Genomic DNA, 115,343 nt, shown 5'->3' on the forward strand with positions numbered 1-115,343 from the left:
GCTCGCCAGCTCGCCAGCTCGCCAGCTCGCCAGCTCGCCAGCTCGCCAGCTCGCCAGCTCGCCAGCTCGCCAGCTCGCCAGCTCGCCAGCTCGCCAGCTCGCCGTCGCCGTACCGCCATCGTCGCGCCGCCACGCTCCCGACGGCCACCAGCCCGCCGTCGCCGTCGCGCTGTCGCCGTACCGCCGTCGTCGCGCCGCGCCCCGTCCCCGACGCCCACGGCCACCAGCCCGTGGGCGACAGCCGTGCGCCCGCCACCTTCCCCGGCGAAGGCGACTCACGTTGCCTCTGGGGCGGCTGTGGCCCTCGATGGTGAGGGGCGAGCCGGGGTGAGCCATAACGCCCGCGAGGCCCCCCAGCGCGCCCCCAGGGCCCTCTGCGCCCCATGACGCTACCGATGCCCCGACCCCGCCCCGATGGCTGCCTGGGGTGGCGTCGCGCCAAGTGGTGTAGCCGGTCGGTCCTCGCGGCTCGCAGGTCGCGGCCAGGGTCCGCCCGGCGCCCCAGAGCCGGGCGGGCCCGCGGCGCGCTGGCCCGCTCCGCACCGGCTCGTGCAGCGGCGCGCCTGTGGCCGGGCCAGCCGATCGCAGGTCACTGGGTGCGGTGTGGTCCGGGTCGCTCTACACCACTTGGCGGGACGCCACCGCTGCCTGGGACCCAAGGGCCGATGACAGACAGTTCACCCCCGCCGCCGCGCCTCGTACCCCGCCCCGCCCCGCTCCCAAGAGCCGCCCCCGTCACCCCGCCCCACCACCGCCGATTTCCAGCCGCACGCCCCGTCCCCACTCCACCCCGCCACCCGTTCGACCCGCCGAACCCACCCCTCTCACCTGCACACTCGTCCAGAACGCCCACGCCACAGCCCCTCCCGGCCCCGCCGTCGCCCCCGCCCCCGCCGCGAAAAATTCCTGTCCGAATCATTGACGCACCCCCGACCCCTCCGTAATTTGTGCCAGCAAGCGCTTACTTGAAACGATTCATGCAGGCGGCAACGACGCTGCGGGGAGAGGGCAAAACCATGCGAACCAGCAGGAATGTGGAGAGGCGTACGATCCTGAAGGTGGCCGGGGCATCCGCGGCCGCGCTCGGGCTGGGGGCGACGACCGCGTGCGGTGGCGGCAGCGGCTCCGGCGGCGACGGGACAGTGACACTCCGTTACGCATGGTGGGGTGGCGAACCCCGCACCATCGCCATCAAGAAGACGATCGCGCTCTTCGAGAAGAAGTTCCCGAAGATCAAGATCAAGCCCGAATTCACGGACTACGAAGCGTTCTGGGAGAAGTTCCAGACGCAGGCTTCCGGCGGAAATCCGCCGGACGTTTTCCAGAATGCGGTCGGCTTCCTGCGCAAGTACGACAAGCGTGGCATCCTGCTCGATCTCAAGTCGCAGGCGGACGCCGGGAATCTGAGCCTGGACAACTTCCGCAACGGCGTGCTGGCGAACGGTCAGGTCGACGGCAAGCAGATCGCCGTCCCCGTCGGCGCCAACACCATGGCGCTCGTGATCGACCTCAAGGCCTTCCAGAAGGCGGGCGTCGAGGCGAAGTTCGGCTGGACCTGGGACGAGTACTTCGACGCGCTCCAGACCATCCAGGACAAGCTGAAGATCGCCGGTGACACCGGCTACTTCAGCATCATGTACCTCTACGACCTCTACCTCCGCCAGAACGGCAAGGCCTTCTTCACGGACAGCGATCTCGGCTTCACCGAGGACGATCTGACGCAGTGGTGGGAGGACGGCTACAAGCGCGTGAAGTCCGGGCTGGTCGCCGACCCGAAGAAGGTCGAGCAGGTCAAGCCCAAGTCCGCGCTCTCGGCGGGCCTCGCGGCGTCCGAGTTCACCTGGGACAACTTCTCCATCCGCTACGAGGGCGAGGGTGAGTCGGACTACGGCCTCGCGCCGATCCCCACCATGGACGGCAAGCAGACCGGCCAGTACCTCGGCTCGCTGATGCTCAGCGCCTTCTCCGGGACCAAGCACCCCAACGAGGTCGCCCAGTTCATCGACTTCATGGTCCATGACCCCGAGGTCGGCGAGATCATGGGCTACGACCGCGGCATCCTCGCCACCACCGAGCAGTACGAGGCGTTCACGCCCACCGACGACACCAACAAGGGCGTCAGGGCGTACGAGGAGGAGGTCGCCGACGCCGGGGTCCTGGGGAAGATCACCCCGCACCCGTCCGGCGCCGATGTCATCGAGGCGGCGTTCCTGCGCCTCGGCGGCGAGGTCGCCCAGGGCGCGACCAAGCCAGCCGATGCCGCGAAGGCGCTGTTCAGCGAGGCCAAGGCCGCGTTCGCGGGCTGAGGGGACGTACCACCATGACGCTCGTCAAGGAAGCGCCCGCGCGCCCGGCCGGGAAGCGGCCCGCCGCTCCCGCCGCCGGGCGGCGCGGGCGGCGCCGCGAGAACCTCGTCGGCTATCTGTTCATGTCGCCGTGGCTCGCGGGGTTCCTGCTGCTCACGGCGGGGCCGATGATCGCGTCGCTGTACTACGCGTTCACCAGCTACAACCTGTTCACGCCACCCCAGTGGGTGGGGCTGGACAACTTCACGACGATGTTCCAGGACCCGCGCTGGCAGAAGTCGGTCGAGGTCACGCTGAAGTACGTCGTCGTGGCCACACCGCTGAAGCTGCTGCTCGCGCTCGGTGTCGCGCTGCTGCTCGCGCAGAGCAGGCGCGGACAGGGCCTGTACCGGGCCGCGTTCTACATGCCCTCGCTCATCGGAGCCAGCGTCTCCGTCGGCTTCGTATGGCGGGCGCTGTTCTCGGACGACGCGATCGTGGACCGTACGCAGAAGATCTTCGGTGTGGACGTGGGCGGCTGGATCGGGAACCCCAGCTACGTCATCTACGCCCTGGTCGCCCTGAGCATCTGGCAGTTCGGCGCGCCGATGGTCATCTTCCTGGCCGGTCTCAAGCAGGTCCCGCGGGAGCTGTACGAGGCCGCCGAGGTGGACGGGGCCGGTCCGCTCAGGCGGTTCTGGAACATCACGCTGCCGATGATCTCCCCGGTGCTGTTCTTCAACGTGCTGCTGGAGTCGATCCACGCGTTCCAGGTGTTCGGCTCCGCCTATGTCGTCTCCGACACCCGGTGCGGACCCGCCGACGCCACGCTCGTCTATACCTGCTACCTCTACCAGAAGGGCTTCAAGGAGGCCCAGATGGGCTTCGCCTCCGCGATGGCCTGGACGCTGGTGATCGCGGTGGCGCTCGTCACGGCGGTCCTGTTCTGGTCGCAGAAGAAGTGGGTGCACTACGAGGAGGCCGCCAAGTGACCAGTGTCGTCAGCCCCGCCACGCGCAGCGCGAACGAGCGGCGGCGCCTCGGATCGATCGCCTGGCACGTGGGCGCGCTCCTCGTCCTCGCGATCGTGCTGTATCCCGTGATCTGGGTCGTCGGTGCCTCGTTCAAGCCGAGCAAGGACATCATCGCCAGCCTCGACCTGCTCCCCACCGAACCGGTCTGGGCGAACTTCTCCGGGCTCGCCGACGGCATCTCCGGCATCTCCATCGGCAGCTTCTTCTGGAACTCGCTGATGTACGCGGTCCTCGCCGTGATCGGTGTGGTGCTGTCCAGCTCGCTGACCGCGTACGCCTTCGCCAAGATCCGGTTCGCCGGGCGGAACCTGCTGTTCACGCTGATGATCGGCACGCTGCTGCTGCCGTACCACGTGCTGCTCATCCCGCAGTACGTGCTGTTCCGCAACCTCGAACTCACCGACACCCTGGTGCCGCTGGTCGCGGGCAAGTTCCTGGCGACGGAGGCCTTCTTCGTCTTCCTGATGGTGCAGTTCATGCGCGGGCTGCCCAGGGAACTGGACGAGGCCGCCAAGCTCGACGGCTGCGGGCATCTGCGCACCTACTGGTCGATCGTGCTGCCGCTGAGCCGTCCGGCGATCATCACCAGTGCGATCTTCACCTTCATCAACGCCTGGAACGACTTCATGGGGCCGTTGATCTACCTCAACACCCCCGAGAAGTACACCGTCTCGCTGGGCCTGATGATGTTCCGCGACCAGGAGGGCGTCGCCAACTACGGCAGCATGATCGCGATGTCGCTGGTGGCGCTGGTGCCGGTCATCGCCTTCTTCATGGCCTTCCAGCGCTATCTCATCGACGGCATGGCGACCTCCGGACTGAAGGGCTGAGGCGGTCACCATGGCGCAAGCACGCGTGAAGGCCCGTACCGGGCGCGGGGAGTCCTTCTTCGGTGAGCGCTTCGCGGTCTTCGCCGAGGCCCTGCTCACCGGCGTCTGGATCACCGTGGCGTGCCTCGGGGTGGTCACCTACCCCGCGGCGTTCGCCGCCGGTGCGCGGCATCTGCGGCGCCGTACCTCCCATGAGGCCGGTGGGCTGCGGGAGTTCGTCGCGGACTTCCGGGCGGCCGTGCGCCGTGGGTGGGCCGTCGGGCTCGCCGGGTGGGCGGTGGCCGTCGCGGTCTGGGTGGACGTCCTGGCCGCGCGGGCGGGGCTGCCCGGGGGGCCACTCGTCGGGGCCGTCGGCATCCTCGCGCTGATCGGGGTCGCCGTGGCCCTGCTGCGGGCCGCCGCCGTCTGGACGCCGGACGCCGTCTGGCGGGCGCTGCTCGCCGACGCCGGGCGGCGCACCGTGCTCGATCCCGCCGGATCGTTCCTGGTCGTCTGCGGGCTGGGCGTCGTAGTCCTGTCCGCGTCGTTCGTGCCGCCGCTGGCGGTCCCCGTCCTGGGGGCCGTCGCGGCGGCGGCCGTCGCCGTCGAGGAGCGGTACCGGCACCGCTGAGGCCCTGAACGGAACACCAAGGTCGGCGCCCCGCGCGCCGCACCTCTCTCTGTCATGCCCCTGACCACCTGCACCCGCACGGAAAGGAAAGGCCATGTCCCCCATCCCCCGCAGGTCCGTACTCAGAGCGGCCGCCGTCGCCGGAGCCGCCGCGCAGTTCAGCTGGGCCCTCGGCGCCCAGCACGCGCAGGCCGCCCCCGGCGCCGCGCCCGCCGACGCGGACCCCGTCACCCTGGACTGGCTGGAGGACGGCGGCCTCGGCGCCGCCCCCGGCTCCACGGTCGGCGTGCCCTGGCCCATGGGCGCCTACGACAAGGACCAGGCCTTCGCCCTCACCGACGGCGGCGGCAAGGCCGTGCCCGTCCAGTCCTGGCCGATCGCCTACTGGCCCGACGGCTCCCTGAAGTGGACCGCGCACGCCGTGGGTTCCGACGGCGGCTCCGGCAAGCTCACCCTCGCCCCCGGGGAGCCCGCCGCCCCCGCCAAGAAGATCAGCGTCAGCCGGAGCGGCGGCACGGTCGACATCTCCACCGGCGTCATCACCGTGAAGGTCGGCAAGTCCGGCTCCACCCTCGTCAAGTCCGTCACCCGCGGCGGCACCGAGATCGCCAGGAACGGACGGCTCGTCCTGCTGCGCCAGCCCGAGATCGAGGACGGCGACCAGGGCACGGTCAAGTACGAACGCTTCGAGAGCGCCATCGCCGAGACCGTCGTCGAACAGGACGGACCGGTACGGGCCGTGGTCCGCGTCGACGGCAAGCACCGCAGGGGCGACCGCGCCTGGATGCCGTTCTCCGTCCGCCTCTACCTCTACGCGGGCGCCGACTCCTTCCGCATGATGCACACCGTCACCTACGACGGGACACAGGAGCCCGGCAAGGCGAGCGGCGACTTCGTCCGCGGCCTCGGCGTCCGCTTCACCGTCCCGATGCGCGACGCGGCCTACGACCGGCACATCCGCATCGGCGGCGAGGGCACCGGCCTGCTCCGCGAGGCCGTCAAGGGCATCACCGGACTGCGCCGCGACCCCGGCGCCGCCATCCGCACCGCCCAGTTCGAGGGCAAGAAGCTCCCCGACCCCGCCACCTGGGACCAGCGCGTCACCACCCGCCTCCAGTACATCCCCGAATGGGGCGACTACACCCTCTCCCAGCTCTCCGCCGACGGCTTCGGCGTCCGCAAGCGCACCAAGAAGGGCCACGGCTGGATCCCCGCGGGCGGCGGACGGCGCGCCAGCGGCTTCGGCTACGTCGGCGGCGCGAGCGGCGGCTTCTCCTTCGGGCTGCGCGACTTCTGGGAGAAGTTCCCCGCCCAGCTCGACATCCGCGACGCCCACACCGACGCCGCCGAGGTCACCCTCTGGCTCTGGTCACCCGAGGCCCAGCCCATGGACCTGCGCTTCTACCACGACGGCATGGGCCAGGACACCTACCCCGAACAGCTCGAAGGCCTCAACATCACCTACGAGGACTACGAACCCGGCTTCGGCACCCCCTACGGCATCGCCCGCACCAGCGAACTCCTCTTCTGGGCGCACGAGTCCACGCCCAGCGCCGAGGCCATGGCCCGGCAGATCGAGACCGTCCGCACCCCCGCGCAGCTCGCCGCCCCGCCCCAGCAGCTCATCAAGGCGGGCGTCTTCGGCAAGCTGTTCTCCGCGCCGGACCGCTCCACCCCGGCCAAGGAGAAGATCGAGGACCACCTCGACTTCCTCTTCACCTACTACAAGGACCAGGTGGAGATGCGCCGTTGGTACGGCTTCTGGGACTACGGCGACATCATGCACACCTACGACCCCAGCCGCCACCAGTGGTGCTACGACGTCGGCGGCTACGCCTGGGACAACTCCGAACTCTCGCCCGACCTGTGGCTCTGGTTCGCCTACCTGCGCTCCGGCCGCGCCGACATCTTCCGCTTCGCCGAGGCCATGACCCGGCACACCGGCGAGGTCGACGTCTACCACCTCGGCCAGTGGGCGGGCCTCGGCACCCGGCACGGCGTCCAGCACTACGCGGACAGCGCCAAGCAGCAGCGCATCGCCAACACCACCTACCGCCGCTACTACTACTTCCTCACCGCGGACGAGCGCGTCGGCGACCTCATGCACGCCAACGTCGACTCCGACGAGACCTTCCTCGCCCTCGACCCGCTGCGCAAGATCCGCACCGAGCCCTACGAGCCCGACCGCAACGCCCTGTCCATCGGCTTCGGCACCGACTGGAGCGGTCTGGTCTCCGCCTGGCTCACCGAGTGGGAGCGGCGCGGCCCCAAGTGGGAGAAGGCGAAGGCCCGGGTGCTGTCCACCATGGAGACCATCGCCGCCCAGCCCAACGGCTTCGTCCAGGGCGACGCCCTCTACGACCTGGACACCGGCCGCTTCGCCGTCGCCGCCGAGCCCAAGGTCGGCGTCTCCCACCTGTCGGCCATGTTCGGCCTGGTCGAGCTGTGCGCCGAGCTGATCGACCAGATCGACATGCCGAAGTTCAAGGAGGCCTGGCTCGACTACTGCCGCTACTACAACGCCAGCAAGGCCGAACAGGCCGCCCGCTACGGCGCCAACTTCGGCAACCTGCTGCTCTTCCAGGGCCACTCCCGCCAGGACGCCTACGCCGCCGCCCTGACCGGGGACGACACGCTGGCCGCGCGGGCGTGGCAGCAGTTCTACAACAGCCGCGACACCTGGGACTACAAGGAGTCCACCGACTGGTCGACCCAGAGGATCGAGGGTCCGACCGCCCTCGTCGAGGGCAGCGAGGCGGCGTGGGTGTCCACCAATGCCACCGCGCTGTACGGCCTGGCGGCGATCCAGAACCTGGCCCTGGTGGGGGACCGGATGCCGTAGCGCCGCCCGGACTCACCCCAGCCCCCTGAACACCTCCCGCACCCGCCGCGCGTCACGCAACCACTGCTCATAGGTGGCCCCCGCGGCGAGCAGCACCAGACCGGCGAGTGCGGGAGGCACCCACCGCGGCAACGCGCCCACGACCTGCGCGATGTGCGGCGCCAGCTCGTGCAGCGCCGTCAGACCCAGCACCGTACCGCCGAGCACCAGCGGCGCCTGGAGCCGGTGCCGGGCACCCAGCAGGGTGACCGCCAGCGCGGCCGCGCCCAGCAGCAACGGGCGCTGCCAGTCGGCGTCACCCCAGGCCGCCAGCAGGCTCGGCACCAGCGTGGCGGCAAGTCCGGGGCCGTACGCCGTCCAGGACGAGGCCGCCGGATCGCGCCGCCTGCGCAGCGCGCCGACGAGCAGCGCCGGGACGGACACCGGCAGCGTGTACGCCTCGGGCGTGGTGACCTCCCAGGCCGCCAACCGCACCCAAGTCGCCAGCAGGAACAGGACGGCCGCCGCACAGCCGACGGGGCGGCGGTCGGCGCGTACGGCCGTCGCCGCCGTGATCACTCCGGCCAGGGCCAGCACCAGCGCCAGCACCGGCGGATCGGTGACCGCGAGGCCGACGGCGACCAGACCCGCGACGGCTCCCGTCACCTCGACGGTCACCCTGGTCGCGCCCTCGACGCGGGCCGCCCACAGCGCGGCCACCGCCGGGACCAGCAGGACCAGCAGCGCGATGTGCCGCGGCTCCCAGCCGACCGAGGCGCCCGTGGCACAGGCCAGCACGGTGGCGTACACCACCGCCGTCGCGGCGGGCACCGGCAGCCGGGCGGCGGTCGCGAACAGCGCGGTCAGGAACGCGAGCACCGCCAGAGTGGCCGGTTCGGCGGCCAGGGACAGCAGCGCGAGGCCGAGCGAGGTGAGCAGCGCGAGCACCGTCGCCGTGGTCCGCCGCAGCGCCAGCAGCGCCGCCGTCACCAACGCCTGCGCCAACAGGGCCGCGGCATAGGGAAGTCCGAGCGTCGCGGGCAGGATCAGCACCGCCGCCCAGGCCAGCGTCGTGGCCGCCGCGAGCGCCCGGGGCCGCCACTGCGGGGCGCGGACCAGCAGCACCACGACCGCGGCGACCACCGCCAGGACGACGGGGGCCAGGGCCGCGTCCGGAGGCCAGGGGAGTACGTCGGTCACGGCGTCCCGCGCGGTACCGGGCGCCCCCGACCAGACCTCGGTCACCCACGCGGCCGGTCCCAGCACCGCCACCATCACGACCGGCAGCGCCCACAGCACGGCGAGCGCCTGTACGGCACCGGAGGCCCACGCCAGCCCGGCCCGCACCCCCTGCGGAACCCGGTCCACACGGACCACCGCGAGCAGTGCGACACCGCAGACCAGATGCACCGGCACCGTCCACGCCTCCGACAGCACGGCGTGCGGAACCCCGGCGAGCCCGGCCGTCACCACAAGCCCTCCGGCCACCGCGTTGCCGAGCGCCGGACCGGGGCCGCGCCAGGCGGCGCCCAGGGCGATGGCCGCGGCGAGGAGGAGGAGCGCCGCCGCACGGGCGGCGGCGCTCGGACCGGAGGCCGTCCAGGACAGCCACCCGGCCGCCAGCACGCCCCAGCCACCCATGCCGTACGCGCCGACCGTGGCGACGACGCGTACGGCACCGGCGGACACCCGGAGCGCGACAACCGTGTCCCACCCGGCCGTCAGCAGCAGCGCGGCCGTGACGCCGTACGCACCGGCGTCGACGGCCACCGCGCCGAGCGGCAGGGTGAGCTGGGCCGCGGCCAGCGCGGCGGGCAGCGGCAGCCGCAGGCCCGGATCGGCCCATCCCGTCAGCGCCCGGCCGTAGCCCGCCCACGCCACCGCCAGCGCCGCCGAGGCGGTCGCCGCGTACCCGGTGCCGTCCGCCGAGCCGAGCGCGACCTCGTACAGGGCGTACGCGTCGAGCACCGTCAGCGCCAGCCCGAGCCCCGCCACCGCCTCCGCCGTCGAACGCAGCCCCCGCCTCAGCAGCGGCAGCGGCGCGGCCAGCGCGGCCAGCGTGACCCCGCCGAGGATCACCGCCCGCCCGGCGATCCCCAGCTGCCCCCAGCTGACCAGCGTGAACGCGGTCGCCGCGAGGGTGAGCAGGGCACCGCCGAGGACCAGCAGCACGTTCTGGACACTGGGTGCGGAGGCCTCCGGGCGCGCCGCGGTGGGCGGCGACTGCCAGCGCGGCACCGGGTTCAGCTGGGCGACCAGCCAGGCCCGGCGGGTCAGCAACTGGGCGCGGCGGGCGTCCAGTTGGTACAGCTCGGCATCGAGGAGCCGCAGCTCCTCCGCCGGGGGCGGGATGTGCGTCATGCCAGGGAGTGTGGCCCGCGTCACGCCGCCGGGCATGAGTGCGCGTACTCAGGGCGTACTCAGTTGTGGCGCGCCGGGAACGTGTGTGCACACTCGGGGCATGGACTGGAATCACTACCGCTTCCGCAGTGTCTGGTCCCTGCCCGCCCCGCCCACCGCCGTGTACGACGCGCTGATGCGCGCCGAGGACTATCCCCGCTGGTGGCGCCAGGTACGCCGGGTCGACCGGATCGACGACGCCGGGGGCGTCATACGGATCCGCTCCCTGCTGCCGTACGACATGACCTTCACCGCGCGCGAGGTACGGCGGGACGCGGGCGCCGGAGTGCTGGAGGCGGCGCTGTCCGGCGACATCGACGGCTGGGCGCGCTGGACGGTCAGACCGGACGGAACCGGATGCGTCGCCCGCTACGAGCAGGTCGTCGACGTCCACAAGCCACTGCTCAGACGGCTCGCCGTACCGGGACGGCCGGTGTTCCGGGCCAACCACTGGCTGATGATGCGGGACGGACGGCGCGGCCTCACCGCCCACTTGGAAGCGGTTTGATGCGAACCCCGTCGCCCCTGTATTGTTCAGTCCGTTCCCGGGCGATTAGCTCAGTGGGAGAGCGCTTCGTTCACACCGAAGAGGTCACTGGTTCGAACCCAGTATCGCCCACCGGGAAAAGGCCGGTCCGTCACCACGGACCGGCTTTTCTGCTCCCTGTCTGCTATGCCGCCGCCGCGGGCAGATCCGGGCGCAGTGGCCACGCCGGGTCCACCGCCTCCTCCGTGCCGCTGCGCGCGAACCACGCCTGGAGCCCGCGGGCCTGCGCCGCGTGCCACACCGCCTGCAGCGTGTGCAGCTCGCCGGGGGAGAGCCGCTCCAGCCGGGCCGCGTACCGCTGTCCGAGCGCCCGTACGACCTCCAGCGCGGCCAGCGCGTCCGCGGCGGCGTCATGCGCCTCGTCGAGACCGACGCCGTAGTGCGCGCACAGGTCCGTCAGGGTGCGGCGGCCCTTGCGGTAGCGGTCCAAGTGTTTGTCCAGAACCCGCGGGTCGAGCACCAGCAGGGGTGTCGACTCAAACCAGCGGCCCAGCGACGACGCCCTGTGACGGCGCAGCTCCCGGTCCAGGAGCGTCAGATCGAACGGTGCGTTCATCACCACCAACGGCCGCCCCGCCGCCGCGTGTTCGGCCAGCTGCGACGCTATCTCGTACATCACCGGCGCGGGCCACCGCCCGTTGCGCTGAAGATGATCCTCCGTCAGACCGTGCACCTCCGTCGCCCCGGCGGGCACCGGCACTCCCGGGTTCACCAGCCAGCGGCTCACCCGCGGCCGTCCGCCCGGCGCGTCCTGGACGACCACGGCCGCCGACACGATCCGGTCGGCCTCGACGTCCACACCCGTCGTCTCCGTGTCGAACGCCGCCAAGGGGCCCTCGTACCAGCACGTCATACGACCACAACTCCTCGTTCACCCACGGCGTCTGACGCCCCGTCCACCGCCGATTCGGTGATACCCGGGCTGTTTGCGCCGTACGCCGCGAGGAGACAACAGGAGTACGGGTCGGCGCAGTTCAGCGGCGAGTTTCGGCACCCGCGACGCGGCCCGGCACGGGGACGATCACTTTTGCTCGGAAGGCTGTACGGCCATGGCGGTAGCGCAGCCCGAGCGGGGCGGGCTGCTGCCCGAACGCGCGGGCCCCCCTCGCGGTTCACTCGCCACCACCGCCTGCATGGAGACCCTGCAGGTGGGCTATCTGCACGCCGTCGCGGCGGCGGCCGGATGCTCGCTGTCCCAGCCCTTCCCGGACAACGGCATCGACTGGCACGTCAGCCACAGCGCGCCCGGCCACACCGTCGACGACGAGGTCACCATCAAGGTGCAGCTCAAGGCGACGTACCAGATCCCGCCCAACCCCCCGGGCCGCACCTTCTCCTTCACGCTCGACAACGACCACCTGGCGAAACTCGCCCGCACCCCGGTCTCGGTGCACAAGATCCTCGTCGTGATGCTCGTCCCGCGCTCCCGGGACGACTGGCTGCGCGCCAGCCACGACCGGCTCGACCTCAGGCACTGCTGCTACTGGGTCAACCTCGCCGGGCACCCCGTCACCGGCCGGAACCGGACCACCGTGCGCATACCGACCGCGCGGATCTTCGACGACCGGGCCCTGTGCGAGATCATGACGCGGGTCGGAACGGGAGGCAGACCATGACGCACCGCCCGCTCGACGAACCCGCGCGCCCCCACCCGATGGACGCGCGCTGGAACCGTCCCCCCGACCCCCGCGAGGTCGACCCCGCCGTACTCGGCGCCCTGCTGCTGCGGCACGGCTGGCAGCGGCGCGGCGGCGCCCCCGGACGCTACGGCCGCTGGACCCCGCCCGGACCCGGCGCGCACGCCACCAGCCTCCTCGTACCGGAGAACCGCGCCTTCCCCGACAGTGACGACCTGCTCGGCGAGGCCCTCGACGCCCTCGCCCGCAGCACGGCACCCGCCGCGCGCGAGGTGCTCGTCGGACTGACCGTGCCCAGCGACGAGGTCCGCTGGTGGCGCGACGCCCCCACCGGACCCGTCGGGGCCGCGCCCTGGACCGTCGAGGAACAACTGCGCACCGCCGCCCGGCAGACCCTGCTCGCCGCCGCACTCGCCACACGCGCGCGTGCGGGCTACCACGGCGCCCGCCACCGACGGCCCGCCGCCGCCCTCCTGGAGAGTGTCCTGGTCGGCACCGCCCACGGCGGCCACCGGCTGACCGCCTTCGTGCCCGTCCCCGCCGGACGGCCGCTCACCCTACGGCTGCACCAGGCCCTGCACGCCGCCCGCGAGGCCATCGACTACCAGCGGGCCACCGGCGGCATGGACGCCTTCGACAGCGCCGTGGCAGCGGGCGTCAGCCGCGAACTCACCGAGGCGCTGATCACCCTGGTGCACGGCACCGAGGGCGCCCGCGTCGCCGTCGAGTGGGCGCCCGCCGCCCCGGCACCCGACGGCAGCGCGCCCGGCGCCGAGCCCGTCGAGTTCTCGCCCGGAGACCTGCCCGTGCTGCGCGAGGCCGGGGCCCGCTTCCTGCGCGCCGAGCCCTCCGTGCCGGTGCGGATCACCGGCGCCGTGGTGCGGATGCGCAGATCACAGCCGCGCGGCGCGGGCACCGTACGGCTGCGGGTGCTGGCAGGCGCCGAGATACCGCACGTCCGGCTCACCCTCGGGGAGGAGGACTACCGCCTCGCCGGGCACGCCCATCTCGTCGGGCTGCCGGTGCGGGTGCACGGACGGCTGGAGAGCCGGGGCGGCTTCCGGCGGCTGACGGGCGCCAGTGGGGTCGTACCCGTGCAGGTGGACGACGCCGAGCGGGACCGGCTGATGAAGTCCCTCCAGGAGGATCTGGACTTCTTCGAGGAGGCCTGCGGGGGAGAGGACGCGCAGTAGGGGGGCGGGACGGGCAGCGGCGGGAGACGGACAGTAACCGTTTCGCGATCGGTGGGGGCGGGTCGGTACGATTCCGGCTACGGCGCGCGCTCGGGTACGGCGCTCGCATCCACCTTCAGTCAGGAGAGACCGGTGTCAGACGTCCGTGTGATCATCCAACGCGATTCCGAGCGGGAAGAGCGCGTGGTGACGACGGGCACTACGGCCGCCGACCTCTTCGCCGGAGAGCGCTCGATCATCGCCGCGCGCGTGGGCGGCGAGCTGAAGGACCTCACCCACGAGGTGTCCGACGGCGACGAGGTCGAGGGCGTCGAGATCTCCTCCGTGGACGGCCTGAACATCCTGCGCCACTCCACCGCGCACGTCATGGCACAGGCCGTGCAGGAACTGTTCCCCGAGGCCAAGCTGGGCATCGGCCCGCCGGTCAAGGACGGCTTCTACTACGACTTCGACGTCGAGAAGCCGTTCACGCCCGAGGATCTCAAGGCCATCGAGAAGAAGATGCAGGAGATCCAGAAGCGGGGCCAGAAGTTCTCCCGCCGGGTCGTCACCGACGAGGCCGCCCGCGAGGAGCTGGCCGACGAGCCGTACAAGCTGGAGCTGATCGGCCTCAAGGGCTCGGCCTCCTCGGACGACGGCGCGGACGTCGAGGTCGGCGCGGGTGAGCTGACGATCTACGACAACCTGGACGCCAGGACCGGCGACCTGTGCTGGAAGGACCTGTGCCGGGGGCCGCACCTGCCGTCGACCCGGGCGATTCCGGCGTTCAAGCTGATGCGCAACGCCGCCGCCTACTGGCGCGGCAGCGAGAAGAACCCGATGCTCCAGCGCATCTACGGCACCGCCTGGCCGTCCAAGGACGAGCTGAAGGCGCACCTGGAGTTCCTCGCCGAGGCCGAGAAGCGCGACCACCGCAAGCTGGGCTCCGAGCTGGACCTGTTCTCCATCCCGGAGCAGATCGGCTCCGGTCTCGCCGTCTTCCACCCCAAGGGCGGCATCGTCCGCCGGGTCATGGAGGACTACTCCCGGCGGCGCCACGAGGAGGCGGACTACGAGTTCGTCTACACCCCGCACGCCACCAAGGGGAAGCTGTTCGAGACCTCGGGCCACCTCGACTGGTACGCCGAGGGCATGTACCCGCCCATGCAGCTCGACGAGGGCGTGGACTACTACCTCAAGCCCATGAACTGCCCGATGCACAACCTGATCTTCGACGCGCGCGGGCGGTCGTACCGTGAACTGCCGCTGCGGCTGTTCGAGTTCGGGACCGTGTACCGCTACGAGAAGTCGGGCGTCGTGCACGGGCTGACCCGCGCGCGCGGCTTCACCCAGGACGACGCGCACATCTACTGCACGCGCGAGCAGATGTCCGAGGAGCTGGACAAGCTGCTCACCTTCGTCCTGGAGCTGCTGCGGGACTACGGTCTGGCCGACTTCTACCTGGAGCTGTCGACCAAGGACCCGGAGAAGTTCGTCGGCTCCGACGAGGCCTGGGAAGAGGCCACCGAGACGCTGCGCGAGGTCGCCGAGAAGCAGGGGCTGCCGCTGGTGCCCGACCCGGGTGGTGCGGCCTTCTACGGGCCGAAGATCTCGGTCCAGGCGAAGGACGCCATCGGCCGTACCTGGCAGATGTCGACCATCCAGCTCGACTTCAACCTGCCGGAGCGGTTCGGTCTGGAGTACACCGCGGCCGACGGCTCCAAGCAGCGGCCGGTGATGATCCACCGGGCTCTCTTCGGCTCCATCGAGCGGTTCTTCGCGGTGCTCCTCGAGCACTACGCGGGCGCCTTCCCGGCGTGGCTCGCGCCCGTCCAGGCGGTGGGCGTCCCGGTCGGGGACGCGCACGTGGAGTACCTGGAGAAGTTCGCCGCCGAGGGCAAGCGGCGCGGGCTGCGGATCGAGGTGGACTCGTCCTCGGACCGGATGCAGAAGAAGATCAGGAACGCCCAGAAGCAGAAGGTGCCGTTCATGATCATCGTCGGCGACGACGACATGAACGCGGGCACGGTGTCGTTCCGGTACCGCGACGGTTCGCAGGAGAACGGCATCCCGCGTGACGAGGCGATCGAGAAGATCGTGAAGGTCGTCGAGGAGCGTACGCAGATCTGACGCGGCGTCGTACGGTAGGCCCCCGGGGAGTTCACCTCCCCGGGGGCCTCTCCTCGTCCTCCCGGGAGAACACCTGGAGCAACCACGACGAGAACGACCCCGTCACCGCCCCCAGCAGCGCCAGCCCGCAGGCCATCACGCCGACCGCGATCAGACGGCCCACCGGCGTGACCGGGGCGACGTCGCCGTAGCCGACGGTGGAGAGGGTCGAGCAGGTCCACCAGACGGCGTCCCCGAAGGTGTGGATGGTCGCACCGGGCGCCCCGCGCTCGTGGTCGTAGACGGCGAGCGCGCCCGCGAAGCCGAGGAGCAGGGTGGACGTCCCGGCGTAGAAGATCACGCGTGCGTAGAGGGAGAGCCGGGGCAGGCCGTGCCGCCGCTTCACCCGCTCGTAGGTCTTGACGAACCGCAGCGGACGCAGCAGGGGCAGGGCGAGGACGACGGTGTCCAGCAGGTGTCCCCGTACGAAGCCCAGGCGCCGCCCGCTGAGCCGCCAGCGGACCGCGTAGTCCACGGCGAAGACGGCCCAGGCGGCCAGCAGCACGGCGTGGCAGGCGGCGCGCCCCGCCTCGGGCAGCGAGGGATCGGCGAGCACCCGGACCGCGTACGCGGCCAGGTAGAGCAGCGAGGCGAGGGTGAGCGGGGCGTCGGTGCGGCGCTCCCAGCGGGCCTCACGGCTGTGGTCGTCCATCGGCCCAGCTTCACCGGGCGGTTTTCCGGGTGCCCGGCGACACGCCCCGTTCGGGCGACGCCATATGCTGCCTAGCATGACGAGTGAGCCGGAGCAGCAGATCGGAGTGGGGACGCGGGACGCGTTCCAGCGCCTGTGGACGCCCCACCGGATGGCATACATCCAGGGCGAGAACAAGCCGACCGGTCCGGGGGCCGACGACGGCTGCCCCTTCTGCTCCATTCCGGCGAAGTCGGACGAGGACGGGCTGATCCTGCGCCGGGGTGAGCTGGTGTACGCGGTGCTGAACCTGTACCCGTACAACGGCGGGCACCTGATGACCGTCCCCTACCGGCACGTCGCCGATTACACCGACCTCACCGAGGCGGAGACCGCCGAGCTGGCCGAGCTGACCAAGCAGGCGATGACGGCGCTGCGGGCGGCGTCCGGGGCGCACGGGTTCAACATCGGGATGAACCAGGGCACGGTCGCGGGGGCGGGGATCGCCGCGCATCTGCATCAGCACATCGTGCCGCGGTGGGGCGGGGACACGAACTTCATGCCGGTGGTGGGGCACACCAAGGTGCTGCCGCAGTTGCTCGCCGACACGCGGAAGATGCTGGCGGAGGCCTGGCCGGTGCGGTGAGGCCGCCGCACCGGCGTGGGCTCACGCGTCGTAGAGGTCGGCCTTCTTCGGGGACGCGTCCTGCACGGCTCCGCTGAGGGACGCCGAGCGGGCGCCGAACTTCGTGGTGTCGACGCCGTTCTCCTTGAGGACCTTGATCGCGGCGGAGTGGACCACGCGCAGGACCGGGGTGGCGGCGCGCAGGGCGTCGTCGGCCATGAAGCGGTGCCGCCAGGGCTTGTCGGCCCAGACGTGCCGCAGACCGAACGGCTCGGGCAGCGAGAGGGAGCCGCCGAGCCAGTTCAGCAGCGGCGGGTACCAGGTGAGCGGTGCCCGGGCGGCGAGCCGCACCACCTCGTCGGTGTCGACCAGGGGCAGCTTGATCGTCCGTGACTCCCAGCGCTTGAGGGACTTCTGGACGGACTTCTCCTTGGCGGCGGGCTTGGAGGTGAACAGGGAGTGCACCGGGCCGAGGGCGTGGCCGGTGACCTCGATGCGCAGGGTCTCGTACAGGACGGTCACCGTGATCAGCATGGTGATCACCAGTTGGCCGTCCCACAGGACCCACTGGACGCCCAGGTAGTGCCGGTCGCCGCTGCCGAACTGCTGTTTGTTGCAGATGTCCTGGATGGCGTGCGACTTGACCTGGTACGCCTCCACGTCGGTGCCCTCGGGGCGGGAGACCGCGCCCGCGTTCTCGCCGATCGGCGAGACGATCCAGTGCCGTATCGACGGCTTGGGGAAGCCGCCGGTGTTGAGGGGGCCGCGCTCCATCATGCGGAGCTGGTCGTGGATCGAGCGTATGACGTCCCAGCTGCGGAAGGGGTGGATCTCCCGGTCGGGGTCGGCGGGTACCAGGTCCTCGGCCAGCTGCCAGCTGCCCCAGCGGGTGCCCATACCGAGTATGCCCTTGGGCCCGGCGTAGAAGACGGAGTTGGACTGCTGCTCGGCGCCCAGCTTGGCGAGGGACTGGCGCAGTTGTTCGGCGGCGGTCTCGCCGGGGTTGCTGGGCACCGCCTCGGGCACCTTGGCGCCGATGTTGCTGCCGGACAGCAGGCTGTCCCAGCGCGCCCTGAGGTCCCTGGCGGTGCGTTCGCAGATCTGCTTGGCCCAGAACCAGCCGACGACGGGCATGACGACCGCCGCGCGCGCGTACCAGGCCCAGAAGCCGGTGAAGGGCATGCGGATGAGGAAGATCACGGCGAGTGCGCCGACCGCGACCAGCAGGGTGGTGGCGAGGGTGGAGGCCCGCTTGTCGTCGCGCTTGGCGACGGTGGTGCGCAGGGTGAACACCAGCAGCCAGATCAGCAGTCCGGGCAGGAAGAGCAGGCCGCACAGGACCATGATGACGCTCAGGCGGTTGTCCCGTTCCTTGCGGATGCGGTTGGCCGCCAGGCAGTGCTCGACGACGACCTGTGGTTCTGCGCCGAAGGACTGGATGAGCGGCTTGCGGCCGGAGCCGAGCATGCGGTTGACGATGGCGGAGGAGAAGGCCTCGCCGAGGTTGGGCCGGAAGATCTTGGCCCACTTCTGCCCCTCGGACACCTTCGACTCGTGCCACTCGCTGTTGGCCTTGAGGATCTCCTCGGGCTCGTTGTCCCGGTAGGCCGCCGAGGCGAGCGCGATGGTCGGTGTCTGGCCCTCGTCGCCCGTGCGCGGCACCTGCGGCCCGAAAAAGTCCGCGTAACCGCCGTCAACGGTCATTTCCGCCCCCCAACGCCGCACTGTCGCTACTGCGGACTTCCCGACTTCCGTGCTTCGCACACCTGTTGATCAGGTTCTCAGCGTATCGGCAGCCACCGACATCCGGACGGCGGACGGCCGAAGCCGCCCGCCGCACCGGAGGGGAGCCCTTCGGAACCGGCCACTTGAGGGCGGCCGGTCCCAACTGCGCGGAGCTTCGCGCCCGTTCCTACGACCCGTCGGTCTCCTGTTGCCGGACCCGCTCGGCCACCTGTGCGGGCATCGGTTCGTGGCGTGCGTAGCGGCGGCTGAAGCGGGCGGTGCCGTGGGAGAGAGAGCGCAGATCGACGGCGTACCGGCCGATCTCGATCTCGGGTACCTCGGCGCGTACGAGGGTACGGCCGCCGGGCGTCTGCTCGGTGCCCAGCACCCGGCCGCGCCGCCCGGACAGGTCGCTCATCACGGCGCCCACGTAGTCGTCGCCGACCAGGACGCTCACCTCGGCGACCGGTTCGAGGAGGTGGATCCTCGCGTCGGCGGCGGCCTCCCGCAGGGCGAGCGCCCCGGCGGTCTGGAAGGCGGCGTCGGAGGAGTCCACCGAGTGCGCCTTGCCGTCCAGCAGGGTGACCCGGACGTCGATCAGGGGATGCCCGGCGGCGATGCCCCTGGCGGCCTGGGCGCGCACGCCCTTCTCCACCGACGGGATGAACTGCCGGGGTACCGCCCCGCCGACCACCTTGTCCACGAACTCGATGCCCGAGCCGCCCGGCAGCGGCTCCACCTCGATCTCGCAGATGGCGTACTGGCCGTGCCCGCCGGACTGCTTCACATGCCGCCCGCGCCCGCCGGACTTGGCGGCGAACGTCTCCCGGAGGGAGACCTTGTGGGGGACGACGTCGACCTGGACGCCGTAGCGGCTGCGCAGCCGCTCCAGGGCGACGTCCGCGTGGGCCTCGCCCAGGCACCACAGGACGACCTGGTGGGTGTCCTGGTTCTGCTCCAGGCGCATCGTGGGGTCCTCGGCGACCAGCCGGGCCAGGCCCTGCGAGAGCTTGTCCTCGTCCGCCTTGCTGTGCGCCTGGATGGCGAGCGGCAGCAGGGGGTCTGGCATCTCCCAGGGCTCCATCAGCAGCGGGTCGTCCTTGGCGGAGAGCGTGTCGCCGGTCTCCGCGCGGCCCAGCTTGGCCACGCACGCGAGGTCGCCCGCGATGACATGGGTCACGGGACGCTGCTGCTTGCCGAACGGCGTCGACAGGGCGCCGATCCGCTCGTCGACGTCGTGGTCCTCGTGGCCGCGGTCGGCGAGCCCGTGCCCGGAGACGTGCACCGTCTCGTCGGGGCGCAGGGCGCCGGAGAAGACCCGGACGAGGGAGATCCGGCCCACGTAGGGGTCGGAGGAGGTCTTCACGACCTCCGCCACGAGGGGGCCGTCCGGGTCGCAGGGCTGCAGCTCGCGCGCCCTGCCGTCGATGGTGGTGACCTGCGGTGCCGCGCGCTCCAGCGGGGTCGGGAAGCCGCCGGTGATCAGTTCCAGCAGCTCGACGGTGCCGAGCCCCTGGCGGGCGCCCTCGGTCGCGGGGGCGGCGGCCAGGACGGGGAAGAAGGTCCCGCGCGCGACGGCCCGTTCCAGGTCGTCCACGAGCGTCTTGATGTCGATGGGTTCCCCGCCGAGGTAGCGGTCCATGAGGGTCTCGTCCTCGCTCTCCGCGATGATCCCCTCGATGAGCCGGTTGCGGGCCTCCTCGATCAGCGGCAGTTGCTCCTCGTCCGGTTCGGACTCCTTGCGTTCGCCGGTCGAGTAGTCGTACACCCGCTGCGACAGCAGCCCGATCAGCCCCGTCACCGGCGCGTGCCCGTCGGGCGCGGGCGCGCCGTGCAGCGGCAGGTACAGCGGCAGTACGGCGTCGGGGTCGTCGGCGCCGAACGCGTCCGCGCAGAACCCGGTCATCTGGCCGTAGTCCGCGCGGGCCGCCTCCAGGTGGGTGACGACGATGGCGCGCGGCATGCCGACGGCGGCGCACTCGTCCCACACCATGCGGGTCGAGCCGTCGACGCCGTCGGAGGCCGAGACGACGAAGAGGGCCGCGTCCGCCGCTCGCAGACCGGCCCGTAGTTCCCCGACGAAGTCGGCGTATCCGGGGGTGTCCAGCAGGTTGATCTTGATGCCGTCCCATTCGAGGGGCACCAGGGAGAGCTGCACCGAGCGCTGCTGGCGGTGCTCGATGTCGTCGTAGTCGGAGACGGTGCCGCCGTCCTGTACGCGGCCTGCCCGGTTCACCGCGCCCGCCGTCAGCGCGAGGGCTTCCACCAACGTGGTCTTGCCCGATCCGGAGTGGCCGACCAGCACCACATTCCGTACGGACGCGGGGTGGTCGGCCGCCACTGCCCTGCCGGCGGCTCCGGGGTGTGCGTTCGCCTTGTCGCCCATTTCCTTGCCTCCCGTGCACGGTGAGGTCCCTGTGGGCGCGGACACGCGGGAACCGCGTGCTGGGCGGCTCCGGCGACGCCCGCGATCCTTCGAGCTTTCCACTCCTGTCACGGTGCGTCCATACGAGGGACCTGAAAGGGACTTTCGGGGCGGGCAGGCGCGGGCCCGCGCGGGCTGTTGGGTGCCCGGACGCCGTCGGCACGCGCGCGTGGCTACGATGGGCCAGCCGGTGGCCAGCAGGGGCCGCACGGCGACCCTGACCCTCGGGAAGGCCATGCTGAACAAGTACGCGCGTGCTTTCTTCACGCGTGTTCTCACACCGTTCGCCGCTTTTTTGATCCGGAGGGGCGTCAGTCCCGACACCGTCACGCTGATCGGCACGGCGGGTGTGATGGCGGGCGCGCTGGTCTTCTATCCCCGGGGAGAGTTCTTCTGGGGCACGGTGGTCATCACCCTGTTCGTGTTCTCCGACCTCGTCGACGGGAACATGGCCCGCCAGCTGGGCCGCTCCAGCCGCTGGGGCGCCTTCCTCGACTCCACCCTGGACCGGGTCGCCGACGGCGCGATCTTCGGCGGCTTCGCGCTGTGGTACGCGGCCGGTGGTGACGACATCGTGCTGTGCGCGGTGTCGATCTTCTGTCTGGCCAGCGGGCAGGTGGTGTCGTACACCAAGGCGCGCGGTGAGTCGATCGGGCTGCCGGTCGCCGTCAACGGTCTGGTCGAGCGTGCCGAGCGGTTGGTGATCTCCCTGGTCGCGGCCGGGCTCGCGGGCATGCACGACTTCGGGGTGCCCGGCATCCAGTACCTGCTGCCGATCGCGCTGTGGATCGTCGCCGTCGGCAGCCTCGTCACGCTGGTCCAGCGCGTCGTCACGGTGCGCCGGGAGTCCGCGGAGGCGGAAGCGGCGGCGGAGGCGGAGGCCGCGTCGGGCGCGCGGGAGAACGCCGGGAAACCGTCCCAGGGCAGCGGGGCGACGGCATGAGCGCCCAGGACCGCCTGTCGGACGCGTTGTACGGCGTCGGCTGGGGGACCGTGAAGAGGCTCCCCGAGCCGGTCGCCGTACGGCTCGGACGCACCATCGCCGACGTCGCCTGGAAGCAGGGCGGCAAGGGGGTGCGGCGGCTGGAGAGCAACTACGCGCGCGTGGTGCCCGACGCGAGTCCGGAGCGCCTGGCCGAGCTGACCCGCGCGGGCATGCGTTCGTACCTGCGGTACTGGATGGAGTCCTTCCGGCTCCCGGCCTGGAACGCCGAGCGCGTCATGAGCGGCTTCGACCCGAAGGACCTGCACCACCTGACCGACGGCCTGGCAGCCGGAAAGGGCGTGGTCCTGGCGCTCCCGCACCTGGCCAACTGGGACCTGGCGGGCGCCTGGGTCACCACGAAGCTCGAAATCCCCTTCACCACGGTCGCCGAGCGCCTGAAACCGGAATCCCTCTACGACCGCTTCGTGGCCTACCGCGAGGGCCTCGGCATGGAGGTCCTGCCGCACAGCGGCGGCACCGCCTTCGGCACGCTGGCCCGGCGGCTGCGCGACGGCGGTCTGGTCTGCCTGGTAGCCGACCGCGACCTGTCGGCCTCCGGCGTCACGGTGGACTTCTTCGGCGCCGAGGCCCGGATGCCCGCCGGTCCCGCCCTCCTCGCCCAGCAGACCGGCGCGCTGCTGCTGCCGGTGACACTCTGGTATGACGACTCACCGGTCATGCGGGGCCGGGTCCATCCGCCGGTGGAGGTTCCCGAGTCAGGTACGCGCGCCGAGAAGACGTCTGTCATGACACAGGCGCTGGCGAACGCCTTCGCCACCGGCATCGCCGAGCACCCGGAGGACTGGCACATGCTGCAACGGCTCTGGCTCGCGGACCTCGACCCCGCGCGAGACCCTTCGAAGGGACCTTCGTGAGGATCGGCATCGTCTGCCCGTACTCCTGGGACGTGCCCGGCGGCGTCCAGTTCCACATCCGTGACCTGGCCGAGTACTTCATCCGCCTCGGGCACGAGGTGTCCGTCCTCGCCCCGGCCGACGACGACACCCCGCTGCCGCCGTACGTGGTCTCGGCGGGACGCGCGGTCCCGGTGCCGTACAACGGCTCGGTGGCCCGGCTGAACTTCGGCTTCCTGTCGGCCGCGCGGGTACGGCGCTGGCTGCACGACGGCGCCTTCGACGTCATCCACATCCACGAACCGACCTCGCCCTCGCTGGGCCTGCTGACCTGCTGGGCGGCGCAGGGCCCGATCGTGGCGACCTTCCACACCTCCAACCCGCGCTCGCGCGCGATGATCGCCGCGTACGCCATCCTCCAGGCCGCGCTGGAGAAGATCAGCGCGCGGATCGCGGTGAGCGAGTACGCCCGCCGCACCCTGGTCGAGCATCTCGGCGGGGACGCGGTGGTCATCCCCAACGGCGTCGACGTGGACTTCTTCGCCCGGGCCGAGCCCAAGCCGGAGTGGCAGGGCGACACCATCGGCTTCATCGGCCGCATCGACGAGCCCCGCAAGGGCCTCCCGGTGCTGATGAAGGCCCTGCCGAAGATCCTCGCCGAGCGCCCGCAGACCCGGCTGCTGGTGGCGGGCCGCGGCGACGAGGAGGAGGCCGTCGAGTCCCTCCCCGAGAACCTCCGCCCCCGCGTCGAGTTCCTCGGCATGATCAGCGACGAGGACAAGGCCCGGCTGCTGCGCAGCGTCGACCTGTACGTGGCCCCCAACACCGGCGGCGAGAGCTTCGGCATCATCCTCGTCGAGGCCATGTCGGCGGGCGCCCCCGTCCTCGCCTCCGACCTCGACGCCTTCGCCCAGGTCCTCGACCACGGCTCCGCGGGCGAACTCTTCACCAACGAGGACGCCGACGCCCTCTCCCAGGCAGCCCTGCGCCTCCTCGCCGACCCCCAACGCCGCACCGAACTCCGCGAACACGGCAGCACCCACGTCCGCCGCTTCGACTGGTCGACCGTCGGCGCCGACATCCTCTCCGTCTACGAGACGGTCACCGCGGGCGCTGCGGCCGTGGCAACGGACGAGCGGGCGACGGGACTGCGGGCGCGGTTCGGCTTGGCGAGGGACTGAGGGCCGGGCTCGCTGGAGGAGCGGCGTACGCACAGCCAATTGGCGAGGGACTGAGGTGCGGGTTTCGCTGGGGGAGCGGCGCCCTCACAGCCAAGGTCGGCTCACATCAGCCCGTCCGGCGTTTGAGGACGAGGCCCGTTCAGGGCCGAAGCGGGGGTCCGGGGGCGGCAGCCGCGAGACCTTGGCAGGCGAGCAGCCCCGGCCAACTCGGTCCGGCCCGTCCGGTGCGTGCGGACGAGGCCCGTCCAGGGCCGACAGCGGGGGCCTGGGGGCGGCAGCCCCCAGACGCCCAGGGGAGGCACCTCCACCCCGCCACCCCCAACCCAGCGGAGCGCCCCGGTAGCCTTGCCGCCCGTGACCGCAACCCTCATCTGGATCCTGGTCGCCCTCGTCGCGATCGGCCTGTACCTGAGCTGGACCGCGGGACGGCTGGACCGCCTGCACGCCCGGATCGACGCCGCCCGCGCCGCCCTGGACGCACAACTGCTGCGCCGGGCCTCCGTGGCGCAGGAACTGGCCACCTCGGGCGTCCTCGACCCGGCCGCGTCGATCGTCCTGTACGAGGCCGCGCACGCCGCCCGGCAGGCCGAGGAGGAGCAGCGGGAGGTCGCCGAGAGCGAGCTGAGCCAGGCGCTGCGGGCGGTCTTCGCCGACCCGGGCCAACTGGACGAGATCCGCGCCGCTCCCGGCGGTGAGGCCGCGGCCCGGGAGCTGGCCGAGGCGGTCCGCCGGGTGCCGATGGCCCGGCGCTTCCACAACGACGCCGTTCGCGCGGCACGGGCCCTGCGGCGCCACCGCAAGGTGCGCTGGTTCCGGCTGGCCGGGCACGCCCCGTTCCCGCTGGCCTTCGAAATGGACGACGAGCCGCCCACCGCGCTGCTGGAGCGGGCCGCCTGAGCGTCGTATTCCGGACACCCCTCGTTCAGAAAACGAGCCACCGCTTCCTCATTGGCCCTTGCTGTGGCCTGCATACCTCACGTTTCCTCAGTGCTGGCAGCAGCCCTCTTTCACTTCAGTGAGGTCAATCCCGTGTCCAGCACGCTCTCCGAGAACCAGACCCCCGAGACCGGCACCGCGCGCGTGAAGCGCGGTATGGCCGAGCAGCTCAAGGGCGGCGTGATCATGGACGTCGTCACGCCGGAGCAGGCGAAGATCGCCGAGGACGCGGGCGCCGTCGCCGTCATGGCCCTGGAGCGGGTCCCCGCCGACATCCGCAAGGACGGCGGCGTGGCCCGGATGTCCGACCCGGACATGATCGAGGGCATCATCGACGCCGTATCGATCCCGGTGATGGCCAAGTCCCGCATCGGCCACTTCGTCGAGGCCCAGGTGCTCCAGTCGCTCGGCGTGGACTACATCGACGAGTCCGAGGTCCTCACCCCGGCCGACGAGGTCAACCACTCCGACAAGTGGGCCTTCACCACCCCCTTCGTCTGTGGCGCCACCAACCTGGGCGAGGCCCTGCGCCGGATCGCCGAGGGCGCGGCCATGATCCGCTCCAAGGGCGAGGCCGGTACCGGCAACGTCGTCGAGGCGGTCCGCCACCTGCGCCAGATCAAGAACGAGATCGCCCGCCTGCGCGGCTACGACAACAACGAGCTGTACGCCGCCGCCAAGGAGCTGCGCGCCCCGTACGAGCTGGTCAAGGAGGTCGCCGAGCTGGGCAAGCTGCCCGTCGTGCTGTTCTCCGCCGGTGGCGTGGCCACCCCGGCCGACGCCGCGCTGATGCGTCAGCTGGGTGCCGAGGGCGTCTTCGTCGGCTCCGGCATCTTCAAGTCCGGCGACCCGGCCAAGCGCGCCGCCGCCATCGTGAAGGCCACCACCTTCTACGACGACCCGAAGATCATCGCCGACGCCTCCCGCAACCTGGGCGAGGCCATGGTCGGCATCAACTGCGACACCCTCCCCGAGGCCGAGCGCTACGCGAACCGGGGCTGGTAATGACCGCTCCCGTAGTCGGAGTGCTCGCACTCCAGGGCGACGTACGGGAGCACCTCATCGCCCTGGCCGCGGCCGACGCCGTGGCCAGGCCGGTGCGGCGCCCCGAGGAACTCGCCGAGGTCGACGGCCTGGTCATCCCCGGCGGTGAGTCCACGACCATCTCCAAGCTGGCCGTCCTCTTCGGCCTGATGGAGCCCCTCCGCGCGCGCGTGCGCGACGGTATGCCCGTCTACGGCACCTGCGCCGGGATGATCATGCTCGCCGACAAGATCCTCGACCCGCGCTCCGGCCAGGAGACCATCGGCGGCATCGACATGATCGTGCGCCGCAACGCCTTCGGACGGCAGAACGAGTCCTTCGAGGCGACGGTCGACATCCGCGGCGTCGACGGCGATCCTGTGGAGGGCGTCTTCATCCGCGCCCCGTGGGTGGAGTCCGTGGGCGCCGCCGCCGAGGTGCTCGCCGAGCACGAGGGCCACATCGTCGCCGTCCGCCAGGGCAACGCGCTGGCCACGTCGTTCCACCCGGAGCTGACCGGCGACCACCGCGTGCACGCGCTGTTCGTCGACATGGTGCGCGCGAGCCGGGCGCCCGAGTCCTTGTAGGATCTCTGACGTTCGTCATTGGATGGGTTACGCGAAGGAGACAGGCAGATGTCCGGCCACTCTAAATGGGCCACGACGAAGCACAAGAAGGCCGTCATCGATGCCAAGCGCGGCAAGCTCTTCGCGAAGCTGATCAAGAACATCGAGGTCGCGGCCCGCATGGGCGGCGTCGACCTGGACGGCAACCCGACGCTCTACGACGCCGTGCAGAAGGCGAAGAAGTCGTCGGTGCCGAACAAGAACATCGACTCGGCCATCAAGCGCGGCGGCGGCCTCGAAGCGGGCGGCGCCGACTACGAGACGATCATGTACGAGGGCTACGGCCCCAACGGCGTCGCGGTGCTCATCGAGTGCCTCACCGACAACCGCAACCGCGCCGCCTCCGAGGTCCGCGTCGCCATGACCCGCAACGGTGGCTCGATGGCGGACCCGGGCTCCGTGTCGTACCTCTTCAACCGCAAGGGCGTCGTGATCGTCCCGAAGGGCGAGCTGTCCGAGGACGAGGTCCTCATGGCGGTCCTGGACGCGGGTGCGGAGGAAGTGAACGACCTCGGCGAGAACTTCGAGGTGATCAGCGAGCCGACCGACCTGGTCGCGGTGCGCACCGCCCTCCAGGACGCGGGCATCGACTACGAGTCCGCCGACGCCAACTTCGTCCCGACCATGCAGGTCGAGCTGGACGAGGAGGGCGCCAAGAAGATCTTCAAGCTGATCGACGCCCTGGAGGACAGCGACGACGTGCAGAACGTCTTCGCCAACTTCGACGTCAGCGACGAGATCATGGAGAAGGTCGACGCGTAGCGCCGCCGCCGCGAGCGGGGCGTTCTCGGCGGGCCGGTGGGACACGTCCCACCGGCCCGCCGCTGTTGTCAGTGGCGACGGATAGCCTGATGAAGGTAAAAGATCGCCGTCCATGGGCCGCAACCATCGATTGCGGGACCACGACGGTGCTCGGCCAGGTCCGCGAGAGCGGCGGCGGTTCAGCCGCAGAGGAGGGCGGGGCGCGTGCGCGTGCTGGGGGTGGACCCGGGACTGACCCGGTGCGGCGTCGGCGTCGTCGAGGGCGTGGCGGGTCGGCAGCTGACCATGCTGGGGGTCGGAGTCGTCCGCACCGCCGCGGACGCCGAGCTGGGTGACCGCCTCGTCGCCGTCGAGCGCGGCATCGAGCAGTGGCTCGACGAACACCGGCCCGAATTCGTCGCCGTGGAGCGGGTGTTCAGCCAGCACAATGTGCGCACCGTGATGGGCACCGCCCAGGCCAGCGCCGTCGCCATGCTCTGCGCCGCCCGCCGCGGCATCCCCGTCGCCCTGCACACCCCGAGCGAGGTCAAGGCCGCCGTCACGGGCAGCGGACGCGCCGACAAGGCGCAGGTCGGGGCCATGGTCACCCGGCTGCTCAGGCTCAGCGCGCCCCCGAAGCCCGCCGACGCCGCCGACGCCCTCGCGCTCGCCATCTGCCACATCTGGCGCGCCCCCGCGCAGAACCGGCTCCAGCAGGCCGTGGCCCTGCACACCGCACACGCATCGAAAGGCCGTACGGCATGATCGCCTTCGTCAGCGGCCCGGTCGCCGCCCTCGCCCCGGACTCCGCGGTCGTCGAGGTGGGCGGGATCGGCATCGCCGTCCAGTGCACGCCCAACACGCTCTCCGGACTGCGCACCGGCCAGCAGGCCAGGCTCGCCACCTCCCTCGTGGTGCGCGAGGACTCCCTGACCCTGTACGGCTTCGCGGACGACGACGAGCGGCAGACCTTCGAGCTGCTCCAGACCGCGAGCGGCGTCGGCCCGCGCCTCGCCCAGGCCATGCTGGCGGTGCACTCCCCGGACGCCCTGCGCAGAGCCGTCGCGACCGGCGACGAGAAGGCGCTCACCGCCGTGCCCGGCATCGGCAAGAAGGGCGCCCAGAAGCTCCTGCTGGAACTGAAGGACCGCCTCGGCGAGCCCCTCGGCACCCCCGCCGTCGGCACCCCGGTCAGCCAGGGCTGGCGCGACCAGCTGCACGCCGCCCTGATCGGCCTGGGCTACGCCACCCGCGAGGCCGACGAGGCCGTGTCCGCCGTGGCCCCCCAGGCCGAGGCCGCCGACGGTGCGCCCCAGGTCGGACAACTGCTGAAGGCCGCCCTCCAGACCCTGAACCGAGCCCGCTGAACCACCGGACACCGAGGCACACATGAACTGGGACGACACGACCGACAGCCCCGCCGCCGAGCGGCTCGTCGGTGCGTCCGCCGACCGTGAGGACCAGGCCGTCGAGGCCGCCCTGCGCCCCAAGGACCTGGACGAGTTCATCGGCCAGGAGAAGGTCCGCGAACAGCTCGACCTCGTGCTGCGCGCCGCACGCGCCCGTGGCGCCACCGCCGACCACGTCCTGCTGTCGGGCGCCCCCGGCCTCGGCAAGACCACCCTGTCGATGATCATCGCGGCCGAGATGGGCGCCCCCATCCGGATCACCTCGGGGCCCGCCATCCAGCACGCCGGTGACCTCGCGGCGATCCTCTCCTCCCTCCAGGAGGGCGAGGTCCTCTTCCTCGACGAGATCCACCGCATGTCCCGGCCCGCCGAGGAGATGCTCTACATGGCGATGGAGGACTTCCGCGTCGACGTCATCGTCGGCAAGGGCCCCGGCGCCACCGCCATCCCCCTGGAGCTGCCGCCGTTCACCCTGGTCGGCGCCACCACCCGCGCGGGCCTGCTGCCGCCCCCGCTGCGCGACCGCTTCGGCTTCACCGCGCACATGGAGTTCTACGAACCCACCGAACTGGAGCGCGTCATCCACCGCTCCGCCGCCCTGCTGGACGTGGAGATCGCCGGGGACGGCGCCGCCGAGATCGCGGGCCGCTCCCGCGGCACCCCCCGCATCGCCAACCGGCTGCTGCGCCGGGTCCGCGACTACGCCCAGGTCAAGGCCGACGGCGTGATCACCAAGGACATCGCCGGTGCCGCCCTCGCGGTGTACGAGGTCGACGCCCGCGGCCTGGACCGCCTGGACCGCGCCGTCCTGGAGGCCCTGCTCAAACTGTTCGGCGGCGGCCCGGTCGGCCTGTCCACGCTCGCCGTCGCCGTGGGGGAGGAGCGGGAGACCGTGGAGGAGGTCGCCGAGCCCTTCCTGGTCCGCGAGGGACTGCTCGCCCGCACCCCGCGCGGGCGTGTCGCCACCCCCGCGGCATGGGCGCATCTCGGCCTCACCGCCCCGGGCCCGAGCGCTGTAGGAAACGGACAACAGGACTTGTTCGGGACGTGACGGTGAGGACATTCGCATGGTCAGGAACCCCGGTGCCATGCTGAGCGTTGTTCCATGCGCGCGGACTCGCTTAGACTCCGCCGATGCCGCCTCCCTTGCGGCGGCAAGCACACCCCCAACCATCAGGCCGCTCACCAACGCGGTCGTGTGAAGGAAGTTCCGACCCGTGAGTCTCGTGACCCTCCTCCCGTTCATCGTGCTCATCGGGGCCATGTTCCTGATGACCCGGTCGGCCAAGAAGAAGCAGCAACAGGCCATCGACATGCGGAACCAGATGCAGCCCGGTTCCGGTGTCCGCACGATCGGGGGCATGTACGCCACGGTCAAGGAAGTCAACGAGGACACCGTCCTCCTCGACGCCGGACCGGGTGTGGAGCTGCTCTTCGCCAAGAACTCCATCGGTGCCGTCCTGACCGACGACGAGTACAACCGCATCGTGCACGGCATCGAGCACGACCTGAAGTCCGACGTGGTCCCGGACGACGCCTCCTCCCTCACCGAATCCGACGAATCCGACGAGTCCGTCGACGCGGCCTCCGACGCCGACACCTCCGCCGACAAGTCCGTCGACCTCGGCAAGAAGGACACGGCCGAGGAGCCGTCCGCCGCCGGAGCGAAGTCGGACGAGGAGCCGAAGAAGACCGACGGCGACTCCGAGGCGAAGTAGTGGTGTCCCGGGGCGCGTGGGCGGGACCCGCGCACCCCGGGACATGCTCGTCGCGTACGGGATCCCCACACCATGGCACGGCCGCTCGCCCGCAGACCCGGCGCGAGGCGGCCCGAGAGGGAGTACGAGAAGGTGGCAGCACCTAAAAAGGGCCGGAGCGCGAGCGCTCAGAGCAAGCCGGTGCGCTCGCTGGTCCTGATTCTGATCGCCATCGTGGCGCTCACCGCGGGCATGTTCATCTCCGGGCACACCACCCCGCGTCTCGGTATCGACCTGGCCGGCGGCACGAGCATCACGCTCCGTGCGGTCCCCGAGGACGGCAACGAGTCGGCGATCAACAAGACCAACATGGACACGGCGGTCTCCATCATGGAGCGCCGCGTCAACGGTCTCGGTGTCTCCGAGGCGGAAGTCCAGACCCAGGGCGATCGCAACATCATCGTCAACATTCCCAAGGGCACCAACTCCAAGCAGGCCCGGGAACAGGTCGGCACCACCGCCAAGCTGTACTTCCGGCCGGTCCTGGCCACCGAGCCCACCGGCGGCGCCGCGGCGAGCCCCTCGCCGAGCGCCTCGGGGGAGGCCACCGGTTCCGCCAGCCCGTCCGCGTCGGAGTCCCCTTCCGACAAGGAGTCCGCGACCGGCACCGAGAGCGCCGATGAGTCCCCGTCGGCCTCCGCCACCACTCAGGGCCGCGCCGTCACCGACGCGCTGAAGGCCGACCCCACCCCGTCCGCGACCGACTCGGCCTCCGCCAGCGCCAGCCCCTCCGCGACCGACGAGGGCGCCGCCTCCGACAGCAAGGTCCAGGAGGAGTACGCCGCGCTCGACTGCTCCAAGGAAGCCGTCCGCACCGAGGCCGGTGAGGGCGCCAAGCCCGAGGACACCACCGTCGGCTGCGGCGAGATCCAGGGCGTCTGGTACAAGTACCTGCTCGGCCCGGCCGGTGTCGACGGCACCGAGGTCGACGACGCGCAGGCCGTCTACGACACCCAGAGCGGCGCCGGCTGGAAGGTCCAGATGGACTTCTCCTCCGCCGGTGCCAAGAAGTTCGCCGACATCACCGGCCAGCTCGCCCAGAACCAGCAGCCGCAGAACCAGTTCGGCATCGTCCTGGACGGCGAGGTCGTCTCCAGCCCGTACGTCAGCCAGTCCATCACCGGCGGCAACGCGGAGATCTCCGGCAGCTTCACCCAGGACGAGGCCCAGAGCCTCGCCAACATGCTCTCCTACGGCGCCCTGCCGCTGACCTTCCAGGAGGACAGCGTCACCACGGTGACCGCGGCGCTCGGCGGCGACCAGCTCGAGGCCGGTCTGATCGCGGGCGCCATCGGCCTCGCGCTGGTCGTGCTCTACCTGGTGATCTACTACCGCGGCCTGTCGTTCATCGCCATCGCCTCGCTGCTGGTCTCCGCGGCGCTCACCTACGTGATCATGTCGCTGCTCGGCCCGGCCATCGGCTTCGCGCTGAACCTCCCGGCCGTCTGCGGCGCCATCGTCGCCATCGGCATCACGGCGGACTCGTTCATCGTCTACTTCGAACGCGTCCGCGACGAGATCCGCGAGGGCCGCTCGCTGCGCCCCGCCGTCGAGCGGGCCTGGCCGCGCGCCCGGCGCACCATCCTGGTCTCCGACTTCGTGTCGTTCCTCGCCGCGGCGGTGCTGTTCGTCGTCACCGTCGGCAAGGTCCAGGGCTTCGCGTTCACGCTCGGTCTGACGACCGTGCTCGACGTCGTGGTGGTGTTCCTGTTCACCAAGCCGCTGCTGACGCTGATGGCGCGCCGGAAGTTCTTCGCGAGCGGTCACCGCATGTCCGGCCTGGACCCGAAGGCCCTGGGCGCCAAGCCCCCGCTGCGCCGCACCCGCCGCCCCGCCGTCCCCGTCGACCCGAAGGAGGCGTGAGATGTCGAAGCTCGGCAACCTCGGCGCCCGACTCCACCGTGGCGAGGTCGGTTACGACTTCGTCGGCAACCGCAAGTTCTGGTACGGCATCTCGATCCTGATCACCATCACGGCGATCGTCGGCCTGGCGGTGCGCGGCCTGAACATGGGCATCGAGTTCCAGGGCGGCGCCGTCTTCACCACCCCGAAGACGTCCGTGTCGGTGTCCCAGGCCCAGGAGTACGCGGAAGAGGCCTCGGGTCACGACGCCATCGTCCAGAAGCTCGGCAACGGCAGCCTGCGCATCCAGATCGCGGGCACGGACACCAGCAAGTCCGACCAGATCAAGAACACCCTCGCCGAGGACCTGAAGGTCGACGAGGAGAAGATCAACGCCGAACTGGTCGGTCCCAGCTGGGGTGATCAGATCGCCAACAAGGCCTGGCAGGGCCTGGGCATCTTCCTGGTCCTCGTGGTGATCTATCTGGCGATCGCCTTCGAGTGGCGGATGGCGGTCGCCGCGTTCGTCGCGCTGATCCACGACATCACCATCACGGTCGGCATCTACGCCCTGGTCGGCTTCGAGGTCACGCCGGGCACGGTGATCGGTCTGCTGACCATTCTTGGTTACTCGCTCTATGACACGGTCGTCGTCTTCGACAGCCTCAAGGAACAGACCAAGGACATCGGCAAGCAGACCCGCTGGACCTACAGCGACATCGCCAACCGCTCGATCAACAGCACCCTGGTCCGCTCGGTCAACACCACCGTGGTCGCGCTGCTGCCGGTGGCGGGCCTGCTGTTCATCGGCGGCGGTGTCCTCGGCGGCGGCATGCTCAACGACATCTCGCTGTCGCTGTTCGTCGGCCTCGCGGCCGGTGCGTACTCCTCGATCTTCATCGCCACGCCGCTCGTCGCCGACCTCAAGGAACTCGAGCCGGAGATGAAGGCGCTGAAGAAGCGCGTCCTCGCCAAGCGGGCCCAGGGCGGCGAGCAGCCCGAGCCCGCGGGCGCGACCGTCTCCGACGACGAGTACGACGACGAGCCCGCGGACGCCGCCCCGGCGGTCGTCGGCCCGCGCAACCAGCCCGCGTCCCGTGGCCGGGGCCGTGGCCGCCCCTCGGGGAAGCGCCGATGACCGACGTCACCGACATCAAGGGGCTGCTGCTCAGCCGCATCCGCGATGTGGCCGACTACCCGGAGCCGGGCGTGATGTTCAAGGACATCACCCCGCTCCTGGCGGACCCGGCGGCGTTCGGCGCGCTGACCGACGCCCTGGCGGAGATCGCCGTACGGCAGGCCGCCACGAAGATCGTCGGCCTCGAGGCCCGCGGCTTCATCCTGGGCGCCCCGGTCGCCGTCCGCGCGGGCGTCGGCTTCATCCCCGTACGCAAGGCGGGCAAGCTCCCCGGAGCGACCCTGAGCCAGGCCTACGACCTGGAGTACGGCTCCGCGGAGATCGAGATCCACGCCGAGGACCTGACCGCCGACGACCGCGTCCTGGTCGTCGACGACGTCCTCGCCACCGGCGGCACCGCCGAAGCCTCCCTGGAACTGATCCGCCGCTCCGGCGCCCAGGTGGCGGGCGTGGCCGTCCTGATGGAACTGACCTTCCTGAACGGCCGCCCCCGCCTGGAGTCCTCCCTGGCGGGAGCCCCCCTGGAGTCCCTCCTCACCATCTGAACCCCACCCGCGCGCCCAGCACCGAGCCTCACCGCTGGGCGCGCAGGCATGTCTCCGGGGCGGAAGCCTCCCCGTGCGCGGGCGTGCGAGGCGGCTGGTCGCGGGGGAGGCGGATCTCATGCAACCGCTCCATCCAGGCGGCGCAGAGCCTTCAGCGAAGCCCCAGGACACCGCCGAGACAGGGCGGAAGGAATCCCGCGGGAGCCCCTTGCGTTTCTCGGGTACACGGCCCTCACATTGGCCTGAAGGCGATCCCGGAGCACGGGATCGCTACCATGGGGTCTCCGGAGCCTGACCGGGGGACCCGGATCGCGCACGAGGAGCCCTCTTGCCAGACGAGGCCCAGCACCTGACCGCCGCCAAGCCCGAGCCCGCCCCGGGCCCCGCGGCCAAGCCCGCGCCGGACGCCAGGAACGACGCCCGCGGGCCGGTCGAGCACGGCCCCGCGCCCGCTCCGAAGGCCGCTGAGCCGCGCCCCAAGCCATCCCCCACCCTCGACTCCGCGCGAGCGGGGGGACCCTCGTCTCCCGAGCGCCCCGCCGTCCGCCCCGCCACGCCCCCGATCCGCCCGGCCTCGGCCCAGCCCGTCCGCACCGGCTCCTCCAACCGCGTACGCGCCCGCCTCGCCCGCCTCGGCGTCCAGCGCGCCAACCCGTACAACCCCGTCCTGGAGCCGCTGCTGCGGATAGTGCGCAGCAACGACCCCAAGATCGAGACGTCGACGCTCCGCCAGATCGAGCGCGCCTACCAGGTCGCCGAGCGCTGGCACCGCGGCCAGAAGCGCAAGAGCGGCGACCCCTACATCACGCACCCCCTCGCCGTCACCACCATCCTCGCCGAGCTGGGTATGGATCCGGCCACCCTGATGGCGGGCCTGCTGCACGACACCGTCGAGGACACCGAGTACGGCCTGGACGACCTCCGCCGTGACTTCGGCGACGTGGTCGCCCTGCTCGTCGACGGCGTCACCAAGCTGGACAAGGTCAAGTTCGGCGAGGCCGCGCAGGCCGAAACCGTGCGCAAGATGGTCGTGGCCATGGCCAAGGACCCGCGCGTCCTGGTCATCAAGCTCGCCGACCGCCTGCACAACATGCGCACCATGCGCTACCTCAAGCGCGAGAAGCAGGAGAAGAAGGCGCGCGAGACCCTGGAGATCTACGCGCCGCTCGCCCACCGCCTGGGCATGAACACCATCAAGTGGGAACTGGAGGACCTCGCCTTCGCGATCCTCTACCCCAAGATGTACGACGAGATCGTCCGGCTGGTGGCCGAGCGGGCACCGAAACGTGACGAGTACCTGGCCATAGTGACCGACGAGGTCCAGCAGGACCTGCGCGCCGCCCGCATCAAGGCCACCGTCACCGGCCGCCCGAAGCACTACTACAGCGTCTACCAGAAGATGATCGTCCGCGGCCGTGACTTCGCGGAGATCTACGACCTGGTGGGCATCCGCGTACTGGTCGACACCGTCCGCGACTGCTACGCCGCCCTCGGCACCGTGCACGCGCGATGGAACCCGGTCCCCGGCCGGTTCAAGGACTACATCGCGATGCCCAAGTTCAACATGTACCAGTCGCTGCACACGACGGTCATCGGCCCCAACGGCAAGCCGGTCGAACTCCAGATCCGCACGTTCGACATGCACCGCCGCGCCGAGTACGGCATCGCCGCGCACTGGAAGTACAAGCAGGAGGCCGTCGCCGGTGCCTCCAAGGTCCGCACCGACGTGCCCAAGGCGTCCGGCAAGGACAAGGACGCCATCAACGACATGGCGTGGCTGCGCCAGCTCCTGGACTGGCAGAAGGAGACCGAGGACCCCGGCGAGTTCCTGGAGTCCCTGCGCTTCGACCTCTCCCGCAACGAGGTCTTCGTCTTCACCCCCAAGGGCGACGTCATAGCGCTCCCGGCCGGGGCCACCCCCGTCGACTTCGCCTACGCGGTGCACACCGAGGTCGGCCACCGCACCATAGGGGCGCGGGTCAACGGCCGCCTCGTACCGCTGGAGTCCACCCTCGACAACGGCGACCTGGTGGAGGTCTTCACCTCCAAGGCGGCCGGTGCCGGGCCCTCCCGCGACTGGCTCGGCTTCGTCAAGTCACCGCGCGCCCGCAACAAGATCCGCGCCTGGTTCTCCAAGGAGCGCCGGGACGAGGCGATCGAGCAGGGCAAGGACGCCATCGTCCGCGCGATGCGCAAGCAGAACCTGCCGATCCAGCGCATCCTCACCGGCGACTCCCTGGTCACCCTCGCGCACGAGATGCGCTACCCGGACATCTCCGCGCTGTACGCGGCGATCGGCGAGGGCCATGTCTCCGCGCAGAACGTCGTGCAGAAGCTCGTCCAGGCGTTCGGCGGTGAGGAGGCCGCCACCGAGGAGATCGACGAGAGCGTGCCGCCGTCGCGCGGGCGCGGCCGCAAGCGCCGCACCAGCGCCGACCCGGGCGTGGTCGTCAAGGGCGTCGAGGACGTGTGGGTCAAGCTGGCCCGCTGCTGTACGCCCGTCCCCGGGGACCCGATCATCGGCTTCGTCACCCGCGGTAGCGGCGTATCGGTTCACCGCAGCGACTGTGTGAACGTGGAGTCACTGTCCCGCGAGCCCGAGCGCATCCTCGAGGTGGAGTGGGCGCCCACCCAGTCCTCGGTCTTCCTGGTCGCCATCCAGGTCGAGGCCCTGGACCGCTCCCGGCTCCTCTCGGACGTCACCCGCGTCCTGTCCGACCAGCACGTCAACATCCTCTCGGCGGCTGTCCAGACCTCCCGCGACCGCGTCGCCACCTCCCGCTTCACCTTCGAGATGGGCGACCCGAAACATCTCGGCCATGTGCTGAAGGCGGTCAGGGGAGTGGAGGGCGTGTACGACGTCTACCGCGTGACGTCGGCCCGCAGCAGGTCGTAAGGACGGCAGGACGCAGACGACGAAAGGGGCTCCCCTCGACGGGGGAGCCCCTTCATGTCGTACGGCTTCCGCCGCCGAAGTCGTACGGCTGTCAGCCGCCGAACTCCTGGAGACCCTTCAGCGCCTGGTCCAGCAGCGCCTGGCGGCCCTCCAGCTCACGCTCCAGCTTGTCGGCCTTGGCGTTGTTGCCCTGGGCACGCGCCTGGTCGATCTGGCCGCGCAGCTTGTCCACGGCGGCCTGGAGCTGACCGGTCAGACCCTCGGCACGCGCGCGTGCCTCCGGGTTGGTCCGGCGCCACTCGGCCTCCTCGGCCTCCTGGATGGCGCGCTCGACCGAGTGCATCCGGCCCTCGACCTTGGGGCGGGCGTCGCGCGGGACATGGCCGATGGCCTCCCAGCGCTCGTTGACCGAACGGAAGGCGGCGCGGGCGGCCCGCAGATCGGTGACCGGGAGGATCTTCTCGGCCTCCTCGGCCAGTTCCTCCTTGAGCTTCAGGTTCTCCGACTGCTCGGCGTCCCGCTCGGCGAAGACCGAACTGCGGGCGGCGAAGAAGACGTCCTGGGCGCCGCGGAAGCGGTTCCACAGGTCGTCCTCGTGCTCGCGCTGGGCGCGGCCCGCGGCCTTCCACTCCGACATCAGCTCGCGGTAGCGCGCGGCCGTGGGACCCCAGTCCGTCGAACCGGACAGCGCCTCGGCCTCGGCGACCAGCCGCTCCTTGGTCTTGCGGGCCTCCTCGCGCTGCGCGTCCAGCTGCGCGAAGTGCGCCTTGCGGCGCTTGGAGAACGCCGACCGGGCGTGCGAGAACCGGTGCCACAGCTCGTCGTCCGACTTGCGGTCGAGCCGCGGCAGGTTCTTCCAGGTGTCCACCAGCGCCCGCAGCCGCTCACCGGCGACCCGCCACTGGTCGGACTGGGCCAGCTCCTCGGCCTCGGTGACCAGGGACTCCTTGGCCTGGCGGGCCTCGTCGGTCTGCCGGGCCCGCTGCGCCCTGCGCTCCTCGCGGCGCTTGTCCACCAGCTCGACCAGCTTGTCCAGCCGCGCCCGCAGCGCGTCCAGGTCACCCACGGCGTGGTGCGCGTCGACCTGCTCGCGCAGATGACCGATGGCGGTCTGGGCGTCCTTCGCCGACAGGTCGGTGGTCTGCACTCGCTTCTCGAGGAGGCCGATCTCGACAACCAGGCCCTCGTACTTGCGCTCGAAGTAGGCCAGCGCCTCCTCAGGGGAGCCTGCCTGCCAGGAACCGACGACCTGCTCGCCGTCGGCCGTACGCACGTACACGGTCCCCGTCTCGTCGACGCGGCCCCACGGGTCGCTGCTCACAGCGCCTCCTCCACATGATGCCTGCGGAGGGCGTCGGCTCCCCCGGGCATCGTCCACAGTTTCGTCACGGCCAACATAGGCGACCGGCGGGTTGCCTGTCCGCATCCCGCGCGACCGAAATTACGCAGTTGGCGGTCAGGATTTGCTGACCGTGGCCTTGTTGATCACAACGGTCGCGTTCGGTGCTCCGTCACCGGCTCCGGTGTTCTCACCGGCGTCGGCGATCTTCTTGAGCACGTCCATGCCGGACTCCGAAACCGTACCGAACGGTGTGTAGTTGGGCGGCAACTGGCTGTCCTGGTAGACCAGGAAGAACTGGCTGCCGCCGCTGTCCTTCTGTCCAGTGTTCGCCATCGCGACCGTGCCCGCAGGGTAGACGTTGTCCTTCAGGCTCTTGTCCTTCAGGTTCTCGTCCGGGATGGTGTAGCCCGGCCCGCCGGTGCCGCTGCCCGTCGGGTCGCCGCACTGGAGCACGTAGATGCCGTTCGTGGTGAGCCGGTGGCACTTCGTGTGGTCGAAGTACCCCTTCTTCGCCAGGAACTCGAACGAGTTCACCGTGTGCGGGGCGGCCGACGCCTTCAGGTCGACGCCTATGTCACCGCACGTCGTCGCCAGCGTCATCGTGTACTTCGCCGACTCGTCGATGGTCATCGCCGGTTCCTTCTTCCAGCTCATCGACTCGACCTCACCCTTCGCGGGCTTGTCGCACGGGTCGGGCGCCTTGCTGGTGGGCTGGGCGCTGGGGGTGACCTCCGCGCCCGCGTTGCTCTTGTCGTCGTCGTCACCCTTGAGGGTCCCTGCCGTGTACAGCGCGAGGCTGCCCACCAGCACCACGCCGAGTACCGACGCGATCACCCCGTTGCGCGTGCGAGCCTTGCGCCGTGCCTGGGTGCGCCGCTGCTGCTGCCGCAAGAACTTCTCCCGGGCGAGCTGACGCCGCCGCTGTTCCTGGCTGACCACCGGGTCTACTCCTCGTGCGTCTGATTACGTCGACGGGTTACGCGCCTGGAGTCAACCGCGCGCGTGTGTGCCCCGTACCGTATATGGGTTCGCTGAGGAATCGGCAGCGCCGGTAGGCTCTGACCTCAGGCGCAGCCCATTCACAAGCCACTCGAACCGACACAACGAAGGACGATCGTGCTCATTGCCGGGTTCCCCGCCGGGGCCTGGGGGACGAACTGTTATCTCGTCGCCCCCGCCGCCGGTGAGGAGTGCGTGATCATCGACCCCGGCCACCAGGCCGCCCAGGGTGTCGAGGAGGCCATCGCCAAGCATCGCCTCAAGCCCGTCGCCGTCGTCCTCACCCACGGCCACATCGACCATGTCGCCTCGGTCGTCCCCGTGTGCGGCGCGCACGACGTACCGGCCTGGATCCACCCCGAGGACCGGTTCATGATGAGCGACCCCGAGAAGGCCCTCGGCCGCTCCATCGGGATGCCGCTGATGGGCGAACTGACCGTCGGTGAGCCGGACGACGTCAAGGAACTCGCCGACGGGGCGCGGCTGGAGCTGGCGGGCCTGGAGCTGTCGGTCGCGCACGCGCCGGGCCATACCAAGGGGTCGGTGACCTTCGGCATGCCCGAGGCGGCGGACATCCCGCCGATCCTGTTCTCGGGCGACCTGCTGTTCGCCGGCTCCATCGGACGCACCGACCTGCCCGGCGGCGACCCGGCCGAGATCCTCGAATCGCTGGCCCGCGTGTGCCTGCCGCTCGACGACTCGACCGTGGTCCTGTCCGGCCACGGTCCCCAGACGACCATCGGCCAGGAGCGCGCCACCAACCCGTATCTGCGGCAGGTGGCGGCCGGCCAGGGAGCACCGCAGGCTCCCCGACGAGGAATGTGACGAGAGACTTCCGTGAGCACCTTCAAGGCCCCCAAGGGCACGTACGACCTGATCCCGCCGGACAGCGCCAAGTTCCTCGCGGTGCGTGAGGCGATCGCCGCGCCGCTGCGCAACTCCGGCTACGGCTACATCGAGACGCCCGGCTTCGAGAACGTCGAGCTGTTCGCGCGCGGGGTCGGGGAGTCGACCGACATCGTGACCAAGGAGATGTACGCCTTCGAGACCAAGGGTGGCGACCGGCTCGCCCTGCGCCCCGAGGGCACCGCCTCCGTCCTGCGCGCCGCCCTGGAAGCCAACCTGCACAAGGCGGGCAACCTCCCCGTCAAGCTCTGGTATTCGGGCTCGTACTACCGCTACGAGCGTCCCCAGAAGGGCCGTTACCGCCACTTCTCCCAGGTCGGCGCCGAGGCGATCGGCGCGGAGGACCCGGCGCTCGACGCCGAGCTGATCATCCTGGCCGACCAGGCGTACCGCTCGCTGGGCCTGCGTGACTTCCGCATCCTGCTGAACAGCCTGGGCGACAAGGAGTGCCGCCCGGTGTACCGCGGGGCCCTCCAGGACTTCCTGCGCGGCCTGGACCTCGACGAGGACACCCTGCGGCGCGCCGACATCAACCCGCTGCGCGTCCTGGACGACAAGCGTCCGGACGTCCAGAAGCAGCTCACCGACGCCCCGCTGCTGCGGGACTACCTGTGCGACGCCTGCAAGGCGTACCACGAGGAGGTCCGCGAGCTGCTCACGGCGGCGGGCGTGGCCTTCGAGGACGACCCGAAGCTGGTGCGCGGCCTGGACTACTACACCCGCACCACCTTCGAGTTCGTCCACGACGGCCTCGGTTCGCAGTCCGCGGTGGGCGGCGGCGGCCGTTACGACGGCCTCTCCGAGATGATCGGCGGCCCCGCCCTGCCGTCCGTCGGCTGGGCCCTCGGCGTCGACCGCACGGTGCTGGCCCTGGAGGCGGAGGGCATCACCCTCGAACTCCCCGCCACCACCAGCGTCTTCGCCGTCCCCCTCGGCGAGGAGGCCCGCCGCCTGCTGTTCGGCAAGGTCACCGAACTCCGCAAGAACGGCATCGCGGCGGACTTCTCGTACGGCGCCAAGGGCCTCAAGGCCGCAATGAAGGCCGCCAACCGCTCGGGCGCCCGCTACACCCTCGTCCTCGGCGAACGCGACCTCGCCGAGGGCGTCGTCCAGCTCAAGGACATGGAGTCCGGCGAGCAGACGGCGATCGGCGTGAACGAGATCGTGGCGGAACTGGAGTCGCGGCTCGGCTGACGCCGCAGGGGGGTGGGCTCGGCCGTATGTCCTTATGCGGAACGAACGGTGAGCACACAGGCGTGTACGGCACAATGACCCGTGCCGGAAGCAGGCCCACCCCCCCAGTGACGGAATCGGCGTGATGAGCAAGACCACAGTGCAGGACGTCTCCACCGGACCCGAGCCGCAGCGTGCCGCCGCGAAGGAGCGGGCCGTGGGCGGCAGCCGGGCGCTCGCGCTGCTGCTGGTCGTCACCGGCGCGGCGGGGCTGCTGGCCGCGTGGGTCATCACGATCGACAAGTTCAAGATCCTCGAGGCCAAGGTCGCGGGCGAGACGTTCACCCCCGGGTGCAGCCTGAACCCGGTGGTCTCCTGCGGCAGCGTGATGGAGAGCGACCAGGCCTCCGTCTTCGGCTTCCCCAACCCGATGCTCGGCCTGGTCGCCTACGGCATCGTGATCGGCGTCGGCATGGCCCTGCTCGCGCGGGCCCGCTTCCCGCGCTGGTACTGGCTCACCTTCAACGCGGGCACCCTCTTCGGCGTCGTCTTCTGCGCCTGGCTGATGTTCCAGTCGCTGTACCGGATCAACGCGCTGTGCCTGTGGTGCTCCCTGGCCTGGGTCGCCACGATCGTCATGTTCTGGTACGTGACCTCGTTCAACGTCCGCAACGGCTTCCTCCCGGCCCCCGGCTGGCTCAAGGGGTTCTTCGAGGAGTTCACGTGGGTCATGCCGGTGCTGCACATCGGCGTCATCGGCATGCTGATCCTGACCCGCTGGTGGGACTTCTGGCTCAGCTGACGGCCCGGCCCGCGTTGTCGGTGCGGTGATTTAGGGTTCTGAGCGTGGAGCCCGATCTGTTCACCGCCGCAGCCGAAGACCGCCAGGAGAAGGAGCCGTCCAGCAGCCCCCTGGCCGCGCGGATGCGCCCGCGCACCCTGGACGAGGTCGTGGGCCAGCAGCACCTGCTCAAGCCCGGCTCACCCCTGCGCCGCCTGGTCGGCGAGGGCGCCTCGGGCCCGGCGGGACCGTCCTCGGTGATCCTGTGGGGCCCGCCCGGCACCGGCAAGACGACCCTCGCCTACGTCGTCTCCAAGGCCACCAACAAGCGCTTCGTGGAGCTGTCCGCGATCACCGCGGGCGTCAAGGAGGTCCGCGCGGTCATCGACGGCGCCCGCCGCGCCACCGGCGGGTACGGCAAGGAGACCGTCCTCTTCCTCGACGAGATCCACCGCTTCAGCAAGGCCCAGCAGGACTCCCTGCTCCCCGCCGTGGAGAACCGCTGGGTGACGCTGATCGCCGCGACCACCGAGAACCCGTACTTCTCGGTGATCTCCCCACTGCTCTCCCGCTCCCTGCTGCTCACCCTCGAACCCCTCACCGACGATGACATCCGCGCCCTGCTGCGCCGCGCCCTCGCCGACGAGCGCGGCCTGAAGGACGCCGTCACCCTCCCCGAGGACACCGAGGCCCACCTCCTGCGCATCGCGGGCGGCGACGCCCGGCGCGCCCTGACCGCCCTGGAGGCCGCCGCCGGGGCCGCGCTCGACAAGGGCGAGACGGAGATCGCCCTGACGACGCTGGAGGAGACCGTCGACCGCGCGGCGGTGAAGTACGACCGCGACGGCGACCAGCACTACGACGTCGCCAGCGCCCTGATCAAGTCCATCCGTGGCTCCGACGTCGACGCGGCCCTGCACTACCTGGCCCGGATGATCGAGGCCGGGGAGGACCCCCGCTTCATCGCCCGCCGCCTGATGATCTCCGCCAGCGAGGACATCGGCCTGGCCGACCCGAACGCCCTGCCCCTGGCGGTCGCCGCCGCCCAGGCCGTCGCCATGATCGGCTTCCCCGAGGCCGCCCTCACCCTCAGCCACGCCACCATCGCCCTCGCCCTGGCCCCCAAGTCCAACGCCGCGACCACCGCGATAGGCGCCGCCCTGGACGACGTACGCAAGGGGCTGGCGGGACCCGTGCCGCCCCATCTGCGGGACGGGCACTACAAGGGTGCGGCCAAGCTGGGGCACGCGCAGGGGTACGTCTACCCGCACGACCTGCCGGAGGGCATCGCCGCCCAGCAGTACGCGCCGGACGCCCTGAAGGACCGCGCGTACTACACGCCGACCCGGCACGGCGCCGAGGCGCGCTACGCGGACGCGGTGGAGTGGACCCGTAAGAACCTCGGTCGGAAGCGGTCCTGAGCACCCTGTAGACTGCTGCGAAGTGCTGAGTCCCGTGCCGTCAGAGCGGGACAGCCAGCCGGAGCCCCCAGCGGGCTCCAGGAGCGTCGCGCACCGTCGAAGGTGTCGCGGGCAGCCCACCACCACCCCAGCAAGTCCGGGAACCGGTCGGTGGGCCACTCGCGTGCTGCACGTATGTGCCCAGACCAGGGGAGCGGCTGCCCGCCAGGTCCGCTTGCGGACCCGACGGGTTTCCCCGGCTGCGGATGCGACCTCCCTCAACCCTGGCAAGCCGAAACCAACGAAAGAGACGAAAGACAGTGGCGAACCAGTCCCGCCCCAAGGTCAAGAAGTCGCGTGCCCTCGGTATCGCGCTGACCCCGAAGGCCGTCAAGTACTTCGAGGCCCGCCCCTACCCGCCGGGTGAGCACGGCCGTGGCCGCAAGCAGAACTCGGACTACAAGGTCCGTCTGCTGGAGAAGCAGCGTCTGCGCGCGCAGTACGACGTGTCCGAGCGCCAGCTCGTCCGCGCCTACGAGCGTGCCTCCAAGGTTCAGGGCAAGACCGGTGAGGCCCTGATCATCGAGCTGGAGCGTCGCCTCGACGCGCTGGTCCTGCGTTCGGGCATCGCCCGCACGATCTACCAGGCCCGCCAGATGGTCGTCCACGGCCACATCCAGGTCAACGGCCAGAAGGTCGACAAGCCGTCCTTCCGCGTCCGCCCGGACGACGTCGTGCAGGTCCGCGACCGCAGCAAGGACAAGACGCTGTTCCAGATCGCCCGTGAGGGTGGCTTCGCCCCCGACGGCGAGACCCCGCGCTACCTCCAGGTGAACCTCAAGGCGCTCGCGTTCCGCCTCGACCGGGACCCGAACCGCAAGGAGATCCCGGTGATCTGCGACGAGCAGCTCGTCGTCGAGTACTACGCCCGCTGACCCCAGCCGGACGCCGTACTCGAGCGGTACCTCAGCCCGCCGTCTCGCCACCCCTCCGGGTGCGCGAGGCGGCGGGTTCGTGCTGGTCCACCGCGCCGCGCACCGGCCCGCGCGGCGACGGGACCGCCGACAGCGGACGTCCCCCGTGCCCCGGACCGCGCAGCGCCCGCGCCACCGCCGCGTCCCGTTCGAGCCGCGCGCCCTCCCGGACGCCGCGCGCGTACCGCTCGTCGCCGAGCTGCTCCCGGGCCATGGTCTCGCAGCGCTCGTGCGGGGCGTTGTAGTACGCCGAGCCGAACAGCGGCAGGCCCACCGACGGCCACATCCCGGCCGCCGCGCCCTGGAGCACCGCCGCCTCGGCGGCGTCGCCGTCCGCCACCGTGACCAGGGCCAGCAGCTCCACCGCCAGCACCGAGCCGAGCAGATCGTGGAAGGCGTACGCGTTCCGGAGCCCCTCCGTCAGCAGCTCGCGGGCGGCGGTCAGATCACCCTCGCGCCAGGCGGCGTACGCCAGCACGTACAGCGCGTAGCCGCGCGCCCAGCGCTCGCCGTGGTCCTCGCACACCCGGCGCACGTCCTCGCACAGCTCCACGGCGTCCGCGAGATCGCCCTGGAACGCCCTGGTCATCGCCAGTTCGACCTGGCCCATCAGGACATTGCTGTTCAGCTCGCCGATCTCCCGGTAGCGCTCCAGCGCCGAACGCAGCAGCGTTTCTGCGCGCGGCATGTCGTCCGTGACCAGCGCCAGACAGCCGGTGCGGTGCTCCGCGTACGCCACCGCGGTCGGGTTCTCGACCCGCTCGGCCTCCTCCCGGCACTCCGTGAGCGCCCCCAGCGCCGTCACCGGATCGCCCTGGAGGACGGCCACATGGCCGAGCACCCACAGCGCCTTCAGCCGGGCCTGCTCACCGGGCCCGCGCTCGGCGACCGGCTCCAGACTGCGCTGCAGCCAGTGCCGCCCCTCCGCGAGCCGCCCGCAGCCCACCCAGTGGAACCACAGCGAACCGGCCAGGTACTGCCCGAGGTGCGCCTCGCCCGGCTCGGTCAGGCAGTGCTCCAGGGCGTCGCGCAGATTCGGCAGCTCCGCGTCGATGCGCGCGGCCACCTCGGCCTGGCGCGGTGAGAACCACTCCAGCTCGCACCAGGTGGCCAGGCCCAGGTACCAGTCGCGGTGGCGGCGCCGCAGCCGGTCCCCGTCCCCGGCCGCCGTCAGCCACTCGGCGCCGTACGCCCGGACCGTGTCGAGCATGCGGTAGCGCACCCCGGCCGGGGTCTCCTCGCGTCCGAGCACCGACTGGGCGAGGAGCTGCGTCAGTACGTCGAGGATGTCGTCGGCGGGCAGGCCCTCGCCGCCGCACACGTACTCGGCGGCCTCCAGATCGAACGTTCCGGCAAACACCGACAGCCGCGCCCACAGCAGCCGCTGCGGCGGGGTGCACAGCTCGTGGCTCCAGCCGATCGCCGTGCGCAGGTTGCGGTGGCGGGGCAGCCCGTCGCGCGGGCCGCCGTCCAGCAGCCGGAACCGGTCGTCGAGCCGGTCCAGGAGCCGACGCGGCGACAGCGCCCGCAGCCGCCCGGCCGCCAGCTCCACCGCCAGCGGGATCCCGTCCAGCCGTCGGCACAGCTCCCGGACGTCCTCGTCGTCGCCCAGCGTGACGCCCTGCCGGTCGGTGCGCTCCCGCAGCAGCCGTACCGCCTCGTCCTCGTCCAGCGGGGCCAGCGGGAACAGCAGCTCGCCCGCCACGCCCAGCGGCCTGCGGCCCACCGCGAGCACCCGCAGCCCGGGCGCCCGGCGCAGCAGTTCGGCGACCAGCTCGGCGCAGGTGTCCACCAGGTGCTCGAACCCGTCGAGGAGCAGCAGGACTTCACGGTCGGCGAGACGGTCGTAGAGGATCTCGCGCGCCGGGCGCGCGGTGTGGTCGGTGAGGGCGAGGCCCTCCAGGACCGCGTACTCGACGAACTCCGGGTCTCTCAGCGGTGCCAGCTCCGCGCGCCAGACGCCGTCGCGCGGGGCGCGCAGGGCGCCCGCTTGCGCCGCGAGGCGTGACTTGCCGACCCCGCCGGGACCGGTGACGGTCACCAGCCGTGAAGCGTCGAGCGCCCGGGCCAGACCGGCGAGTTCGGCCGCCCGGCCCATGAACGCGTCGAGTTCGAGGGGCAGGTTGCCGGGGGTGGGGCCGTCGGCGCGCTGATGATCTCGCATAGAACACGGAGCGTACTGAACCGTATTCAGTCCGTACAATCGGCTTGCGCGACTTCCCCTTACGCGCCCCCGCACGACTTCGCGCCGCGCGCGCCCTAATCGGGTACGGACCCGCACCCCCGGCGCGATAGGCTCGGTGCACGACTTTTTCTGAGCTCAGGCACGTATCAGGGAGCGGGTGCGCAGTGTCCGGTGGAGAGGTGGCCGGGATCCTGGTGGCCGTCTTCTGGGCGATCCTGGTGTCCTTCCTCGCCGTGGCCCTGGCGAGGCTGGCCCAGACGCTCAGGGCGACCACCAAGCTCGTGGCGGACGTGACCGACCAGGCCGTCCCGCTGCTGGCCGACGCCTCCACGGCGGTGCGCTCGGCGCAGACCCAGATCGACCGGGTCGACGCGATCGCGTCGGACGTCCAGGAGGTCACGTCGAACGCGTCGGCGCTGTCGACCACCGTCGCCTCCACCTTCGGCGGCCCCCTGGTCAAGGTCGCGGCCTTCGGGTACGGCGTGCGCCGGGCCCTCGGCGGCCGACGTGAGGACGTACCCGAGCGAGCGCCGCGGCGCACGGTGATCGTGGGCCGTACGGTCCCGGCCGCGCGGTGGGGCAGGCGCAACCAGCGCGGAAAGAAGGACTGAGAGCGAGTGTTCCGCCGTACCTTCTGGTTCACCACCGGCGTGGCCGCCGGGGTCTGGGCCACCACCAAGGTCAACCGCAAGCTGAGGCAGCTGACCCCCGAGAGCCTCGCCGCCACCGCGGCGAACAAGGCGATCGAGGCCGGTCACCGGCTCAAGGACCGCGCGGTCGGCTTCGCCCTCGACGTCCGCGACAACATGGCCGAGCGGGAGGCCGAACTCGACGAGGCGCTCGGCCTGAACGCACCCGTCGACCCCCAACTCCCCGCCGCCAGGCGGTACGCCGCCATCGAGAACAGCAACAAGACGAAGACGTACGTCATCGACCGGACGACGTACTCGTACAACCGGAATGAGGACCACTGATGGAGTCGGCTGAGATCCGCCGCCGCTGGCTGAGCTTCTTCGAGGAGCGCGGGCACACCGTCGTCCCTTCGGCGTCGCTCATCGCGGACGACCCGACTCTGCTCCTCGTGCCCGCCGGGATGGTGCCCTTCAAGCCCTACTTCCTGGGCGAGGTCAAGCCGCCCTTCGACCGCGCCACCAGCGTGCAGAAGTGCGTGCGCACCCCCGACATCGAAGAGGTCGGCAAGACCACCCGGCACGGCACGTTCTTCCAGATGTGCGGCAACTTCTCCTTCGGTGACTACTTCAAGGAAGGCGCCATCAAGTACGCCTGGGAGCTGCTCACCACGCCCCAGGACAAGGGTGGTTACGGCCTGGAGCCGGAGAAGCTCTGGATCACCGTCTACAAGGACGACGACGAGGCCGAGCGCATCTGGCACGAGGTCGTCGGGGTGCCGAAGGAGCGCATCCAGCGCCTCGGCATGAAGGACAACTACTGGTCCATGGGCGTCCCCGGCCCGTGCGGCCCCTGCTCCGAGATCAACTACGACCGCGGCCCCGAGTTCGGCGCCGAGGGCGGCCCCGCCGTCAACGACGAGCGGTACGTGGAGATCTGGAACCTCGTCTTCATGCAGTACGAGCGCGGCGAGGGCATCGGCAAGGACAACTTCGAGATCCTCGGTGACCTGCCGAGCAAGAACATCGACACCGGGCTCGGTCTCGAACGGCTCGCCATGATTCTGCAGGGCGTGCAGAACATGTACGAGATCGACACCTCGATGGCCGTCATCGACAAGGCCACCGAGCTGACCGGTGTGCGCTACGGCGACGCCCATGAGTCGGACGTCTCCCTGCGCGTGGTCACCGACCACATGCGCACCGCCACCATGCTCATCGGCGACGGTGTGACGCCGGGCAACGAGGGCCGCGGCTATGTGCTGCGCCGCATCATGCGCCGCGCCATCCGCAACATGCGCCTGCTCGGTGCCACCGGCCCGGTCGTCGCCGAACTGATCGACACCGTGATCGGCATGATGGGCCAGCAGTACCCCGAGCTGATCACCGACCGGGAGCGGATCGAGAAGGTCGCCCTCGCCGAGGAGAACGCCTTCCTCAAGACGCTCAAGGCGGGCACCAACATCCTCGACACCGCCGTCACCGACACCAAGGCCGCCGGTTCCACCGTGCTCCCCGGTGACAAGGCCTTCCTGCTCCACGACACCTGGGGCTTCCCGATCGACCTCACCCTGGAGATGGCCGCCGAGCAGGGCCTGACCGTGGACGAGGACGGCTTCCGGCGCCTGATGAAGGAGCAGCGGGAGCGCGCCAAGGCCGACGCCCAGGCCAAGAAGACCGGCCACGCCGACCTCGGCGCCTACCGCGAGATCGCCGATGCCGCCGGGGCCACCGAGTTCATCGGGTACACCGACACCGAGGGTGAGTCCACCGTCGTCGGCATCCTCGTCGACGGGCTGTCCTCCCCGGCCGCCACCGAGGGCGACGAGGTCGAGATCGTCCTGGACCGCACCCCGTTCTACGCCGAGGGCGGCGGTCAGATCGGCGACACCGGCCGGATCAAGGTCGACTCCGGTGCCGTGATCGAGATCCGCGACTGCCAGAAGCCGGTGCCGGGGGTGTACGTCCACAAGGGCGTCGTCCAGGTCGGTGAGGTCACCGTAGGTGCCAAGGCCCAGGCATCCATCGACGACCGGCGGCGCAAGGCCATCGCCCGCGCCCACTCCGCCACCCACCTCACCCACCAGGCCCTGCGCGACGCCCTCGGCCCGACGGCCGCCCAGGCCGGTTCCGAGAACCAGCCCGGCCGGTTCCGCTTCGACTTCGGGTCCCCGTCCGCCGTACCGCAGACGGTCATGCTCGACGTCGAGCAGAAGATCAACGAGGTGCTGGCCCGCGACCTCGACGTGCGCGCCGACGTCATGGGCATCGACGAGGCCCGCAAGCAGGGCGCCATCGCCGAGTTCGGCGAGAAGTACGGCGAGCGGGTGCGCGTGGTCACCATCGGCGACTTCTCCAAGGAGCTGTGCGGCGGCACGCATGTCCACAACACCGCCCAGCTCGGCCTGGTGAAGCTGCTCGGCGAGTCGTCGATCGGCTCCGGTGTGCGCCGCATCGAGGCCCTCGTCGGTGTGGACGCCTACCACTTCCTGGCCCGTGAGCACACGGTGGTCAACCAGCTCACCGAGCTGCTCAAGGGCCGCTCGGAGGAACTGCCGGAGAAGGTCTCCGCCATGCTCGGCAGGCTGAAGGACGCCGAGAAGGAGATCGAGAAGTTCCGCGCCGAGAAGGTGCTCCAGGCCGCCGCCGGACTCGCCGGGTCCGCCAAGGACGTGCGCGGGATCGCTCTGGTCGCCGGGCAGGTCCCGGACGGCACCACCGCCGACGACCTGCGCAAGCTGGTCCTCGATGTGCGGGGCCGCATCCAGGGCGGCCGGGCCGCCGTGGTCGCCCTGTTCACCGTGGTGAACGGCAAGCCGCTGACGGTCATCGCCACCAACGACGCCGCTCGTGAGCGCGGTCTGAAGGCCGGTGACCTGGTCCGTACGGCCGCCAAGACCCTCGGCGGCGGCGGTGGCGGCAAGCCGGACGTCGCCCAGGGCGGCGGTCAGAACCCGGCCGCCATCGGCGACGCCGTCGACGCGGTCGAGCGGCTCGTGGGCGAGACGGCCAAGTGAGCACCGACGCACCGAACGGCGGTACGGGCCCCGGCATGCGCCGTGGCCGACGTCTCGCCATCGACGTCGGGGACGCCCGGATCGGGGTCGCCTCCTGCGACCCCGACGGGATCCTCGCCACACCGGTGGAGACGGTCCCCGGCCGGGACATCCCGGCGGCGCACCGCCGACTGCGTCAGCTCGTCGAGGAGTACGAACCGATCGAGGTCGTCGTCGGCCTCCCTCGCTCCCTCAAGGGGGGCGAGGGCCCGGCCGCGGCCAAGGTCCGCGTCTTCGCGAAGGAACTGGCCAAGGGCATCGCACCCATCCCGGTCCGGCTGGTCGACGAGCGGATGACCACGGTCACCGCGACCCAGGGACTGCGCGCCTCGGGGGTGAAGTCGAAGAAGGGACGCTCGGTCATCGACCAGGCCGCCGCTGTGATCATCCTTCAGCAGGCACTGGAATCCGAACGGGTGTCAGGTAAAGCTCCGGGTGAGGGCGTCGAAGTGGTCATCTGATCGCGATACGGTAACGTTCCGCGCGATGCGGTGGCATTCGAACAGTCACCGCACAGGAGAGGCGGCACGGACACCGGGTCCCGGACGAGCCGAGTGACCGCCGCCTCGCGGCTCTAGGGGATCGATGACTGAGTATGGCCGGGGCCAGGGCTCCGAACCGTGGGATCCGGAGGACCCGTTGTACGGGGACGGCGGATGGGGTGGACAGCAGGCCCACCCGGGCCAGCAGGCCCACACGGGTCAGCAGTCCCCTTACGGCGGCCAGCCGCAGCACTACCCGCAGCAGCCGCAGCAGGGCCAGCAGCAGTACGGCGACTGGGACCAGGGCGCGCAGGACCCGTACGCCCAGGCGCAGCAGCAGTACCCCCAGCAGTACGACCCGTACTACGCCGACCCGGGGCAGCAGCAGTACGGCGGTCAGGGGCAGCAGCAGTACGACCAGCAGCAGTACCCGCAACAGCAGTACGCCACCGGCGGCTGGTCCACCGGCGCGCACCCGCAGAACCCGTACCCCGCCGATCCCGCCGACCCCTACGCCCAGCAGACCGGGACGTACGGCGGTGAGCAGCCCGACTTCTACAACACGCCGGACGCCTACCCGCCGCCGGAGCCGCCGAGCCGACGGCGCGCCGAGCCGGAGCCGCAGACCGACTGGGACCCGGGTCCCGACCAGGGGGAGCACGCCTTCTTCGCGGGCGACGACGATGACGACGGCGCCGATGACCTCGACGACGAGGCCGGGGGCCGCCGGGGGCGCGGTGACCGGCGGGGGCGCGGCGGCAAGGACAAGAAGAGTCGCAGCGGGTGCGCCTGTCTGGTGGTCGCGCTGGTGTTCGGCGGGGGGCTCGCCGGGGTCACCTATTTCGGCTACCAGTTCTACCAGGATCGTTTCGGCGCGGCCCCGGACTTCGCGGGCGACGGCACCAGCGAGCAGGTCAGCGTCGAGATCCCCAAGGGCGCGACCGGCTATGAGATCGGCCGCCGTCTGAAGGCGGCGGGCGTCGTCAAGAGCGTGGACGCCTTCGTCGCCGCGCAGTCGCAGGACCCGGAGGGCGACTCCATCCAGGCGGGCGCCTATCTCCTGCGCAAGGAGATGTCCGCGGCGAGCGCCGTCGACATGATGCTCGACCCCAAGAGCCAGGCGAACGTCATGGTCACGCCGGGCATGCGCAACGTGTCGGTCTACGGGAAGATCGACGAGAAACTCGGCCTCGAGGAAGGCACGACGCGGGACGTCGCCAAGGCGAAGGCCAAGAGCCTCGGCCTGCCGGACTGGGTGGGCAAGAACAGCGACATAAAGGACCCGCTGGAAGGATTCCTCTTCCCCGGCACCTATCCCGCGGCCAAGGGCATGAAGCCCGAGGCGGTCCTGAAGGACATGGTCGGGCAGGCCAACGACATGTACGAGGAGTACGACCTCCAGGACAAGGCCGAGGAACTCGACCTGGAGAACGCCTTCGAACTGGTCACCGTCGCCAGCCTGGTCCAGGCCGAGGGCAAGACGCAGGACGACTTCCGCAAGATGGCGGAGGTCGTCTACAACCGCCTCAAGCCCACGAACACGGAGACCAACCAGCTCCTCCAGTTCGACTCGACGTTCAACTACGCCAAGGGCAAGAGCGACATCCACATCACCGAAGAAGAGATCAACAGCGACCAGGACCCGTACAACACGTACACGCAGAAGGGCCTGCCTCCCGGTCCCATCGGCAACCCCGGTGAAGAGGCGCTGAAGGCCGCGCTCGACCCGACGGACGACGGCTGGATCTACTTCGTGGCGACCGACGGCCACTCCAACACGGAGTTCGCCAAGACCTATGCGGAATTCGAAAGGCTCAGGGACAAGTTCAATGAGAACACGGGCAACTGACGCCCGCCGGGCCGCCGTGCTCGGATCGCCGATCGCCCACTCGCTCTCCCCGGCGCTGCACCGCGCCGCGTACGAGGAGCTGGGGCTGACCGGCTGGACGTACGACCGGTTCGACGTCGACGAGGCGGCACTGCCGGGCTTCTTCGAGAAGCTGGGGCCCGAGTGGGCGGGCCTTTCGCTGACCATGCCGCTGAAGCGGGCGGTGATTCCGCTGGTGGACGAGATCAGTGAGACAGCGGCCTCGGTCGAGGCGGTCAACACGGTCGTGTTCACCGAGGACGGCCGCCGTCTCGGCGACAACACCGACATCCCGGGCATGATCGCCGCCCTGCGCGAGCACGGCATCGAGCAGGTCGGCTCCGCGGCCGTCCTCGGCGCGGGCGCCACCGCGTCCTCCGCGCTCGCCGCACTGGCCCGGATCTGCACCGGCCCGGTCACGGTGTACGTCCGCAGCGCGCCGCGGGCCGCGGAGATGCGGCAGTGGGGGGAACGGCTCGACGTCGAGGTCCGCACCGCCGACTGGGCCGACGCGGCCGACGCGCTGCGCGCCCCGCTGGTGATCGCGACCACCCCGGCCGGTACGACCGACGCGCTCGCCACCGCCGTACCGGAGATGCCCGCCACCCTGTTCGACGTGCTCTACGACCCCTGGCCCACCGCGCTCGCGGCCCGCTGGTCGGCGTACGGCGGCGCGGTCGTCAGCGGGCTCGACCTGCTGGTGCACCAGGCCGTGCTCCAGGTGGAGCAGATGACCGGGCGTGCCCCGGCCCCCGTCGACGTGATGCGAAAAGCGGGCGAACACGCGCTCGCCGAACGCTAGGATCCGCTCGGTCCGCGCAGGGGGCGTGGGCCGGGAGGGATAGAAGTCTTCATGTCCATGGACATACCACTGGCGTCCGCCAAGAGCGAGATCTTCGAGGCCGCGCTGTGGTTCCTGCCCGACTGGGCGCAGACCGGTGTGCTGGTGCTGATCCTGCTCGCCGTCGCCGTGACCTGGTCGGTCAAGCTGAAGCGCAAGCTGGCCCGGCGACGCCTGGCGCGTGCGATGCGGAACGGGCAGGTGACGGTGCAGCCCGCTCAGGGCCGTGGTGCCGACCACCTGGGACCCTACGCGCCGCGGCAGCCGCGCGGTGAGCAGAGCGGTGCGGATTTCCTTGGCCCCTACGCGCCGCAGTCGTCGCGTACCGAGGAGAGCGGTGCGGATTTCCTTGGCCCCTACGCGCCGCAGTCGTCGCGTACCGAGGAGAGCGGCACGGATTTCCTTGGCCCCTACGCGCCGCAGTCGTCGCGTACCGAGGAGAGCGGTGCGGACTTCCTCGGCGCCTACGCGCCGCAGCGGCGACCCGACGGGTCCGGCTGAGGTCCGCGGCCGTGGGCGCGCCCGCGCGATCGCGGCGGCGGCCCGGCGGGTCCGGTCGAGCACGCCGCCCGTCCGCCTGATGGACCAGCGGCCGGGACACGGGCCCGGACGTGGGAGGATCGGAGGTGGCGGGCCAGGGCCGCGCACCCCGGTCGCGCCGCGGCGTACGCGAGGACGCGCGTACGTGAGGCAGTACCAGGGCGCGAGCACTGAGGAGCACCGTTGAGCAGGTTGCGCTGGCTGACCGCGGGGGAGTCCCACGGTCCCGCACTCGTCGCGACGCTGGAGGGCCTTCCCGCCGGCGTGCCGATCACCACCGAGATGGTGGCGGACCACCTGGCGAGGCGGCGGCTCGGCTATGGGCGCGGTGCCCGGATGAAGTTCGAGCGGGACGAGGTCACCTTCATCGGCGGCGTCCGGCACGGACTGACCCTCGGCTCGCCCGTCGCGGTCATGGTCGGCAACACCGAGTGGCCCAAGTGGGACAAGGTCATGGCCGCCGACCCCGTGGACCCGGCCGAACTGGCCGAGCTGGCCCGCAACGCGCCGCTGACCCGCCCCCGCCCCGGCCACGCCGACCTCGCGGGCATGCAGAAGTACGGCTTCGACGAGGCCCGGCCGATCCTGGAGCGGGCCTCCGCGCGCGAGACCGCGGCACGGGTGGCGCTGGGCGCGGTGGCCCGGTCGTACCTGAAGGAGACGGCCGGGATCGAGATCGTCTCCCATGTGGTGGAGCTGGCGGCGGCCAAGGCACCGTACGGCGTCTACCCGACCCCCGCCGACGTGGAGAAGCTCGACGCCGACCCGGTGCGCTGCCTGGACGCCGACGCGTCGAAGGCGATGGTCGCGGAGATCGACCAGGCCCACAAGGACGGCGACACCCTCGGCGGTGTGGTCGAGGTGCTGGCGTACGGCGTCCCGGTCGGCCTCGGCTCGCATGTGCACTGGGACCGGCGGCTGGACGCGCGGCTCGCGGCGGCCCTGATGGGCATTCAGGCGATCAAGGGCGTCGAGGTCGGCGACGGCTTCGACCTGGCGCGGGTGCCGGGCTCCCAGGCGCACGACGAGATCGTCACCACCGACGAGGGCATCCGGCGCGCCACCGGCCGCTCCGGCGGCACCGAGGGCGGACTGACCACCGGTGAGCTGCTGCGGGTCCGCGCCGCGATGAAGCCGATCGCGACCGTGCCGCGGGCCCTGAAGACGGTGGACGTCGCCACCGGCGAGGCCGCCGCCGCCCACCACCAGCGCTCCGACGTGTGCGCGGTGCCCGCGGCCGGGATCGTCGCCGAGGCGATGGTGGCGCTGGTGCTGGCCGACGCGGTGGCGGAGAAGTTCGGCGGCGACAGCGTGCCCGAGACCCGCCGCAACGTCCGCGGCTACCTCGAGAACCTGGCGATCCGGTGACCGGCCCGCTGGTCGTCCTCGTCGGGCCGATGGGCGTCGGCAAGTCCACCGTCGGGCTGCTCCTCGCGGAGCACCTGGGCACCGGCTACCGGGACACGGACGACGACATCGTCACCGCCCAGGGCCGGTCCATCGCGGAGATCTTCGTCGACGAGGGCGAGGAGGCCTTCCGGGCCATCGAGAAGCGGGCGGTGCACGGCGCGCTGGCCGAGCACGACGGCGTGCTGGCGCTCGGCGGCGGCGCGATCCTCGACGCCGACACGCGCGCCCTGCTCGCCGGGCAGCGCGTCGTCTACCTCTCCATGGACGTCGAGGAGGCGGTCAAGCGCACCGGTCTCAACGCCGCCCGGCCGCTGCTCGCGGTCAACCCGCGCAAGCAGTGGCGCGAGCTGATGGAAGCCAGACGGCACCTGTACGAGCAGGTCGCCGCAGCCGTCGTCGCGACCGACGGCCGCACGCCCGAAGAGGTCACCCAACAGGTCCTGAACGCCCTGGAGTTGAAGGAAGCATGAGCGAGGCAGTCACCCGGATCCAGGTCGGCGGCACCGCGGGCAGCGACCCGTACGAGGTCCTGGTGGGCCGTCAGCTGCTCGGTGAACTCGGCGCGCTGATCGGCGAGCGGGCCAAGCGGGTCGCGGTCGTCCACCCCGAGGCGCTCGCCGAGACCGGTGAGGCGCTGCGGGCCGACCTGGCCGAGCAGGGCTTCGAGGCGATCGCCATCCAGGTGCCCAACGCCGAGGAGGCCAAGACCGCCGAGGTCGCCGCCTACTGCTGGAAGGCGCTGGGCCAGTCCGGGTTCACCCGCACCGACGTCGTCGTGGGCGTCGGCGGCGGGGCCACCACCGACCTCGCCGGGTTCGTGGCCGCGACCTGGCTGCGCGGGGTGCGCTGGATCGCCGTCCCGACGACCGTGCTGGCCATGGTGGACGCGGCCGTCGGCGGCAAGACCGGCATCAACACCGCCGAGGGCAAGAACCTGGTGGGCTCCTTCCACCCGCCCGCGGGCGTGCTCTGCGATCTGGCCGCGCTGGACTCGCTGGCGGTCAACGACTACGTCTCCGGGCTCGCGGAGATCATCAAGGCGGGCTTCATCGCCGACCCGGCGATCCTGGACCTCATCGAGTCCGACCCGCAGGGCGCGCGCACCCCGGCGGGCCCGCACACGGCCGAGCTGATCGAGCGCTCCATCCGGGTCAAGGCCGAGGTGGTCTCCTCGGACCTGAAGGAGTCGGGCCTGCGCGAGATCCTCAACTACGGCCACACGCTCGCCCACGCCATCGAGAAGAACGAGCGCTACCAGTGGCGGCACGGCGCGGCGGTCGCGGTCGGCATGCACTTCGCCGCCGAACTGGGCCGACTGGCGGGCCGGTTGGACGACGCCACCGCCGACCGGCACCGCACCGTCCTGGAGGCCGTCGGGCTGCCGCTCACCTACCGCTACGACCAGTGGCCCAAGCTGCTCCAGACCATGAAGGTCGACAAGAAGTCCCGCGGCGACCTGCTGCGCTTCATCGTCCTGGACGGTCTGGCCAAGCCCACGGTCCTGGAGGGCCCCGACCCCGCCATGCTGCTGGCGGCGTACGGCGAGGTCGCCGAGTAGGCCCACCGTGGTCACCGCCGCCCGATCCGCCTGACGGCGACGGGCACTTCGGGGCCCGCCCGGCCGTTCACCAAAGGACGGCCGGGGAAGGTACCGTTCGGTAGCGTGCGAAGCCGCGTATGCACAGCCTCGCCGCCAGCGCCAGTTGACTTGCACGAGACGGAGTGGGACCGGATGCAGCACGCAGTGGGATCCGAGCTGCCGCCACCCCACCAGCCCGGGCACGCACCGGCCTGGTCACCGGCCGCACCCCACCCGGGGCCGCCGCACCACCCGGGACCCGGCTTCAGCGGGGCCCCGGCCGGACCGGTCCCGCCGGTGCCGCATCACCCGGCACCGGTCCCGCCGCCGCCCACGCCGGAGACCACCGGCCATGTGCCGCTGCCACCCGGCGGTCCGGTGGGCATGCCGGTCCCGCCGCCCGCCATGGCCGCCCCCGCGGATCCCGCCACCACGATCCTCGCGGTGCTGCTCATCGGCCCCGCGGGCGCGGGCAAGACCAGCGTCGCCAAGTACTGGGCGGACCACCGCCGGGTCCCCACCGCACACATCAGCCTCGACGACGTACGCGAATGGGTCCGCTCCGGCTTCGCCGACCCCCAGTCCGGGTGGAACGAGCACTCCGAGGCGCAGTACCGCCTGGCCCGCCGCACCTGCGGCTTCGCCGCGCGCAACTTCCTCGCCAACGGCATCTCCTGCATCCTCGACGACGCCGTCTTCCCCGACCGCCCCGTGGTCGGCCTCGGCGGCTGGAAGCGCCATGTCGGCCCCGGCCTGCTCCCGGTGGTCCTCCTCCCCGGCCTCGACATCGTCCTGGAACGCAACGCCGAACGCTCCGGCAACCGCCGTCTCGGCGACGAGGAGGTCGCCCGCATCCACGGCCGGATGGCGGGGTGGTACGGCTCGGGGCTGCCGATCATCGACAACTCACAGATGGACGTGCCGCAGACGGCGCGGGTCCTGGATGACGTCCTGGCGAGGTCGATCGCCAGTCCGCCGCAGTGGTAGGGGGCGCTCCAGGAGGAGCGCCCCATATGTCCCGTAACACCCCGCCCGTCCCACCCGCCCCCCACTCGGCCGTCCCCGACCGGCGCCCGGGCGGTACAGCTCTTACGCTCGGGTCATGTCAGAGGTGTACGCGGCTCGCCGGACGCGGCTGAGGGAGCGGTGCAACGCGGGTGGCAGCGCGGCGGCGCTGGTCTCGCGGGGCGCCAATGTGCGGTATCTCGCGGGTGCGGCGCCCAAGGGGGCCGCCCTGCTGCTGGGCAGGCGCGAGGATCTGCTGGTCTGCGCCGGCCCGCCCAACGACCGTCCCGCCGAGGGCAGGCCGGACGAGGCGCTGCGGGTGCACGTCCTGCCCGGCCCTGGCGGTGATCCGGCCGTCGCGGCGGCCGACCTCGCCACCGCGCAGGGCGCCGACTCGCTCGCCGTGGAGGAGCACCACCTCACCGTGGCCCGGCACCGCGCCATCGGCTCGGTCGCCCCGCGGCTGCGCCTGGCCGACCTGGGCGGCGCGGTCGAGCAGCTCAGGGTGGTCAAGGACGAGGAGGAGATCTCCTGTCTGCGGATCGGCGCGGAGATCGCCGACCAGGCGCTGGGCGAACTGCTGGAGTCCATCCTGGTGGGCCGCACGGAACGGCATCTCGCCCTGGAGCTGGAGCGGCGGCTCGTCGACCACGGCGCCGACGGGCCCGCCTTCCCCACCTCCGTGGGCACCGGCCCGCACGCCGGGCGCCGTGGTCACCGGCCCACCGACCGGCGCGTGGAGGAGGGCGACTTCCTCTCCGTCTGCCTGGGCGCCACGTACCGCGGCTACCGCTGTGAGATCGGCCGTACCTTCGTCATCGGCACCAGTCCGGCGGACTGGCAGATCGAGCTGTACGATCTCGTGTTCGCCGCCCAGCGGGCCGGTCGGGAGGCCCTGGCCCCCGGCGCCAGCTTCCGCGACGTGGACCGCGCGGCCCGGCAGGTACTGGACTCCGCCGGGCACGGCGAGCGGCTGCAAACGCTGACCGGGCACGGTGTCGGGCTCGAAATCGACGAGGACCCTCAGTTGGCTCCCTCGGCCATGGGTAAACTGGACGCTTGCGTGCCGGTCACCGTCGAACCGGGGGTCCACCTCCCGGGCCGGGGTGGTGTCCGGATCGATGACACGCTCGTCGTACGCCCCGAGGCGGACGGCGGACCCGAGCTACTCACCATCACGACCAAGGAGCTGCTCGCGCTGTAGGCGCGTGCCCCGGGGTCGTCCACGTCAGTCCAGGAGATTCCGCAACCGTGGCTTCCACGAACGACCTCAAGAACGGCCTGGTGCTCAAGCTCGAAGGCGGCCAGCTCTGGTCCGTCGTCGAGTTCCAGCACGTCAAGCCCGGCAAGGGCCCCGCCTTCGTGCGCACCAAGCTCAAGAACGTGCTCTCGGGCAAGGTGGTCGACAAGACCTTCAACGCCGGCGTCAAGGTCGAGACGGCCACTGTCGACAAGCGTGACATGCAGTTCTCCTACATGGACGGCGAGTACTTCGTCTTCATGGACATGGAGACCTACGACCAGCTCATGGTCGACCGCAAGGCCGTCGGCGACGCCGCCAACTTCCTGATCGAGGGCTTCACCGCCACCGTCGCGCAGCACGAGGGCGAGGTGCTGTTCGTCGAGCTGCCCGCCGCCGTCGAGCTGACCGTCCAGGAGACCGAGCCGGGCGTCCAGGGCGACCGCTCCACCGGCGGCACCAAGCCCGCCACCCTGGAGACCGGCCACCAGATCCAGGTCCCGCTTTTCATCACCACCGGTGAGAAGATCAAGGTCGACACCCGCTCGAGCGACTACCTCGGCCGGGTGAACAGCTAACCGTGGCTGCCCGCAACACGGCCCGCAAGCGCGCCTTCCAGATCCTCTTCGAGGGCGACCAGCGCGGCGCCGACGTCCTGACGGTCCTCGCGGACTGGATCCGGCTGTCCCGGTCCGACCCGCGCCAGCCGCCGGTGAGCGAGTACACGATGCAGCTCGTCGAGGGCTACGCGGAGCACACGACCCGCATCGACGAGCTGATCGCCCAGTACGCGGTCGGCTGGACGCTGGACCGGATGCCGGTGGTCGACCGCAACATCCTGCGGCTCGGCGCGTACGAGCTGATCTGGGTCGACGAGACCCCGGACGCGGTCGTGCTGGACGAGATGGTGCAGCTGGCCAAGGAGTTCTCCACGGACGAGTCACCGTCGTTCGTCAACGGTCTGCTGGGCCGTCTGAAGGACCTCAAGCCGTCTCTGCGGCGTGCCGAGGACTGAGCCAGGCCCGTCCGCCGACGAGCCGGGGACAAGACGCCGAAGGGGCCACAGCAGCGCGCTGTGGCCCCTTCGGCGTCCCGATGTCCGCCCCGTTACTCCGGCGGTACGTTTCTGCGGGGTGACGCGGGCGGTCAGCCCTCGTCGTGGGAGACCGCGCGGCGGGCGTCCGCGTCCAGCACGCCCCAGCTGATCAGCTGCTCGGTGAGGACCGAGGGCGACTGGTCGTAGATGACGGCGAGTGTGCGCAGGTCGTCCTGGCGGATCGACAGCACCTTGCCGTTGTAGTCGCCGCGCTGGGACTGGATCGTCGCCGCGTACCGCTGGAGGGGGCCCGCCTTCTCGGCCGGGACCGTGGCCAGCCGCTCCAGGTCGAGGACCAGCTTCGGCGGCGGCTCGGCGGCCCCGCCCGGGGTGGTGCCCGGCAGCAGTTCCTGTACGGGAACGCCGTAGAAATCCGCCAGCTCCGCAAGGCGCTGCACGGTCACGGCGCGGTCGCCACGCTCGTACGAACCGACCACGACCGCCTTCCAGCGTCCCTGGGACTTCTCCTCGACACCGTGGAGGGAAAGGCCCTGCTGGGTGCGGATGGCCCGGAGCTTGGCCCCGAGCTGTTTGGCGTATTCGCTGGACATATAGCTCCCCGGACACTGTGTCGACGCGGCCGGCCGTCTTCCATGCCGCGCAGTTGGTAACTCACTGTGAGGTTACGCAGCGTTACTCTCCCGCGTCAAGCCGAATGGTCCGCACCGACTCTTCCGTGGTATCGGTGGCCGGTTGGGCCAGACGGGTGGTTCTGAGGCGGTCCAAGGGTGATCCACGGCGTGATCCGGGGGTGTTCGGGAGCGATCCGGGGGGCGCGCGGAGGTGCCGAGCGGGCCTGCTACCGTGTATGGCGCAATCCCGACGTCCTTTAAAGTCCGTCCCGTGAGGCGGAGAAGGGGGTCCGTTTCGTATGGACAAGCAGGACAAGCAAGGCAGGCAGAGCCCGTCAGGCAAGCAGGCCAGGCAGCAGGACGCGCAGGCGTCCGACGCCCGGCCCGTGCTCGAAGGGCCCGACATCGCGCGGGTACTGACCCGCATTGCCCACGAGATCGTCGAGCGCGCCAAGGGCGCCGACGACGTGGTGCTCCTCGGCATCCCGACCCGGGGCGTCTTCCTCGCCCAGCGGCTTGCCGCCAAGCTGGAGCAGATCACCGAGCGCAAGGTGCCGTGCGGCTCGCTCGACATCACCATGTACCGCGACGACCTGCGCATGCACCCGCCGCGCGCGCTGGCCCGCACCGAGATCCCCGGTGACGGCATCGACGGCCGCCTGGTCGTCCTCGTCGACGACGTGCTCTTCTCCGGCCGCACCATCCGCGCCGCCCTCGACGCCCTGAACGACATCGGGCGCCCGCGCGCGGTGCAGCTCGCGGTCCTCGTCGACCGGGGCCACCGCGAACTGCCCATCCGCGCCGACTACGTCGGCAAGAACCTCCCCACGTCGCTGCGGGAGACGGTCAAGGTCCTGCTCGCCGAGGAGGACGGTCGCGACACCGTGCTGCTCGGCGCCAAGCCGGACCCCCAGTAGCAGCCGAGGCGTACGCCACCGCCGTACGCCTGCTCCGGTGCGCCCGCACGCGCACCCGTCTGCCCCGAAATCTCCCGTTCTCCCGAACGAACTGCCTTACGGAGCCTGAAAGATGCAGCGTCATCTCATCTCGGCCGCCGACCTCACCCGCGACGACGCCGTCCTGATCCTCGACACCGCCGAGGAGATGGCCCGGGTAGCGGACCGGCCCATCAAGAAGCTGCCGACCCTGCGCGGTCGCACCGTGGTCAACCTCTTCTTCGAGGACTCCACCCGCACCCGGATCTCCTTCGAGGCCGCCGAGAAGCGGCTGTCCGCCGACGTCATCAACTTCACCGCCAAGGGCTCCAGCGTCTCCAAGGGCGAGTCCCTGAAGGACACCGCCCAGACGCTGGAGGCCATGGGCGTCGACGCGGTCGTCATCCGGCACGGCGCCTCCGGCGCGCCCTACCGGCTGGCCAACTCCGGCTGGATCGACGCCGCCGTCATCAACGCCGGTGACGGCACCCACCAGCACCCGACCCAGGCCCTGCTCGACGCCTTCACCATGCGCCGCCGTCTGGTCGGGCGGGACGCCGGGCTCGGCAAGGACCTGTCCGGGCGCCGCATCACGCTCGTCGGCGACGTCCTGCACAGCCGCGTCGCCCGCTCCAACGTCGACCTGCTGCACACCCTCGGCGCCGAGGTCACCCTCGTCGCCCCGCCCACCCTGCTGCCGGTCGGCGTCGAGACCTGGCCGTGCGAGGTCTCCTACGACCTGGACGCGGTGCTGCCCAAGTCCGACGCCGTGATGATGCTGCGCGTCCAGCGCGAGCGGATGAACGCCGCGTTCTTCCCGACCGAGCGCGAGTACTCCCGCCGCTACGGCCTCGACGGCGACCGCATGGCGCGGATGCCCGAGCACGCCATAGTGATGCACCCCGGCCCGATGGTGCGCGGCATGGAGATCACCGCCGAGGTCGCCGACTCCGACCGCTGCACCGTCGTCGAGCAGGTCACCAACGGGGTCTCCATCCGCATGGCCGTGCTGTACCTGCTGCTGGGCGGCAACGAGCCCGCCGTCACCCACGCCCGTACCACCGAGGAGAAGTAAGACCCATGAGCAAGATCCTGATCCGTGGTGCGAAGGTGCTCGGCGGCGAGCCCCAGGACGTCCTGATCAACGGCGAGACCATCGCCGAGGTGGGCACCGGCCTGTCCGGCGAGAGCGTCGAGGGCGCCGAGGTCGTCGAGGCCGACGGCAAGGTGCTGCTGCCGGGCCTGGTCGACCTGCACACCCATCTGCGTGAGCCCGGCCGCGAGGATTCCGAGACCGTCCTCACCGGCACCCGCGCCGCCGCCTCCGGCGGCTACACGGCCGTGTTCGCCATGGCCAACACCTTCCCCGTCGCCGACACCGCCGGAGTCGTCGAGCAGGTCTGGCGACTGGGCCGGGAGCACGGCTACTGCGATGTGCGGCCTATCGGCGCCGTCACCGTCGGCCTCGACGGCAAGAAGCTCGCCGAGCTGGGCGCCATGCACGAGTCGGCCGCCGGGGTCACCGTCTTCTCCGACGACGGCAAGTGCGTCCACGACGCCGTGATCATGCGGCGGGCGCTGGAGTACGTGAAGGCCTTCGGCGGTGTCGTCGCCCAGCACGCCCAGGAGCCGCGGCTGACCGAGGGCGCCCAGATGAACGAGGGCGTCGTCTCCGCCGAACTCGGGCTCGGCGGCTGGCCCGCCGTCGCCGAGGAGTCGATCATCGCGCGGGACGTGCTGCTCGCCGAACACGTCGGCTCGCGCGTGCACATCTGCCACCTGTCCACCGCCGGGTCCGTGGAGATCGTCCGCTGGGCCAAGTCGCGCGGCATCGACGTGACCGCCGAGGTCACCCCGCACCACCTCCTCCTCACGGAGGAGATGGTCCGCAGCTACAACCCCGTCTACAAGGTCAACCCGCCGCTGCGCACCGAGCGCGACGTACTGGCCCTGCGCGAGGCGCTCGCGGACGGCACGATCGACATCGTCGCCACCGACCACGCCCCGCACCCGCACGAGGACAAGGACTGCGAGTGGGCCGCCGCCGCCATGGGCATGGTCGGCCTGGAGACCGCGTTGTCAGTGGTCCAGGAGACGATGGTGGACACGGGCCTGCTGGACTGGGCCGGGGTAGCCGACCGGATGTCCTTCACGCCCGCCCGGATCGGTCAGGCCACCGGCCACGGCCGCCCTGTCTCGGCAGGTGAGCCCGCCAACCTCACCCTCGTCGACACGGCATACCGTGGCTCCGTGGACCCCGCTGGCTTCGCCTCGCGCAGCCGCAACACCCCCTACGAGGGGCGTGAGCTGCCGGGCCGGGTCACGCACACCTGGCTGCGGGGCAAGGCCACCCTCGTCGACGGGAAGCTCACGTGACATCCGTAATCCTGCTGGCCGCCGAGAAGGAATCGGCGGAAGTGACCGACTGGGCCGCCCGGATCGGCTGGGTCATCGGTCTCATCCTGTTCGTCGCGCTCGTCTACTGGCTGATGCGCGAGGGCTGGAAGTGGCGCGGCACCCTCCAAGGGGACCTGCCGGAGCTGCCCAGCGCGCCGGAGGAGCCCGGCGAGGCGAGACTGACCATGGAGGGCCGCTACCACGGCTCCACCACCGCCGGTCAGTGGCTGGACCGCATCGTGGCGCACGGCCTGGGCACCCGCAGCCGGGTCGAGCTGACCCTGACGGACGCGGGCCTGGACGTCGTACGCCCCGGAGCGGCCGACTTCTTCGTCCCCGCCGCCGCGCTGCGCGAGGCCCGGCTCGACAAGGGCATCGCGGGCAAGGTCCTCACCGAGGGCGGACTGCTCGTGGTGACCTGGGCACACGGCGAGAAACTGATCGACTCCGGGTTCCGCTCCGACCGCGCGGCCGAGCACAACGCCTGGGTCACCACTCTGAACGACATGATCAACAAGATGGAAGGCGCACGATGACGACCTCCACAAGGGGAACCACCAAGGTTCCCGCCGTACTCGTCCTGGAGGACGGCCGGATGTTCCGCGGCCGTGCCTACGGGGCCGTGGGGGAGACCTTCGGTGAAGCGGTGTTCTCCACCGGCATGACCGGCTACCAGGAGACCCTCACCGACCCGTCGTACCACCGCCAGGTCGTCGTGATGACCGCCCCGCACGTCGGCAACACCGGTGTGAACGACGAGGACCCCGAGTCCCGGAAGATCTGGGTCGCGGGCTACGTCGTGCGCGACCCCGCGCGCGTGCCGTCCAACTGGCGCTCCCGGCGCTCCCTCGACGAGGAGCTGGCCACCCAGGGCGTCGTCGGCATCAGCGGCATCGACACCCGCGCCCTGACCCGGCACCTGCGCGAGCGCGGTGCCATGCGGGTCGGCATCTTCTCCGGCAACGCGCTGCCCGACGAGGGCACCATGCTCGCCGAGGTCCGCCAGGCCCCCGAGATGAAGGGCGCCGACCTGTCGGCCGAGGTCGCCACCAAGGAGCCGTACGTCGTCCCCGCGATCGGCGAGAAGAAGTTCACCGTCGCCGCCGTCGACCTCGGCATCAAGGGCATGACCCCGCACCGGATGGCCGAGCGCGGCATAGAGGTCCACGTCCTGCCCGCCACCGCGAGCGTGGAGGACGTCTACGCCGTCCAGCCCGACGGCGTGTTCTTCTCCAACGGCCCCGGCGACCCCGCCACCGCCGACCACGCCGTCTCCGTGATGCGGGGCGTCCTGGAGCAGGGCACGCCCCTGTTCGGCATCTGCTTCGGCAACCAGATCCTGGGCCGCGCGCTCGGGTTCGGCACCTACAAGCTCAAGTACGGCCACCGCGGCATCAACCAGCCCGTCCAGGACCGTACGACCGGCAAGGTCGAGGTCACCGCGCACAACCACGGCTTCGCCGTCGACGCCCCGCTCGACCAGGTCTCCGACACCCCCTACGGCCGCGCCGAGGTCTCCCACGTCTGCCTCAACGACAACGTGGTGGAGGGGCTCCAGCTCCTCGACCGCCCGGCGTTCAGCGTCCAGTACCACCCCGAAGCGGCAGCGGGCCCCCATGACGCCGCCTACCTGTTCGACCGCTTCGTGAAGCTCATGGAGGGCCAGCGTGCCTAAGCGCACCGATATCCAGTCCGTCCTGGTCATCGGCTCCGGCCCGATCGTCATCGGCCAGGCCGCCGAGTTCGACTACTCCGGCACCCAGGCGTGCCGGGTCCTCAAGGCCGAGGGCCTGCGCGTCGTCCTGGTGAACTCCAACCCGGCGACGATCATGACCGACCCGGAGATCGCCGACGCCACCTACGTCGAGCCGATCACCCCCGAGTTCGTCGAGAAGATCATCGCCAAGGAGCGGCCCGACGCCCTGCTGCCCACCCTGGGCGGCCAGACGGCCCTCAACACCGCGATCTCGCTGCACGACAACGGCGTCCTGGAGAAGTACGGCGTCGAACTGATCGGCGCCAACGTCCGGGCCATCCACAAGGGCGAGGACCGCGACCAGTTCAAGGAGGTCGTGGAGGAGGTCCGCCGGAAGATCGGGCACGGCGAGTCCGCCCGCTCGGTGATCTGCCACTCCATGGACGACGTCCTCGCCGGTGTCGAGGAGCTGGGCGGCTACCCCGTCGTCGTACGCCCCTCCTTCACCATGGGCGGCGCCGGTTCCGGCTTCGCGCACGACGAGGACGAACTGCGCCGGATCGCCGGTCAGGGCCTCACGCTCTCCCCGACCACCGAGGTGCTCCTGGAGGAGTCCATCCTCGGCTGGAAGGAGTACGAGCTGGAGCTGATGCGCGACAAGCACGACAACGTCGTGGTCGTCTGCTCCATCGAGAACTTCGACCCGATGGGCGTGCACACCGGCGACTCGATCACCGTCGCCCCCGCGATGACGCTCACCGACCGCGAGTACCAGGTGCTGCGGGACGTCGGCATCGCGATCATCCGCGAGGTCGGCGTCGACACCGGCGGCTGCAACATCCAGTTCGCGGTGAACCCCGTCGACGGCCGGGTCATCGTCATCGAGATGAACCCGCGCGTGTCGCGGTCCTCGGCGCTCGCCTCCAAGGCGACCGGCTTCCCGATCGCCAAGATCGCCGCCAAGCTCGCCGTGGGCTACACCCTCGACGAGATCCCGAACGACATCACCCAGGAGACCCCGGCCTCCTTCGAGCCGACCCTCGACTACGTCGTGGTCAAGGCGCCCCGGTTCGCCTTCGAGAAGTTCCCGCAGGCCGACTCCACGCTGACCACCACCATGAAGTCGGTCGGCGAGGCCATGGCCATCGGCCGCAACTTCACCGAGGCCTTCCAGAAGGCGCTGCGCTCGCTGGAGAAGAAGGGCAGCCAGTTCACGTTCGTGGGCGAGCCCGGCGACAAGCAGACGCTGCTGGAGGAGTCCGTACGGCCCACCGACGGCCGTATCAACACCGTCATGGCGGCCATCCGCGCGGGCGCCACGCCCGAGGAGGTCTTCGAGTACACGAAGATCGACCCCTGGTTCGTCGACCAGCTCTTCCTGATCAAGGAGATCGCCGACGAACTGGCCGAGGCCCCCGAGCTGACCCCCGAACTGCTCGCCGAGGCCAAGCGGCACGGCTTCTCGGACGTCCAGATCGGCGAGATCCGGGGTCTGCGCGAGGACGTGGTCCGCGAGGTGCGGCACGCCCTCGGTGTCCGCCCGGTCTACAAGACGGTCGACACCTGCGCCGCCGAGTTCGCCGCCCGGACGCCGTACTTCTACTCCTCCTACGACGAGGAGACCGAGGTCGCCCCGCGCGAGAAGCCCGCGGTCATCATCCTGGGCTCCGGCCCCAACCGCATCGGCCAGGGCATCGAGTTCGACTACTCCTGCGTCCACGCCTCCTTCGCGCTGTCCGACGCCGGGTACGAGACCGTGATGGTCAACTGCAACCCCGAGACCGTCTCCACGGACTACGACACCTCCGACCGCCTGTACTTCGAGCCGCTGACGCTCGAGGACGTGCTGGAGATCGTCCACGCCGAGCGGCAGGCCGGACCCGTCGCGGGCGTCATCGTCCAGCTCGGCGGCCAGACCCCGCTGGGCCTGTCGCAGGCGCTGAAGGACAACGGCGTGCCGATCGTCGGCACCTCCCCGGAGGCCATCCACGCCGCCGAGGACCGCGGCGCCTTCGGCCGCGTGCTCGCCGAGGCGGGCCTGCCCGCCCCCAAGCACGGCACCGCCACCACCTTCGCCGAGGCCAAGGCCATCGCCGACGAGATCGGCTACCCGGTCCTCGTCCGGCCGTCGTACGTACTCGGCGGACGCGGCATGGAGATCGTCTACGACGAGGCGCGGCTGTCGTCCTACATCGCCGAGTCGACCGAGATCAGCCCCTCCCGGCCGGTCCTCGTCGACCGGTTCCTGGACGACGCGATCGAGATCGACGTGGACGCCCTCTACGACGGCGAGGAGCTGTACCTCGGCGGTGTGATGGAGCACATCGAGGAGGCCGGCATCCACTCCGGCGACTCCGCGTGCGCGCTGCCCCCGATCACCCTCGGCGGCTTCGACATCAAGCGGCTGCGCGCCTCCACCGAGGGCATCGCCAAGGGCGTCGGCGTGCGCGGCCTGATCAACATCCAGTTCGCGCTGGCCGGGGACATCCTCTACGTCCTGGAGGCCAACCCGCGCGCGTCGCGCACCGTCCCCTTCACCTCGAAGGCGACGGCCGTGCCGCTGGCGAAGGCCGCCGCCCGGATCTCGCTGGGCGCGACCATCGCCGAACTGCGCGCGGAGGGGCTGCTGCCCAAGGAGGGCGACGGCGGTGAACTGCCGCTGGACGCGCCGATCTCCGTCAAGGAGGCCGTGATGCCGTGGTCGCGGTTCCGCGACATCCACGGCCGCGGCGTCGACACCGTCCTCGGCCCGGAGATGCGCTCCACCGGCGAGGTCATGGGCATCGACTCCGTCTTCGGCACCGCCTACGCCAAGTCGCAGGCCGGTGCGTACGGCCCGCTGCCGACCAAGGGCCGCGCCTTCATCTCGGTCGCCAACCGCGACAAGCGGTCGATGATCTTCCCGGCCCGGGAGCTGGTCGCGCACGGCTTCGAACTGCTCGCCACCTCCGGCACCGCCGAGGTCCTCAAGCGCAACGGCATCAACGCCACCGTGGTGCGCAAGCAGTCCGAGGGCCCCGGCCCGAACGGCGAGCGGACCGTCGTCCAGCTCATCCACGACGGCGAGGTCGACCTCATCGTCAACACCCCGTACGGCACCGGTGGCCGCCTCGACGGCTACGACATCCGCACGGCAGCCGTGGCCCGCTCGGTACCGTGCCTGACCACGGTCCAGGCGCTCGCGGCGGCCGTCCAGGGCATCGACGCGCTCAACCACGGCGACGTGGGCGTCCGGTCGCTCCAGGAACACGCGCAATTCCTGACCGCGGCCCGCGACTAGCGGCCCGACGAGGGGGACACCGGAAACGGTGTCCCCCTCTTCATGAGGGCACCGGCTTTCCAAGGACACCTGGACACCTGGACACACGGACACCATGTACAAGATCTTCTTCAACCTGCTCTTCCGGCGCATGGACCCGGAGCAGGCCCACCACCTCGCCTTCCGCTGGATCCGCCTGGCCGCGCGCGTCCCCGTCCTGCGCACCTTCGTCGCGGCCGTGCTCGCGCCCCGCTACGAGGAGCTGCGCACCGAGGCCCTGGGGCTGCGCATGCACGGCCCCTTCGGGCTGGCCGCGGGCTTCGACAAGAACGCCGTCGCGATCGACGGCATGGCGATGCTCGGCTTCGACCACGTCGAGATCGGCACCGTCACCGGGGAGCCGCAGCCCGGCAACCCCAAGAAGCGGCTGTTCCGGCTGGTGCCGGACCGGGCGCTCATCAACCGCATGGGCTTCAACAACGACGGCTCGGCGGCCGTGGCGGCCCGTCTGGCGGCCCGCGAGGAGGTCTTCAGGACCGTCGTAGGCGTCAACATCGGCAAGACCAAGGTCGTCCCGGAGGAGGAGGCCGCCGCGGACTACGTGACATCCGCCGAGCGCCTCGCGCCGTACGCCGACTACCTCGTGGTGAACGTGTCGTCGCCCAACACGCCCGGCCTGCGCAACCTCCAGGCCACCGAGGCGCTGCGCCCCCTGCTGAGCGCCGTCCGCGAGGCCGCCGACCGCGCCGTCACCGCGCGGCGCGTGCCGCTGCTGGTCAAGATCGCGCCCGACCTCGCGGACGAGGACGTCGACGCGGTGGCCGACCTGGCGGTGGAGCTGGGCCTGGACGGCATCATCGCCACCAACACCACCATCGCGCGCGAGGGACTCGGCCTGACCTCCGAACCCGCCCTCGTCGCGGAGACCGGCGGTCTGTCCGGCGCGCCGCTGAAGGCCCGCTCCCTGGAGGTGCTGCGGCGGCTGTACGCGCGCGTGGGCGACCGCATCACCCTGATCGGCGTCGGCGGCGTCGAGGACGCCGAGGACGCCTGGCAGCGCATCCTCGCGGGCGCCACCCTGGTCCAGGGCTACAGCGCCTTCATCTACGAGGGCCCCTTCTGGTGCCGGGCGATCCACAAGGGCCTCGCCGCCCGCCTGCGCACCAGCCCCTACGCCACCCTCGCCGACGCCGTCGGCGCCGACGTGAAGGAGACCGCATGACAGCGCTCGAACCGTTCGGAGCCCGGCTGCGCCGCGCCATGGACGAGCGTGGCCCGCTGTGCGTCGGCATCGACCCGCACGCGTCCCTGCTCACCGAGTGGGGCCTGAACGACGACGTGGCCGGTCTGGAGCGGTTCAGCCGCACGGTCGTCGAGGCGATGGCCGACCGGGTCGCCGTCCTCAAGCCGCAGAGCGCGTTCTTCGAGCGCTTCGGCTCGCGCGGGGTCGCGGTTCTGGAGACGACCGTGGCGGAGGCCCGCGCGGCCGGTGCGCTGATCCTCATGGACGCCAAGCGCGGCGACATCGGCTCCACCATGACCGCCTACGCCGAGTCGTTCCTGCACAAGGACGCCCCGCTGTTCTCCGACGCGCTGACCGTCTCGCCGTACCTCGGCTACGGATCGCTCGCGCCCGCCGTCGAGCTGGCCCGGGAGACCGGTGCCGGGTTGTTCGTGCTGGCGCTGACCTCCAATCCGGAGGGCGGTGAGGTGCAGCACGCGCTGCGCGCCGACGGCCGCACTGTGGGCGCGACGATGCTCGCCCACCTCGCCGCCGAGAACGCGGGCGAGCAGCCGATGGGCTCCTTCGGCGCCGTCGTCGGGGCCACGCTGGGTGACCTGTCGTCGTACGACCTGGAGATCAACGGCCCGCTGCTCGCGCCCGGCATCGGCGCTCAGGGGGCCACTCCGGCCGATCTTCCTGGGGTCTTCGGGGCCGCGGTCCGCAATGTGGTGCCGAACGTCAGCCGGGGAGTGCTGCGGCACGGTCCCGATGTCGTCGCGCTGCGTGCTGCCGCGGACCGGTTCGCCGAGGAGATCCGGGCGGCCGTGGCGGCTGTCTGAGGGTGCCGGTGAGGGCCTCGGGAGCTTCCAGGCCCTGGATACATCCTCAAATCCGGGGCAATATGTCTGGAATGTACGTCCTGACAGAGGCTGACCAGGACTTTTCCGCTGTTCTCGCTGACTCTGGCGGACTTGCCCGCTAGTCTCCGACGAGAGGACGGGCAAGCGTGTTGCTCGTGGCTCCCCAGGTGTGGGGCGACTAGGTTCCTCACCGGTCCGTATCCGACAGTTCGACATCCGAGGTGACGTAGGCGTGGCTCTTCCGCCCCTTACCCCCGAACAGCGCGCAGCCGCGCTCGAAAAGGCCGCCGCGGCTCGCCGGGAGCGGGCCGAGGTCAAGAATCGACTCAAGCACTCCGGCGCCTCCCTTCACGAGGTCATCAAGCAGGGCCAGGAGAATGACGTCATCGGCAAGATGAAGGTCTCCGCACTCCTTGAGTCCCTGCCGGGCGTGGGCAAGGTCCGCGCCAAGCAGATCATGGAGCGACTCGGAATCTCCGAGAGCCGCCGCGTGCGCGGCCTCGGTTCCAACCAGATCGCCTCCCTGGAGCGCGAGTTCGGGAGCACCGGCTCCTGAGTCCCGGGCACCGGGCGATTGCTGGAATAATCGCTGCATGAGTGAACGTCCGCGGCTGACCGTGCTCTCCGGCCCCTCGGGGGTCGGCAAGAGCACGGTCGTCGCCCATATGCGCAAGGAACACCCCGAGGTCTGGCTCTCGGTCTCGGCGACGACCCGCAGGCCCCGCCCCGGCGAGCGGCACGGAGTCCACTACTTCTTCGTCACCGACGAGGAGATGGACAAGCTGATCGCCAACGGCGAGCTGCTGGAGTGGGCCGAGTTCGCCGGGAACCGCTACGGCACGCCGCGCGCGGCCGTGCTGGAGCGGCTGGAGGCGGGTGAGCCGGTGCTGCTGGAGATCGACCTCCAGGGCGCCCGGCAGGTCCGCGACACCATGCCGGAGGCCCAGCTGGTGTTCCTGGCTCCGCCCTCCTGGGAGGAGCTGGTGCGCAGGCTCACCGGCCGGGGCACCGAGCTGCCCGACGTGATCGAACGCCGTCTCGAGGCGGCGAAGATCGAACTGGCGGCCGAGCCGGAGTTCGACATGACCTTGATCAACACCTCCGTCGAGGACGTGGCCCGCGAGCTGCTAGCCTTGATGGCAGTCGTGTGATCATGACTGATCTTTTCCCATCCATCGGAAGGTAGAGCGTGTCCTCTTCCATCTCCGCGCCCGAGGGCATCATCAACCCGCCGATCGACGAGCTTCTCGAGGCCACCGACTCGAAGTACAGCCTCGTGATCTACGCGGCCAAGCGGGCCCGCCAGATCAACGCGTACTACTCGCAGCTCGGCGAGGGTCTCCTCGAGTACGTCGGTCCCCTCGTCGACACCCACGTCCACGAGAAGCCGCTCTCGATCGCCCTCCGCGAGATCAACGCGGGTCTGCTGACGTCCGAGGCCATCGAGGGTCCGGCGCAGTAGCAAGCCGCGACGGCAGCGGTAGTATTCTCAGCCTGAAGCTGACTCATCCACAGGCCCGGCAGCGCGACTGCCGGGCCTGTGGTGTGTGATGGGGTCGTACGTTCTTCGAGGTGCGGGGAGACACGGTGGACAAGCCGAGGGTCGTTCTGGGGGTCAGCGGTGGCATCGCCGCGTACAAGGCCTGTGAGCTGCTGCGCAGACTGACGGAGTCGGGACATGACGTCCGCGTCGTGCCGACCGCCTCCGCCCTGCACTTCGTCGGCGCCGCGACCTGGTCGGCCCTCTCCGGCCACCCCGTCTCCACCGAGGTCTGGGACGACGTCCACGAGGTGCCGCACGTCCGCATCGGCCAGCACGCGGACCTCGTCGTCGTCGCCCCGGCCACCGCCGACACGCTCGCCAGGGCGGCCCACGGCCTCGCCGACGACCTGCTGACCAACACCCTGCTCACCGCCCGCTGCCCGGTCGTCTTCGCCCCCGCCATGCACACCGAGATGTGGGAGCACCCCGCCACCCAGGAGAACGTGGCGGCGCTGCGCCGCCGCGGCGCCGTCGTCGTCGAACCGGCCGTCGGCCGCCTCACCGGCGTCGACACCGGCAAGGGCCGCCTCCCCGATCCCGCCGAGCTCTTCGAGGTCTGCCGCCGGGTGCTCGCCCGCGGCGTGACCGAGCCCGATCTGAAGGGCCGCCACGTGGTGGTCAGCGCGGGCGGCACCCGCGAGCCCCTCGACCCCGTCCGCTTCCTCGGCAACCGCTCCTCCGGCAAGCAGGGCTACGCCCTCGCCCGTACGGCGGCGGCGCGCGGCGCCCGGGTCACGCTGATCTCGGCCAACACCGGCCTGCCCGACCCGGCGGGCGTGGACGTCGTCCCGGTGGGCACCGCGGTGCAGCTGCGGGAGGCGGTGCTGAAGGCCGCCGCCGACGCCGACGCCGTGGTGATGGCCGCGGCGGTCGCGGACTTCCGCCCCGCGGTCTACGCCTCCGGGAAGATCAAGAAGCAGGACGGCCAGGACCCCGAGCCCGTGGCCCTGGTGCGCAACCCCGACATCCTCGCGGAGATCTCCGCCGACCGGGCCCGCCCCGGACAGGTGGTCGTCGGCTTCGCCGCCGAGACCGACGACGTCCTGGCCAACGGCCGCACCAAGCTCCACCGCAAGGGCTGCGACCTGCTCGTGGTGAACGAGGTCGGCGAGCGCAAGACCTTCGGCGCCGAGGAGAACGAGGCCGTGGTGCTCGGCGCCGACGGCAGCGAGACACCCGTACCGCACGGTCCGAAGGAGGCGCTGGCCGACGTCGTCTGGGACCTGGTGGCGGCCCGGCTCTCCTGACTCCCACCCCGGCCCCCACCCCTGACCCCCTCCGCTGACCTTAGGGAACGCCGGAGTGTGGCTGGAGTGGCGATACATTGCGGTGTGGCGACCCTGGCCAACGCGGTGGGCCATTGGGCAGAATGCGCATGCCGCAGGTCACAGCCCTCCCAAGAGGCGAGACGGGGGTCCGGTGGCCGAACGCGACAGATAAACTGTTCTCGGACGACGCCGGGCGCAGCCTCCGTCCCGTCCGCCAATGATCAGCCAGCAGCCGCTGCAACCCCAGGGAGCGTTGTGTCCCGTCGCCTGTTCACCTCGGAGTCCGTCACCGAGGGCCACCCCGACAAGATCGCTGACCAGATCAGCGACACCATTCTCGACGCACTCCTTCGTGAGGACCCGCACTCCCGGGTCGCGGTCGAGACCCTGATCACTACCGGCCTCGTGCATGTCGCCGGTGAGGTCACGACCAAGACCTACGCGCCGATCGCGCAGCTGGTGCGCGACAAGATCCTGGAGATCGGCTACGACTCCTCCAAGAAGGGCTTCGACGGCGCTTCCTGCGGTGTGTCGGTGTCGATCGGCGCGCAGTCCCCGGACATCGCGCAGGGCGTGGACACCGCCTACGAGACCCGCGTCGAGGGCGACGAGGACGAGCTGGACCGGCAGGGCGCCGGTGACCAGGGCCTGATGTTCGGCTACGCGACGGACGAGACGCCGACGCTGATGCCGCTGCCGATCTTCCTCGCCCACCGGCTCTCCAGCCGACTGTCCGAGGTCCGCAAGAACGGGACCATCCCCTACCTGCGCCCCGACGGCAAGACCCAGGTCACCATCGAGTACGACGGCGACAAGGCGGTCCGCCTGGACACGGTCGTGGTCTCCTCCCAGCACGCCTCCGACATCGACCTGGACTCACTGCTGGCCCCGGACATCCGGGAGTTCGTGGTCGAGCCGGAGCTGAAGGCGCTGCTGGAGGACGGCATCAAGCTCGACACCGAGAACTACCGCCTGCTGGTCAACCCGACCGGCCGCTTCGAGATCGGCGGCCCGATGGGCGACGCCGGTCTGACCGGCCGCAAGATCATCATCGACACGTACGGCGGCATGGCCCGCCACGGCGGCGGCGCCTTCTCCGGCAAGGACCCGTCCAAGGTCGACCGCTCCGCCGCCTACGCCATGCGCTGGGTCGCCAAGAACGTCGTCGCGGCGGGCCTGGCCTCCCGCTGCGAGGTCCAGGTCGCCTACGCGATCGGCAAGGCCGAGCCCGTCGGTCTCTTCGTGGAGACCTTCGGCACCCACAAGGTCGACACCGAGAAGATCGAGCAGGCCATCGAGCAGGTCTTCGACCTGCGCCCGGCCGCCATCATCCGCGATCTCGACCTGCTCCGCCCGATCTACTCCCAGACCGCCGCGTACGGTCACTTCGGCCGTGAGCTGCCCGACTTCACCTGGGAGCGCACGGACCGGGTGGAGGCGCTGCGGCAGGCGGCGGGGCTGTAGTTTCCCCGGTCGCCGTGCCGAGTCGACTCGGTGAGGCCCGGTCTCCCCTCGGGGAGGCCGGGCCTTCGCGTGGGGCGGACTCGGGGCGGCGCCGTTGTCAGTGGCGTTTGGTAAGAATGCAAGCGTGAGCAGCGACAACGGGCAGGGGAGTGGCGGTGGCGAAGGGGCGCCGCCGCCGGAGCAGCTCGCGCTGATCCGGGAGAGCGTGCGGGGGGCGCGCGCGCCCCGGGCCAAGCCACGGACCTGGCGGGGGGCCGCGCTGGCGGGACGGTTGCCGGTCGCACGCGTGCTGGTCGACAAGGGGGTACTGCATCTCGACCGGTACTTCGACTACGCCGTACCGGAGGAACTGGACGCCGACGCCCAGCCCGGGGTGCGGGTGCGGGTGCGGTTCGGGGCCGGTCGGCACCGGGTGCGGGAGGGGCGCCGGGAGGGCGGGGGGCTGATCGACGGGTTCCTGATCGAGCGGCGGGCCGAGTCCGACTACTCCGGGCCGCTGGCCGCGCTCGCGCAGGTCGTGTCCCCCGAGCCCGTGCTGAGCGAGGAACTGCTGGGTCTCGCGCGGGCCGTCGCCGACCGGTATGCGGGAAGCCTCGCCGATGTGCTGCAACTGGCCGTGCCGCCGCGCAGCGCACGGGCGGAGCAGCGGCCGTCGCCCGCGCCACTGCCGCCACCACCGGCGCCGGAGGCGGGCCCATGGGCGCGCTACGAGCGAGGGGCCGCGTTCCTTGAGTCCCTGGCCTCCGGAGGCGCCCCGCGGGCCGTGTGGCAGGCGCTGCCCGGTCCCGCGTGGAGCGAGGAGCTGGCCCGTGCCGTCGCCGCGACGCTCGCCTCGGGGCGCGGGGCCCTGGTCGTCGTACCGGACGGGCGGGCCGCCGCGCGGGTCGACGCCGCGCTGACGGCGGTCCTGGGGGAGGGGCGGCATGCGCTGCTCACCGCCGACGCCGGACCGGAGAAGCGGTACCGCGAGTGGCTCGCGGTGCGGCGGGGGTCCGTGCGGGCCGTCGTCGGGACCCGTGCCGCCATGTTCGCGCCGGTCCAGGACCTCGGACTGGTCGCCCTCTGGGACGACGGCGACGACAGCCACAGCGAACCGCACGCACCGCAGCCGCACGCCCGTGAGGTGCTGCTGCTGCGGGCCGCCCAGGACCGGTGCGGGTTCCTGCTGGGGGGCCTCGGTTGCACCGTGGAGGGCGCGCAGCTCGTCGACAGCGGCTGGGCCCTGCCGCTGGTCGCCTCCCGGGAGCAGGTGCGGGCCGCCGCCCCGCTGGTGCGGACGGTGGGCGACACGGACCTGGCGCGGGACGAGGCCGCCCGGGCCGCCCGGCTGCCGACGCTGGCCTGGCAGGCGATCCGGGAAGGGCTCAAGCAGGGACCGGTGCTCGTGCAGGTGCCCCGGCGCGGATACGTGCCGCGGATGGCCTGCGCCCAGTGCCGGGCCCCCGCGCGGTGCCGTCACTGCGCCGGGCCGCTGGAGGCGCGGGAGTCCGCGGCGCTGTCCTGCGGATGGTGCGGGCGCGAGGAGAGCGCCTGGCACTGCCCGGAGTGCGGGTCCTTCCGGCTGCGCGCCCAGATCGTGGGAGCGCGGCGGACCGCCGAGGAGCTGGGCCGCGCCTTTCCCGCCGTACCGGTGCGGACCTCGGGGCGTGAGCACGTGCTCGACACCGTGCCCGGGGCGCCCGCGCTGGTGGTGAGCACCCCGGGCGCCGAGCCGGTCGCCGAGGGCGGTTACGCCGCCGCCCTGCTGCTCGACGGCTGGGCCATGCTCGGGCGGCCCGACCTGCGGGCCGGGGAGGACGCGCTGCGCCGCTGGATCGCCGCGGCGGCGCTGGTCCGGCCGCAGTCGGCGGGCGGCACCGTGGTGGTGGTCGCGGAGCCGACCCTGCGACCCGTGCAGGCGCTGGTGCGCTGGGACCCCGTGGGACACGCCGTGCGCGAACTCGCCGAGCGGGCCGAGCTGGGCTTCCCGCCGGTGTCCCGGATGGCCGCCGTGTCCGGGCCGCCGGAGGCGGTCGCCGAATTCCTCGGCACGGCCGAACTGCCCTTGGAGGCCGAGGTCCTGGGGCCCGTGCCGATGCCCGGCACCGCGGCGGGGCGCCCCCGGCGGCCGGGCGCGCCACCGCCCGGGGAGCACTGGGACCGGGCGCTCATCCGGGTGCCACCGGGGCGGGGGGCCGCGCTGGCGGCGGCGCTGAAGGCCGCGCAGGCGGCGCGGATGGCCCGCGGGGGCGGGCAGGCGGGGGCGGGGGGACAGGCGGTGCGGGTGCGCATCGATCCGCCCGACATCGGCTGAGCTGCCTGCCCCTGGATACGGCTGCCCTCCCGGAGTGTGCCGGGAGGGCGGGGCTCGGCAGCCGTAGCTGGCGGCGGGGTCAGCCGTTGCGCGGACCCGGGAAGGCCGTCGGCCTGACGTCCTCGCGGAGGGCGGGGCTGCCCGCCGTCGGCTGGGTCGGCATCGAGCGGGCCGCCGGGACCGTGGGCATCGACGGGATACCGGTGTTGACGCTGACGGTGCGGGTGCCCGATGGTTCGGCGGAGCGCTCCGCCTCGGCGGCGGCCTGGGTCGTGGCGCGGCGGGAGCCGTAACGGCGGTGCACCGCCTGCTTGGTGACCCCGAGCGCCGAGCCCACCGCGTCCCACGAGAAGCCGAGCGAGCGATCGAAGTCGACCGCCGCCGTGACCAGGGTCTCGACGCTGTCGCGCAGCTCCTGCGCGAGGCGGACGGTCGGGGCGGGGGCGCGTCCGTAGACGACGAAGCCCGTGGCGGGGCCGGAGCGGCGCGGACGGTAGACGTTGCCCAATTGGGCGGTGAGTGTGCGCAGTGCGTCCACCTGCCGGCGGACCCGCTCGATGTCCCGCACCAGCAAGTGCAGGCTGGCCCGAGCCTGGGCGTCGTGGGTTGCGTGGTCGGCCATGAACAAGCCTCTCGAACCGGCGTTGAGGAGAAAGGATCGGGCCGCTGCCGCGGCCCGTGGGTCAACTCTTTCTAGACCAACGCCTTTTTGCGTGACTGGTCACGCTCGAGGGGCGTAAGGGCATATGCGTACGCCCCCGGCGCGGGGATGCGCGCGGGAGCTGCGCGGGGGGTCCGCCATAGACTGGTGCGCTGCCCGTCGTTCATCCCGCCCGAGAGGCCCGTGCCCGCTCATGAAGCTCGTCTTCGCCGGTACCCCCGAGGTCGCCGTTCCCGCCCTGGACGCCCTGCTCGCCTCCGGGCGGCACGAGGTGGCCGCCGTCGTCACACGGCCGGACGCACCGGCCGGGCGGGGGCGCAGGCTGGTCGCCTCACCGGTGGCCGAGCGGGCCGAGGAGGCCGGGATCGAGGTGCTGAAGCCCGCCAAGCCGAGGGACCCGGAGTTCCTGGAGCGGCTGCGGCAGATCGCGCCGGACTGCTGTCCCGTCGTCGCCTACGGCGCCCTGCTGCCCCGGGTGGCCCTCGACATCCCCGCCCACGGCTGGGTCAACCTGCACTTCTCGCTGCTGCCCGCCTGGCGTGGCGCGGCGCCGGTGCAGCACGCCGTCATGGCGGGCGACGAGATCACGGGAGCGTCCACCTTCCTCATCGAGGAAGGGCTCGACTCCGGGCCCGTCTACGGCACGGTGACCGAGACCGTCCGGCCCACCGACACCAGCGGCGACCTGCTGACCCGGCTCGCGTTCGCCGGGGCCGGGCTGCTGGCCGCGACCATGGACGGCATCGCCGACGGCTCCCTGAAGGCCGTACCGCAGCCCGCCGACGGCGTCACCCTCGCCCCGAAGATCACCGTCGAGGACGCCCGCGTCGACTGGACCACCCCCGCCCTGCGCGTCGACCGTGTGGTGCGCGGCTGCACCCCCGCGCCCGGTGCCTGGACCACCTTCCGCGGTGAGCGGCTCAAGCTCATCCAGGTCGCCCTGGCTCCCGACCGCACCGAACTCGCCCCGGGCCAGCTCTCGGTGGGCAAGAACCACGTCCACGTCGGCTCCGGCTCGTACGCCGTGGAGCTGCTGTGGGTGCAGGCGCAGGGCAAGAAGCCGATGCGGGCGGCGGACTGGGCGCGCGGGGTGCGCATCGCCGACGGGGAGACGCTCGGCGCGTGAGCTTGCGGGAGCCGCACCGGCGTACGCTGGGTGCACACCGTATACAGAAATTCCGGAGCACCTTTTCGTGAGCGACACCTCCCGGCGGCCCCGCAAACCCGGCAAGCCCTACCGTCGGCCCCAGAAGGATCCCGTCCGCCTCCTTGCCTTCGAGGCGCTGCGCGCGGTGGACGAGCGGGACGCCTACGCCAACCTCGTGCTGCCGCCGCTGCTGCGCAAGGCGCGTGAGCAGGGCGACTTCGACGGGCGGGACGCGGCGCTCGCCACCGAGCTGGTGTACGGGACGCTGCGGCGGCAGGGGACGTACGACGCCGTGATCGCGGCGTGTGTGGACCGCCCGCTGCGCGAGGTCGATCCGCCGGTGCTGGATGTGCTCAGCCTCGGCGCGCATCAACTGCTCGGCACCCGGATTCCCAGTCATGCCGCCGTGTCCGCCTCCGTGGAGCTGGCCCGCGTGGTGCTCGGCGACGGGCGGGCCAAGTTCGTCAACGCCGTGCTGCGCAAGGTGGCCCAGCACGATCTGGACGGCTGGCTGGAGCGGGTCGCGCCGCCCTACGACGACGACCCTGAGGACCATCTCGCCGTCGTGCACTCGCACCCGCGCTGGGTCGTCTCCGCGCTGTGGGACTCGCTCGGCGGCGGGCGGGCCGGGATCGAGGAGTTGCTCGCCGCCGACAACGAGCGGCCCGAGGTGACCCTCGTCGCCCGGCCCGGGCGGGCCACGGCCGAGGAACTGCTCCGGGAGGACGCCGCCGAGCCCGGCCGCTGGTCGCCGTATGCCGTGCGGCTGACCGAGGGTGGCGAGCCCGGGGCCGTGGACGCCGTGCGCGAGGGGCGGGCGGGGGTGCAGGACGAGGGCAGTCAGCTTGTCGCGCTCGCGCTGGCGGGGGCTCCGCTGGAGGGGCGGGACGAGAGGTGGCTCGACGGGTGTGCCGGGCCCGGCGGGAAGGCGGCGCTGCTCGCCGCGCTGGCCGCCGAGCGGGGGGCCACTCTGCTGGCCTCCGAGAAGCAGCCCCACCGGGCCGGGCTCGTGGCCAACGCGCTGCGTGGCAACCCGGGGCCCTATCAGGTCATCGCCGCCGACGGGACGCGGCCGCCGTGGCGGCCCGGGAGCTTCGACCGGGTGCTGATGGACGTGCCGTGCACCGGGCTTGGCGCGCTGCGGCGGCGGCCCGAGGCGCGGTGGCGGCGCCGCCCTGAGGATCTCGACGGCTTCGCGCCGCTTCAGCGGGGGCTGCTGCGGAGTGCGCTGGAGTCGGTGCGGGTGGGGGGTGTGGTGGGGTACGCCACGTGCTCGCCGCATCTCGCGGAGACACGGGCGGTGGTCGCGGATGTGCTGAAGCAGTTCCCGGAGACGGAGCTGGTGGATGCGCGGCCGTTGTTGCCGGGGGTGCCTGACCTGGGTGAAGGGCCGGATGTGCAGTTGTGGCCGCATGTGCATGGCACGGACGCGATGTATCTGGCGGTCATCCGTCGGGTGGGGTGACGTCCGGGTGGGCCTCGCCCCCGCCGCCCCTACCCGTCCCGTCCCTGGGGGCCGCCGCCCCCAGGCCCCCGCTCCGGCCCCGAAGGGGCCTCGTCCTCAAGCGCCGGACGGGCGGATCCTGCCTCGGCGCGGCTCAAGGGGTGCGGCCACCACACCTTCCCGCCCACGTCCAGGAACAGCGCCGTCACCAGTACCGACCGCACGATGAAGGTGTCGAGGAGTACCCCCAGGGCCACGGCGAAGCCGATCTCGGCGAAGGCGACCATGGGGAGCGTGCCGAGGGCGGCGAAGGTGCCCGCGAGGACGAGGCCCGCGGAGGTGATGACCGCGCCGGTGGCGGCGAGGCCGGTGACGACGCCCGGGCGGGTGCCCTGGCGGGCTGCCTCCTCGCGGATGCGGGTGGTCAGGAAGATGTTGTAGTCGATGCCCAGGGCGACCAGGAAGACGAAGACGAACAGCGGGAAGTCGGTCGTCTCGCCCGCGTAGTCGAAGAGGTACCGGAAGGCCAGCGCGCTGATGCCGAGGGCGGCGGCGAAGGACAGGATCACCGTGCCGATCAGCAGCAGCGGGGCGATCAGGGCGCGGAGCAGGGCGCAGAGGATCAGCAGCACCACGATCAGCACCAGCGGGATGATCAGGATGTTGTCGTGGGTGGTCGCCTCGTCCATGTCCAGCAGGGCCGCCGTACCACCGCCCACCAGGGCATCGGCGTCGGGCACCACGTGCACGGCGTCCCGGACCCGCTCCACGGTCTGCTTCGCGGCGTCGCTGTCGGCGGGGTCGGACATGGTCGCCTCGAACAGCACCCGGCCCTCGTGCACGGTCTTCGAGCCGGGGGCCGGACCCAGCGACTCCGGTACGACGCCCGGAGTCTCGGCCACCGCCCGGCCCACCTGCTCGGCCTGTGGCTGGTTGGCCACGATGACGAGCGGATCGCCGCTGCCCGCCGGGAAGTAGCGTGCCGAGACCTGCTGGCCGACGATCGAGTCCGGCTCGCCGGTGAAGGCGTCGGCGTTGCTGATGCCCTCGGCGCGCAGCTGGATCAGGCCCAGCGAGCAGATCGCCAGGACCCCCGCGGTCACGGCCCACACCATGCGCGGGCGGCGGGCGATACGGCGGCCGGTGCGGGCCCAGACGCCGCGTTCGGTGGGGTCGGGGGTGCCGAGGTGCGGGACCACCGGCCAGAAGATCCAGCGGCCGAAGACCACCAGCAGGGCCGGGAACAGGGTCAGCATCGCCAGCAGGGCGACGGCGACACCGATGGCGGCGACCGGGCCGAGGCCGCTGGTCGAGTTCATCTCGGCGACCATCAGCACCAGCATGCTCAGGACCACCGTCGCGCTGGACGCGATCACCGCCGGGCCCGCGCGGTGCAGGGCGAGGGCCATCGCCTCGTGCCGGTCCTCGTGGCGGCGCAGCTCCTCGCGGTAGCGGGCCACCAGCAGCAGCGCGTAGTCGGTGCCCGCGCCGAAGACCAGGACCAGCAGGATGCCCGCGCTCTGCCCGTTGACGGTGAGCCCGCCGTGCTCGGCGAGCAGGTACACCAGCGCCTGGGCGGTGAACAGCGCGCCGATCACCGACACCAGCGGCACCAGCAACAGCGTGGGACTGCGGTAGGTGAGCAGCAGCATCACGATGACGACGGTCATCGCGGCGAACAGCAGTGTCGAGTCGATGCCCTCGAAGGCCTCGGAGAAGTCGGCGGAGGTGCCGCCGGGACCGGTGATGTGCACGGCGAGTCCGCCGGTGCTCTCGCCGACGTCCTCGCGGATCGAGTCGACGGCGGGGGAGATGCGCTCCCAGCCCTTCTCGTCCATCGTGATCGGCACGAAGACCTGGGCCGCCCGGGGATCGGTCTCCCGGTCGAAGACCGGGCCGCGCGTCTCGGCGCCCCGGATGCCGTGGTCGCGCAGCTCCTTCAGCTCCCGCACGTCCTCGGCGATCCGCGCCCGGTCCTCGGTGGTCAGCCCGCTGTCACGGGCGTACACGACGACGGCCGGGATCTGCTCGGGCCTGAAGTCCTCGGAGATCTCTAGAACCTGGGTGGACTCCGCCGACCTGGGCAGCCACGACTGCGCGTCATTGTCCTGCGCGTCGGTCAGCTTCTGAGCGAACGGCGCGGCGACGACCAACACCACCAGCCAGAGCACGAGAACGAGCCACTTGGCCCGCCGTCCGCAGACCAGATGCCCTATCCCCCGGCCACTCGTCATACCCACCTCCACGCCAACGCCCCTCAGGGGCGCGGGGAACTGCGCGACCAGCCACCTCCGGCCCGCGGCCGAAACACAACCCTAGGCCCCACCACCCCACCCCCACAGCCCAGCGCCGCGACATGGCAGGCTTGGGGCATGGCCCCGCAGATCAACCCCAGCATCCTCTCCGCCGACTTCGCCCGCCTCGCGGACGAGGCCAGGGCGGTGCAGGGAGCCGACTGGCTCCATGTCGACGTCATGGACAACCATTTCGTCCCGAACCTCACCCTCGGCGTGCCGGTCGTAGAGTCGCTCGCCCGTGCGACGGACACCCCGCTGGACTGCCATCTGATGATCGAGGCCCCCGATCGGTGGGCGCCCCAGTACGTCGAGGCGGGTGCCGGGTCCGTCACCTTCCATGTCGAGGCCTCCGCCGCGCCGGTGCGGCTCGCCCGGGAAATCCGGGCCAAGGGTGCCCGCGCCGCCATGGCGCTGCGGCCCGCGACGCCCATCGAGCCGTACGAGGACCTGCTTCCCGAACTCGACATGTTGCTGATCATGACGGTTGAGCCGGGCTTCGGGGGACAGGCGTTCCTCGACATCATGCTCCCGAAGATCCGGCGGACCCGCGAGTTGATCAGTAAGCACGGGCTCCAGCTGTGGCTCCAGGTGGACGGTGGGGTTTCGGCCAGCACCATCGAGCGGTGCGCGGAGGCGGGTGCCGATGTCTTCGTGGCCGGATCCGCGGTCTACGGGGCCGATGACCCGGCCGAGGCGGTACGTGCACTGCGCACCCAGGCGGAGACGGCGACCGCCGCCGCGTCCTGGGCATGCGGCCACTGAGCCACGGGAACGTGAACGGCTCTCATCAGGGCTGATCGACCGCGCCACATCTGCGAGGATGAACGGCGAATCCAGAGTGTGAACAGCAGTGAGGAGATCGCCGTGTCGGGTATGTCGGCGGGCCGGTCAGCCATGCGGATGGGACCCGCTGAGCTGGTGCAGGCGGCGGCCATGGCCCGCCGCTTCTACCTCGAGGGCAAGTCCAAGATCCAGATCGCGGAGGAGTTCGGCGTCAGCCGCTTCAAGGTGGCCCGGGTCCTGGAGACCGCCCTCGAACGGGATCTCGTGAGAATCGAGATCCGAGTCCCCGCCGAACTGGACGCCGACCGCTCCGACGCGCTGCGCGCCCGGTACGGCCTCAGACACGCCGTCGTGGTGGAGTCCCCGGCCGACGCCGAGGAGACCCCGGACCCGGAGAACCTCGGTGAGGTGGCCGCCGACCTGCTCGGCGAACTCGTGAACGAGGGCGATGTGCTGGGCCTGGCCTGGGGCCGCTCCACCATCCACATGGCCGCGGCCCTGGACCGGCTGCCGCCGTGCACGGTGGTGCAGCTGACGGGCGTGTACGACGCCGGGACCGCCGAGCGCGGCTCGGTGGAGGCCGTGCGCCGCGCCGCCCAGGTGTCCGGCGGTGACGCCCACCCCATCTACGCGCCGATGCTGCTGCCCGACGAGGCCACCGCCGCCGCGCTGCGCCACCAGACCGGGATCGCGCGGGCCTTCGAGTACTTCGACAAGGTCACGGTGGCCTGTGTCTCCATCGGCTCCTGGGAGCCGGGCATCTCCACGGTGCACGACATGCTCAGCGACGAGGAGCGGGCGCACTACGCCTCGCTCGGTGTCGCCGCCGAGATGTCCGCGCACCTCTTCGACTCCGAGGGGCGCCGGGTCGGACGGGACCTGGGGGAGCGGTGCATCACGGTCAAGGCCGACCAGCTCCGCCGTATCCCCGAAGTGGTGGCGATCGCGGGCGGGCAGCGCAAGGCCGCCGCGATCGACGCGGTGCTGCGGTCGGGGCTCGTCACCAGTCTGGTGACGGACACCTCCGCCGCGGACTACCTGATGGCGGCCGGTCCGACGCCACGGCCCGCGCTGAACCGGGCCGACCCCGACGGACCCTGACGGCGGCACTCGGGAGGGGGCGGCCCCGCGGTACCGGCGGCCGTCCGCTCCCCCGACCCTGGTGCGAGGCGGTGCCCGGATGACCGAGCGTGTGATCACACTGGACCTCGACGGCGTGCGGGACAAGGCGGGCCTGATGGACCGCTGCGCCCGCGACCTGCGGCTGCCGGACTACTTCGGACACAACTGGGACGCGCTGTCGGACGTCCTGTCCGACCCGGCGCTGTGGCCCGAGGGCGGCGCCGGGGCGCGCCCCCTGGTCGTCGTCCGGGACTGGCGGCGGTACGCCGAGGCGCGGCCCGACGAGTGGGAGACCGCCGTCGACGTGTTCACGGGCGCCTCCGCCGTGACCGTCGCGCTCGCTCTTGGAGCATCCTCCTAGGACACCCCCCGTAGCCTGGAGGAACGGACCGTGCACCGCTTTCCGGACGCCATGGGACAATGAAGTACGTGCTCTTTCCCCCGGCTGACCTGTCCGGGGGCCACTTCTGATCGACTGGGATGTGCAGCACGTGCGTTTCCTCAACGACATCCAGCCCTCGTACGACCTGACGTACGACGACGTCTTCATGGTGCCGAGCCGGTCCGCCGTCGGCTCGCGCCAGGGCGTGGACCTCAGCTCCCCGGACGGCACGGGCACCACCATCCCGCTCGTGGTCGCCAACATGACCGCCATCGCGGGCCGCCGGATGGCCGAGACGATGGCCCGGCGCGGCGGCCTCGTGGTCATCCCGCAGGACATCCCGATCGACGTCGTCACCGATGTCGTCTCCTGGGTCAAGAGCCGTCACCTGGTGCTGGACACCCCGATCGTGCTGGCCCCGCACCAGACGGTCGCCGACGCGCTGGGCCTGCTTCCCAAGCGCGCGCACGACGCCGGTGTCGTCGTGGACGAGGAGGGCAGGCCGATCGGCGTGGTCACCGACGCCGACCTCAGCGGGGTCGACCGCTTCACCCAGCTCGAGGTCGTCATGTCCAAGGACCTGCTCCTCCTGGACGCCGACATCGACCCGCGCGAGGCCTTCAACACCCTCGACCACCACAACCGCCGCTACGCCCCGGCCGTGGACGCCGACGGCAAGCTGGCCGGGATCCTGACCCGCAAGGGCGCCCTGCGCGCCACCCTGTACACCCCGGCCGTCGACGCACGGGGCAGGCTGCGGATCGCCGCCGCCGTCGGGATCAACGGCGATGTGGCGGGCAAGGCCAAGCAGTTGCTCGACGCGGGCGTGGACACGCTCGTCATCGACACCGCGCACGGCCACCAGGAGTCGATGATCACCGCCGTCAGGGTGGTGCGCGCCCTCGACCCGCGGGTGCCGATCGTCGCGGGCAACATCGTCTCCGCCGAGGGCGTGCGCGACCTGGTCGAGGCGGGCGCCGACATCATCAAGGTCGGCGTCGGACCGGGCGCCATGTGCACCACCCGCATGATGACCGGCGTCGGACGGCCCCAGTTCTCCGCCGTCCTGGAGTGCGCCGCCGAGGCGAGGAAATACGGCAAGCACGTGTGGGCCGACGGCGGCGTCCGGCACCCGCGCGACGTGGCGATGGCGCTGGCGGCCGGTGCCTCCAACGTGATGGTCGGCTCCTGGTTCGCCGGGACGTACGAGTCGCCGGGCGACCTCCAGCAGGACGCCAGCGGGCGCTACTACAAGGAGTCCTTCGGCATGGCCTCCGCGCGCGCCGTGCGCAACCGCACCAGCGAGGAGTCCGCCTACGACCGCGCCCGCAAGGCGCTGTTCGAGGAGGGCATCTCCACCTCCCGGATGTTCCTGGACCCGACCCGCCCCGGAGTCGAGGACCTGATCGACTCGATCATCGCGGGCGTCCGCTCCTCCTGCACCTACGCCGGTGCCGCCTCCCTGGAGGAGTTCGCCGAGAAGGCCGTCGTCGGCATCCAGAGCGCCGCGGGCTACGCCGAGGGCAAGCCGCTGCACGCCAGCTGGAACTGACCCGCACACCCCCTTCGCACGGCCCCTGTCGTCCCGTACGGCAGGGGCCGTCGGCGTTCCCGGAACCGGTCCGCGCGAAGGCCCGTGCGCAACGCTTGTGAACCGCCGTGCAACGATCGTCCGCCGTGCCCGGTTCAACGCAACGATCTTGCGGAGATGCGCAAGGTTGCTGCATTACGACTGCGATGTCCGGCCCATAGGCTCCTGCGCTGTACGTGACGTGGCGGGGACCCCGCTCGGTGGGTTCCCGCGGTCGTGGGGACGCCGCCGGTCCCCGTCACCCAGACCGGCAGCGATGAAGGAGCCACCGCGTGCTCGACCAAGGCGCACCCCCGCGCACCAGCAGGACGACCACCCCGCCGTCCCCGGGCGGACTCGCGAGCCTGATGCGCCGCAAGCCCGTGGAACGCCTGGTCGCGGAGGGCGGCCAGGGTGAGGGAGGCTCGCTGCGGCGGTCCCTCGGGCTGTGGCAGCTGACCATGATCAGCATCGGGGCGACCCTCGGCACGGGAATCTTCGTGGTCCTCGGCGACGCCGTCCCCGAGGCCGGGCCCGCGGTCACCCTGGCCTTCGTCATCGCCGGACTCACGGCGCTGTTCTCGGCCCTGTCCTACGCCGAGCTGGCGGGCAGCATCCCGGTCGCGGGTTCCTCGTACTCGTACGCGTACGCAACGATGGGCGAACTCGTCGCCTGGGTGTGCGGCTGGTGTCTGGTGCTGGAGTACGGCGTGTCGGTGGCCGCCGTCGCGGTCGGCTGGGGCGAGTACCTCAACGAGTTGCTGGACGGCACGATCGGCGTCACCATCCCCGCGCTGCTGTCCTCCGCGCCCGGCGAGGGCGGCATCGTCAACCTGCCCGCGCTGCTGGTCGTGATGCTGGCCATGGTGTTCCTGCTCGGCGGCGTGCGCGAGTCCGCCCGGGCCAACACGATCATGGTCGCGGTGAAGATCGCCGCGCTGGTGCTGTTCTGCGCGGTGGGCTTCCTGGGCTTCAAGTCCGGCAACTACGCCGACTTCATGCCGCTCGGCATGGCGGGCGTGAGCGCCGCGGGCGCCACCCTGTTCTTCTCCTACATCGGCTTCGACGCCGCCTCCACCGCCGGTGAGGAGGCGAGGAACCCCAAGCGGGACCTGCCGCGGGCGATCATGCTCTCGCTGATCATCGTCACCGCGCTGTACGTGCTCGTCGCCGCGGTCGCCGTCGGCGCCTGGCACTGGACCAAGTTCGAGGGCTCCCAGGCCTCCCTCGCCGCGATCATGAACGATGTCAGCGGCCAGACCTTCTGGGGCACGCTGCTCGCACTCGGCGCGGTCATCTCCATCGCGAGCGTGGTCCTCACCGTGCTGTTCGGCCAGACCCGCATCCTGTTCGCGATGTCCCGTGACGGGCTGATGCCGAAGGCGTTCGGCAAGGTGCACGCCAGGACCGGCGCGCCCCGCCTCAACACGGTGATCGTGTCCCTGTTCTGCGGTGTGCTCGCCGCGCTGATCCCGCTGGGCAAGCTCGTCGACGCCACCAGCATCGGCACGCTGTTCGCGTTCGCCCTGGTCAACATCGCGGTCGTGGTGCTGCGCTATCGGCGGCCGGAGCTGGAGCGCACGTTCCGGGTGCCGTTCGGCCCGGTGCTGCCGGTCCTGGGCTTCCTGTTCTGCGCGTACAACATGTTCAGCCTCGACTCGGTGACCTGGGTGGTCTTCGGTTTCTGGATGGCCGCGGGTCTCGTGTTCTACTTCCTGTACGGCTACCGCCGCTCCCGTCTCGCCACAGCCGAAGTGAAGTGAACCACCCGCAGTGCTGAACGATCTCGACGAACGCATCGTGCACGCCCTCGCCGAGGACGCCCGCCGCTCCTACGCGGACATCGGGCAGCTCGTCGGCCTGTCCGCGCCCGCTGTGAAACGGCGCGTGGACCGGCTGCGCGCCACCGGGGCGATCACCGGGTTCACCGTACGGGTGGACCCGGCCGCCCTCGGCTGGGAGACCGAGGGGTTCGTCGAGATCTACTGCCGCTCCAACACCTCCCCGGAGACCATCCAACGGGGCCTGGAGCGCTACCAGGAGGTCGTCGCCGCGTCCACCGTCACCGGGGACGCGGACGCCGTCGCCCAGGTCTTCGCCTCCGACATGCGGCACTTCGAGCGGGTCCTGGAGCGGATCGCGGGGGAGCCGTTCGTGGAGCGGACCAAGTCCGTGCTGGTGCTGTCGCCGCTGCTGCGCCGGTTCTCCTCGGGCTCACCCACCTGACCGGTGCCGCTGCGCCCGCTCGCGCACCCCGGCCAGCAGCCGCCGCATGCCGAACGCGTGCCCGCCCGTGCCGATGACCAGCCGCCGGTACAGGCGCCCGCCCGTGCCGGGAAAGGCGGCCCGGGTCTCGGCGCGCAGCAGGGTGTGCGCCGGGCCCGCCCCGTCGAGCCGCAGGACCAGGGCGTAGAGGGAGAACCGGTGGCGGCCTACGAGGGCCAGTTCCCGGCCCCGTTCCGCCGTCACCACCCGGAACCCGGGAATCGTCGAGCCCTCCGCGAGGGGCCGTGGCCCGGACGCCGTGCGGTCGGCGCACCCGACCAGCCGGGCGTAGCGCCCGCCTGCGAAGGAGGCGTCCAAGGCCTCGCTCAGGGCGCGCCAGACGGTGTCGGCGTCCGCGGCGACGAGGGTGGTGTGCTCGTCGACGTACGGCAGGGCCTCGACGTTCATGCGTGTCCCCCCGCGTCCACCGTGTTCCTGGCCAGGGCGTTGTTCCCGATGGAGTTGTGCACGCTGAAGCTCACGGCGTCCGAGCGGTACCGGTCGTCCGACCACTCCACGGGCCGCCCCTCGTGGGTCGTGGTCACCCGGCGTACCCGCAGCAGCGGACTCGTGCGGCGTACGCCGAGCAGTTCCGCGTCCAGGACACCGGCCGCCACCGCGTCGATGACGTGCTCCCCGTAGGCGAAGACCAGACCGGTGTCGTCGTAGAGCCGCTGGGTGACGGACGGGCAGTCCGGGTCGATCGCGGCGACCGCGGGGGAGACCCAGTCCGCGTACACCGTCCGCTCCAGCAGTACCGGCTCCCCGTCCAGGCCCCGCACCCGCAGCACATGCAGCACCGGTGTGCCCGCGGGCAGTTGGAGGCGTACGGCGTCCTGCGTGGTGGCCGCACGGTAGGCCTGCGTGACCACGCGCCCGGTCGCCTCGCGGCCCATCGCCCGCGCCCACCGGGCGAAGCTGCGCAGCTCGGTGAAGCTCTGACCGCGGCGGCTGGCCAGCACCACGCGCCGGGCACCCTGACGTGAGCCGATGAGCCCCTCGGCGGTGAGCGCCGCCACCGCCTGCCGGACGGTGCCGCGCGAGACGCCGTAGCGGGCGGCGAGTTCCGTCTCCGGGGGCAGCAGGCTGCCGACGGTGTACTCCTCGCGGTCGATCGCGCGGCGCAGTGCGTCGGCGATCTCCTCGTGTCGCGCCGCCATGCTTCCCCTCTGAGTCGGTCGCTGTGCACAGCGTGATCAGCGTAATCGACTTCGCCCGGCGATCCGGGCCTCCCCGGACTGTGCAGGGAATGGGGGTCCGTGGTTGGGCGGATGTTCACGGCGGTGTCACCGGGCGCGGGCGTACTTGGGTCGACTTGTTCAGACAAGTTGCCGTGCCTCGCTCTGACCCGGACGAGATCGACGCCGTCCCCCCCGCAAGGGACAGGACCCCGCCCCCGACGAGCCGCGCGTGACGACCCGGAACCTGTGGCACGGCTGGCGCAGACGCGCGCCACCTTGCCGCGTATCGCGGCCGGGCGGGCGGTGGATCCCCGCGCGCAACGAATCGCCGCCCGAGCCCCGATCGACGCAACGTTCGCCCCCTGGGCGTGCAACGGCGGCTCCTTGTCCAGGTGAGGCCGACGACCGTACCGTCTACATGGCTCCCGCACGCATCCCGCCGGGGCCCCACGCCCCCCCTCCTTCCCGGTGAGGAACACGCATGCGCACCGCACTGCTCCAGAGCTCCGGCCGTCCCGGCTCGCCCGTCGAGAACCTCAAGGTGCTCGACGAGGCCGCGGGCCGGGCCGCCGCCTCGGGGGCCGGGCTGCTGGTCGCGCCGGAGATGTTCCTGACCGGCTACGCGATCGGCGACGACATCGCCCGGTTCGCCGAGCCCGCCGACGGGGACGGCGCGGACACGGTCGCCGACATCGCCGGGCGGCACGGGGTCGCGATCGCCTACGGCTACCCGGAGCGCGACGGCGAGACCGTCTACAACTCCGCGCAGCTGATCTCCGCCGACGGCATCCGGCTCGCGAACTACCGCAAGACCCACCTCTTCGGCTGCTTCGAGCGCGACCACTTCACGCCGGGCGGGCAGCCGGTCGTACAGGCCGAGGTGGACGGTCTGCGGATCGGGCTGATGATCTGCTACGACGTGGAGTTCCCGGAGAACGTCCGCGCCCACGCCCTCGCGGGCACCGACCTGCTGCTGGTGCCGACGGCGCAGATGCACCCGTTCCAGTTCGTCGCCGAGTCGCTGGTGCCGGTGCGGGCGTTCGAGAACCAGATGTACGTCGCGTACGTCAACCGCGTCGGCGCCGAGGGCGACTTCGAGTTCGTCGGGCTGTCCACGCTCGCCGGACCGGACGGCATCGCCCGCACCCGCGCCGGACGCGCCGAGGAACTCGTCGTCGCCGACGTGGACCCCGCCTTCCTGGCCGCCTCCCGCGAGGCCAACCCGTATCTGAAGGACCGCCGCCCCGGTCTGTACGGGTCCCTCATCTGAACCGCCCCGCCCTCCCCAGTTCCGCCGCAAGGAGTCCGTACCCCATGACGTCCACCGTGCCCAACGCCGTCGAGCACGCCGACGAGCAGCAGCCGCCGATCACCATGTTCGGCCCGGACTTCCCGTACGCGTACGACGACTTCCTCGCCCACCCGGCGGGCCTCGGCCAGGTCCCCGCCACCGAGCACGGCACCGAGGTCGCCGTCATCGGCGGCGGTCTGTCCGGGATCGTGGCGGCGTACGAGCTGATGAAGATGGGGCTGAAGCCGGTCGTCTACGAGGCCGACCGCATCGGCGGGCGGCTGCGCACCGTCGGCTTCGACGGCTGCGACCCGTCGCTCACCGCCGAGATGGGCGCGATGCGCTTCCCGCCGTCCTCGACCGCCCTGCAGCACTACATCGACCTGGTGGGCCTGGAGACCCGGCCGTTCCCCAACCCGCTCGCGGAGGCCACCCCGTCGACGGTCGTCGACCTCAAGGGCGAGTCGCACTACGCCGAGACCATCGACGACCTGCCGCAGGTGTACCGGGACGTCGCCGAGGCCTGGAACAAGTGCCTCGACGAGGGCGCCGACTTCTCCGACATGAACCGCGCCATGCGCGAGCGGGACGTGCCGCGCATCCGCGAGATCTGGGCCAGGCTGGTCGAGAAGCTCGACAACCAGACCTTCTACGGCTTCCTCTGCGACTCCGAGGCGTTCAAGTCCTTCCGGCACCGGGAGATCTTCGGCCAGGTCGGCTTCGGCACTGGCGGCTGGGACACCGACTTCCCCAACTCCATCCTGGAGATCCTGCGCGTCGTCTACACCGAGGCCGACGACCACCACCGCGGCATCGTCGGCGGCTCCCAGCAGCTCCCGACGCGGCTCTGGGAGCGCACCCCGGAGAAGATCGTCCACTGGTCGTACGGCACCTCGCTCGCGAGCCTGCACGAGGGCGGCGAGCCCCGTCCGGCCGTGACCCGGCTGCACCGCACCGCGGGCAACCACATCACCGTCACCGACGCGAACGGCGACATCCGCACCTACCGCGCGGCGATCTTCACCGCCCAGTCCTGGATGCTCCTTTCCAAGATCCAGTGCGATGACTCGCTCTTCCCGATCGACCACTGGACCGCGATCGAGCGCACCCACTACATGGAGTCCAGCAAGCTGTTCGTGCCCGTGGACCGGCCGTTCTGGCTGGACAAGGACGAGGACACCGGCCGCGACGTGATGTCGATGACCCTCACCGACCGGATGACCCGCGGCACCTACCTCCTCGACGACGGCCCGGACCGGCCCGCCGTCATCTGCCTGTCGTACACCTGGTGCGACGACAGCCTGAAGTGGCTGCCGCTGTCCGCGAACGAGCGGATGGAGGTCATGCTGAAGTCGCTCGGCGAGATCTATCCCAAGGTCGACATCAGGAAGCACGTCATCGGCAACCCGGTGACGGTCTCCTGGGAGAACGAGCCCTACTTCATGGGCGCGTTCAAGGCCAACCTGCCCGGCCACTACCGCTACCAGCGGCGCCTGTTCACGCACTTCATGCAGGACCGGCTGCCCGCCGACAAGCGCGGCATCTTCCTCGCCGGTGACGACATCTCCTGGACGGCGGGCTGGGCCGAGGGCGCCGTGCAGACCGCGCTGAACGCCGTATGGGGCGTCATGCACCACTTCGGTGGCGGGACGGACGCGGCCAACCCCGGTCCGGGCGACGTCTACGACGAGATCGCGCCGGTCGAGCTGCCGGAGGACTGAGCCGCGCGGACGCTCAGTCCGGCAGCGGGGTGAGCATCATGCGGCCCGCGAAACCGACCGCCGCGTCCAGGCGGTCGGTGAACTCCCGCGTGAGATCGGGCAGTCGGCGCAGTGCCCACAGCGCCCGCGCCGCCGCCCAGGTGGCGTCGCGGGCCCGCTCCAGGCTCCAGGCGCCGAGCAGATGCGTGAGCGGGTCGGCGATCCGGAGCAGGTCGGGACCCGGCATCAGATCTTCGCGGACCCGCTCCTCCAGCGCCGTGAGGAGATCGCCCACGCGGTCGAACTCGCCCTCCAGCTCGGCGGGTTCGCAGTCCCACGTACGACAGGCGTCCACCACGGCGAGCGCCAGGTCGTGGCCGATGTGCGCGTTGACGCCCGCGAGCGCGAACTGCAGCGGTCGTACGCCGGGATGGCGGCGGAACTGGAACAACGGCCGCCAGCAGGCCGGGGGACGGCGCCCGTCCGCGACCGCGTCGACGGCCGAGAGATAGCGCTCCGCGAACAGCGCGTCCAGCGTGCTCGCCGCTCCCGGGTCCCGGAACCGGCCGGTGCCGGGCCGCCGGTCGATCTCCTCGGTGACGGTCAGGTAGACGCGGTTGAAGACCGCGACGCCGTCCCGCGCGGGCAGGTCCGTGTCCAGGGCACGCATCCGGGAGACGACCGCGTCGACGGGGGTGCTGAGGTGTTCCAACTGCGCCATGGGGGCAGCGTCCCAGCCCTAGGCTGTGCGATGTGCCGGCGGGCCCGACGCTTCCCCAGAACGGGGTAACGCACCCGTCGCGCGGGAGGGGGAACAGTACCGTGTCAGGCTTGCGTGCCCGGCGCCTCGCCGAGCGCAGGGCCGAGCGCAGACGGGCCGTCCGGCGTGGCGTGATGCTGGCCGTGGCGTCGGTGGTGGTCGCGGCGGGGACCGTGACCGGGACGCTGTCGGCGCTGGACGACGGAGGCGGCGCCGACGAGGCCGCGCGGCTCAGGGCGACCGTCGTACCGCGCCCGGACCGGCTGCCCGTCCCCCGGTCGGCCCCGCCGTCCCCGACCCCTTCTCCCTCGGCGTCCGAGGCGTCCGAGACGTCCGGCGCCGCGCTGCCCTCGCCCCGCCCGTCCAGCGCTCCGCCGACGACCGCGCCCCCGGCGCCCCGCGCCACCGGCTCCCCCCGGCTCTACCGCCACCCCGACTCCCAGGTGATGGAGTGGGTGCGCGGCAACGTCGAGGACCCGCGCCACGAGGTCATCCGGTCGCGGATCGCCGACCGGCCCGCCGCCGTGTGGTTCGCGGACTACGGCCCCGCGACCGTCACCGCCCGGGTCGCCGCCGTCACCGCGGGCGGCGCCGCCACGGGCCGGGTGCCCGTGGTCGTGCCGTACGCGATCCCGGACCGCGACTGCGGCGGCCACTCGGAGGGCGGCGCGCCGGATCTGGCGGCCTACGACGACTGGATCGACGCCTTCGCGGCCGGGCTCGGCTCCGGCGAGGTCATCGTCATACTCGAGCCGGACTCCGTCGCCCAGGTCGACTGCCTGTCCGCCCGGGAGCGCGCCGACCGGTTCGCCTCGCTGGCCCGCGCGGGCCGGGTGCTCAAGGCCGCCAACCCCAGGGCCCGCGTCTACTACGATGCGGGCCACTCCGGCTGGCACCCCGCGGGCCAGCAGGCGGCGCTGCTACGACAGGCGGGCGCCGCCTCGGCCGACTCCTCCGACGGGATCTTCAGCAACGTCTCCAACTTCCACACCACGGCCGAGGAGGTCGCCTACGACCGTCAGGTCCTCGACGCCCTCGGCGGCCCCGCCTCCCTCGGCGCCGTCATCGACACCAGCCGCAACGGCAACGGCGCCCCGTCCGACGGCGAGTGGTGCGACCCCGGGGGCCGCGCGGTGGGCCGGGCCCCGACCCTGGACACCGGCGAGGACCGGATCGACGCCTACCTGTGGGTGAAGCTGCCGGGTGAGTCCGACGGCTGCAAGGGCGAGCCCGGCACGTTCAGCCCGTCCTACGCCTACGACTTGGCGCGCGGCGCGTCCTCGTCGTAGCTGGACGTGCCCTCGTCCAGGAGCGGTTCCTGCGTCTTGAGGTGGGCGGGGGCGAAGGCGCGCAGCGCGTGGTAGCCGGTGATGACGACCAGGGTGCCCAGGGCGATGCCGCTGAGGGAGAAGGTGTCGGTGATCTCCATGGAGACGTTGCCGACGCCGATGATGATGCCCGCGGCGGCCGGGACCAGGTTGAGTGGATTGCGCAGGTCCACCTTGGAGTTGATCCAGATCTGCGCGCCGAGCAGGCCGATCATGCCGTACAGGATGACGGTGATGCCGCCGAGGACGCCGCCCGGGATGGCCGCCACGACCGCGCCGAACTTGGGGCACAGGCCGAACAGCAGGGCGAAGGCGGCGGCTGCCCAGTAGGCGGCCGTGGAGTACACGCGGGTCGCGGCCATCACGCCGATGTTCTCGGAGTAGGTGGTGGTGGGCGGGCCGCCGACCGCGGTGGACAGCACGGAGCCGACGCCGTCCGCGGAGATGGCCGTACCGAGCTTGTCGTCCAGCTTGTCGCCGGTCATCTCGCCGACCGCCTTGACGTGTCCGGCGTTCTCCGCGACCAGGGCGATCACCACGGGCAGCGCGACCAGGATCGCCGACCACTCGAAGGAGGGGCCGTGGAAGGTGGGCAGCCCGATCCAGTCGGCCTGTCCCACGGCGGAGAAGTCCAGCCGCCAGTGGTCGGTGACCTTGCCGCTCGCGTCGGCCGAGTGGATCCGCCCGAAGATCCGGTCGAAGGCCCAGGAGACGCCGTAGCCGAAGACCAGACCGAGGAAGATCGCGATACGGGACCAGAAGCCGCGCAGACAGACCACGGCGAGGCCGGTGAACAGCATCACCAGCAGGGCCGTCCACTGGTCCTGCGGCCAGTACGTGGCCGCCGTGACCGGCGCGAGGTTGAAGCCGATCAGCATCACCACCGCGCCGGTGACGATGGGCGGCATCGTGGCGTGGATGATCCGCGCACCGAATCGTTGGACAGCCAGTCCGACGAGGAAGAGCGCGACGCCGACGACGAGGACGGCGCCGGTGACGGTGGCGCTGGAGCCGCCGTCGGCGCGGATCACCGCGGCCACGCCCACGAAGGACAGCGAGCAGCCGAGGTAGCTGGGCACCCGGCCGCGGGTGGCGAGCAGGAAGATGATCGTCGCGACGCCCGACATCATGATGGCCAGGTTGGGATCCAGGCCCATCAGGACCGGCGCGACGAAGGACGCGCCGAACATCGCGACGACATGCTGGGCGCCGAGCCCGGCCGTGCGGGGCCAGGAGAGCCGTTCTTCGGGACGGACGACCGCTCCGGGGGCGGGCGTGCGCCCGTCACCGTGCAGCTTCCAGCGCACGCCGAGGTCCATGGTGGTTCGCTTTCTTGCCGTGCTTCACAGGTGAAACGTTCCGGACCATTGTGGGGGGTGCGGACGGGTGTGCTGGACCGGCCCCGAAGCGGGGCTGTGGATGTTCGGGGCCGGTGGTCTTGGGTGGGTCCCGGATCAGTGGTGCCGTGGGCGTCCGGGGCCGGTGGACTCGGGCCGTTCCGGGATCAGCGGTGCTGATGTCCGGGGTCGTGGGTCGTCGGCCGGTCCTTCCTCAGCGGTGCTGCTCGACGACGGGGGCGCTCGGCGCGCTGATCTTCGGCCGGTCGCGGTCGGCGCCGCGCAGCACGCCCGCGAAGGCGGCCAGCCCGCAGGACAGCACCGTCACGAGCGCGAACGACACGACCAGGCTGGTGAGTTGGGCCAGGGTGCCGATCGCGCTCGGGGCGACCAGGCCGGAGGTGTAGGTGATGGTGGCGACGCCCGCGATGGCCTGGCTGGGGTTGGGCCCGCTGCGGCCCGCCGCCGCGAAGCAGAGCGGGACGACGACCGCGATGCCGAGACCCATCAGGCCGAAGCCGGTCATGGCGACCGCCGGATGCTCCCCGAAGACGATCAGCAGCCCGCCGAGGACGGCGAGGACTCCGCCGTAGCGGACCGTGCGCACCGAGCCGAAGCGGTCCACGATCCGGTCCCCGGCGATCCGGGCGATCGCCATGGTGAGAGTGAAGCCGGTGGTGCAGGCGGCGGCGAGACCCGCCGAGGTCTCCAGCTCGTCGCGGAGATAGACCGCCGACCAGTCCAGGCTCGCGCCCTCCGCGAACACCGCGCAGAACCCGACCGCGCCGATCAGCAGCGCCGACCTGGGCGGCAGCGCGAACCGCGGCGGCGGCTCCTCGTCCTCGGCGGGCTGGAGGTCCAGCACCCAGGCGCAGACCACCAGGCCCGTGACCGTGAGGACGGCCGCCGCCAGCGCGTGGTGCAGCCGGGCGTCCGCGCCCAGGTGCGCGGCGAGGGTGCCGCCCGCCGAGCCGACCAGCGCGCCCGCGCTCCACATGCCGTGCAGCCCGGACATGATCGACTTGCCCATGCGGTTCTCGACCTCGACGCCGAGGGCGTTCATCGCGACGTCCGACATACCGGCCGTCGCGCCGAAGACGAACAGGGCGAGACAGAGCGTCAGCAGATTGGGCGCGAGGGACGGCAGAATGAGCGCGAGGGTCCACAGCGCGAGGAGCGCGCGCAGGGCGGTGCGGGCGCCGAGGTGGTGGCTGACCCGGCCCGCGAGCGGCATCGCCAGCGACGCGCCGAGGGCGGGGAAGGCCAGCGCGAGGCCCAGCTGACCGGCGCTCACGTCCGCGTGGTCCTGGATCCACGGCACCCGGGTGGCGAACGAGCCGGTGACGGCCCCGTGTACGGCGAACACCGCGGCCACGGCGTACCGGGCGCGCCTCACCTCGCGTTGCTCGTAGACCACTGCGCTCATTGTCCCGCCCCTTCGGTCGCTCCGTCCCGTGCTGCCGTCGCGTAAACTATCAGGGAGCCTGCCTGATAGATAGATATTATCGAGTGCGTCCGGCTCCGTAGCGCCGCCCATCTGGGAGGATCCCGGCATGCCCGCATCCCCGAGCACCGCCCGGGCCATCAACGACCGGCTCGCGCTGGATCTGCTCCAGCGCGAGGGCCCGTTGACGGCGGGGCAGCTGAAGCAGCTGACCGGCCTGTCCCGGCCTTCCGTCGCCGACCTCGTCGAACGCCTCACCGCGGCCGGTCTGGTCGCGGTCGTCGGGGAGGCGGGGGAGCAGCGCCGCGGCCCCAACGCCAAGCTCTACGGCATCGTCGCCGAGCGCGCCCACCTCGCCGCGCTCGACGTGCGCACCGAGGGCGTCGCCGTGGTCGTCGCCGATCTGCTCGGGCGGGTGCTCGCCGAGGCGGCCCTGCCGATCGACGCCGCCTCGGGCACCGGGGCCGCCGTGGAGCAGTCGGTCGCGCTCGTCGAGCGGGTCGCGAAGGAGGCGGGGGCGGACGGGCTGCACACCGTCGGGATCGGCGCGCCCGGCCTGATCGACCCGGCCAGCGGGGAGCTGCGGGACTCCGTGAGCCTGCCCGAGTGGCACCGCCGCCTGGTCGCCGCCCTTCAGGAACGGCTGCCCGAGACCCGCGTCATCGTCGAGAACGAGACCAACCTCGCCGCCCTCGCCGAACAGCGCGACGGCGCCGCCCGGGACCGGGACACCTTCGTGCTGCTCTGGCTCGGCCACGGCACCGGCGCCGCCGTCGTCCTCGACGGCACCCTGCGCCGCGGCGCCTCCGGCGGCACCGGCGAGATCGGCTTCCTCCCCGTCCCCGGCACCACCGGCCTGCCCGCGGCGACCGACTGCGGGGGCGGCTTCCACTCCCTGGCGGGTTCGGCGGCGATCGTCGCGCTGGCGGAGCAGTACGGCCTGACCGTGCCGGAGCCGGGGGGCGAGCCGCCCGCGGCGGGCGTGGTGCGCGACGCCGTCACGGCCGGTGCCGGTGCCTTCCTCGACGCCCTCGCCGACCGCCTCGCCATCGGCGTCGCCTCCGTCGCCGCCGTACTGGACCCCGGCTGCGTGGTCCTCGGCGGCGAGGTCGGCCAGGCCGGGGGCGGCGCGCTCGCGGCCCGCGTCGAGGACCGCGTCCGCCGGATGTCACCCCTGCCCACCGAGGTCCGCGCCGCGACGCTGGGAGGCGCGGGGGTGCTGCGGGGGGCACTGCTGACGGCCCGGGACCGGGCACAGGACGAGCTGTTCGCGCCGCGGGACCGGTGACCGGGCGTTTCGGCCGCGGGATTGGTGACCGGGCGTTTCGGCCGCGGGATTGGTGACCGAGGGCTTCGGTCGCGAGGTCGGTGACCGAGGGCTTCGGCCGCGGGGTCGGTGACCGAGGGCTTCGGCCGCGGGGTCGGTGACCGAGGGCTTCGGCCGCGGGGTCGGTGACCGCGGGCTTCAGTCGCGGGGTCGGCGTCCGAAGCGCCCGGTCAGGTACTCCTCGAAGGTGACCTTGCCCGTCGCGTGCCCGGGTGTGAGGTGGCCCCCCGCGCGGAAGGCGCGGTAGGTCGCGCCCGCCAGCGGGACGGGGAGCAGGGGCCGACGGCGGGCTGTGGCCCGTAGGTAGGAGCGGGCCAGGGAGTCCAACGTGCGCACCTCCGGGCCGCCCATGTCGTCGACGCGCCCGGCCGGGGCGGACGTGGCCAGTTCCGCCAGGCGGGCGGCGACCTCGGTCACGTCGACGGGCTGGTCGCTGATGCCCGCGGGCATCGGCAGTACGGGGGACTTGGCCAGCGCCCCGAAGACCCGCGCCAGCAGGTCGTGGAACTGGGTCGCCCGCAGCACGGTCCAGCCGAGCCCCGACTCCTCGATCACCTTCTCCGTCGCGAGCTTGCTCTTGTAGTAGCCGAACGGCACCCGGTCGACGCCGACGATGGAGATGTAGACCAGATGACCGGCCCCGGCCCGCCGCGCCGCCGTGATGAGATGCGCCGCCGCCCGCTCGTCGTCCCCGCGCCCCGGCGAACTGGCGCAGTGCACGACCGTGTCCACACCCTCGACGGCCGCGTCCAGACCGCCGCCGCCCTCGCTCAGATCGACGGCGTAGGGCTGGGCGCTCCGGCTGAGCACCCGTACCTCGTGGCCCTCCGCCCGCAGCCGCTCGGTGACATGTCGGCCGAGGGTTCCGGTACCGCCGGTCACCAGGATCGTGGTCATGCTGTTCAGCCCCTTCCGGACACCGCGCGCTCCAGCCGGAGCGCCTTGCGCCAGCTGAGACCGCGTAGCCCCGGTGGATGTGACAGCGGGGCCTACGCGCTCAGGAGCTGACGCCGTACGAAGCCCAGCTTGTCCGGGTTCATCACGCTGTGTACCTGCGCGATCCGCCCGTCACGCAGCTCGAAGGACATCACGATCGTCAGCTCGTCGCCCGTCCACCCGGCCAGGGCCATGGCGCCGTTGATCTCGGCCATCCGGTACTCCATGCCGACCGCGTACTTCGGCAGCACCCCCTGGAGGAAGCGCACGATCTTCGCGCTGCCCTCGATCACCCGACGCGCGGCGCGGACCCGGCCGCCGCTGTCGGTCCACCAGGTCGCGTCGTCCACGAGCAGCTTCTCCAGTCCGGCGAGGTCGCCGTCGCGCGCCGCGGTCATGAAGGACCTGACCAACTCCTCCTGCCGCTCCGGCGGCGGCTCGAACCGGTTCTCCTCGGTGGAGACCCGCCGCACCGCACGCCGGTAGAGCTGACGGCAGTTGGCCTCGCTCAGCTCCAGCACCTCGGCGATCTCGCGATGCCCGTACCCGAAGGCCTCCCGCAGCACGTACACCGCGCGCTCGGCCGGGGTCAGCCGCTCCAGCAGCACCAGCATCGCCAGCGACACCGCCTCGCGCTGCTCCGCCGACTCCAGCGGGCCGAGGGTGCCGTCGGAGGTGACCACCGGCTCCGGCAGCCAGGACCCGACGTACTGCTCGCGCCGGGCCCGGGCCGAGGTCAGCCGGGTGAGGCAGAGGTTGGTGGCGACCTTGGCCAGCCAGGCCGCCGGATGCTCGATGCGCTCGCGGTCGGCACCGCTGAACCGGAGATAGGTGTCCTGGACCACGTCCTCGGCTTCGTCGGCCGAGCCCAGCATCTGGTAGGCGAGCCCGAACAGCCGACGACGGTGAAGCTCGAACTCGGCGGCGGATGCGGCGGCGGTCGTCATGCCTCTCAGCCTGCCAGAAGCCCTCTGAGCGGTCATGGTGAGGCCCGGCGGCGGGCAAGGGCCGTCGTCACCGCCGCCGGGCCGGTCCGCGCCGGGGTCAGCAGGCGCCGAGGTCCTGCCAGACCCCCCATTCGCCGGTGGTGCCGGGCTCCTCGCCCTTCGTCCACCACTTGGCCTTCCAGTCGTGGCCCTTGTGCGACACCGTGCTGCCACCGCCGTACGCCGTGTCCGTGCTCCACGCCGGTGCCGTGCACGGGCCGCCCGGATCGGTCGGGGTCGGCGTCGGGGTGGGCGTGGTGCCCGTGCCCGGGTTCACCACGGTGGTGCCGCGCGCCAGGTCCCCGGCCAGGGCGTAGGTCTTCCCGCCGAAGGTCACCGTCCAGTTGGACGGCGTGGACACCGGCAGGTAGTACACGAAGTCCAGCTCCACCGACGCCCCCGGCGCCAGCGACTGCCAGCCCGGCAGCTTCAGCGAGACCCGGTGGTAGGCGCCCTTGAGGCCGCCGACGTTGGCGCCGGTGTGGTCACTGCGGATCACCGAAGTGCCCCACCCGGACTGGTCCTTGGCGTTCCCGGGCGCCGAGGTGGCGTAGTCGAACCGGAACTCGGTGCCGCCCGGCAGGGTCGCCGAGGTGTTGTTGGTGATCTTCAGCTTGGGGCTGATCGGGTAGTTGGAGTCGCCGAGCGGGAACTGACCGAACTGCACGTCGACGTCCAGCGCCTCGGTCGGCATGTCGATCGTCGCGCGCCGGGCGCCGTAGGGCGTGGCCGACCTGAACTTCTCGTACATCGCGGTCGTCAGCGTCGAGCCCTGCTCGTACTGGCCCTTGGCCGCGTTCCAGGCGTAGTCGCCCGCCAGCTCCCACACCATCGTGCCGCCGATGCCGCGGTCCACGACGTAGTCCGCCTTGGCCTTCACCGACTGCTCGTCCTCGGTGGACAGGAACACCTTCTTCTCGGCGTTCCACAGCCAGGGCGCGACCAGCGTCGAGTCGTACTTGCGGGCGTAGGTGCCGGTCAGCCGGGTGTCGGCCGGGAAGCCGTACCGGGTGACGTAGTCGCCGACGACGCCCTTCTCCAGATTCTTGGCGTGCCACATCGGGTTGGAACCGGCCGGGGACTCCTTGCCGTTGGTGTCCAGGTCGTGCCAGAGGTTGTCGATGCCGGTGGCGCCGTCGCCGCACTTGGTCAGCCCGGCCCCGGCCGGGCAGTTGGTGGACGGCGCCTTGCCCCACAGACCGTCCGTGCCGCCGGTGACGTTCTTGAATCCCCGGGTGTAATAGGGGAGCCCGATATTGATCCGGCCCGCGGGCATCGAGCCGCGGAAGTAGTGGTACGCCCAGTCGGTGTTGAGATAGCCGATTCCGCCGTACTGGGAGGTCGAATACACCCCCGCGGCGGCGAGTTCGGCGTCCTTTCCGTCGTCGAAGAGGGACGCGTTCGGACCGACGTACTCGTTCCAGGCGCCGTGCAGGTCGTAGGACATGATGTTGACGTAGTCCAGGTACTTCTGGACCTGGAACGTCTCCATGCCGCGCAGCAGATATCCGGAGGACGGCGCCGCGACCGTCAGCAGATAGTGCCGTCCGTCCGCCGCGCCCGCGCGGTCGAGTTTCTCGCGCAGGGTCTTCATCAGGGCGGCATAGCCCTTGACCAGGCCCGCCCGGCGCGCGTTGGAGATCGAGTAGTCGAGCGGGTTGCCCGCGTCCTTCATGGACGTCGGGTACTCGTAGTCGATGTCGACGCCGTTGAAGCCGTACTTCCTGAGGAACTGGACCGCCGAGTCGGCGAAGGTGTCGATGCCGGACTGGTTGACCGAGCCGTCGGCGTTCGTGGCCATCGAGTAGAAGCCGCCCGAGTCGACGCGCTGTCCGCTGTCGTCGAAATAGCCGCCGGTCTCGGCCCAGCCGCCGACCGAGATCAGCGTCTTGACGTCGGGGTGCTGTTTCTTGAACTTGTTGAGCAGATTGAAGTGGCCCTTGTAGGGGAGCGTGGCGTCCATTTCCGCGCCGCTCACCCCCGGCCAGGTCATTCCGGTCGCCGCGTTGGCGGGGCCGTCCGCGCCGACCGAGATCTTGTTGCCGCCGTCGACGTGCGCGAACGCGTAGTTGATGTGGGTGATCTTGTCCCACGGGATGTCGGAGGCCAGATAGGCGGGCGTGCCGTCCTTGCCGGTGCGCCAGCCGGTGAAGTAGCCGATCACCCGGCGCTGGTGGTCGGCGCCCATCTTCTCGCGGCCCGCCGCGTCGTAGACCGAGCAGTACGGGACGTCGACGCCCGGGGTGGCGTAGAGGCCGTCGGGGCGGCAGGACTCCTGGTCGGCGGCGTGCGAGACCGTCGCCGGGAGGAGACCCGCGACCACGAGGCCCACCGCGGCCCCGGCGACGGCGAGCAGGGCGGGTCTCTGTCGATTGCGCGAGGGAGACAACAAGGCGGTTCCTCTCCACGGAAGTTGGGCCAGACCGTAGGGAGGACTAGACCAATACGTCAATAGGTATGGACCAATTCGCCCACGGCGGGCCGCGGCCCCGTGGAGCCGGGGCCACCGTCTGTGAGGCAGCCCACACGATGCGCATGCATGGACGTCGACCGGGCGTGGCACACTGGCCCTGTACCAACAGCAGCGCACTCCGGGGTCGGTGAAAGTCCGAACCGGCGGTTACAGTCCGCGACCCGGTCGCCTCCAGCGGCCGGTTGACCAGGTGAAATTCCTGGACCGACGGTTAAAGTCCGGATGGGAGGCAGTGCGCGGCGGGCGGGCATGCGTGCGCGCCGCCGATCGTGGGTCCGTCCTCGGGCGGGCCGTCATCCGGCGTCGCTCCTCGTTTTCTCGTTCGTGTTCTCTGTCGTCATCGACAGGCCCCGGAGTCCGTGCCCGAAGAGGCAGGAGGACCCGGGAAGTGTTCACCGGAATCGTCGAAGAGCTGGGCGAGATCACCGCCGTCGAGAACCTCGGCGACGCCTCCCGCTTCCGGCTGCGCGGCCCCGTCGTGACCGAGGGCGCGAAGCACGGCGACTCCATCGCCGTCAACGGCGTCTGTCTCACGGTCGTCGACCACGAGGGCGACGAGTTCACCGCCGACGTCATGGCCGAGACCCTCAAGCGCTCCAGCCTGGGCGCCCTCACCGTCGGCTCCCGGGTCAACCTCGAACGCCCCACCGCCGTCGGCGCCCGCCTCGGCGGCCACATCGTGCAGGGTCACGTCGACGGCACCGGCACGGTCCTGGAGCGCACCCCCTCCGAGCACTGGGAGATCGTGAAGATCTCCCTCCCGGCCGACCTCGCCCGGTACGTCGTCGAGAAGGGCTCCATCACCGTCGACGGCATCAGCCTGACCGTCGTCGAGGCCGGTGCCGACCACTTCACCGTCAGCCTGATCCCCACCACCCTCGACCTGACCACGCTCGGCCACAAGCAGCCCGGCGCCCCGGTCAACCTCGAGGTGGACATCATCGCCAAGTACGTCGAGCGGCTGCTCGGGGCGGAGCGGGGAGCGGACGGCCGGAAGACGGCGGGCGAGGGCGCGGACGGTCAGGACACGGCGGGCCAGGGCGCGGACGGCCAGGACACGGCGGGCCAGGGCGCGGACGGTCAGGACACGGCGGGCGAGGGGGCGACCCGGTGAACTCGCTGAACTCCGAGGCCTTCGTCCTCTTCGACCAGCACATCCTCTGGTCGGACATGATCGGCAACACCCTCGGCCTGATAGCCCTCGCCCTCGGCTGGAAGCGTTCCCTGTGGACCTGGCCGGTGCAGTTCCTCGCCGGGCTCATCCTCTTCGGCGCCTTCTTCGGCCATCTGACCGGCAGCGCGGGCAAGCAGGCCGTCGTCATGGCCGTCGCGCTGTACGGCTGGTGGCAGTGGAACCGCGGTCAGGACAGGGCCTCCGACGGCCACATCTCCGTCCGCTTCGCCACCTGGACCGAGCGCGGCGCGATGGCCGTGGCCGCAGCCGTCGGCACCATCGCCGTGGCGCTGCTGTTCAAGGCCTACCCGAGCCTGTCCTGGGACCCCTGGCCGGACGCCTACATCTTCGTCGGCACGATCGTCGCCATGTACGCGCAGGCCCGCGGCATGGTCGAGTTCTGGTTCGCCTGGCTGCTCGTCGACCTCGTCGGCGTCCCCCTCAACTTCGCCAACGGCTACGCCTTCTCCGGCTTCGTCTACGTCATCTACGGCGCGCTCGTCCTGTGGGGCCTGCGCGACTGGTGGCTGCGCTCCCGCACGGTCGCGCGGCCCGTCCCGGAAGGAGCCCGCGCATGAGTGCGGCACCCGTCCTGTACAGCGCCGAGGATCTCGTCCTCGACCCGGTCGAGCAGGCCATCGCCGACATCGCGGCCGGTCGCCCGGTCGTGGTCGTCGACGACGAGGACCGGGAGAACGAGGGCGACCTCGTCATCGCCGCCGAGAAGGCGACCCCCGAGATCGTCGCCTTCATGATGAGCGAGTGCCGCGGTCTGATCTGCGCCCCCATGGAGGGCGCCGAACTGGACCGGCTCCGGCTCCCGCAGATGGTCGACGACAACACCGAGTCGATGAAGACCGCGTTCACCGTCTCCGTGGACGCCTCCGGCGCGCACGGCGTGACCACCGGCATCTCGGCATCCGACCGGGCGACCACGCTCCAGCTGCTGGCCAGCGGCACCGCCGAGCCCGACGACCTGGTCCGCCCCGGCCATGTCTTCCCGCTGCGCGCCAAGCCCGGCGGCGTCCTCGTCCGCAACGGCCACACCGAGGCCGCCGTCGACCTCGCGCGCCTCGCGGGGCTCCGCCCGGCCGGTGCCATCGTCGAGATCGCCGGTGAGGACGGCCGGATGCTGCGGCTGCCCGAGCTGATCCCGTTCGCCCGCAAGCACGGCCTGTCGATCATCTCGATCGAGGACCTGATCGCCTACCGCCGCTCCCCCAAGCTCTCGACTCCGCTCGAGCAGGGGGGATCCCCGTCCGAGCCCACGGTCCGCCGCGAGGCCGAGGTCCACCTGCCCACCCGGCACGGCACCTTCACCGCGTACGGCTACCGCTCCACCTTCGACGGCGTCGAACACGTCGCCCTGGTCCACGGCGACCTCGGTGACGGCGAGGACATCGTCGTCCGCGTCCACTCCGAGTGCCTCACCGGCGATGTCTTCGGCTCCCTGCGCTGCGACTGCGGCCCCCAGCTCGACACCGCGCTGGCCCGGATCCAGGCCGAGGGCCGCGGAGTGGTCGTCTATCTGCGCGGCCACGAGGGCCGCGGCATCGGCCTGCTGTCCAAGCTGCGCGCCTACGAACTCCAGGAACGCGGACGCGACACCCTGGACGCCAACCTGGAACTCGGCCTGCCCGCCGACGCCCGGGACTACGGCGCGGGCGCCCAGATCCTTGAGGACCTCGGCGTGCGCAGCGTGCGCCTGCTGACCAACAACCCCGACAAGAGCGACGCCCTCACCCGGCATGGCATCAAGGTCGCGAGCCGCGAGCCGATGCCCGTGACCGCGGGCGAGCACAACCTCCGCTACCTGCGTACCAAGCGGGACCGGATGGGACACGACCTGCCGTGGCTGGACACGACCACCGTGCCCGCCTGCGGCAACCAGTAAGCGAACGAACGAGGAGACACGAGAACGTGAGCGGCAAGGGCGCACCGGAGCTGTCCGTACGCGATGTGGGTGACCTCAGGGTCGCCGTCATCGCGGCACAGTGGCACGAAAAGGTGATGGACGGACTGGTGGACGGCGCCCTGCGCGCCCTGCGTGACCTGGGCATCGACGAGCCCACCGTGCTGCGGGTCCCCGGCAGCTGGGAACTCCCCGTGGTCGCCAAGGGCCTCGCGGGCCGCGGCTATGACGCGGTCGTCGCCCTCGGCGTCGTCATCCGCGGCGGCACCCCCCACTTCGACTACGTGTGCCAGGGCGTCACCCAGGGCCTCACCCAGGTCTCCGTCGACACCGGCGTCCCCGTCGGCTTCGGCGTGCTGACCTGCGACACCGAGGAGCAGGCCCTGGACCGGGCCGGACTGCCCGGCTCCAGCGAGGACAAGGGACACGAGGCGGTGACGGCCGCCGTGGCGACCGCGGCCACCCTGCGCTCAGTATCTGAACCCTGGCGCTGAGGAACCCAGGACTTGGCATAGGCTGAGCGGCACCATGTCCAATAAGACGTTCGAGCAGCTCTTTGCCGAGCTGCAGCACAAGGCCACCCACGGCGACCCCGCCACCTCCCGCACCGCCGAACTGGTCGGGAAGGGCGTCCACGCCATCGGCAAGAAGGTCGTCGAGGAGGCCGCCGAGGTCTGGATGGCCGCCGAGTACGAGGGCAAGGACGCCGCCGCCGAGGAGATCTCGCAGCTGCTGTACCACGTCCAGGTGATGATGGTCGCCCGCGGCATCTCCCTCGACGACGTCTACGCCCACCTCTGAGCCGAACCCGCCCCCCACCCCCGTAGAGAACGAACGAAGGAAGCCGACCTCATGCTGCGCATCGCCGTCCCCAACAAGGGTTCACTCTCCGGCCCTGCGGCGGACATGCTGCATGAGGCTGGCTACCAGCAGCGCCGCGAGTCGAAGGAACTGCGCATCGTCGACCCGGAGAACGAGGTCGAGTTCTTCTACCTCCGCCCCCGCGACATCGCGATCTACGTCTCCTCCGGCCGCCTCGACATCGGCATCACCGGCCGTGACCTGCTGATCGACTCCGGCGCCAACGCCGAGGTGATCCTGCCGCTCGGCTTCGCCCGCTCCACCTTCCGGTACGCCACCAAGCCGGGCACCGCCAAGGGCGTCGAGGACCTGAACGGCCTGACCGTCGCCACCTCCTACGAGGGCATCGTCGCCAAGCACCTCGCGGACAGCGGCATCGACGCCTCCGTGGTCCACCTGGACGGCGCCGTGGAGACCGCCATCGAACTGGGCGTCGCCGAGGTCATCGCCGACGTCGTCGAGACCGGCACCTCGCTGCGCAACGCGGGCCTGGAGGTCATCGGCGAGCCGATCATGAAGTCCGAGGCGGTGGTGATCCGCCGCACCGGCGCGGACACCGAGGAACCCAAGGTCCAGCAGTTCCTGCGCCGCCTCCAGGGCGTCCTGGTGGCCCGGACCTACGTGATGATGGACTACGACATCCGCGCCGAGCACCTGGAGCAGGCCGTCGCCATCACCCCCGGCCTGGAGGGCCCGACCGTCTCCCCGCTGCACAACGAGGGCTGGGTCGCCGTCCGCGCCATGGTGCCGTCCAAGGGCGCCCAGCGCGTCATGGACGACCTCTACGAGATCGGCGCCCGCGCCATCCTCACCACCGCCATCCACGCGTGCAGGCTCTGAGGGGCGGCGCACCATGTCGGAACAGGCACCGCTTCCCCCGCTTCCCCACACCTTCCGGCCGGGCCGCACCCGCGTGGTCCTGCTCACCGCGGCCGTCGCGATCTTCGCGGTCGTCGCGGCCGTCGCGCTGCTCCTCGACCGGCTCGGCCCGGGGGAGCGTGTCAGCTTCATCTTCACCGGGGCCCTGCTGTCGGCCGTGGTCGTCCTCCTGGCCCGGCCGAAGGTCGTCGCCGAGGAGTCCGGCGTGACGGTCGTCAATTTCGCCAGCACCCGCCGACTGGAGTGGGCGGAGATCATCCGGGTGAACCTGCGCGTCGGCGACCCCTGGGTCTTCCTCGACCTCAGCGACGGCACCAGCCTGGCCGCCATCGGCATCCAGCCGGGCATCGCCAAGCAGCAGGCCATCGCCGACGCGAACACCCTGCGCGCGCTGGTCGAGGCCAGGGCCCAGGAACGTCAGGGCTGACCCAGGGGAACACCCGGGTCGGCTCCGGGTGTTCACCCTGACGCACACGCCCCTGTCTTGATTAATCTGGTGGCGAGGACACGCTCCGGTGTCCTCGCCCCTGTCGTGCCGCCCGGCGCACAGGGGTTCCTGCTACCCGAGGAGTGACCCCCTCCGGCGATGGACGGATCGTCCTGTAGTACCTGCGCCGCCCCCGGCCGACATAGCGCGCACCGCTCCCGCGTCGTGCGCGCCCAGCCCCTGGCGGCGGCATCATGATCATCCCCCTGCTGCTCCTGGCAGCCGCGTTCCTGCTGATCCTCGCCAACGGCTTCTTCGTGGCCGCCGAGTTCGGCCTGGTGACCGTCGAGCGCGCGGACGCCGAGCGGGCCGCGGCCGACGGCGACCGACGCGCCCGCAAGGTCGTCGAGTCGCTCAGGGAGCTGTCCTTCCAGCTCTCCGGCACCCAGCTCGGCATCACCATCACCTCCCTGGTCGTCGGCATGCTCGCCCAGCCCGCGCTCGCCGCGGTGCTGCGCGGCCCCTTCACCGCGGCCGGTGTCCCCGAGGGCGCGGTCCCCGGGGTGACGGTGGCCGTCGGCATGCTGCTGGCCTCGGCCGTGCAGATGGTCGTCGGCGAACTCGTGCCCAAGAACTGGGCGGTGTCCCGCCCCCTCCAGGTCGCGCGCTTCGTCGCGGGTCCCCAACATGTCTTCGCACGCGTGTTCAGGCCGGTGATCGCCGCGCTGAACTCCGTGGCCAACCGCCTCGTCCGGGCCCTCGGCTTCGAACCCGCCGAGGAGCTGGCCTCCGCCCGCACCCCGGGCGAACTGGTCTCCCTGGCCCGGCACTCGGCCCGCGCGGGAGCCCTGGAGCAGGACACCGCGGACCTCTTCGTCCGCACCCTGTCCCTCGGCGACCTGACCGCGCAGGCCGTCATGACCCCGCGCGTGAAGGTCAGCGCGCTCCAGTCCTCGGCCACCGCCGAGGACGTGGTCAACCTGACCCGCGCCACCGGCCTGTCCCGCTTCCCGGTCTACCGGGAGCGGATCGACGAGGTGGTGGGCATGGTCCACCTCAAGGACGCCCTGGCCGTCCCCGTCGCCGACCGGCTGCGCACCCCCGTCGGCCGGATCGCCCGCCCGCCGCTGCTGGTCCCCGAGACCCTGCCGGTACGACCGCTGCTGGCCCGCCTGCGCAGCGAGCAGCCCATCGCGGTCGTCGTGGACGAGTACGGCGGCACGGCCGGGGTCGTCACCCTGGAGGACATCGTCGAGGAGATCGTCGGCGAGGTCCGCGACGAGCACGACAGCGTCCTCGACGAGGCACCCGAAATCGCCCCCGCCCCGCCGGAGGACGGCCGCCCCGCCTGGGACGTCGACGGCAGCTGCCGCGTCGACACCCTGACCCGCGTCGGCCTCACCGCGCCCGAGGGGCCGTACGAGACCGTCGCCGGGCTGGTCGCCGACCTCCTCGGCCGTATCCCCGCCGTGGGCGACAGGGCGGAGCTGCCCGGCTGGCGCCTCACCGTGCGCCGGGTGGGCCACTACCGGGCGGAACGCGTCCGCCTGGTCGCCGCGGCCCCGGCACCCGTACCGGCGGGCAACCCCGGTCCGTACGCCGGGCGCGGTGCGGAGGCCACCGTCGTCGCCGTCGCCGTACCGGCGACGGCGACGGCGTCCCTCGGCCCGGCAGCCACGGAGGTGGCCGCCTCGGCCGCCCACCCGGCGGTCTCCCGTGCCCTCCCCGCCCCGGAGGGCGCCCGATGAGCCTGCTCCAGCTCCTCTTCGCCGCGCTGCTCGTGCTGGCCAACGGCTTCTTCGTGGGCGCCGAGTTCGCGCTGGTGTCGGTCCGGCGCAGTCAGATCGAACCGCTCGGCACCGCCCGGGCCCGGCAGGTGCTGTACGGCCTGGAGCGGCTGCCGCAGATGATGGCGGCGGCCCAGTTCGGGATCACGGTGTGCTCGCTGACGCTGGGCGCGGTCGCCGAGCCGACCGTGGCGCACCTGCTGGAACCGTTCTTCGAGTGGATCCACCTGCCGCACGCCATGATCCACCCGCTGGGCTATGTGATAGCCCTGGCCACCGTTGTCTTCTTCCACCTCGTCATCGGCGAGATGGTCCCGAAGAACCTGGCGATGGCCGCCCCCGAGAAGGCCGCGCTGTGGCTCAGCCCGGGCCTGGTCGCCTTCGCCCGGCTGTGCCGACCGATCACGGTGGCCCTCGGCGCCTGCGCGCGGGGCGTGCTCCGGCTGTTCCGCGTCGAGCCCAAGGACGAGGTGGAGGCCGTCTTCACCAGCGAGCAGCTCAACCGCCTGGTGGAGGACTCCGGGCAGGCGGGCCTGCTCGACCCGGAGGAGGCCGAGCGCCTGGAGGACGCCCTGGAGCTGGGTTCCCGCCCGGTCACCGACGTCCTGCTGCGCCGGGAGTCCCTGATCACGGTCAGCCCTTCGGTCACCCCGGCCGAGATCGTCGGGCTGACCGCCCGCACCGGGTATTCGCGCTTCCCGGTCGCCGCGCGGGGCGGCGCCTTCATGGGCTATCTGCACGTGAAGGACGTACTCGACCTGGAGGACTCCGAGCGGGCGGTGCCGCAGCGGCTGTGGCGGCCGATGACGACCCTGCGGTCCGATCTGCCGCTGGACGACGCCCTCACCGTGATGCGCGGCGCCGCCACCCACCTCGCGCAGGTGGCGGACGCCTCCGGCAGGGTGCTGGGGCTGGTCGCGCTGGAAGACGTACTGGAGCTGCTGGTGGGGGAGGTGCGGGACCCGGCGCACCGCGATCCGGTGCACCAGGGGCCGTCATAGGGCGGACGGATCCTGCGGTCCCCGTCCCGACAGCACCTCGCCGTACGCCTGCATGAGGTCCGGCAGCCGGAGCGTGGACAGATCGTCGCGGGACAGCGTGCCGGGGTAGACGGACAGCCGTAGATCCCGGTACGCGCAGCTTTTCTCGTACAGCGTGCGCAGGAACCGTCCGTTGCCCAGCTCGTCGATCCACCCCTGGTCGACGACGTGCCCGGCGATGGCACGCAGCTCGTCGAGGGCCTCCTCGTCCCACACGTCGCCGTTCTCCGCGGCCAGCACCTCACCGATGGAGGTGAGTTCGAGGGGCCGGTAGGAGGGGAAGTCCACGCGGGTGGTGAAGCGGGAGGACAGTCCGGGGTTGGCGGCGAGCAGGCGGTCCATGCCCTCGGGGTAGCCCGCCAGGATCACCACGAGGTGGTCGCGGTTGTCCTCGGCCCGCTTCAGCAGCACCTGCAACGCCTCGTCGCCGTACGCGTCGCCCTTGCCGTACCCGGAGTTCGACAGCGAGTAGGCCTCGTCGACGAAGAGGACCCCGCCGAGCGCGGAGTCGATCAGCTCGTTGGCCTTCACCGCGGTCTGCCCGAGGTACTCGCCCACCAGGTCGGCCCGCTGCGCCTCCACCAGATGGTCGCCGCCGAGCAGCCCGAGGGCGTAGAAGACCCGGCCGAGGATGCGGGCGACGGTGGTCTTGCCGGTGCCCGAGGGGCCGGAGAACACGAAGTGCCGCTTGGGCGGCTGCACCGGCAGGCCCTGCCCGGCCCGCAGCCGCGCCATGTTCAACTGCGCCGACAGGGCCTTGACCTGCCGTTTCACCGGCTCAAGGCCGACCATCCGCTCCAGCTCGGCGAGCGCCTCGGCCAGCAGCGCCGGATCGGTGGGCCCGGCGGGCAGTGGCTGGGACGGTACGGCGTCGCGCTCGCGCACGGCCGGGTCGTTCACCGAGGGCGGCGGACCGGCGGGCGGCGGGGGATCGGGCTCGGAGAGTTTCAGGTCCCGGCCCTCGGCGTCGAAAAGCGGGTCGGTGGCGTCGAGGCCGTCGAGGTCGGGAACGACGCCGGTGAGGGTGAGCGCGAGACCGTCGGAGTCGTCGTAGCCGTCGCCCTCGGCGATCGCGGCGAGCCGGGCCGAGGTGTCCATGAACGCCGGGTCGACCCGGTGCACCGCCCGGTAGAGCGGGAGCGCGGCGGCCGAGCGGCCGGTGCCCTCGTGTGCCCGGGCCAGCCAGTAGCGCAGCTCCTTGCGCTGCGGCTGCTCGCTGCGGCAGCGCATCAGCGCGGCGGACAGCAGGGGCTCGGCCTGCCCGTACATCTCCAGGCGGACCCGGGCCATGCCGCCGAACAGCCCGGCCTCGATGCCGAGCAGCTGATCGTCCAGGAGCGGGTCGGTGTGCCGGACCAGCTGCTCCCAGTCCTTGACCAGATAGGCACGGCAGGCGTGCAGGAAGCGGACCTGCGGGTCGTCCACCGGCGGCAGTCCGGCGAGCGCCCGGTCCAGCTCCGGTACATGGCGGCCGTCGAGCCAGTGCGAGGCGTGCGCGAGCAGCAGATCGCGGGGGCTCTCCAGCACCGGCTGCACCCACCAGCCCAGCCAGTACCAGGAGTTCAGGGTGCGGCGGTGGCGGGCGCGCTGCTCACCGAAGCGTTCGCGGTGGCGGAACATCCGCAGCAGCGCGGTCGTGGTGTCGACGCGCAGCGCGTGCAGTCCGAGCCAGCCGTCCGCCATCCCGGGGTCCAGCCGCACCGCCGTGCGGAACTCCTCCTCCGCCTGCGGATAGGCGCCCATGGTGTAGGCGTCCACGCCCCGTATCCAGGCGAGGTCGGCCGGGGCCTCGGGGCCCTGCGTGCCGAAGTCCATCACGTCCCCCCACAAACCGTGCCCCCGCTGGTTCGCCGCCGGGCCGTCGCCCGTCGGACGCTTGTCGAACCGCCGTGCCCCGCCCAGGAGTTGCGGCCGTGCGGGACAGCGCCGTCCGGAAGGTCGCACCCGAGGGCATCGTACCCGTGGGTTGTCGCCCGCCGAAGGGTGCCGTAGCGGCCGTTTGACGAGGTGGGAGCAGATGGGGCGCGATGCGGGTGGTGACCGAGGGTGAGCGGGAGGCGCCTCACCGCGCCCGGGAAGAAGGGGTGAGGGCAGAACGAAGCCCCCGGTCACGGGGGAACAACCGGGGGCTTCGCGTACGGGGCGACCGCGATTGGCCGCACATTGAGAACGTAAGTCCTGTACGGCCCCCCGGTCAAGCGGAGTTGGAGCACTTGGGCAAGTTCGAAAGCAAGGGTCTTCACAGGTTCACCACATCGCGGCGGGGCGGTCACCGACCGTCATGTGCTGGTCCGTGACGCGGCTGTCCAGTGGGCCCCGGCAGCATCTCGTATCCCGCTGATTCCTGCCGTATCAGCAGGTCCGCGAAGGGCCGGGAGGGGTCGGCGGTGAAGTGCCGCCGCTCGGCGCGGACCCAGCCGTCCCAGAAGTCCCGCAGTTCCGCCCCGTCCCGGGAGCGACCGCGCCGCCAGGACTCGGCCGGGGGCAGCTCCATCCAGAGCAGCCGGGCCAGATGGGGGCGCAGGACGCGGCGTCCGGCGCCGACCCCCTCGATGAGTACCACCGGCGCGGGCTCCAGTGCGCGGGGCGGACCGAAGCACCGGGCCTGCCAGTCGTACGGGGTGAAGTGCGCCGTCTCGCCGCGCCGGAGCGGCTCGATCACCTGGGCCAGCAGGCGGTCGGTCCACTCGAACAGCTCGGCGTGGCTGGCGATGTCGTCCAGGTGCAGCACCGGGGCGTCGTCGAGCGCGGCGGACAGCCGCCCGGCGAACGTGGACTTGCCCGACCCCGCGTGCCCGTCGACGCCGATCAGCCGGACCGGGCCGCAGGACGGCGGCAGGGCGCGCAGGGCGTCGGCGAGGGGGGCGAGCCCGGCCGGGCGGAGGAGGCGACGAGGGGACGGCACGCCCTCCATCATCCCCTGCCGTTGGGCTGCGGCGCTCCAGGTGACTCCACTGGTCGAGACCAA

The 115,343-nt window shown here is 71.5% G+C and carries 101 protein-coding genes, 1 tRNA gene and 1 riboswitch; of the genes, 80 read left to right on the top strand and 22 right to left on the bottom strand.

Going from position 1 to position 115,343, the window contains the following annotated elements:
- A partial coding sequence (locus ACFVQG_RS23340; RefSeq protein ID WP_383386585.1) for a hypothetical protein occupies window positions 1-256 on the bottom strand: 256 nt, incomplete at its 3' end.
- Window positions 257-1,016: 760 nt separating this feature from the next.
- Here ACFVQG_RS23340 and ACFVQG_RS23345 point away from each other — a divergent pair.
- The 5 genes from ACFVQG_RS23345 to ACFVQG_RS23365 all read left to right on the top strand — a co-directional run bounded on the left by ACFVQG_RS23345 (window position 1,017) and on the right by ACFVQG_RS23365 (window position 7,601).
- The gene (locus tag ACFVQG_RS23345) at window positions 1,017-2,306 is read left to right on the top strand and encodes an extracellular solute-binding protein (RefSeq protein WP_383386590.1); all 1,290 of its coding nucleotides are present in this window, start codon (window positions 1,017-1,019) and stop codon (window positions 2,304-2,306) included.
- Window positions 2,307-2,320: 14 nt separating this feature from the next.
- On the top strand, window positions 2,321-3,277 hold the full coding sequence (locus ACFVQG_RS23350; RefSeq protein ID WP_383386592.1) for a carbohydrate ABC transporter permease: 957 nt from the start codon (window positions 2,321-2,323) through the stop codon (window positions 3,275-3,277).
- Window positions 3,274-4,149 (top strand): carbohydrate ABC transporter permease, encoded by an 876-nt coding sequence (locus tag ACFVQG_RS23355; protein WP_383386595.1) that lies wholly within the window; start codon window positions 3,274-3,276, stop codon window positions 4,147-4,149. Before ACFVQG_RS23350 ends, ACFVQG_RS23355 begins: the two co-directional genes overlap by 4 nt.
- 10 nt (window positions 4,150-4,159) lie before the next feature.
- Complete coding sequence (locus ACFVQG_RS23360; protein WP_383386597.1) at window positions 4,160-4,759, top strand: hypothetical protein; 600 nt, start codon at window positions 4,160-4,162, stop codon at window positions 4,757-4,759.
- Between the two features lie 94 nt (window positions 4,760-4,853).
- Complete coding sequence (locus ACFVQG_RS23365) at window positions 4,854-7,601, top strand: Tat pathway signal sequence domain protein (RefSeq protein WP_383386600.1); 2,748 nt, start codon at window positions 4,854-4,856, stop codon at window positions 7,599-7,601.
- Between the two features lie 12 nt (window positions 7,602-7,613).
- Here ACFVQG_RS23365 and ACFVQG_RS23370 read toward each other — a convergent pair whose 3' ends face one another.
- Complete coding sequence (locus ACFVQG_RS23370) at window positions 7,614-9,977, bottom strand: SCO7613 C-terminal domain-containing membrane protein (RefSeq protein ID WP_383386603.1); 2,364 nt, start codon at window positions 9,975-9,977, stop codon at window positions 7,614-7,616.
- A 64-nt stretch (window positions 9,978-10,041) separates the two neighbouring features.
- Here ACFVQG_RS23370 and ACFVQG_RS23375 point away from each other — a divergent pair, with 64 nt between their 5' ends.
- Entirely contained in the window at window positions 10,042-10,488 is a 447-nt protein-coding gene (locus ACFVQG_RS23375; RefSeq protein WP_383386606.1) for an SRPBCC family protein, read from the top strand.
- Between the two features lie 39 nt (window positions 10,489-10,527).
- A tRNA-Val gene (locus ACFVQG_RS23380) sits at window positions 10,528-10,599 on the top strand.
- A 52-nt stretch (window positions 10,600-10,651) separates the two neighbouring features.
- On the opposite strand, the gene ACFVQG_RS23385 is transcribed toward ACFVQG_RS23380, so the two are convergent.
- Window positions 10,652-11,380 carry a 3'-5' exonuclease gene (locus ACFVQG_RS23385; protein WP_383386609.1) on the bottom strand — a complete coding sequence of 243 codons (729 nt, stop codon included), beginning with the start codon at window positions 11,378-11,380 and terminating at the stop codon, window positions 10,652-10,654.
- 196 nt (window positions 11,381-11,576) lie between these two features.
- On the opposite strand from ACFVQG_RS23385, the gene ACFVQG_RS23390 reads away from it, so the two are divergent.
- From ACFVQG_RS23390 to thrS, 3 genes are all read left to right on the top strand, one after another.
- A complete protein-coding gene (locus ACFVQG_RS23390) occupies window positions 11,577-12,143 on the top strand; it encodes a DUF4365 domain-containing protein (protein ID WP_383386612.1) in 567 nt (188 codons plus the stop codon).
- Complete coding sequence (locus ACFVQG_RS23395) at window positions 12,140-13,357, top strand: hypothetical protein (protein ID WP_383386615.1); 1,218 nt, start codon at window positions 12,140-12,142, stop codon at window positions 13,355-13,357. The genes ACFVQG_RS23390 and ACFVQG_RS23395 overlap by 4 nt, the downstream gene beginning before the upstream one ends.
- A gap of 132 nt (window positions 13,358-13,489) precedes the next feature.
- Entirely contained in the window at window positions 13,490-15,466 is a 1,977-nt protein-coding gene (gene thrS / locus ACFVQG_RS23400; RefSeq protein WP_383386618.1) for a threonine--tRNA ligase, read from the top strand.
- 31 nt (window positions 15,467-15,497) lie between these two features.
- On the opposite strand, the gene ACFVQG_RS23405 is transcribed toward thrS, so the two are convergent.
- Window positions 15,498-16,157, bottom strand: coding sequence for a potassium channel family protein (locus ACFVQG_RS23405; RefSeq protein WP_383386621.1), 660 nt, complete (start codon window positions 16,155-16,157; stop codon window positions 15,498-15,500).
- 64 nt (window positions 16,158-16,221) lie between these two features.
- Here ACFVQG_RS23405 and ACFVQG_RS23410 point away from each other — a divergent pair, with 64 nt between their 5' ends.
- Window positions 16,222-16,782, top strand: a complete 561-nt coding sequence (locus ACFVQG_RS23410) for an HIT family protein (RefSeq protein WP_383386624.1) — start codon at window positions 16,222-16,224, stop codon at window positions 16,780-16,782.
- Between the two features lie 21 nt (window positions 16,783-16,803).
- On the opposite strand, the gene ACFVQG_RS23415 is transcribed toward ACFVQG_RS23410, so the two are convergent.
- Both ACFVQG_RS23415 and ACFVQG_RS23420 read right to left on the bottom strand, forming a co-directional pair.
- A complete protein-coding gene (locus tag ACFVQG_RS23415) occupies window positions 16,804-18,465 on the bottom strand; it encodes a hypothetical protein (protein WP_383386627.1) in 1,662 nt (553 codons plus the stop codon).
- Between the two features lie 208 nt (window positions 18,466-18,673).
- A complete protein-coding gene (locus ACFVQG_RS23420; RefSeq protein WP_383386630.1) occupies window positions 18,674-20,872 on the bottom strand; it encodes an elongation factor G-like protein EF-G2 in 2,199 nt (732 codons plus the stop codon).
- A gap of 217 nt (window positions 20,873-21,089) precedes the next feature.
- Between ACFVQG_RS23420 and pgsA the strand changes: the two genes are divergently transcribed.
- The 15 genes from pgsA (at window position 21,090) to ACFVQG_RS23495 (ending at window position 36,844) form a co-directional block, all read left to right on the top strand.
- Window positions 21,090-21,854, top strand: a complete 765-nt coding sequence (pgsA, locus tag ACFVQG_RS23425; RefSeq protein WP_383387076.1) for a phosphatidylinositol phosphate synthase — start codon at window positions 21,090-21,092, stop codon at window positions 21,852-21,854.
- Complete coding sequence (locus ACFVQG_RS23430; protein WP_383386633.1) at window positions 21,851-22,771, top strand: phosphatidylinositol mannoside acyltransferase; 921 nt, start codon at window positions 21,851-21,853, stop codon at window positions 22,769-22,771. The genes pgsA and ACFVQG_RS23430 overlap by 4 nt, the downstream gene beginning before the upstream one ends.
- On the top strand, window positions 22,768-23,931 hold the full coding sequence (locus tag ACFVQG_RS23435) for a glycosyltransferase family 4 protein (protein WP_383386636.1): 1,164 nt from the start codon (window positions 22,768-22,770) through the stop codon (window positions 23,929-23,931). The genes ACFVQG_RS23430 and ACFVQG_RS23435 overlap by 4 nt, the downstream gene beginning before the upstream one ends.
- A gap of 354 nt (window positions 23,932-24,285) precedes the next feature.
- Window positions 24,286-24,828, top strand: coding sequence for a hypothetical protein (locus ACFVQG_RS23440; RefSeq protein ID WP_383386639.1), 543 nt, complete (start codon window positions 24,286-24,288; stop codon window positions 24,826-24,828).
- A 132-nt stretch (window positions 24,829-24,960) separates the two neighbouring features.
- A complete protein-coding gene (pdxS, locus tag ACFVQG_RS23445) occupies window positions 24,961-25,872 on the top strand; it encodes a pyridoxal 5'-phosphate synthase lyase subunit PdxS (RefSeq protein ID WP_383386642.1) in 912 nt (303 codons plus the stop codon).
- Window positions 25,872-26,477, top strand: a complete 606-nt coding sequence (gene pdxT / locus ACFVQG_RS23450) for a pyridoxal 5'-phosphate synthase glutaminase subunit PdxT (protein WP_383386645.1) — start codon at window positions 25,872-25,874, stop codon at window positions 26,475-26,477. The genes pdxS and pdxT overlap by 1 nt, the downstream gene beginning before the upstream one ends.
- 48 nt (window positions 26,478-26,525) lie before the next feature.
- On the top strand, window positions 26,526-27,278 hold the full coding sequence (locus ACFVQG_RS23455) for a YebC/PmpR family DNA-binding transcriptional regulator (protein WP_383386648.1): 753 nt from the start codon (window positions 26,526-26,528) through the stop codon (window positions 27,276-27,278).
- A 204-nt stretch (window positions 27,279-27,482) separates the two neighbouring features.
- On the top strand, window positions 27,483-28,022 hold the full coding sequence (ruvC, locus tag ACFVQG_RS23460) for a crossover junction endodeoxyribonuclease RuvC (protein ID WP_383386650.1): 540 nt from the start codon (window positions 27,483-27,485) through the stop codon (window positions 28,020-28,022).
- Window positions 28,019-28,624 (top strand): Holliday junction branch migration protein RuvA, encoded by a 606-nt coding sequence (gene ruvA / locus ACFVQG_RS23465; RefSeq protein ID WP_383386653.1) that lies wholly within the window; start codon window positions 28,019-28,021, stop codon window positions 28,622-28,624. Before ruvC ends, ruvA begins: the two co-directional genes overlap by 4 nt.
- Window positions 28,625-28,646: 22 nt before the next feature.
- Window positions 28,647-29,717, top strand: coding sequence for a Holliday junction branch migration DNA helicase RuvB (ruvB, locus tag ACFVQG_RS23470; protein WP_383386656.1), 1,071 nt, complete (start codon window positions 28,647-28,649; stop codon window positions 29,715-29,717).
- 166 nt (window positions 29,718-29,883) lie between these two features.
- Window positions 29,884-30,384, top strand: coding sequence for a preprotein translocase subunit YajC (gene yajC / locus ACFVQG_RS23475; protein WP_383386659.1), 501 nt, complete (start codon window positions 29,884-29,886; stop codon window positions 30,382-30,384).
- Window positions 30,385-30,516: 132 nt separating this feature from the next.
- Window positions 30,517-32,286 carry a protein translocase subunit SecD gene (secD, locus tag ACFVQG_RS23480; RefSeq protein WP_383387079.1) on the top strand — a complete coding sequence of 590 codons (1,770 nt, stop codon included), beginning with the start codon at window positions 30,517-30,519 and terminating at the stop codon, window positions 32,284-32,286.
- Window position 32,287: 1 nt separating this feature from the next.
- Window positions 32,288-33,403 (top strand): protein translocase subunit SecF, encoded by a 1,116-nt coding sequence (secF, locus tag ACFVQG_RS23485; protein WP_383386661.1) that lies wholly within the window; start codon window positions 32,288-32,290, stop codon window positions 33,401-33,403.
- Entirely contained in the window at window positions 33,400-33,948 is a 549-nt protein-coding gene (locus ACFVQG_RS23490; protein ID WP_383386664.1) for an adenine phosphoribosyltransferase, read from the top strand. Before secF ends, ACFVQG_RS23490 begins: the two co-directional genes overlap by 4 nt.
- A gap of 328 nt (window positions 33,949-34,276) precedes the next feature.
- Window positions 34,277-36,844: a RelA/SpoT family protein gene (locus ACFVQG_RS23495; protein ID WP_383386667.1), complete on the top strand. Its 2,568-nt coding sequence runs from the start codon at window positions 34,277-34,279 to the stop codon at window positions 36,842-36,844.
- A 91-nt stretch (window positions 36,845-36,935) separates the two neighbouring features.
- On the opposite strand, the gene ACFVQG_RS23500 is transcribed toward ACFVQG_RS23495, so the two are convergent.
- Together ACFVQG_RS23500 and ACFVQG_RS23505 are read right to left on the bottom strand one after the other, a co-directional pair.
- Window positions 36,936-38,165 (bottom strand): DUF349 domain-containing protein, encoded by a 1,230-nt coding sequence (locus ACFVQG_RS23500; protein ID WP_383386670.1) that lies wholly within the window; start codon window positions 38,163-38,165, stop codon window positions 36,936-36,938.
- A gap of 135 nt (window positions 38,166-38,300) precedes the next feature.
- Window positions 38,301-39,125: a peptidylprolyl isomerase gene (locus tag ACFVQG_RS23505; RefSeq protein WP_383386673.1), complete on the bottom strand. Its 825-nt coding sequence runs from the start codon at window positions 39,123-39,125 to the stop codon at window positions 38,301-38,303.
- A 177-nt stretch (window positions 39,126-39,302) separates the two neighbouring features.
- Here ACFVQG_RS23505 and ACFVQG_RS23510 point away from each other — a divergent pair, with 177 nt between their 5' ends.
- The 5 genes from ACFVQG_RS23510 (at window position 39,303) to rpsD (ending at window position 44,380) form a co-directional block, all read left to right on the top strand.
- A complete protein-coding gene (locus ACFVQG_RS23510) occupies window positions 39,303-40,010 on the top strand; it encodes an MBL fold metallo-hydrolase (protein WP_383386674.1) in 708 nt (235 codons plus the stop codon).
- A 12-nt stretch (window positions 40,011-40,022) separates the two neighbouring features.
- Complete coding sequence (gene hisS / locus ACFVQG_RS23515; protein WP_383386677.1) at window positions 40,023-41,285, top strand: histidine--tRNA ligase; 1,263 nt, start codon at window positions 40,023-40,025, stop codon at window positions 41,283-41,285.
- Window positions 41,286-41,409: 124 nt separating this feature from the next.
- Window positions 41,410-42,066, top strand: a complete 657-nt coding sequence (locus tag ACFVQG_RS23520; protein ID WP_383386680.1) for a vitamin K epoxide reductase family protein — start codon at window positions 41,410-41,412, stop codon at window positions 42,064-42,066.
- A gap of 44 nt (window positions 42,067-42,110) precedes the next feature.
- The gene (locus ACFVQG_RS23525) at window positions 42,111-43,466 is read left to right on the top strand and encodes a replication-associated recombination protein A (RefSeq protein WP_383386683.1); all 1,356 of its coding nucleotides are present in this window, start codon (window positions 42,111-42,113) and stop codon (window positions 43,464-43,466) included.
- A 299-nt stretch (window positions 43,467-43,765) separates the two neighbouring features.
- Window positions 43,766-44,380 carry a 30S ribosomal protein S4 gene (rpsD, locus tag ACFVQG_RS23530; protein ID WP_383386686.1) on the top strand — a complete coding sequence of 205 codons (615 nt, stop codon included), beginning with the start codon at window positions 43,766-43,768 and terminating at the stop codon, window positions 44,378-44,380.
- Between the two features lie 31 nt (window positions 44,381-44,411).
- Here the strand turns inward: rpsD and ACFVQG_RS23535 are convergent, their stop codons facing one another.
- Window positions 44,412-46,583, bottom strand: coding sequence for an ATP-binding protein (locus tag ACFVQG_RS23535; RefSeq protein ID WP_383386689.1), 2,172 nt, complete (start codon window positions 46,581-46,583; stop codon window positions 44,412-44,414).
- Between the two features lie 185 nt (window positions 46,584-46,768).
- Between ACFVQG_RS23535 and ACFVQG_RS23540 the strand changes: the two genes are divergently transcribed.
- From ACFVQG_RS23540 to nusB, 14 genes are all read left to right on the top strand, one after another.
- Window positions 46,769-47,215 (top strand): DUF948 domain-containing protein, encoded by a 447-nt coding sequence (locus tag ACFVQG_RS23540; protein ID WP_383386691.1) that lies wholly within the window; start codon window positions 46,769-46,771, stop codon window positions 47,213-47,215.
- A 6-nt stretch (window positions 47,216-47,221) separates the two neighbouring features.
- On the top strand, window positions 47,222-47,578 hold the full coding sequence (locus ACFVQG_RS23545; protein WP_383386694.1) for a hypothetical protein: 357 nt from the start codon (window positions 47,222-47,224) through the stop codon (window positions 47,576-47,578).
- Entirely contained in the window at window positions 47,578-50,250 is a 2,673-nt protein-coding gene (gene alaS / locus ACFVQG_RS23550; RefSeq protein WP_383386697.1) for an alanine--tRNA ligase, read from the top strand. The genes ACFVQG_RS23545 and alaS overlap by 1 nt, the downstream gene beginning before the upstream one ends.
- 35 nt (window positions 50,251-50,285) lie before the next feature.
- Window positions 50,286-50,750: a Holliday junction resolvase RuvX gene (ruvX, locus tag ACFVQG_RS23555; RefSeq protein WP_383387082.1), complete on the top strand. Its 465-nt coding sequence runs from the start codon at window positions 50,286-50,288 to the stop codon at window positions 50,748-50,750.
- A gap of 124 nt (window positions 50,751-50,874) precedes the next feature.
- Window positions 50,875-52,620 carry an endolytic transglycosylase MltG gene (gene mltG, locus ACFVQG_RS23560; RefSeq protein ID WP_383386699.1) on the top strand — a complete coding sequence of 582 codons (1,746 nt, stop codon included), beginning with the start codon at window positions 50,875-50,877 and terminating at the stop codon, window positions 52,618-52,620.
- Window positions 52,601-53,440 (top strand): shikimate dehydrogenase, encoded by an 840-nt coding sequence (locus ACFVQG_RS23565; RefSeq protein WP_383386702.1) that lies wholly within the window; start codon window positions 52,601-52,603, stop codon window positions 53,438-53,440. Before mltG ends, ACFVQG_RS23565 begins: the two co-directional genes overlap by 20 nt.
- A 51-nt stretch (window positions 53,441-53,491) precedes the next feature.
- Window positions 53,492-53,980, top strand: coding sequence for a hypothetical protein (locus ACFVQG_RS23570; protein WP_383386705.1), 489 nt, complete (start codon window positions 53,492-53,494; stop codon window positions 53,978-53,980).
- Between the two features lie 222 nt (window positions 53,981-54,202).
- On the top strand, window positions 54,203-55,387 hold the full coding sequence (aroC, locus tag ACFVQG_RS23575) for a chorismate synthase (RefSeq protein WP_383386708.1): 1,185 nt from the start codon (window positions 54,203-54,205) through the stop codon (window positions 55,385-55,387).
- Window positions 55,384-55,899, top strand: a complete 516-nt coding sequence (locus ACFVQG_RS23580) for a shikimate kinase (protein WP_383386711.1) — start codon at window positions 55,384-55,386, stop codon at window positions 55,897-55,899. The genes aroC and ACFVQG_RS23580 overlap by 4 nt, the downstream gene beginning before the upstream one ends.
- Window positions 55,896-56,987: a 3-dehydroquinate synthase gene (gene aroB / locus ACFVQG_RS23585; protein ID WP_383386714.1), complete on the top strand. Its 1,092-nt coding sequence runs from the start codon at window positions 55,896-55,898 to the stop codon at window positions 56,985-56,987. The genes ACFVQG_RS23580 and aroB overlap by 4 nt, the downstream gene beginning before the upstream one ends.
- 174 nt (window positions 56,988-57,161) lie before the next feature.
- A complete protein-coding gene (locus ACFVQG_RS23590) occupies window positions 57,162-57,995 on the top strand; it encodes a Pro-rich N-terminal domain-containing protein (RefSeq protein ID WP_383386717.1) in 834 nt (277 codons plus the stop codon).
- A 115-nt stretch (window positions 57,996-58,110) separates the two neighbouring features.
- Window positions 58,111-59,217 carry an aminopeptidase P family protein gene (locus ACFVQG_RS23595; RefSeq protein ID WP_383386720.1) on the top strand — a complete coding sequence of 369 codons (1,107 nt, stop codon included), beginning with the start codon at window positions 58,111-58,113 and terminating at the stop codon, window positions 59,215-59,217.
- A gap of 47 nt (window positions 59,218-59,264) precedes the next feature.
- Window positions 59,265-59,831 (top strand): elongation factor P, encoded by a 567-nt coding sequence (gene efp / locus ACFVQG_RS23600; protein ID WP_383386723.1) that lies wholly within the window; start codon window positions 59,265-59,267, stop codon window positions 59,829-59,831.
- Between the two features lie 2 nt (window positions 59,832-59,833).
- Window positions 59,834-60,268 carry a transcription antitermination factor NusB gene (gene nusB / locus ACFVQG_RS23605; protein ID WP_383386726.1) on the top strand — a complete coding sequence of 145 codons (435 nt, stop codon included), beginning with the start codon at window positions 59,834-59,836 and terminating at the stop codon, window positions 60,266-60,268.
- A gap of 131 nt (window positions 60,269-60,399) precedes the next feature.
- Here nusB and bldD read toward each other — a convergent pair whose 3' ends face one another.
- Window positions 60,400-60,900, bottom strand: coding sequence for a transcriptional regulator BldD (gene bldD / locus ACFVQG_RS23610; protein ID WP_383386729.1), 501 nt, complete (start codon window positions 60,898-60,900; stop codon window positions 60,400-60,402).
- A gap of 320 nt (window positions 60,901-61,220) precedes the next feature.
- Between bldD and pyrR the strand changes: the two genes are divergently transcribed.
- The 14 genes from pyrR to ACFVQG_RS23680 all read left to right on the top strand — a co-directional run bounded on the left by pyrR (window position 61,221) and on the right by ACFVQG_RS23680 (window position 77,861).
- The gene (gene pyrR, locus ACFVQG_RS23615) at window positions 61,221-61,838 is read left to right on the top strand and encodes a bifunctional pyr operon transcriptional regulator/uracil phosphoribosyltransferase PyrR (protein ID WP_383386732.1); all 618 of its coding nucleotides are present in this window, start codon (window positions 61,221-61,223) and stop codon (window positions 61,836-61,838) included.
- Window positions 61,839-61,950: 112 nt separating this feature from the next.
- Window positions 61,951-62,931, top strand: coding sequence for an aspartate carbamoyltransferase catalytic subunit (locus ACFVQG_RS23620; protein WP_383386735.1), 981 nt, complete (start codon window positions 61,951-61,953; stop codon window positions 62,929-62,931).
- A 5-nt stretch (window positions 62,932-62,936) separates the two neighbouring features.
- Complete coding sequence (locus ACFVQG_RS23625) at window positions 62,937-64,232, top strand: dihydroorotase (RefSeq protein ID WP_383386738.1); 1,296 nt, start codon at window positions 62,937-62,939, stop codon at window positions 64,230-64,232.
- The gene (locus ACFVQG_RS23630; RefSeq protein ID WP_383386741.1) at window positions 64,229-64,789 is read left to right on the top strand and encodes a hypothetical protein; all 561 of its coding nucleotides are present in this window, start codon (window positions 64,229-64,231) and stop codon (window positions 64,787-64,789) included. Before ACFVQG_RS23625 ends, ACFVQG_RS23630 begins: the two co-directional genes overlap by 4 nt.
- Window positions 64,786-65,928 (top strand): glutamine-hydrolyzing carbamoyl-phosphate synthase small subunit, encoded by a 1,143-nt coding sequence (carA, locus tag ACFVQG_RS23635; protein WP_383386744.1) that lies wholly within the window; start codon window positions 64,786-64,788, stop codon window positions 65,926-65,928. The genes ACFVQG_RS23630 and carA overlap by 4 nt, the downstream gene beginning before the upstream one ends.
- The gene (gene carB, locus ACFVQG_RS23640; protein WP_383386747.1) at window positions 65,921-69,229 is read left to right on the top strand and encodes a carbamoyl-phosphate synthase large subunit; all 3,309 of its coding nucleotides are present in this window, start codon (window positions 65,921-65,923) and stop codon (window positions 69,227-69,229) included. The genes carA and carB overlap by 8 nt, the downstream gene beginning before the upstream one ends.
- A 94-nt stretch (window positions 69,230-69,323) precedes the next feature.
- Window positions 69,324-70,430, top strand: a complete 1,107-nt coding sequence (locus ACFVQG_RS23645; protein WP_383386750.1) for a quinone-dependent dihydroorotate dehydrogenase — start codon at window positions 69,324-69,326, stop codon at window positions 70,428-70,430.
- Entirely contained in the window at window positions 70,427-71,272 is an 846-nt protein-coding gene (pyrF, locus tag ACFVQG_RS23650; protein ID WP_383386753.1) for an orotidine-5'-phosphate decarboxylase, read from the top strand. Before ACFVQG_RS23645 ends, pyrF begins: the two co-directional genes overlap by 4 nt.
- Window positions 71,273-71,525: 253 nt before the next feature.
- On the top strand, window positions 71,526-71,849 hold the full coding sequence (locus ACFVQG_RS23655; protein ID WP_003977346.1) for an integration host factor: 324 nt from the start codon (window positions 71,526-71,528) through the stop codon (window positions 71,847-71,849).
- 37 nt (window positions 71,850-71,886) lie between these two features.
- A complete protein-coding gene (gmk, locus tag ACFVQG_RS23660; protein WP_383386756.1) occupies window positions 71,887-72,444 on the top strand; it encodes a guanylate kinase in 558 nt (185 codons plus the stop codon).
- A gap of 38 nt (window positions 72,445-72,482) precedes the next feature.
- On the top strand, window positions 72,483-72,755 hold the full coding sequence (gene rpoZ / locus ACFVQG_RS23665; protein ID WP_003977348.1) for a DNA-directed RNA polymerase subunit omega: 273 nt from the start codon (window positions 72,483-72,485) through the stop codon (window positions 72,753-72,755).
- Window positions 72,756-72,880: 125 nt separating this feature from the next.
- The gene (coaBC, locus tag ACFVQG_RS23670; protein ID WP_383386758.1) at window positions 72,881-74,083 is read left to right on the top strand and encodes a bifunctional phosphopantothenoylcysteine decarboxylase/phosphopantothenate--cysteine ligase CoaBC; all 1,203 of its coding nucleotides are present in this window, start codon (window positions 72,881-72,883) and stop codon (window positions 74,081-74,083) included.
- Between the two features lie 276 nt (window positions 74,084-74,359).
- On the top strand, window positions 74,360-75,568 hold the full coding sequence (metK, locus tag ACFVQG_RS23675) for a methionine adenosyltransferase (protein ID WP_383386760.1): 1,209 nt from the start codon (window positions 74,360-74,362) through the stop codon (window positions 75,566-75,568).
- 124 nt (window positions 75,569-75,692) lie between these two features.
- Entirely contained in the window at window positions 75,693-77,861 is a 2,169-nt protein-coding gene (locus ACFVQG_RS23680) for a primosomal protein N' (protein ID WP_383386763.1), read from the top strand.
- A gap of 79 nt (window positions 77,862-77,940) precedes the next feature.
- Here ACFVQG_RS23680 and ACFVQG_RS23685 read toward each other — a convergent pair whose 3' ends face one another.
- Complete coding sequence (locus ACFVQG_RS23685; RefSeq protein WP_383386765.1) at window positions 77,941-78,483, bottom strand: hypothetical protein; 543 nt, start codon at window positions 78,481-78,483, stop codon at window positions 77,941-77,943.
- 232 nt (window positions 78,484-78,715) lie between these two features.
- Between ACFVQG_RS23685 and fmt the strand changes: the two genes are divergently transcribed.
- The gene (gene fmt, locus ACFVQG_RS23690; protein ID WP_383386768.1) at window positions 78,716-79,648 is read left to right on the top strand and encodes a methionyl-tRNA formyltransferase; all 933 of its coding nucleotides are present in this window, start codon (window positions 78,716-78,718) and stop codon (window positions 79,646-79,648) included.
- Window positions 79,649-79,715: 67 nt separating this feature from the next.
- Complete coding sequence (locus ACFVQG_RS23695; RefSeq protein WP_383386771.1) at window positions 79,716-81,134, top strand: RsmB/NOP family class I SAM-dependent RNA methyltransferase; 1,419 nt, start codon at window positions 79,716-79,718, stop codon at window positions 81,132-81,134.
- Between the two features lie 29 nt (window positions 81,135-81,163).
- Here ACFVQG_RS23695 and ACFVQG_RS23700 read toward each other — a convergent pair whose 3' ends face one another.
- Window positions 81,164-83,347: an MMPL family transporter gene (locus ACFVQG_RS23700; RefSeq protein ID WP_383386773.1), complete on the bottom strand. Its 2,184-nt coding sequence runs from the start codon at window positions 83,345-83,347 to the stop codon at window positions 81,164-81,166.
- 138 nt (window positions 83,348-83,485) lie between these two features.
- Here ACFVQG_RS23700 and rpe point away from each other — a divergent pair, with 138 nt between their 5' ends.
- The 6 genes from rpe (at window position 83,486) to ACFVQG_RS23730 (ending at window position 89,493) form a co-directional block, all read left to right on the top strand.
- Window positions 83,486-84,172 (top strand): ribulose-phosphate 3-epimerase, encoded by a 687-nt coding sequence (gene rpe, locus ACFVQG_RS23705; protein WP_383386776.1) that lies wholly within the window; start codon window positions 83,486-83,488, stop codon window positions 84,170-84,172.
- A gap of 78 nt (window positions 84,173-84,250) precedes the next feature.
- Entirely contained in the window at window positions 84,251-85,294 is a 1,044-nt protein-coding gene (locus tag ACFVQG_RS23710; protein ID WP_383386778.1) for a sugar-binding transcriptional regulator, read from the top strand.
- Window positions 85,295-85,373: 79 nt separating this feature from the next.
- Window positions 85,374-85,676 (top strand): barstar family protein, encoded by a 303-nt coding sequence (locus ACFVQG_RS23715; protein ID WP_383386783.1) that lies wholly within the window; start codon window positions 85,374-85,376, stop codon window positions 85,674-85,676.
- A 130-nt stretch (window positions 85,677-85,806) separates the two neighbouring features.
- Window positions 85,807-87,249: a GuaB1 family IMP dehydrogenase-related protein gene (locus ACFVQG_RS23720; protein ID WP_383387085.1), complete on the top strand. Its 1,443-nt coding sequence runs from the start codon at window positions 85,807-85,809 to the stop codon at window positions 87,247-87,249.
- Between the two features lie 311 nt (window positions 87,250-87,560).
- Window positions 87,561-89,030: an amino acid permease gene (locus ACFVQG_RS23725; RefSeq protein WP_383386786.1), complete on the top strand. Its 1,470-nt coding sequence runs from the start codon at window positions 87,561-87,563 to the stop codon at window positions 89,028-89,030.
- A 10-nt stretch (window positions 89,031-89,040) separates the two neighbouring features.
- Window positions 89,041-89,493 carry an Lrp/AsnC family transcriptional regulator gene (locus tag ACFVQG_RS23730; protein WP_033275118.1) on the top strand — a complete coding sequence of 151 codons (453 nt, stop codon included), beginning with the start codon at window positions 89,041-89,043 and terminating at the stop codon, window positions 89,491-89,493.
- Here ACFVQG_RS23730 and ACFVQG_RS23735 read toward each other — a convergent pair.
- Together ACFVQG_RS23735 and ACFVQG_RS23740 are read right to left on the bottom strand one after the other, a co-directional pair.
- On the bottom strand, window positions 89,482-89,940 hold the full coding sequence (locus ACFVQG_RS23735; protein ID WP_383386790.1) for a hypothetical protein: 459 nt from the start codon (window positions 89,938-89,940) through the stop codon (window positions 89,482-89,484). The genes ACFVQG_RS23730 and ACFVQG_RS23735 overlap by 12 nt on opposite strands.
- Complete coding sequence (locus ACFVQG_RS23740; protein ID WP_383386793.1) at window positions 89,937-90,692, bottom strand: GntR family transcriptional regulator; 756 nt, start codon at window positions 90,690-90,692, stop codon at window positions 89,937-89,939. The genes ACFVQG_RS23735 and ACFVQG_RS23740 overlap by 4 nt, the downstream gene beginning before the upstream one ends.
- A gap of 502 nt (window positions 90,693-91,194) precedes the next feature.
- On the opposite strand from ACFVQG_RS23740, the gene ACFVQG_RS23745 reads away from it, so the two are divergent.
- Window positions 91,195-91,983 (top strand): carbon-nitrogen hydrolase family protein, encoded by a 789-nt coding sequence (locus tag ACFVQG_RS23745; RefSeq protein ID WP_383386796.1) that lies wholly within the window; start codon window positions 91,195-91,197, stop codon window positions 91,981-91,983.
- 44 nt (window positions 91,984-92,027) lie between these two features.
- Complete coding sequence (locus tag ACFVQG_RS23750; protein ID WP_383386799.1) at window positions 92,028-93,725, top strand: flavin monoamine oxidase family protein; 1,698 nt, start codon at window positions 92,028-92,030, stop codon at window positions 93,723-93,725.
- Between the two features lie 13 nt (window positions 93,726-93,738).
- Here ACFVQG_RS23750 and ACFVQG_RS23755 read toward each other — a convergent pair whose 3' ends face one another.
- A complete protein-coding gene (locus ACFVQG_RS23755) occupies window positions 93,739-94,425 on the bottom strand; it encodes a DUF5995 family protein (protein ID WP_383386801.1) in 687 nt (228 codons plus the stop codon).
- A gap of 173 nt (window positions 94,426-94,598) precedes the next feature.
- Here ACFVQG_RS23755 and ACFVQG_RS23760 point away from each other — a divergent pair, with 173 nt between their 5' ends.
- Complete coding sequence (locus ACFVQG_RS23760; RefSeq protein WP_383387088.1) at window positions 94,599-95,753, top strand: glycoside hydrolase family 6 protein; 1,155 nt, start codon at window positions 94,599-94,601, stop codon at window positions 95,751-95,753.
- Here the strand turns inward: ACFVQG_RS23760 and ACFVQG_RS23765 are convergent.
- Entirely contained in the window at window positions 95,720-97,111 is a 1,392-nt protein-coding gene (locus ACFVQG_RS23765) for a uracil-xanthine permease family protein (RefSeq protein ID WP_383386804.1), read from the bottom strand. The genes ACFVQG_RS23760 and ACFVQG_RS23765 overlap by 34 nt on opposite strands.
- 232 nt (window positions 97,112-97,343) lie before the next feature.
- Complete coding sequence (locus ACFVQG_RS23770) at window positions 97,344-98,555, bottom strand: MFS transporter (protein WP_383386807.1); 1,212 nt, start codon at window positions 98,553-98,555, stop codon at window positions 97,344-97,346.
- Window positions 98,556-98,682: 127 nt separating this feature from the next.
- Between ACFVQG_RS23770 and ACFVQG_RS23775 the strand changes: the two genes are divergently transcribed.
- On the top strand, window positions 98,683-99,861 hold the full coding sequence (locus ACFVQG_RS23775; RefSeq protein WP_383386810.1) for an ROK family transcriptional regulator: 1,179 nt from the start codon (window positions 98,683-98,685) through the stop codon (window positions 99,859-99,861).
- A 177-nt stretch (window positions 99,862-100,038) separates the two neighbouring features.
- Here ACFVQG_RS23775 and ACFVQG_RS23780 read toward each other — a convergent pair whose 3' ends face one another.
- From ACFVQG_RS23780 to ACFVQG_RS23790, 3 genes are all read right to left on the bottom strand, one after another.
- Complete coding sequence (locus tag ACFVQG_RS23780) at window positions 100,039-100,797, bottom strand: SDR family oxidoreductase (protein ID WP_383386813.1); 759 nt, start codon at window positions 100,795-100,797, stop codon at window positions 100,039-100,041.
- Window positions 100,798-100,889: 92 nt separating this feature from the next.
- On the bottom strand, window positions 100,890-101,783 hold the full coding sequence (locus ACFVQG_RS23785) for an RNA polymerase sigma-70 factor (RefSeq protein WP_383386816.1): 894 nt from the start codon (window positions 101,781-101,783) through the stop codon (window positions 100,890-100,892).
- Window positions 101,784-101,880: 97 nt separating this feature from the next.
- Window positions 101,881-104,214, bottom strand: a complete 2,334-nt coding sequence (locus ACFVQG_RS23790; protein ID WP_383386817.1) for a chitinase C-terminal domain-containing protein — start codon at window positions 104,212-104,214, stop codon at window positions 101,881-101,883.
- Window positions 104,215-104,404: 190 nt separating this feature from the next.
- Window positions 104,405-104,535: riboswitch (FMN riboswitch) on the top strand.
- A 148-nt stretch (window positions 104,536-104,683) separates the two neighbouring features.
- Between ACFVQG_RS23790 and ACFVQG_RS23795 the strand changes: the two genes are divergently transcribed.
- From ACFVQG_RS23795 to ACFVQG_RS23835, 9 genes are all read left to right on the top strand, one after another.
- Complete coding sequence (locus tag ACFVQG_RS23795) at window positions 104,684-105,409, top strand: riboflavin synthase (protein ID WP_383386820.1); 726 nt, start codon at window positions 104,684-104,686, stop codon at window positions 105,407-105,409.
- Complete coding sequence (locus ACFVQG_RS23800; protein ID WP_383386822.1) at window positions 105,406-106,047, top strand: nicotinamide riboside transporter PnuC; 642 nt, start codon at window positions 105,406-105,408, stop codon at window positions 106,045-106,047. The genes ACFVQG_RS23795 and ACFVQG_RS23800 overlap by 4 nt, the downstream gene beginning before the upstream one ends.
- Window positions 106,044-107,363 carry a bifunctional 3,4-dihydroxy-2-butanone-4-phosphate synthase/GTP cyclohydrolase II gene (locus ACFVQG_RS23805; protein WP_383386826.1) on the top strand — a complete coding sequence of 440 codons (1,320 nt, stop codon included), beginning with the start codon at window positions 106,044-106,046 and terminating at the stop codon, window positions 107,361-107,363. Before ACFVQG_RS23800 ends, ACFVQG_RS23805 begins: the two co-directional genes overlap by 4 nt.
- A 26-nt stretch (window positions 107,364-107,389) precedes the next feature.
- A complete protein-coding gene (gene ribH / locus ACFVQG_RS23810; protein WP_383386828.1) occupies window positions 107,390-107,875 on the top strand; it encodes a 6,7-dimethyl-8-ribityllumazine synthase in 486 nt (161 codons plus the stop codon).
- 34 nt (window positions 107,876-107,909) lie between these two features.
- A complete protein-coding gene (locus ACFVQG_RS23815) occupies window positions 107,910-108,182 on the top strand; it encodes a phosphoribosyl-ATP diphosphatase (protein ID WP_383386836.1) in 273 nt (90 codons plus the stop codon).
- Between the two features lie 51 nt (window positions 108,183-108,233).
- Entirely contained in the window at window positions 108,234-109,082 is an 849-nt protein-coding gene (gene hisG / locus ACFVQG_RS23820; protein ID WP_383386839.1) for an ATP phosphoribosyltransferase, read from the top strand.
- Between the two features lie 13 nt (window positions 109,083-109,095).
- Window positions 109,096-109,548 (top strand): PH domain-containing protein, encoded by a 453-nt coding sequence (locus ACFVQG_RS23825; protein ID WP_383386845.1) that lies wholly within the window; start codon window positions 109,096-109,098, stop codon window positions 109,546-109,548.
- Between the two features lie 254 nt (window positions 109,549-109,802).
- The gene (locus tag ACFVQG_RS23830) at window positions 109,803-111,296 is read left to right on the top strand and encodes a hemolysin family protein (RefSeq protein WP_383386848.1); all 1,494 of its coding nucleotides are present in this window, start codon (window positions 109,803-109,805) and stop codon (window positions 111,294-111,296) included.
- The gene (locus ACFVQG_RS23835; RefSeq protein WP_383386851.1) at window positions 111,293-112,336 is read left to right on the top strand and encodes a hemolysin family protein; all 1,044 of its coding nucleotides are present in this window, start codon (window positions 111,293-111,295) and stop codon (window positions 112,334-112,336) included. Before ACFVQG_RS23830 ends, ACFVQG_RS23835 begins: the two co-directional genes overlap by 4 nt.
- On the opposite strand, the gene ACFVQG_RS23840 is transcribed toward ACFVQG_RS23835, so the two are convergent.
- Complete coding sequence (locus tag ACFVQG_RS23840; RefSeq protein WP_383386854.1) at window positions 112,331-114,190, bottom strand: AAA family ATPase; 1,860 nt, start codon at window positions 114,188-114,190, stop codon at window positions 112,331-112,333. The two genes, ACFVQG_RS23835 and ACFVQG_RS23840, sit on opposite strands and share 6 nt — an antisense overlap.
- Window positions 114,191-114,644: 454 nt before the next feature.
- A complete protein-coding gene (locus ACFVQG_RS23845; RefSeq protein WP_383386857.1) occupies window positions 114,645-115,280 on the bottom strand; it encodes a uridine kinase in 636 nt (211 codons plus the stop codon).
- Window positions 115,281-115,343 lie beyond the last annotated feature (63 nt).

It is taken from the genome of Streptomyces sp. NPDC057877 (genome assembly GCF_042796855.1).
In the GTDB taxonomy this organism is placed as follows: domain Bacteria; phylum Actinomycetota; class Actinomycetes; order Streptomycetales; family Streptomycetaceae; genus Streptomyces.

Excerpts from the sequence above, each read along its gene's own strand:
- ACFVQG_RS23345 (WP_383386590.1), top strand. The coding sequence starts at position 1,017 with ATGCGAACCAGCAGGAATGTGGAGAGGCGTACGATCCTGAAGGTGGCC.
- ACFVQG_RS23350 (WP_383386592.1), top strand. The coding sequence starts at position 2,321 with ATGACGCTCGTCAAGGAAGCGCCCGCGCGCCCGGCCGGGAAGCGGCCC.
- ACFVQG_RS23360 (WP_383386597.1), top strand. The coding sequence starts at position 4,160 with ATGGCGCAAGCACGCGTGAAGGCCCGTACCGGGCGCGGGGAGTCCTTC.
- ACFVQG_RS23365 (WP_383386600.1), top strand. The coding sequence starts at position 4,854 with ATGTCCCCCATCCCCCGCAGGTCCGTACTCAGAGCGGCCGCCGTCGCC.
- ACFVQG_RS23370 (WP_383386603.1), bottom strand. The coding sequence starts at position 9,977 with ATGCCCGGCGGCGTGACGCGGGCCACACTCCCTGGCATGACGCACATC.
- ACFVQG_RS23375 (WP_383386606.1), top strand. The coding sequence starts at position 10,042 with ATGGACTGGAATCACTACCGCTTCCGCAGTGTCTGGTCCCTGCCCGCC.
- ACFVQG_RS23385 (WP_383386609.1), bottom strand. The coding sequence starts at position 11,380 with ATGACGTGCTGGTACGAGGGCCCCTTGGCGGCGTTCGACACGGAGACG.
- ACFVQG_RS23390 (WP_383386612.1), top strand. The coding sequence starts at position 11,577 with ATGGCGGTAGCGCAGCCCGAGCGGGGCGGGCTGCTGCCCGAACGCGCG.
- ACFVQG_RS23395 (WP_383386615.1), top strand. The coding sequence starts at position 12,140 with ATGACGCACCGCCCGCTCGACGAACCCGCGCGCCCCCACCCGATGGAC.
- ACFVQG_RS23405 (WP_383386621.1), bottom strand. The coding sequence starts at position 16,157 with ATGGACGACCACAGCCGTGAGGCCCGCTGGGAGCGCCGCACCGACGCC.
- ACFVQG_RS23410 (WP_383386624.1), top strand. The coding sequence starts at position 16,222 with ATGCTGCCTAGCATGACGAGTGAGCCGGAGCAGCAGATCGGAGTGGGG.
- ACFVQG_RS23415 (WP_383386627.1), bottom strand. The coding sequence starts at position 18,465 with ATGACCGTTGACGGCGGTTACGCGGACTTTTTCGGGCCGCAGGTGCCG.
- ACFVQG_RS23420 (WP_383386630.1), bottom strand. The coding sequence starts at position 20,872 with ATGGGCGACAAGGCGAACGCACACCCCGGAGCCGCCGGCAGGGCAGTG.
- pgsA (WP_383387076.1), top strand. The coding sequence starts at position 21,090 with ATGGGCCAGCCGGTGGCCAGCAGGGGCCGCACGGCGACCCTGACCCTC.
- ACFVQG_RS23430 (WP_383386633.1), top strand. The coding sequence starts at position 21,851 with ATGAGCGCCCAGGACCGCCTGTCGGACGCGTTGTACGGCGTCGGCTGG.
- pdxT (WP_383386645.1), top strand. The coding sequence starts at position 25,872 with ATGACCGCTCCCGTAGTCGGAGTGCTCGCACTCCAGGGCGACGTACGG.
- ACFVQG_RS23455 (WP_383386648.1), top strand. The coding sequence starts at position 26,526 with ATGTCCGGCCACTCTAAATGGGCCACGACGAAGCACAAGAAGGCCGTC.
- ruvA (WP_383386653.1), top strand. The coding sequence starts at position 28,019 with ATGATCGCCTTCGTCAGCGGCCCGGTCGCCGCCCTCGCCCCGGACTCC.
- ruvB (WP_383386656.1), top strand. The coding sequence starts at position 28,647 with ATGAACTGGGACGACACGACCGACAGCCCCGCCGCCGAGCGGCTCGTC.
- secF (WP_383386661.1), top strand. The coding sequence starts at position 32,288 with ATGTCGAAGCTCGGCAACCTCGGCGCCCGACTCCACCGTGGCGAGGTC.
- ACFVQG_RS23490 (WP_383386664.1), top strand. The coding sequence starts at position 33,400 with ATGACCGACGTCACCGACATCAAGGGGCTGCTGCTCAGCCGCATCCGC.
- ACFVQG_RS23520 (WP_383386680.1), top strand. The coding sequence starts at position 41,410 with ATGAGCAAGACCACAGTGCAGGACGTCTCCACCGGACCCGAGCCGCAG.
- ACFVQG_RS23535 (WP_383386689.1), bottom strand. The coding sequence starts at position 46,583 with ATGCGAGATCATCAGCGCGCCGACGGCCCCACCCCCGGCAACCTGCCC.
- alaS (WP_383386697.1), top strand. The coding sequence starts at position 47,578 with ATGGAGTCGGCTGAGATCCGCCGCCGCTGGCTGAGCTTCTTCGAGGAG.
- ruvX (WP_383387082.1), top strand. The coding sequence starts at position 50,286 with ATGCGCCGTGGCCGACGTCTCGCCATCGACGTCGGGGACGCCCGGATC.
- mltG (WP_383386699.1), top strand. The coding sequence starts at position 50,875 with ATGACTGAGTATGGCCGGGGCCAGGGCTCCGAACCGTGGGATCCGGAG.
- ACFVQG_RS23565 (WP_383386702.1), top strand. The coding sequence starts at position 52,601 with ATGAGAACACGGGCAACTGACGCCCGCCGGGCCGCCGTGCTCGGATCG.
- ACFVQG_RS23570 (WP_383386705.1), top strand. The coding sequence starts at position 53,492 with ATGTCCATGGACATACCACTGGCGTCCGCCAAGAGCGAGATCTTCGAG.
- aroB (WP_383386714.1), top strand. The coding sequence starts at position 55,896 with ATGAGCGAGGCAGTCACCCGGATCCAGGTCGGCGGCACCGCGGGCAGC.
- ACFVQG_RS23590 (WP_383386717.1), top strand. The coding sequence starts at position 57,162 with ATGCAGCACGCAGTGGGATCCGAGCTGCCGCCACCCCACCAGCCCGGG.
- ACFVQG_RS23595 (WP_383386720.1), top strand. The coding sequence starts at position 58,111 with ATGTCAGAGGTGTACGCGGCTCGCCGGACGCGGCTGAGGGAGCGGTGC.
- bldD (WP_383386729.1), bottom strand. The coding sequence starts at position 60,900 with ATGTCCAGCGAATACGCCAAACAGCTCGGGGCCAAGCTCCGGGCCATC.
- pyrR (WP_383386732.1), top strand. The coding sequence starts at position 61,221 with ATGGACAAGCAGGACAAGCAAGGCAGGCAGAGCCCGTCAGGCAAGCAG.
- ACFVQG_RS23620 (WP_383386735.1), top strand. The coding sequence starts at position 61,951 with ATGCAGCGTCATCTCATCTCGGCCGCCGACCTCACCCGCGACGACGCC.
- ACFVQG_RS23625 (WP_383386738.1), top strand. The coding sequence starts at position 62,937 with ATGAGCAAGATCCTGATCCGTGGTGCGAAGGTGCTCGGCGGCGAGCCC.
- carA (WP_383386744.1), top strand. The coding sequence starts at position 64,786 with ATGACGACCTCCACAAGGGGAACCACCAAGGTTCCCGCCGTACTCGTC.
- ACFVQG_RS23645 (WP_383386750.1), top strand. The coding sequence starts at position 69,324 with ATGTACAAGATCTTCTTCAACCTGCTCTTCCGGCGCATGGACCCGGAG.
- pyrF (WP_383386753.1), top strand. The coding sequence starts at position 70,427 with ATGACAGCGCTCGAACCGTTCGGAGCCCGGCTGCGCCGCGCCATGGAC.
- gmk (WP_383386756.1), top strand. The coding sequence starts at position 71,887 with ATGAGTGAACGTCCGCGGCTGACCGTGCTCTCCGGCCCCTCGGGGGTC.
- ACFVQG_RS23685 (WP_383386765.1), bottom strand. The coding sequence starts at position 78,483 with ATGGCCGACCACGCAACCCACGACGCCCAGGCTCGGGCCAGCCTGCAC.
- fmt (WP_383386768.1), top strand. The coding sequence starts at position 78,716 with ATGAAGCTCGTCTTCGCCGGTACCCCCGAGGTCGCCGTTCCCGCCCTG.
- ACFVQG_RS23700 (WP_383386773.1), bottom strand. The coding sequence starts at position 83,347 with ATGACGAGTGGCCGGGGGATAGGGCATCTGGTCTGCGGACGGCGGGCC.
- rpe (WP_383386776.1), top strand. The coding sequence starts at position 83,486 with ATGGCCCCGCAGATCAACCCCAGCATCCTCTCCGCCGACTTCGCCCGC.
- ACFVQG_RS23715 (WP_383386783.1), top strand. The coding sequence starts at position 85,374 with ATGACCGAGCGTGTGATCACACTGGACCTCGACGGCGTGCGGGACAAG.
- ACFVQG_RS23735 (WP_383386790.1), bottom strand. The coding sequence starts at position 89,940 with ATGAACGTCGAGGCCCTGCCGTACGTCGACGAGCACACCACCCTCGTC.
- ACFVQG_RS23740 (WP_383386793.1), bottom strand. The coding sequence starts at position 90,692 with ATGGCGGCGCGACACGAGGAGATCGCCGACGCACTGCGCCGCGCGATC.
- ACFVQG_RS23745 (WP_383386796.1), top strand. The coding sequence starts at position 91,195 with ATGCGCACCGCACTGCTCCAGAGCTCCGGCCGTCCCGGCTCGCCCGTC.
- ACFVQG_RS23750 (WP_383386799.1), top strand. The coding sequence starts at position 92,028 with ATGACGTCCACCGTGCCCAACGCCGTCGAGCACGCCGACGAGCAGCAG.
- ACFVQG_RS23755 (WP_383386801.1), bottom strand. The coding sequence starts at position 94,425 with ATGGCGCAGTTGGAACACCTCAGCACCCCCGTCGACGCGGTCGTCTCC.
- ACFVQG_RS23760 (WP_383387088.1), top strand. The coding sequence starts at position 94,599 with ATGCTGGCCGTGGCGTCGGTGGTGGTCGCGGCGGGGACCGTGACCGGG.
- ACFVQG_RS23765 (WP_383386804.1), bottom strand. The coding sequence starts at position 97,111 with ATGGACCTCGGCGTGCGCTGGAAGCTGCACGGTGACGGGCGCACGCCC.
- ACFVQG_RS23770 (WP_383386807.1), bottom strand. The coding sequence starts at position 98,555 with ATGAGCGCAGTGGTCTACGAGCAACGCGAGGTGAGGCGCGCCCGGTAC.
- ACFVQG_RS23775 (WP_383386810.1), top strand. The coding sequence starts at position 98,683 with ATGCCCGCATCCCCGAGCACCGCCCGGGCCATCAACGACCGGCTCGCG.
- ACFVQG_RS23780 (WP_383386813.1), bottom strand. The coding sequence starts at position 100,797 with ATGACCACGATCCTGGTGACCGGCGGTACCGGAACCCTCGGCCGACAT.
- ACFVQG_RS23785 (WP_383386816.1), bottom strand. The coding sequence starts at position 101,783 with ATGACGACCGCCGCCGCATCCGCCGCCGAGTTCGAGCTTCACCGTCGT.
- ACFVQG_RS23805 (WP_383386826.1), top strand. The coding sequence starts at position 106,044 with ATGAGTGCGGCACCCGTCCTGTACAGCGCCGAGGATCTCGTCCTCGAC.
- ACFVQG_RS23815 (WP_383386836.1), top strand. The coding sequence starts at position 107,910 with ATGTCCAATAAGACGTTCGAGCAGCTCTTTGCCGAGCTGCAGCACAAG.
- hisG (WP_383386839.1), top strand. The coding sequence starts at position 108,234 with ATGCTGCGCATCGCCGTCCCCAACAAGGGTTCACTCTCCGGCCCTGCG.
- ACFVQG_RS23825 (WP_383386845.1), top strand. The coding sequence starts at position 109,096 with ATGTCGGAACAGGCACCGCTTCCCCCGCTTCCCCACACCTTCCGGCCG.
- ACFVQG_RS23830 (WP_383386848.1), top strand. The coding sequence starts at position 109,803 with ATGATCATCCCCCTGCTGCTCCTGGCAGCCGCGTTCCTGCTGATCCTC.
- ACFVQG_RS23835 (WP_383386851.1), top strand. The coding sequence starts at position 111,293 with ATGAGCCTGCTCCAGCTCCTCTTCGCCGCGCTGCTCGTGCTGGCCAAC.
- ACFVQG_RS23840 (WP_383386854.1), bottom strand. The coding sequence starts at position 114,190 with ATGGACTTCGGCACGCAGGGCCCCGAGGCCCCGGCCGACCTCGCCTGG.